The organism is Lactobacillus sp. ESL0225 (assembly GCF_003692905.1).
Lineage (GTDB): Bacteria > Bacillota > Bacilli > Lactobacillales > Lactobacillaceae > Lactobacillus > Lactobacillus bombicola.
On the sequence record NZ_REHK01000008.1, the window covers coordinates 57,672 to 173,014 of the forward strand.

At 34.2% G+C, this 115,343-nt stretch carries 111 protein-coding genes, 1 tRNA gene, 1 pseudogene and 3 other annotated features (2 of these 116 cut by a window edge); of the genes and pseudogenes, 21 read left to right on the plus strand and 92 right to left on the minus strand.

Features of this window, described 5'->3' with window-relative positions; all coding sequences use genetic code 11:
* From nusB to F5ESL0225_RS05135, 9 genes are all read right to left on the minus strand, one after another.
* Positions 1–132 carry the 5' portion of a transcription antitermination factor NusB gene (nusB, locus tag F5ESL0225_RS05095; RefSeq protein ID WP_122021901.1) on the minus strand. The gene continues 267 nt to the left of window position 1, outside the view, so only the first 132 of its 399 coding nucleotides appear in the window; its start codon is at positions 130–132; its stop codon lies beyond the left edge, outside the window.
* A complete protein-coding gene (locus F5ESL0225_RS05100; RefSeq protein ID WP_122024758.1) occupies positions 110–574 on the minus strand; it encodes an Asp23/Gls24 family envelope stress response protein in 465 nt (154 codons plus the stop codon). The genes nusB and F5ESL0225_RS05100 overlap by 23 nt, the downstream gene beginning before the upstream one ends.
* Positions 575–592: 18 nt before the next feature.
* Positions 593–1,162, minus strand: a complete 570-nt coding sequence (gene efp, locus F5ESL0225_RS05105; RefSeq protein WP_090092775.1) for an elongation factor P — start codon at positions 1,160–1,162, stop codon at positions 593–595.
* An 81-nt stretch (positions 1,163–1,243) separates the two neighbouring features.
* Positions 1,244–2,353, minus strand: a complete 1,110-nt coding sequence (locus tag F5ESL0225_RS05110; RefSeq protein ID WP_122021903.1) for a Xaa-Pro peptidase family protein — start codon at positions 2,351–2,353, stop codon at positions 1,244–1,246.
* Between the two features lie 150 nt (positions 2,354–2,503).
* Positions 2,504–2,797 carry a 50S ribosomal protein L27 gene (rpmA, locus tag F5ESL0225_RS05115; RefSeq protein WP_046307181.1) on the minus strand — a complete coding sequence of 98 codons (294 nt, stop codon included), beginning with the start codon at positions 2,795–2,797 and terminating at the stop codon, positions 2,504–2,506.
* A gap of 13 nt (positions 2,798–2,810) precedes the next feature.
* Positions 2,811–3,125 (minus strand): 50S ribosomal protein L21, encoded by a 315-nt coding sequence (gene rplU, locus F5ESL0225_RS05120; protein WP_090092778.1) that lies wholly within the window; start codon positions 3,123–3,125, stop codon positions 2,811–2,813.
* A gap of 12 nt (positions 3,126–3,137) precedes the next feature.
* Positions 3,138–3,217 (minus strand) — a sequence feature (ribosomal protein L21 leader region).
* Between the two features lie 89 nt (positions 3,218–3,306).
* Positions 3,307–4,146 (minus strand): YitT family protein, encoded by an 840-nt coding sequence (locus F5ESL0225_RS05125; RefSeq protein ID WP_090092780.1) that lies wholly within the window; start codon positions 4,144–4,146, stop codon positions 3,307–3,309.
* 117 nt (positions 4,147–4,263) lie between these two features.
* Positions 4,264–5,577, minus strand: coding sequence for a DUF2325 domain-containing protein (locus F5ESL0225_RS05130; protein ID WP_122048003.1), 1,314 nt, complete (start codon positions 5,575–5,577; stop codon positions 4,264–4,266).
* Between the two features lie 83 nt (positions 5,578–5,660).
* A complete protein-coding gene (locus F5ESL0225_RS05135; RefSeq protein ID WP_122048004.1) occupies positions 5,661–7,442 on the minus strand; it encodes a DUF2207 domain-containing protein in 1,782 nt (593 codons plus the stop codon).
* A 239-nt stretch (positions 7,443–7,681) separates the two neighbouring features.
* Between F5ESL0225_RS05135 and F5ESL0225_RS05140 the strand changes: the two genes are divergently transcribed.
* Positions 7,682–7,755 (plus strand) — tRNA-Arg (locus F5ESL0225_RS05140).
* Between the two features lie 491 nt (positions 7,756–8,246).
* On the opposite strand, the gene F5ESL0225_RS05145 is transcribed toward F5ESL0225_RS05140, so the two are convergent.
* The 4 genes from F5ESL0225_RS05145 to dhaK form a co-directional block, all read right to left on the minus strand.
* Positions 8,247–8,966, minus strand: coding sequence for an MIP/aquaporin family protein (locus tag F5ESL0225_RS05145; protein ID WP_122048005.1), 720 nt, complete (start codon positions 8,964–8,966; stop codon positions 8,247–8,249).
* A gap of 70 nt (positions 8,967–9,036) precedes the next feature.
* Entirely contained in the window at positions 9,037–9,411 is a 375-nt protein-coding gene (gene dhaM, locus F5ESL0225_RS05150; RefSeq protein WP_122021907.1) for a dihydroxyacetone kinase phosphoryl donor subunit DhaM, read from the minus strand.
* Positions 9,408–9,992 (minus strand): dihydroxyacetone kinase subunit DhaL, encoded by a 585-nt coding sequence (gene dhaL, locus F5ESL0225_RS05155; protein WP_090092791.1) that lies wholly within the window; start codon positions 9,990–9,992, stop codon positions 9,408–9,410. The genes dhaM and dhaL overlap by 4 nt, the downstream gene beginning before the upstream one ends.
* Before the next feature lie 12 nt (positions 9,993–10,004).
* A complete protein-coding gene (gene dhaK / locus F5ESL0225_RS05160; RefSeq protein ID WP_122021908.1) occupies positions 10,005–11,000 on the minus strand; it encodes a dihydroxyacetone kinase subunit DhaK in 996 nt (331 codons plus the stop codon).
* A 411-nt stretch (positions 11,001–11,411) separates the two neighbouring features.
* Between dhaK and F5ESL0225_RS05165 the strand changes: the two genes are divergently transcribed.
* The 5 genes from F5ESL0225_RS05165 (at position 11,412) to F5ESL0225_RS05190 (ending at position 19,069) form a co-directional block, all read left to right on the plus strand.
* Complete coding sequence (locus F5ESL0225_RS05165) at positions 11,412–12,449, plus strand: PTS sugar transporter subunit IIC (RefSeq protein ID WP_122048006.1); 1,038 nt, start codon at positions 11,412–11,414, stop codon at positions 12,447–12,449.
* 98 nt (positions 12,450–12,547) lie between these two features.
* Positions 12,548–12,916: an arsenate reductase family protein gene (locus tag F5ESL0225_RS05170; protein ID WP_122048007.1), complete on the plus strand. Its 369-nt coding sequence runs from the start codon at positions 12,548–12,550 to the stop codon at positions 12,914–12,916.
* 79 nt (positions 12,917–12,995) lie between these two features.
* The gene (locus F5ESL0225_RS05175; protein ID WP_122048008.1) at positions 12,996–15,401 is read left to right on the plus strand and encodes a Xaa-Pro dipeptidyl-peptidase; all 2,406 of its coding nucleotides are present in this window, start codon (positions 12,996–12,998) and stop codon (positions 15,399–15,401) included.
* Positions 15,402–16,389: 988 nt separating this feature from the next.
* Positions 16,390–18,405, plus strand: coding sequence for a hypothetical protein (locus tag F5ESL0225_RS05185; protein ID WP_122048009.1), 2,016 nt, complete (start codon positions 16,390–16,392; stop codon positions 18,403–18,405).
* Between the two features lie 10 nt (positions 18,406–18,415).
* Entirely contained in the window at positions 18,416–19,069 is a 654-nt protein-coding gene (locus tag F5ESL0225_RS05190) for a putative bacteriocin export ABC transporter (RefSeq protein WP_122048010.1), read from the plus strand.
* A gap of 738 nt (positions 19,070–19,807) precedes the next feature.
* On the opposite strand, the gene F5ESL0225_RS05200 is transcribed toward F5ESL0225_RS05190, so the two are convergent.
* The 7 genes and pseudogenes from F5ESL0225_RS05200 to F5ESL0225_RS05230 form a co-directional block, all read right to left on the minus strand.
* A complete protein-coding gene (locus F5ESL0225_RS05200; RefSeq protein WP_122048012.1) occupies positions 19,808–20,278 on the minus strand; it encodes a GNAT family N-acetyltransferase in 471 nt (156 codons plus the stop codon).
* A gap of 564 nt (positions 20,279–20,842) precedes the next feature.
* Positions 20,843–21,610: an ABC transporter permease gene (locus F5ESL0225_RS05205; protein WP_233554102.1), complete on the minus strand. Its 768-nt coding sequence runs from the start codon at positions 21,608–21,610 to the stop codon at positions 20,843–20,845.
* Between the two features lie 19 nt (positions 21,611–21,629).
* Complete coding sequence (locus F5ESL0225_RS05210) at positions 21,630–22,385, minus strand: ABC transporter permease (RefSeq protein WP_122024803.1); 756 nt, start codon at positions 22,383–22,385, stop codon at positions 21,630–21,632.
* Complete coding sequence (locus tag F5ESL0225_RS05215) at positions 22,375–23,262, minus strand: ABC transporter ATP-binding protein (protein WP_122048057.1); 888 nt, start codon at positions 23,260–23,262, stop codon at positions 22,375–22,377. Before F5ESL0225_RS05215 ends, F5ESL0225_RS05210 begins: the two co-directional genes overlap by 11 nt.
* 523 nt (positions 23,263–23,785) lie before the next feature.
* Positions 23,786–24,679, minus strand: a complete 894-nt coding sequence (locus F5ESL0225_RS05220; protein WP_122048014.1) for a DUF4097 family beta strand repeat-containing protein — start codon at positions 24,677–24,679, stop codon at positions 23,786–23,788.
* Positions 24,680–24,885: 206 nt separating this feature from the next.
* Positions 24,886–25,155 (minus strand): annotated as a pseudogene (locus F5ESL0225_RS05225) (ATP-binding cassette domain-containing protein); the annotation flags it as partial.
* 1,027 nt (positions 25,156–26,182) lie between these two features.
* Positions 26,183–26,668 carry a hypothetical protein gene (locus tag F5ESL0225_RS05230; protein ID WP_233554103.1) on the minus strand — a complete coding sequence of 162 codons (486 nt, stop codon included), beginning with the start codon at positions 26,666–26,668 and terminating at the stop codon, positions 26,183–26,185.
* A gap of 745 nt (positions 26,669–27,413) precedes the next feature.
* Here F5ESL0225_RS05230 and F5ESL0225_RS05235 point away from each other — a divergent pair.
* Positions 27,414–28,157, plus strand: coding sequence for a hypothetical protein (locus F5ESL0225_RS05235; RefSeq protein WP_122024807.1), 744 nt, complete (start codon positions 27,414–27,416; stop codon positions 28,155–28,157).
* A gap of 661 nt (positions 28,158–28,818) precedes the next feature.
* On the opposite strand, the gene F5ESL0225_RS05240 is transcribed toward F5ESL0225_RS05235, so the two are convergent.
* The 10 genes from F5ESL0225_RS05240 to F5ESL0225_RS05285 all read right to left on the minus strand — a co-directional run bounded on the left by F5ESL0225_RS05240 (position 28,819) and on the right by F5ESL0225_RS05285 (position 40,151).
* Positions 28,819–29,124, minus strand: coding sequence for a nucleoside triphosphate pyrophosphohydrolase (locus tag F5ESL0225_RS05240; protein ID WP_122048015.1), 306 nt, complete (start codon positions 29,122–29,124; stop codon positions 28,819–28,821).
* 127 nt (positions 29,125–29,251) lie between these two features.
* Positions 29,252–29,992, minus strand: a complete 741-nt coding sequence (locus F5ESL0225_RS05245; protein ID WP_122048016.1) for an ABC transporter permease — start codon at positions 29,990–29,992, stop codon at positions 29,252–29,254.
* Positions 29,985–30,716, minus strand: a complete 732-nt coding sequence (locus tag F5ESL0225_RS05250) for a hypothetical protein (protein WP_122048017.1) — start codon at positions 30,714–30,716, stop codon at positions 29,985–29,987. Before F5ESL0225_RS05250 ends, F5ESL0225_RS05245 begins: the two co-directional genes overlap by 8 nt.
* Positions 30,709–31,413 carry a lantibiotic protection ABC transporter ATP-binding subunit gene (locus tag F5ESL0225_RS05255; RefSeq protein WP_122048018.1) on the minus strand — a complete coding sequence of 235 codons (705 nt, stop codon included), beginning with the start codon at positions 31,411–31,413 and terminating at the stop codon, positions 30,709–30,711. The genes F5ESL0225_RS05250 and F5ESL0225_RS05255 overlap by 8 nt, the downstream gene beginning before the upstream one ends.
* A gap of 438 nt (positions 31,414–31,851) precedes the next feature.
* Positions 31,852–35,034, minus strand: coding sequence for a carbamoyl-phosphate synthase large subunit (gene carB, locus F5ESL0225_RS05260; RefSeq protein ID WP_122048019.1), 3,183 nt, complete (start codon positions 35,032–35,034; stop codon positions 31,852–31,854).
* Positions 35,027–36,112, minus strand: a complete 1,086-nt coding sequence (locus F5ESL0225_RS05265; RefSeq protein WP_122048020.1) for a carbamoyl phosphate synthase small subunit — start codon at positions 36,110–36,112, stop codon at positions 35,027–35,029. Before F5ESL0225_RS05265 ends, carB begins: the two co-directional genes overlap by 8 nt.
* The gene (locus F5ESL0225_RS05270) at positions 36,113–37,387 is read right to left on the minus strand and encodes a dihydroorotase (RefSeq protein ID WP_122021954.1); all 1,275 of its coding nucleotides are present in this window, start codon (positions 37,385–37,387) and stop codon (positions 36,113–36,115) included.
* The gene (locus F5ESL0225_RS05275) at positions 37,387–38,343 is read right to left on the minus strand and encodes an aspartate carbamoyltransferase catalytic subunit (RefSeq protein ID WP_122048021.1); all 957 of its coding nucleotides are present in this window, start codon (positions 38,341–38,343) and stop codon (positions 37,387–37,389) included. Before F5ESL0225_RS05275 ends, F5ESL0225_RS05270 begins: the two co-directional genes overlap by 1 nt.
* 160 nt (positions 38,344–38,503) lie before the next feature.
* Positions 38,504–39,043, minus strand: coding sequence for a bifunctional pyr operon transcriptional regulator/uracil phosphoribosyltransferase PyrR (gene pyrR / locus F5ESL0225_RS05280; protein WP_118896318.1), 540 nt, complete (start codon positions 39,041–39,043; stop codon positions 38,504–38,506).
* A 184-nt stretch (positions 39,044–39,227) separates the two neighbouring features.
* Positions 39,228–40,151, minus strand: coding sequence for a dihydroorotate dehydrogenase (locus tag F5ESL0225_RS05285; RefSeq protein WP_122048022.1), 924 nt, complete (start codon positions 40,149–40,151; stop codon positions 39,228–39,230).
* 239 nt (positions 40,152–40,390) lie between these two features.
* Here F5ESL0225_RS05285 and pyrF point away from each other — a divergent pair, with 239 nt between their 5' ends.
* Both pyrF and pyrE read left to right on the plus strand, forming a co-directional pair.
* Positions 40,391–41,098, plus strand: coding sequence for an orotidine-5'-phosphate decarboxylase (gene pyrF, locus F5ESL0225_RS05290; protein ID WP_122021957.1), 708 nt, complete (start codon positions 40,391–40,393; stop codon positions 41,096–41,098).
* The gene (pyrE, locus tag F5ESL0225_RS05295; RefSeq protein ID WP_122021958.1) at positions 41,098–41,733 is read left to right on the plus strand and encodes an orotate phosphoribosyltransferase; all 636 of its coding nucleotides are present in this window, start codon (positions 41,098–41,100) and stop codon (positions 41,731–41,733) included. Before pyrF ends, pyrE begins: the two co-directional genes overlap by 1 nt.
* A gap of 114 nt (positions 41,734–41,847) precedes the next feature.
* On the opposite strand, the gene glnA is transcribed toward pyrE, so the two are convergent.
* From glnA to F5ESL0225_RS05340, 9 genes are all read right to left on the minus strand, one after another.
* Positions 41,848–43,185: a type I glutamate--ammonia ligase gene (gene glnA, locus F5ESL0225_RS05300; protein WP_122021959.1), complete on the minus strand. Its 1,338-nt coding sequence runs from the start codon at positions 43,183–43,185 to the stop codon at positions 41,848–41,850.
* A 186-nt stretch (positions 43,186–43,371) separates the two neighbouring features.
* A complete protein-coding gene (locus F5ESL0225_RS05305; protein ID WP_122048023.1) occupies positions 43,372–44,616 on the minus strand; it encodes a methionine gamma-lyase family protein in 1,245 nt (414 codons plus the stop codon).
* Complete coding sequence (miaA, locus tag F5ESL0225_RS05310) at positions 44,609–45,529, minus strand: tRNA (adenosine(37)-N6)-dimethylallyltransferase MiaA (RefSeq protein WP_122048024.1); 921 nt, start codon at positions 45,527–45,529, stop codon at positions 44,609–44,611. The genes F5ESL0225_RS05305 and miaA overlap by 8 nt, the downstream gene beginning before the upstream one ends.
* Positions 45,530–45,594: 65 nt before the next feature.
* Entirely contained in the window at positions 45,595–45,999 is a 405-nt protein-coding gene (locus tag F5ESL0225_RS05315; RefSeq protein WP_090092854.1) for a rhodanese-like domain-containing protein, read from the minus strand.
* Between the two features lie 49 nt (positions 46,000–46,048).
* Positions 46,049–46,267 carry a YqgQ family protein gene (locus F5ESL0225_RS05320; RefSeq protein WP_090092855.1) on the minus strand — a complete coding sequence of 73 codons (219 nt, stop codon included), beginning with the start codon at positions 46,265–46,267 and terminating at the stop codon, positions 46,049–46,051.
* A complete protein-coding gene (locus tag F5ESL0225_RS05325) occupies positions 46,267–46,947 on the minus strand; it encodes a rhomboid family intramembrane serine protease (protein ID WP_122024815.1) in 681 nt (226 codons plus the stop codon). The genes F5ESL0225_RS05320 and F5ESL0225_RS05325 overlap by 1 nt, the downstream gene beginning before the upstream one ends.
* Before the next feature lie 18 nt (positions 46,948–46,965).
* Complete coding sequence (locus F5ESL0225_RS05330; protein WP_122021963.1) at positions 46,966–47,529, minus strand: 5-formyltetrahydrofolate cyclo-ligase; 564 nt, start codon at positions 47,527–47,529, stop codon at positions 46,966–46,968.
* A 53-nt stretch (positions 47,530–47,582) separates the two neighbouring features.
* On the minus strand, positions 47,583–47,732 hold the full coding sequence (gene rpmG, locus F5ESL0225_RS05335; RefSeq protein WP_090092858.1) for a 50S ribosomal protein L33: 150 nt from the start codon (positions 47,730–47,732) through the stop codon (positions 47,583–47,585).
* A gap of 80 nt (positions 47,733–47,812) precedes the next feature.
* Positions 47,813–49,840, minus strand: a complete 2,028-nt coding sequence (locus F5ESL0225_RS05340; RefSeq protein WP_122024849.1) for a penicillin-binding protein 2 — start codon at positions 49,838–49,840, stop codon at positions 47,813–47,815.
* A 309-nt stretch (positions 49,841–50,149) separates the two neighbouring features.
* On the opposite strand from F5ESL0225_RS05340, the gene F5ESL0225_RS05345 reads away from it, so the two are divergent.
* The gene (locus F5ESL0225_RS05345) at positions 50,150–51,064 is read left to right on the plus strand and encodes an N-acetylglucosamine kinase (protein WP_122021964.1); all 915 of its coding nucleotides are present in this window, start codon (positions 50,150–50,152) and stop codon (positions 51,062–51,064) included.
* Between the two features lie 83 nt (positions 51,065–51,147).
* Here F5ESL0225_RS05345 and greA read toward each other — a convergent pair whose 3' ends face one another.
* The 5 genes from greA to F5ESL0225_RS05370 all read right to left on the minus strand — a co-directional run bounded on the left by greA (position 51,148) and on the right by F5ESL0225_RS05370 (position 56,648).
* Positions 51,148–51,624 carry a transcription elongation factor GreA gene (greA, locus tag F5ESL0225_RS05350; protein WP_122021965.1) on the minus strand — a complete coding sequence of 159 codons (477 nt, stop codon included), beginning with the start codon at positions 51,622–51,624 and terminating at the stop codon, positions 51,148–51,150.
* Positions 51,625–51,702: 78 nt separating this feature from the next.
* Positions 51,703–54,120 carry a phenylalanine--tRNA ligase subunit beta gene (gene pheT, locus F5ESL0225_RS05355; protein ID WP_122048025.1) on the minus strand — a complete coding sequence of 806 codons (2,418 nt, stop codon included), beginning with the start codon at positions 54,118–54,120 and terminating at the stop codon, positions 51,703–51,705.
* Positions 54,120–55,169 (minus strand): phenylalanine--tRNA ligase subunit alpha, encoded by a 1,050-nt coding sequence (pheS, locus tag F5ESL0225_RS05360; protein WP_122048026.1) that lies wholly within the window; start codon positions 55,167–55,169, stop codon positions 54,120–54,122. Before pheS ends, pheT begins: the two co-directional genes overlap by 1 nt.
* Positions 55,170–55,203: 34 nt before the next feature.
* Positions 55,204–55,409, minus strand: a binding site (T-box leader).
* A 48-nt stretch (positions 55,410–55,457) separates the two neighbouring features.
* Positions 55,458–55,808 (minus strand): helix-turn-helix domain-containing protein, encoded by a 351-nt coding sequence (locus F5ESL0225_RS05365; protein WP_090092867.1) that lies wholly within the window; start codon positions 55,806–55,808, stop codon positions 55,458–55,460.
* 72 nt (positions 55,809–55,880) lie between these two features.
* Positions 55,881–56,648 carry an RNA methyltransferase gene (locus F5ESL0225_RS05370; RefSeq protein ID WP_122048027.1) on the minus strand — a complete coding sequence of 256 codons (768 nt, stop codon included), beginning with the start codon at positions 56,646–56,648 and terminating at the stop codon, positions 55,881–55,883.
* Between the two features lie 92 nt (positions 56,649–56,740).
* On the opposite strand from F5ESL0225_RS05370, the gene F5ESL0225_RS05375 reads away from it, so the two are divergent.
* Both F5ESL0225_RS05375 and yidC read left to right on the plus strand, forming a co-directional pair.
* The gene (locus F5ESL0225_RS05375) at positions 56,741–57,064 is read left to right on the plus strand and encodes an acylphosphatase (RefSeq protein WP_122048028.1); all 324 of its coding nucleotides are present in this window, start codon (positions 56,741–56,743) and stop codon (positions 57,062–57,064) included.
* Positions 57,065–57,097: 33 nt separating this feature from the next.
* Complete coding sequence (gene yidC / locus F5ESL0225_RS05380; RefSeq protein ID WP_122048029.1) at positions 57,098–58,072, plus strand: membrane protein insertase YidC; 975 nt, start codon at positions 57,098–57,100, stop codon at positions 58,070–58,072.
* Between the two features lie 129 nt (positions 58,073–58,201).
* On the opposite strand, the gene F5ESL0225_RS05385 is transcribed toward yidC, so the two are convergent.
* The 26 genes from F5ESL0225_RS05385 to F5ESL0225_RS05510 form a co-directional block, all read right to left on the minus strand.
* Positions 58,202–59,767: a HAMP domain-containing histidine kinase gene (locus F5ESL0225_RS05385; protein WP_122021971.1), complete on the minus strand. Its 1,566-nt coding sequence runs from the start codon at positions 59,765–59,767 to the stop codon at positions 58,202–58,204.
* A complete protein-coding gene (locus F5ESL0225_RS05390) occupies positions 59,745–60,458 on the minus strand; it encodes a response regulator transcription factor (RefSeq protein WP_090092872.1) in 714 nt (237 codons plus the stop codon). The genes F5ESL0225_RS05385 and F5ESL0225_RS05390 overlap by 23 nt, the downstream gene beginning before the upstream one ends.
* 138 nt (positions 60,459–60,596) lie before the next feature.
* Positions 60,597–61,157, minus strand: coding sequence for a DUF177 domain-containing protein (locus tag F5ESL0225_RS05395; RefSeq protein WP_122048030.1), 561 nt, complete (start codon positions 61,155–61,157; stop codon positions 60,597–60,599).
* A gap of 1 nt (position 61,158) precedes the next feature.
* Complete coding sequence (locus tag F5ESL0225_RS05400; RefSeq protein ID WP_122021973.1) at positions 61,159–62,313, minus strand: nucleotidyltransferase; 1,155 nt, start codon at positions 62,311–62,313, stop codon at positions 61,159–61,161.
* 6 nt (positions 62,314–62,319) lie between these two features.
* On the minus strand, positions 62,320–62,667 hold the full coding sequence (gene rsfS, locus F5ESL0225_RS05405; RefSeq protein WP_090092877.1) for a ribosome silencing factor: 348 nt from the start codon (positions 62,665–62,667) through the stop codon (positions 62,320–62,322).
* On the minus strand, positions 62,664–63,278 hold the full coding sequence (gene yqeK, locus F5ESL0225_RS05410; protein WP_122021974.1) for a bis(5'-nucleosyl)-tetraphosphatase (symmetrical) YqeK: 615 nt from the start codon (positions 63,276–63,278) through the stop codon (positions 62,664–62,666). The genes rsfS and yqeK overlap by 4 nt, the downstream gene beginning before the upstream one ends.
* On the minus strand, positions 63,271–63,912 hold the full coding sequence (locus F5ESL0225_RS05415; protein ID WP_122048031.1) for a nicotinate-nucleotide adenylyltransferase: 642 nt from the start codon (positions 63,910–63,912) through the stop codon (positions 63,271–63,273). Before F5ESL0225_RS05415 ends, yqeK begins: the two co-directional genes overlap by 8 nt.
* Before the next feature lie 8 nt (positions 63,913–63,920).
* Positions 63,921–65,030 carry a ribosome biogenesis GTPase YqeH gene (yqeH, locus tag F5ESL0225_RS05420; protein WP_122021976.1) on the minus strand — a complete coding sequence of 370 codons (1,110 nt, stop codon included), beginning with the start codon at positions 65,028–65,030 and terminating at the stop codon, positions 63,921–63,923.
* A complete protein-coding gene (locus F5ESL0225_RS05425) occupies positions 65,023–65,547 on the minus strand; it encodes a YqeG family HAD IIIA-type phosphatase (protein ID WP_122021977.1) in 525 nt (174 codons plus the stop codon). The genes yqeH and F5ESL0225_RS05425 overlap by 8 nt, the downstream gene beginning before the upstream one ends.
* 106 nt (positions 65,548–65,653) lie before the next feature.
* Complete coding sequence (rplT, locus tag F5ESL0225_RS05430; RefSeq protein WP_090092885.1) at positions 65,654–66,010, minus strand: 50S ribosomal protein L20; 357 nt, start codon at positions 66,008–66,010, stop codon at positions 65,654–65,656.
* Between the two features lie 37 nt (positions 66,011–66,047).
* The gene (gene rpmI / locus F5ESL0225_RS05435) at positions 66,048–66,248 is read right to left on the minus strand and encodes a 50S ribosomal protein L35 (RefSeq protein ID WP_090092886.1); all 201 of its coding nucleotides are present in this window, start codon (positions 66,246–66,248) and stop codon (positions 66,048–66,050) included.
* Positions 66,249–66,268: 20 nt separating this feature from the next.
* Positions 66,269–66,781, minus strand: a complete 513-nt coding sequence (infC, locus tag F5ESL0225_RS05440; RefSeq protein ID WP_090092887.1) for a translation initiation factor IF-3 — start codon at positions 66,779–66,781, stop codon at positions 66,269–66,271.
* Positions 66,782–66,819: 38 nt separating this feature from the next.
* Positions 66,820–66,932, minus strand: a sequence feature (ribosomal protein L20 leader region).
* A gap of 101 nt (positions 66,933–67,033) precedes the next feature.
* Positions 67,034–67,846, minus strand: coding sequence for a transporter substrate-binding domain-containing protein (locus F5ESL0225_RS05445; protein ID WP_122048032.1), 813 nt, complete (start codon positions 67,844–67,846; stop codon positions 67,034–67,036).
* A 62-nt stretch (positions 67,847–67,908) separates the two neighbouring features.
* Entirely contained in the window at positions 67,909–69,843 is a 1,935-nt protein-coding gene (gene thrS / locus F5ESL0225_RS05450; RefSeq protein WP_122048033.1) for a threonine--tRNA ligase, read from the minus strand.
* A 307-nt stretch (positions 69,844–70,150) separates the two neighbouring features.
* Complete coding sequence (dnaI, locus tag F5ESL0225_RS05455; protein ID WP_122021980.1) at positions 70,151–71,050, minus strand: primosomal protein DnaI; 900 nt, start codon at positions 71,048–71,050, stop codon at positions 70,151–70,153.
* A 7-nt stretch (positions 71,051–71,057) separates the two neighbouring features.
* Positions 71,058–72,416: a DnaD domain protein gene (locus tag F5ESL0225_RS05460; protein ID WP_122048034.1), complete on the minus strand. Its 1,359-nt coding sequence runs from the start codon at positions 72,414–72,416 to the stop codon at positions 71,058–71,060.
* 2 nt (positions 72,417–72,418) lie between these two features.
* Positions 72,419–72,886, minus strand: coding sequence for a transcriptional regulator NrdR (gene nrdR / locus F5ESL0225_RS05465; protein ID WP_090092894.1), 468 nt, complete (start codon positions 72,884–72,886; stop codon positions 72,419–72,421).
* A complete protein-coding gene (coaE, locus tag F5ESL0225_RS05470) occupies positions 72,873–73,490 on the minus strand; it encodes a dephospho-CoA kinase (RefSeq protein ID WP_122048035.1) in 618 nt (205 codons plus the stop codon). The genes nrdR and coaE overlap by 14 nt, the downstream gene beginning before the upstream one ends.
* Positions 73,487–74,317 (minus strand): bifunctional DNA-formamidopyrimidine glycosylase/DNA-(apurinic or apyrimidinic site) lyase, encoded by an 831-nt coding sequence (gene mutM, locus F5ESL0225_RS05475; RefSeq protein ID WP_122048036.1) that lies wholly within the window; start codon positions 74,315–74,317, stop codon positions 73,487–73,489. Before mutM ends, coaE begins: the two co-directional genes overlap by 4 nt.
* Positions 74,318–74,329: 12 nt before the next feature.
* Positions 74,330–77,002, minus strand: a complete 2,673-nt coding sequence (gene polA / locus F5ESL0225_RS05480; protein ID WP_122048037.1) for a DNA polymerase I — start codon at positions 77,000–77,002, stop codon at positions 74,330–74,332.
* A gap of 224 nt (positions 77,003–77,226) precedes the next feature.
* A complete protein-coding gene (gene murC / locus F5ESL0225_RS05485) occupies positions 77,227–78,537 on the minus strand; it encodes a UDP-N-acetylmuramate--L-alanine ligase (RefSeq protein WP_122048038.1) in 1,311 nt (436 codons plus the stop codon).
* 144 nt (positions 78,538–78,681) lie between these two features.
* A complete protein-coding gene (gene ytpR, locus F5ESL0225_RS05490) occupies positions 78,682–79,329 on the minus strand; it encodes a YtpR family tRNA-binding protein (RefSeq protein WP_122024826.1) in 648 nt (215 codons plus the stop codon).
* A 19-nt stretch (positions 79,330–79,348) separates the two neighbouring features.
* Positions 79,349–79,669, minus strand: coding sequence for a thioredoxin family protein (locus F5ESL0225_RS05495; protein WP_090092903.1), 321 nt, complete (start codon positions 79,667–79,669; stop codon positions 79,349–79,351).
* A 33-nt stretch (positions 79,670–79,702) separates the two neighbouring features.
* Positions 79,703–80,362, minus strand: a complete 660-nt coding sequence (gene trmB / locus F5ESL0225_RS05500; protein WP_122021987.1) for a tRNA (guanosine(46)-N7)-methyltransferase TrmB — start codon at positions 80,360–80,362, stop codon at positions 79,703–79,705.
* A 3-nt stretch (positions 80,363–80,365) separates the two neighbouring features.
* Complete coding sequence (locus F5ESL0225_RS05505) at positions 80,366–81,565, minus strand: ABC transporter permease (protein ID WP_122048039.1); 1,200 nt, start codon at positions 81,563–81,565, stop codon at positions 80,366–80,368.
* Entirely contained in the window at positions 81,549–82,298 is a 750-nt protein-coding gene (locus F5ESL0225_RS05510; RefSeq protein ID WP_122021989.1) for an ABC transporter ATP-binding protein, read from the minus strand. The genes F5ESL0225_RS05505 and F5ESL0225_RS05510 overlap by 17 nt, the downstream gene beginning before the upstream one ends.
* Before the next feature lie 90 nt (positions 82,299–82,388).
* On the opposite strand from F5ESL0225_RS05510, the gene F5ESL0225_RS05515 reads away from it, so the two are divergent.
* The 3 genes from F5ESL0225_RS05515 to F5ESL0225_RS05525 all read left to right on the plus strand — a co-directional run bounded on the left by F5ESL0225_RS05515 (position 82,389) and on the right by F5ESL0225_RS05525 (position 84,187).
* On the plus strand, positions 82,389–82,820 hold the full coding sequence (locus F5ESL0225_RS05515) for an HIT family protein (RefSeq protein ID WP_122021990.1): 432 nt from the start codon (positions 82,389–82,391) through the stop codon (positions 82,818–82,820).
* Positions 82,821–82,829: 9 nt separating this feature from the next.
* On the plus strand, positions 82,830–83,165 hold the full coding sequence (locus F5ESL0225_RS05520; protein ID WP_122021991.1) for a hypothetical protein: 336 nt from the start codon (positions 82,830–82,832) through the stop codon (positions 83,163–83,165).
* A 119-nt stretch (positions 83,166–83,284) separates the two neighbouring features.
* The gene (locus F5ESL0225_RS05525) at positions 83,285–84,187 is read left to right on the plus strand and encodes a peptidylprolyl isomerase PrsA (RefSeq protein WP_122021992.1); all 903 of its coding nucleotides are present in this window, start codon (positions 83,285–83,287) and stop codon (positions 84,185–84,187) included.
* 164 nt (positions 84,188–84,351) lie between these two features.
* On the opposite strand, the gene F5ESL0225_RS05530 is transcribed toward F5ESL0225_RS05525, so the two are convergent.
* The 5 genes from F5ESL0225_RS05530 to F5ESL0225_RS05550 are packed head-to-tail and all read right to left on the minus strand — an operon-like array spanning position 84,352 to position 91,453.
* Positions 84,352–85,329 (minus strand): 3'-5' exoribonuclease YhaM family protein, encoded by a 978-nt coding sequence (locus F5ESL0225_RS05530; protein WP_122024828.1) that lies wholly within the window; start codon positions 85,327–85,329, stop codon positions 84,352–84,354.
* Position 85,330: 1 nt separating this feature from the next.
* Entirely contained in the window at positions 85,331–87,823 is a 2,493-nt protein-coding gene (locus tag F5ESL0225_RS05535) for an AAA family ATPase (RefSeq protein ID WP_122048040.1), read from the minus strand.
* Positions 87,810–89,021 carry a DNA repair exonuclease gene (locus F5ESL0225_RS05540; protein WP_122048059.1) on the minus strand — a complete coding sequence of 404 codons (1,212 nt, stop codon included), beginning with the start codon at positions 89,019–89,021 and terminating at the stop codon, positions 87,810–87,812. Before F5ESL0225_RS05540 ends, F5ESL0225_RS05535 begins: the two co-directional genes overlap by 14 nt.
* An 8-nt stretch (positions 89,022–89,029) precedes the next feature.
* Positions 89,030–89,380 (minus strand): YlbF family regulator, encoded by a 351-nt coding sequence (locus F5ESL0225_RS05545; protein ID WP_122024830.1) that lies wholly within the window; start codon positions 89,378–89,380, stop codon positions 89,030–89,032.
* A gap of 15 nt (positions 89,381–89,395) precedes the next feature.
* Positions 89,396–91,453, minus strand: a complete 2,058-nt coding sequence (locus F5ESL0225_RS05550) for a PBP1A family penicillin-binding protein (protein ID WP_122021996.1) — start codon at positions 91,451–91,453, stop codon at positions 89,396–89,398.
* Positions 91,454–91,540: 87 nt separating this feature from the next.
* On the opposite strand from F5ESL0225_RS05550, the gene F5ESL0225_RS05555 reads away from it, so the two are divergent.
* Positions 91,541–92,410 (plus strand): RluA family pseudouridine synthase, encoded by an 870-nt coding sequence (locus F5ESL0225_RS05555; protein ID WP_122021997.1) that lies wholly within the window; start codon positions 91,541–91,543, stop codon positions 92,408–92,410.
* A 31-nt stretch (positions 92,411–92,441) separates the two neighbouring features.
* Here the strand turns inward: F5ESL0225_RS05555 and F5ESL0225_RS05560 are convergent, their stop codons facing one another.
* Positions 92,442–92,852 (minus strand): MerR family transcriptional regulator, encoded by a 411-nt coding sequence (locus F5ESL0225_RS05560; protein WP_122021998.1) that lies wholly within the window; start codon positions 92,850–92,852, stop codon positions 92,442–92,444.
* Between the two features lie 88 nt (positions 92,853–92,940).
* Here F5ESL0225_RS05560 and F5ESL0225_RS05565 point away from each other — a divergent pair, with 88 nt between their 5' ends.
* Together F5ESL0225_RS05565 and F5ESL0225_RS05570 are read left to right on the plus strand one after the other, a co-directional pair.
* Positions 92,941–93,552, plus strand: a complete 612-nt coding sequence (locus F5ESL0225_RS05565; RefSeq protein ID WP_122048041.1) for an NAD(P)H-binding protein — start codon at positions 92,941–92,943, stop codon at positions 93,550–93,552.
* Positions 93,553–93,566: 14 nt separating this feature from the next.
* Positions 93,567–94,388, plus strand: coding sequence for an SDR family oxidoreductase (locus tag F5ESL0225_RS05570; RefSeq protein ID WP_122048042.1), 822 nt, complete (start codon positions 93,567–93,569; stop codon positions 94,386–94,388).
* Positions 94,389–94,450: 62 nt separating this feature from the next.
* On the opposite strand, the gene F5ESL0225_RS05575 is transcribed toward F5ESL0225_RS05570, so the two are convergent.
* Positions 94,451–95,365: a proline-specific peptidase family protein gene (locus tag F5ESL0225_RS05575; RefSeq protein ID WP_122048043.1), complete on the minus strand. Its 915-nt coding sequence runs from the start codon at positions 95,363–95,365 to the stop codon at positions 94,451–94,453.
* An 11-nt stretch (positions 95,366–95,376) separates the two neighbouring features.
* Positions 95,377–97,143, minus strand: coding sequence for an oligopeptide ABC transporter substrate-binding protein (locus F5ESL0225_RS05580; protein ID WP_122048044.1), 1,767 nt, complete (start codon positions 97,141–97,143; stop codon positions 95,377–95,379).
* Positions 97,144–97,307: 164 nt separating this feature from the next.
* Here F5ESL0225_RS05580 and F5ESL0225_RS05585 point away from each other — a divergent pair, with 164 nt between their 5' ends.
* Positions 97,308–98,678, plus strand: a complete 1,371-nt coding sequence (locus tag F5ESL0225_RS05585; RefSeq protein WP_122048045.1) for a serine hydrolase — start codon at positions 97,308–97,310, stop codon at positions 98,676–98,678.
* A 298-nt stretch (positions 98,679–98,976) separates the two neighbouring features.
* Here the strand turns inward: F5ESL0225_RS05585 and F5ESL0225_RS05590 are convergent, their stop codons facing one another.
* The 8 genes from F5ESL0225_RS05590 to F5ESL0225_RS05625 form a co-directional block, all read right to left on the minus strand.
* Complete coding sequence (locus F5ESL0225_RS05590; protein WP_122022003.1) at positions 98,977–99,843, minus strand: ROK family protein; 867 nt, start codon at positions 99,841–99,843, stop codon at positions 98,977–98,979.
* Between the two features lie 57 nt (positions 99,844–99,900).
* Positions 99,901–100,800 (minus strand): ketose-bisphosphate aldolase, encoded by a 900-nt coding sequence (locus F5ESL0225_RS05595; protein ID WP_122048046.1) that lies wholly within the window; start codon positions 100,798–100,800, stop codon positions 99,901–99,903.
* A 92-nt stretch (positions 100,801–100,892) separates the two neighbouring features.
* On the minus strand, positions 100,893–101,936 hold the full coding sequence (locus F5ESL0225_RS05600) for a PTS fructose transporter subunit IIC (RefSeq protein ID WP_233551655.1): 1,044 nt from the start codon (positions 101,934–101,936) through the stop codon (positions 100,893–100,895).
* Positions 101,937–102,016: 80 nt separating this feature from the next.
* Entirely contained in the window at positions 102,017–102,346 is a 330-nt protein-coding gene (locus tag F5ESL0225_RS05605; RefSeq protein WP_122022006.1) for a PTS fructose transporter subunit IIB, read from the minus strand.
* 16 nt (positions 102,347–102,362) lie between these two features.
* Entirely contained in the window at positions 102,363–102,830 is a 468-nt protein-coding gene (locus tag F5ESL0225_RS05610) for a PTS sugar transporter subunit IIA (protein ID WP_122022007.1), read from the minus strand.
* A gap of 5 nt (positions 102,831–102,835) precedes the next feature.
* Positions 102,836–103,297: a PTS sugar transporter subunit IIA gene (locus F5ESL0225_RS05615; protein WP_122048047.1), complete on the minus strand. Its 462-nt coding sequence runs from the start codon at positions 103,295–103,297 to the stop codon at positions 102,836–102,838.
* A complete protein-coding gene (locus F5ESL0225_RS05620) occupies positions 103,260–104,750 on the minus strand; it encodes a PRD domain-containing protein (RefSeq protein ID WP_122022009.1) in 1,491 nt (496 codons plus the stop codon). The genes F5ESL0225_RS05615 and F5ESL0225_RS05620 overlap by 38 nt, the downstream gene beginning before the upstream one ends.
* A 277-nt stretch (positions 104,751–105,027) precedes the next feature.
* Entirely contained in the window at positions 105,028–105,891 is an 864-nt protein-coding gene (locus F5ESL0225_RS05625; protein ID WP_199688767.1) for an aldo/keto reductase, read from the minus strand.
* Positions 105,892–106,036: 145 nt separating this feature from the next.
* Here F5ESL0225_RS05625 and F5ESL0225_RS05630 point away from each other — a divergent pair, with 145 nt between their 5' ends.
* Positions 106,037–106,606 carry a histidine phosphatase family protein gene (locus F5ESL0225_RS05630; protein ID WP_369931593.1) on the plus strand — a complete coding sequence of 190 codons (570 nt, stop codon included), beginning with the start codon at positions 106,037–106,039 and terminating at the stop codon, positions 106,604–106,606.
* 96 nt (positions 106,607–106,702) lie between these two features.
* Here the strand turns inward: F5ESL0225_RS05630 and F5ESL0225_RS05635 are convergent, their stop codons facing one another.
* On the minus strand, positions 106,703–108,508 hold the full coding sequence (locus F5ESL0225_RS05635; RefSeq protein ID WP_122022012.1) for an FAD-binding protein: 1,806 nt from the start codon (positions 108,506–108,508) through the stop codon (positions 106,703–106,705).
* A gap of 118 nt (positions 108,509–108,626) precedes the next feature.
* On the opposite strand from F5ESL0225_RS05635, the gene F5ESL0225_RS05640 reads away from it, so the two are divergent.
* A complete protein-coding gene (locus F5ESL0225_RS05640; protein WP_122022013.1) occupies positions 108,627–109,547 on the plus strand; it encodes a LysR family transcriptional regulator in 921 nt (306 codons plus the stop codon).
* Positions 109,548–109,713: 166 nt separating this feature from the next.
* On the opposite strand, the gene fba is transcribed toward F5ESL0225_RS05640, so the two are convergent.
* The 5 genes from fba to F5ESL0225_RS05665 all read right to left on the minus strand — a co-directional run.
* Entirely contained in the window at positions 109,714–110,628 is a 915-nt protein-coding gene (fba, locus tag F5ESL0225_RS05645; protein ID WP_118896372.1) for a class II fructose-1,6-bisphosphate aldolase, read from the minus strand.
* Positions 110,629–110,733: 105 nt separating this feature from the next.
* The gene (gene argS / locus F5ESL0225_RS05650; RefSeq protein ID WP_122048048.1) at positions 110,734–112,419 is read right to left on the minus strand and encodes an arginine--tRNA ligase; all 1,686 of its coding nucleotides are present in this window, start codon (positions 112,417–112,419) and stop codon (positions 110,734–110,736) included.
* A 250-nt stretch (positions 112,420–112,669) separates the two neighbouring features.
* Positions 112,670–113,311, minus strand: coding sequence for a L,D-transpeptidase (locus F5ESL0225_RS05655; RefSeq protein WP_122022015.1), 642 nt, complete (start codon positions 113,309–113,311; stop codon positions 112,670–112,672).
* Between the two features lie 61 nt (positions 113,312–113,372).
* Positions 113,373–114,215 (minus strand): NAD(P)H-hydrate dehydratase, encoded by an 843-nt coding sequence (locus tag F5ESL0225_RS05660; protein WP_122048049.1) that lies wholly within the window; start codon positions 114,213–114,215, stop codon positions 113,373–113,375.
* 5 nt (positions 114,216–114,220) lie between these two features.
* Positions 114,221–115,343: the 3' portion of a serine hydrolase gene (locus tag F5ESL0225_RS05665; RefSeq protein ID WP_369931600.1), read on the minus strand. It continues 161 nt past the right edge of the window; 1,123 of the gene's 1,284 nt are visible here — the last part of the coding sequence; its start codon lies beyond the right edge, outside the window; its stop codon occupies positions 114,221–114,223.

Here is a 115,343-nt window from a genome sequence, read left to right on the forward strand (position 1 = left end):
ATAAGCAGAAAGTTCCTTTAGATTAAGTGTAGCAACCGTTTTAGCTTCAACTTCAGAAGCAGTATACGTTGGTTCTTGGTTTGCCAAATACACTGCTTGCATTGCTACTCTACGACTCTGGTGTTGATTCATTTTTACTCTTTTCATCAATGTCAGAAAATAGCTGAGAGGTTCCCCTATTATCCTGCTGCTCTTCTGGGTCATCCGGAAATACTAAGCCCGTCACGTGAACATTAATTTCTTTCAAAACCAAGTCAGTCATTTGTAGGACTTGCTGTCTTAAAGATTTTTGCAAATCCATTGCAACTTTAGGCACATAACTGCCAGCTTCAAAACTTACATAAACATCGGCAATCAAATTGTGATCATCGTCAAGCTTGATTGCAATTCCTTTGCCTCGATTTTCTCGTCCCAAAACGCGATTGATTCCAGATTTAACATTACCGTGCATTGCGGCAACTCCGTCAACTTTTTCGGCAGCAATGCCCATGATAACTTCAAGAACACTAGAATCTATTTCGATTTCTTCACCGTTATTTTTATCATCTAAGACAATCTTTGAACTATCTGCCATTTTATTTACCTCAAAAAACTACTTATTTGCACGAGATACGTAAGTACCATCTACAGTATTAATTATTAATGCATCGCCTTCATTAATAAAGAAAGGTACGTTAACTACTAGCCCAGTTTCCATAGTTGCAGGTTTACCACCACCAGAGGAAGTATCACCTTTAATATTTGGCTCAGTCTTAGCAACTATCAATTCAACTGTGTTTGGCAATTGGATTCCTAGAGTTTTACCTTCATGCATAATTACGCTAACATCCATATTTTCCTTCAGATACTTAGCTTCTTCTTCAACTTGTGAATTAGGAATAGCTAATTGATCATAGGTTGTCGTATCCATGAAAACATAGTTTGATCCATCATTGTATAAATATTGCATTGCTTTCGTTTGAATTTCTGCTGTGTCAACCTTAGCAGTAGAACGAAATGTATATTCTTGTACTGCACCAGTATTCAGACTCTTTAACTTTGATCTAACAAATGCACTACCCTTACCAGGCTTAACATGTTGAAACTCAACAATGCGCCATAAATCATTGTTATACTTAATGGTTAAACCATTTTTAAACTCATTAACTGAAATCATTGTCATATTAACTACCTCATCTCCATAATAATATCTTACCAATTCAGACATGATTTTACTATAAATAATATTTAAAAATATTATCTTTTATAAAGAAATTAACTCAGCTTTAGGCAAGGTTGATAGTGTTTCCGGACTTTGTCCATGAATTAAAATATCGTCCTCAATCCTTACGCCACCTTTTTGAGGTAAATAAATTCCTGGTTCAACCGTATGAACCATATTATTAACCAGTTCTTGCTTACCAAACGGTAAGGCCGGCTGACATAATTCATGAATTTCTAGTCCTATGCCGTGACCAATACCATGACCAAAGTATTGACCATATCCTTGTTCATTAATATAATCGCGCGCTGCTCGATCAACATCATTTCCATGATTACCGACAATAGCTGCTGCAATACCACGACGTTGTGCCTCATAAACAATGTTATAAATTTTACTTAATTCAGTATCAACTTTCCCTACAGCCATAGTGCGTGTAATATCAGCTGCATAGCCATGATAAAAGGCGCCAAAGTCAACTACTACCAAGTCACCTTCTTCAATTGCTTTATCACTTGCTACACCATGAGCCCAGGCTGATCGAACACCCGATGCAATAATCGTAGCAAAACTGGGGCCATCGCCACCATTTAACTTAAAAAGATAGTCAAGCTTAGCACCAATATTACGTTCAATTTCACCAGGTTTAATCATCGGTAAAATTTCATTAAAACTACTCATTGAGATATTAATTGCTTGACGCAAAGTGGCAATTTCTAAATCATCTTTAACATTGCGCACACGCTCAACTAATTCTTCTACAATTTGAAACTCAATTTGTGGATTTAACTTTTGCAAATTGGCAAATTCTACTGCAGAAACAAATTCACCTTCCACTAAGACCTTATGTAAATTGGCATGTTGCAACTGCCGACTAATTTCTTCATCCTGATTACCACGTTTCATGACAACTGACATTTCACCTGGTGCCTCAGCTTTAATTTGGTTATCAAAGCGGGAATCAGACAATAAAATCCGATCACCCTGATTAGTTACTATCAATTGCGCTTCTTCACCAGTAAAATTAGTTAAATAACGATAATTAGCTTGATTAAAAATCAAAAAGCCATCCGCACCTTGATCTGTAATCAACTTACCTACTTGGGCAATCCGCTTATTTAGAAGTGTTAATAAGTCATTTGTTTCATTCATTTCAGTATCTCCAAATTCGACCATAAAATTAGTACTAATTAGCACCAGCGTTAATTAATCAGTTCCAACTAAAAATATTATCTATAGTAAAGTCATAAATATAAAAAAGACGAGAAGCACATGCTTTTCGTCTTCTTATTAAGAACTAAATTACTTAGCTTCTTCTTCGACAGGAATAACAGAAACTTGTTTTCTGTACTTGTCTTTACGCTCAAATTTAACTACACCATTTACTAATGCAAATAAAGTGTCGTCTCCACCTTGACCAACATTCTTGCCTGGGTGAATCTTAGTACCACGTTGACGATAAATAATCGTTCCTGCGTGAATAGTTTGACCATCAGCAGCCTTGGCACCTAAACGGCGACCAGCTGAATCACGACCATTGGCAGTTGAACCTCCACCCTTGTGGTGGGCAAATAATTTGAGATTTAAAATATTCATAATCACTTCACCTCTAGCTTAATTCAATCTTTTCAACTTCAACCTTAGTATAAGGTTGACGATGACCATATTTTGAATGTGAGTGCTTCTTTGGTTTGTATTTGAAAGTTACAACTTTCTTCTCTTTACCATGTTTTTCAACTTTGGCAACAACTTTGGCACCCTTAACTAATGGTGTACCAACTTTAACGTCTTTACCATCAGAAACAAGAATTACCTCATCAAAGGTAACTTCCTTACCTTCTTCAATGTCAAGTTTTTCTACGAAAATACTGTCGCCTTCAGCAACTTTATATTGCTTACCGCCAGTCTTAATAATTGCGTACATTACTGCCCTCCAAAAAATACTTAGACTCGCCAATAAGGGTGCTTTTATAAATAAAAGTCTTCTTACCCCTATTTGTGCGGTTGCAGATGTGAAGGTCTCCACAAATACAACTACTGTATGATACTACTATTGGTAAGAATTAGCAAGATTAAAACAAGTTAGCAATCATGTTTAATTAAAATTACATTTGCCATTTTCCACCATGAACTTTAGCAATATTTTCTGTCACTATAAAAGCCTCTGGGTCAATTTCACGTGCTTTTGCTACTAACTGACCGTATTCATTAGTATCAACGATAATTACCAATTGTTGCTTATCTTTATCACTATAACCACCAATAACATTATAGACAGTTAATCCGTCATAATCGCGTTGTAACATATTTTTGATTTGCTCCAATTGTTGATTACTCATAATGCGAACTTGAAACTTCTTATCAAACCCAGTCTCAGTATAGTGCATAGTTAAGGTCGTTATAATTTGTGAAAAAGCAGCGAGTAAAAAGGCCTCAGTACCGTCAACAAAAATATTCAAAAAAATAATTGACATATCAATTATCATTAAGGATATAGCTGGATCGATAAAAAAATATTTTTTAATAATTAGTGGCGGAATTGTAGTGCCACCTGATGAAGCATTTATGCGATAGAGCATCGAGACGCCAATTCCCATAAGCACACCACCATAGATTACTGCCAGCATATTATTGGAAGTTAGTTTTAAACTTGGGGTAATTTCCATTAAAATTGGTAAAAGCAGACTACCAATTGCCACTTTTTTTAATGTTTGTCGACCTAAAAAAATTGCCGCCATAATCAGCATTAATGAATTAATAATGAAAACTGTCAGTGAGCGATTGATTCCCCAAACTGCATCAACTAAGATTGCAATTCCAGTTGATCCTCCTGCCGCAACATTGATTGGCGCATAAAACAAATTAATTGCAACGGTAATTATTTCTAATCCTGACAAGAAGAAAAGCCAATACTGCCAAGTATGTCCATGTTTTTCTTTCCCCATCTCATCTTCCTTTCATAAAAAACTTTGGTCTATATTGTACTCAAGACTGACCTGTTTATTCAATAAATATGCAAAAATACAAATAATTCTTAATTATTTGTATTTTTATTAAAAGCCTTAATTTGCTTTTTTATATTCAATTGTCTGATTGCCTTCATAAGCAGGTAAGCCCATTTCTGCTCGGTAGAGAGCACGTTCAAAAGCTTGATATCCTTTACTAGAACTAACTGCAAATTTAACATTATATTTGCTAGTAAATTCGCTGATATTCCATGTACTATCATGAGCAGCAAAAGCGGTAACAAGAATAACAATATCTAAATTTTTTATCTGCTGTTCAATTATTTTTTTCTTTCCCTGAAAGGCATCAATTGCTATGGGAATTCCATTATAGCGTTTGACGATTCCTTCAAGCAGTGCTTCATTTTGGTTATTGCCAATTGCAATGCCAACACGTTGATAATGTAAATTTAATGCCAATTTTGGCATTTCCGTAGCTTGATCTGTTTGTTTGACTTTTTTCTTTTTTAATTTAGACATGGTGGCAGGCTGATCCAGTTCATAAATCCACCGAATTTCAATAGCTTCGGTAGGATTTTTCTTTAAACGGATATCGCCATCATACCAAGCTAGATCAACAATTGAGCCATCAGTTAATGGGATATTTTTCTCTTCAAATTTGCTTTCATCAACAGATAAAGTAATGGATTTACCACGAATACGTAGCTTTTGCCCTTTAATATTATGACTGATAGTTAAATGACCGGAATTTCCTTGTATTACCGCATATTTAAATGTAGAAATTTGATCAACTTCCATTCGCGAAAGCTGACGAAAGCCTACGACCCTTAATATTTCTGCTTCGTAATTACGATTATCTTCTACTGGTAATGCTTCAACAATATCTCCACTTTTCAAATTTAAAGAATGGATTTGTGATTCTTTTAATGTAAAAACACATCGCTTACTGTCATTAATTAAGTCACAGCCTGACAGTAGTCGAACAACTACATAACGCTTACCTTTACGATAATCCACTTTAGGCATTATCTTTTTTTGTAGTGCTTGTTCAAAAACCTTTTTGTTGATAGTTTCTTTGGTTGTTTGCGAAGCTTTAACTGCCTGGCTTAGATCGATTAAAGTTTGACGCAACCCAGGTTCAAGCTTTGGCGTTAACAATATTTGCCGAATTGCCTTCAAAGTATTATTTTTTGCGTGATTATCACCTGGATTTTTAATTAAAGCTATTAACCCCCTCAAAAAGAGGTTTACTTGTTTATAGTCAACCTGAGTACTAGTTATTTGAGCACCTAATGCCTCATCAGCCATACCCAAGATTAACTTGATTGCAGCTAGTCCATTACTTAGGCTTTTTTCATCGCCAGCTGTTTGGTTTAAAATTCTTTTTAAGTTATTACGATAATCAAACATTATTTTTCACTTTTCTAATTCAGTAAATTAAGTATAACAAGAAAAAAGCCAACTTAAAACTGAGCTTTTTCAAAAATAAATTATTAAAATGCACCTCCACCAGAGCCACCGCCAAAGCCACCTGAGGTACCGCTAGAAAAGTCGCCTGATGTACCTCCAATCGAACAAGCCGATCCTAAGCTATTATTAAAACTTTCATAAAATCCTTTGCTATTGAAATTATAAATTGGCTCATGAATATAAAAGTCACTTTGTTGCCATTCATCAGTAGTAAATTCAATTTTTAACTCTTTTAAAACTTTTTTAGCTAGGTCAAAAGTCACTGCATAAGGCATAATATCTTCCCAAAGAACTAAGTCACCAACATCACGCATTTCAAAGCTACCAATGTCTTCTAGCATATGCTTAAATCCACGAATTTGATTAGTAATTTCAGCTCCTTTTTGAGAATAAAAACTAATCATATTATTACTGTGAACTAAAGCATTGATGCCAAAAAACAATAAAATAGTTTCCACAACTAACATTACAATTCTAAATTCAGAAAATTTAAAAAAGAATATTAGTGCTCCCCCAAAGCTAAGAAACAATAGGGAACAAATGATTGTTTGATTAGTATTTCTTTTATGAATCAACTTCTCTGCTAACAAGCCTTGATTTACAACTTCATTATAAGACTTTATACGCCAATCAATGTAACAATGGTTAACTTTTTGGCTAACTTTTTTTCCACGAGAATTTTTGATTTCTTCAGTCGTTACAGTTTGACCATTACCTATATCATTGAATAAAGCTGCTAAAAGTGGATCCTGACTAATTAAATGCATATCCTTTAAAGTTATTCTATAAAAAGTGGTCCCATCTTTTTGATAGTCCTCAATTAGTACTTTCTTTTTCACCGCTAGTTCCATTAAATACGCTGTAAATGCTCTAATATCTGGCATATCAACTTTGTCCATAATCTGGGCCACTACAGCGTTAACAGAGGGGCATTCGTAATTATGGGGAATAGAATTAGAGTTATGGACTGTTCCACCTTGTTTTTTCACCGTAAATCCTAGCACAGTTGCACTAGTGGCACTTAACACAATTATAAGTACTAACCAAATTTCAGAAATAAAAATTTTCTTTCTCTTACGATTAGTCTCTTGGCTCAATTTTTTTTCTTGTTTCAAAACAAATGCTCGATGAGTTCGATCAACTATATTTTTATTTTTAGATGTAACACTTAACGGGAAAATTGTATGAACTTCTATTCCTACATGACCATCAAGATTACTGGCCGTCATCGTAATCTTACCCTTCTTTTTGTCAATTTTAAGATAACCATTAAGTGGTCCATGAGCCCAAGCTTTTATATTTTTCACTGGACCCGGAAAAAGTACAACTGCCTTTGCATGATCTAAATCTTTGTCCCAATTATCACCAATAATCATAAAATTCAATTCAGCTATATCACGATAATTTGTAATAGCTTGAGTAATTTTGTAAAAATAAGTTACAGTGCATCTAGAGTTAGGTTTAACATGATTATAGACTGTAAAGTGGTATCCTGAATTCACTTTTTGCAAACTAAAATTATGCGAATAACGTCCTATTTGATTTTCATTTTGAATTTTAACTTTCGCATCAACTAAACTTTGTGTAGGAGTAAGATTTTGCTGATAAAAAACTCCCTTACTTTGACTTTTGAATTTATAAGTAATTTGCTTTTTAATTGCAAGCGATCCATCTTCTTTAATAGAAGCTGTCGTTACATTATTTTCAATTCGATAGTCAACTTCTGCGCTAACATTTTTTACGTATAAAAATAATAGTAATAAAGTGGTTATGTATGGCATAACGTTCTTAAGCTTAATTTTCATATATGTAATCCTCAAAAATAATTATTTTCAATTATACATACTTTATTAAAATAATGGTATATAATTTAACAAAAAATAAATATTAAGTAATGAACAATTTAAGATTGTTGCTACCATAGTTAGATGATAACTTTACACTTTGCTGTTCATTCTTTTTTGGCCCTAATTAAAAAATTGATTTTATGGTTGCAATTAGCAAAACTTTTCTCTATAATAGTTAATGTTCTTGTTAGAGCAATGGTCTGGTAGCTCAGCTGGATAGAGCAACGGTCTTCTAAACCGTGGGTCGTGAGTTCGAATCTCACCCGGATCATTTATAGTAGATTAAACCTTAAGGATTGAAAACCTAAGAAGTTTAAAAGTTGGCCAACATTTTTCAATAAAAACCGCTCTAATTATAAATAGAGCGGTTTTTTTGAAGCCTTGTGTTACTAATATTATGCTTCTGATTGCTTATTAAAAAATGGATTGCATTCAAAATCTGAATAATGGTAACTCTTTAATTGCTTAGCTAATTTTTGTGACCGGTAATAATATTCCGCCCCAAATTCCTGAATCTTTGGCTATAGTTAAAACTTGGTAATCATTGAGCTTAGAAATATTAAAGTATAAATAGCACCTGCAGTTTGATATCAGCCTCGCAAAGCAAGCCAATTACGACCATGAGCTTTTGCTTTATTTGAAAAGAAGACCCAATTTAACTTCTTTTTGTTCCTATCAAAATAATTAATTAAACAAAAAATCCTCAGAAACTTTAGATTCTGAGGATTTTTGCTTAGTTATATTATATAAAAGAGCTCAAGATTAAGCTATAACCTTAAACAACAAAGCTGCTAGCAGGCCACCTACTATGGGACCAACTACTGGTACCCAGCTATAAGCCCAATCCGACTTACCTTTATTAGCAATCGGTAAAAGCTGATGGGCTAATCTAGGACCAAAATCACGAGCAGGATTAATTGCATAACCTGTAATTCCCCCAACTGAGAAAACGCAACCAGCAATTAACAATCCTGCAAGAATTGGATTCAAATTAGCAGGAATATTAGCTTTAGTAAAAGCTAACAAGCCGTAAACAAAGATAAAAGTACCCACTACTTCCGCAAAGAAATTCCAAAAGTAATTTCTAATTGCCGGTTCAGTACTAAACGTTCCTAAAATCAATTCTTGATCAGTAGTCTCGGCCCAATGAGGATAATATGTTAACCAGACCACTACTGCACCAACAAAAGCACCTGCTACTTGGGCAATAATATAAGGCAAAACCGACGACCAAGCAAACTTACCTGCTGTAGCCATGGCAATTGTGACTGCTGGGTTAAAATGCCCTGGACTTAACCAGCTTACAAAATATACGCTAAGTGTCACAGCTAGCCCCCAGCCTAAAGCAATCGCAATCCAGCCTGCACCATTTGCTTTTGACTTTTTCAAGTTAACAGCTGCACATACTCCATCACCAAATAGTACAACAAAAGCTGTTCCTATAAACTCACCTATGAGTTGCATCATTAAACTATTATGCATAATTTTCCCTTTTCTATTTTAGAATGTGTTAATTATACCCTAAGCACGATGCAAATAACAATTTAAAGTTTTACTGATTCTTAATATTTAAAGGTGCTAATTGCTGTTCAATCTCAGTTAGCCCAACACCAGCCTGGATAAGTGAGGCTGCAGTGTATGCTCCTTCAACAAAAGCAACATCATACAAATGAATTTTTTTATTAGTCATTTCAGTAGCCATTTCTAAATTCATTTTTGCACTGCCTAAATCATAAAAAGCCAAAATTTCTTCAGCTTGATTAGTTGAAAAAGCCGTTAAAATTTTATCCATGCTTGTTCCAATTTCATCACTGCTGTTCCCACCTGCGCTTGTAATTGAAACATCACTTGCTACTTGAGCGAGTAACTTATCTAATCCTATAACAAGTTCAGGAACGTGCGAGACTAATGTAATACCTAATTTCATAATAAACCTTCAGTTTCTAATAAAGCAGTAAATAGATATGCGCTTGATTGTGCCCCTGGATCAACATGACCCTTGGCTCTTTCACCTAGATATGAGGCACGTCCCTTTTTAGCAACTAAATCTTTAGTAGCTTCAACTGCACTAGCAATTTTATTCTCCGTGAGCGTGTGCGCTTTAATTTCTGGAATTACTGCTTGCCAAACGTCCACCATCGTTTTATCACCCGGCTCAGCTCCACCACGTTTTTCAATACCATTTAAAGCAGCTGTTAGTAGATCAACTAGATCAGTGGTAGTGCTACTTTTTTTTGCCATTTCTAAAAAAGCAGTACCGTAAAGCGGACCTGAAGCACCGCCAACCGTAGAAATTAGTGTCATAGCAATAACTTTAAAGGTTTCTGGCAAACTTGATGGTTTTGTTTTTAATTTGGCCATGACGGCTTGCATCCCGCGATCCATATTAAAGCCGTGATCACTATCACCAATTGGAGTATCTAAATCGCTTAAGAATTGCTTATTAACTGCTATTTTATCAGCAAACTTAGCCATCCATATTATCAAATTATTAACCGTTAATGTCATTTTTATCTCCTATTACCAACCAATAGTTTCAACTGGCTCATTTAAATACTCTAACCACTGTTTTGCTTGTAATTCAAAAACCGTAAGCGAAATTCCTGCCATATCTATTGAGGTCATATAATTGCCAACTTTCATCCAAACTGGCTTTATCTGCTTTTGCGCTAAATTATTTAGCAAGTCATTACTAAATATATATTGTTCCATTAATGGTGTTGCTCCTAAGCCATTGACTAAAACCGCATATTGCTTTTGAGGGTCAAAATGTATTTCTTGATCAATTTTGCTAACAAGTTCAGTCACTAATGCTTGAGATGATTTTATTTTTTCCCGGCGATAGCCTGGCTCTGAATGAATACCGACACCATATTCAATTTCATCGTTTTTTAATTCAAAACCTGGTTTCCCTGTTTCGGGATTAGTAGCAGCAGATAGAGCAACTGCAACAGTTTTAATATTTGGCAAAATTTCTTGCGCTAGCTGACTAATTTCTGGCAAGGAAGCTCCTGCTTGCGCAGCTGCACCCAAAACCTTATGAACTAAAATTGTTCCGGCAACTCCACGACGACCTTGCGTGTACATACTATTTTCTACTGCAATATCATCGTCAACTATAACTGAGTCAACTTTAATTCCATCCATTTCAGCCATATCTTTAGCCATTTCAAAGTTCATTACATCACCAGAGTAATTTTTTATAACTAAAAAGACCCCACGTCCTTGATCAGCTGCTTTAATTGTTTCATAAATCTGATCAGGTGTTGGAGAAGTAAAAATTTGACCACAAACTGCACCTGTGAGCATTCCCTTGCCGACAAAGCCAGCATGAGCCGGCTCATGACCTGAACCTCCACCACTGACAAGTCCAACTTTATTTACCATAGAAGCTTGATCTGAGCGTATTACAGCTGCAGTTTTTGGGATGGAGGTAATAATTTGCGGATACGCCTTAGTCAGTCCAGACAACATTTCTGAAACAACATCAGCTGGATTATTAATTATTTTTTTCATGATAAACTTTCCCTTTAATAATTTTGATTACAATACTAAGTATAGCAGAAAACGTTTTCAATATCTGTTATAATGATACATTATAAAAAAATTAATAACTTTACATTGATAGCTAAGATGTTTTTTAAATTACTTCTTAAGCTTTAACTTGAAATCTTCTCTGTAATTTAGTATGATACTGATTAAATATTTATGAAAGGTTAACGATTATGACGACTAGCAACGTAACTAATCAACCACAAGTTAAATATTATTTTTGGTATTTTGTTTTTTTAAACTAAATGCCTAGTTTGTCATTTATTTGACACACTGGCCTACGGCAATTGTGTCAAAGTCTTAAGTGTTTACTTCTTAATAAAGAACTCACACAATTGTCGTCAGTTGTGTGAGTTTTATTTTTAGGAGAAATTTATGAAGACTATCAAAAAAATCACTTTTGATACATTAAATGGTTTATCAATCGGTATTGTTGTAGCCCTAATTCCAGGAGCTTTAATTGGGCAATTAATTAAAGCACTTTTACCAATTTGGCCCCAACTCAATTTTATCTTAGTATTAACCGCCTTTGCTGCAGCACTTTTACCCGTAATTAGTGCTGTGTGTGTCGGAATGACTGGTAACTTAACCCCGATTCAAACTGCTTCAATTGCCCTGGCTGCAGTCGCTGGAGCCGGTAATTTTATGATGAAAAATGGAAAGATTATGGTTATTGGTAATGGGGATGTCGTTAATACTACAATCACAATCATGCTAGCTTATGGCCTGGTTTTATTTTTAGGACAAAAACTTAAAGCTTACACCATTTTACTAGTCCCTTTAATTGTTTTAGTGGTTGCTGGTGGAATTGGGTGTTTAACTAGAGGTCCAATTGGCCAACTAACTGCGCTTATTGGCGTGGGGGTTGAACATTTAACTAATTTACAACCAATAATTATAGGTATTTTAATGGGCATTGTATTTGCTCTGTTAATTGTTTCGCCAATTTCTTCTGTCGGGATTGCTACAGCAATTAGTATTTCCGGAATTGCTGCTGGGTCGGCTAATCTAGGAATCACAGCGGCTAGTTTTGCTTTGGCCATTTTTGGCTGGAACGCTAACTCTTTTGGTACTTCAATTGCTCATTTTTTAGGTTCGCCAAAAATGCAAATGGCAAATTTAATCACCCAACCTAAATTACTGATTCCTTTAATGATTAACGCCGGAATTATGGGCGGCTTGGGTGCAATATTCAAAATTGCTGGTACTCCAATGAGTGCAGGTTTTGGCTTTTCTGGATTGATTGGCCCGATTGCAGCAATGACTGGCAGGACAAATGATTTTGGTTCAATAATTTTAATTACGCTTCTCTTCTTTATTCTACCAATTGCTCTTGGTCTAATTGCTAACTATATCTGTAATAACAGGTTACATTTCTTTAGTAGTCAAGATTTCAAACTTGATTTCAAATAAAAACCCCCTAGTCAAAAAGAGTCTCAGTGTGCTTGCTTAACATTGATAGCTAGCAATTGGTATAATTAACTATCATTCAAATAAAGAAGGTTATTAAAATGATAAAATTTTATGGTTACAAGCGTTGCTCAACATCGCGTAGTGCACAAAAATGGTTAACTGACCATCATGTCAAAATTGACTTTCAAGACTTGGTGGAACAGCCACCTAAAAAGGAAGATTTGATGGGCTGGTTAACCCAATATCAAGATCGCGGTTTAAAGTATTTCTTCAATACACACGGTCAAGATTATCGGCAACTGCATCTTAAAGATAAAGTTAGTGCGATGTCGATTTCGGAAGCCGCCGAGATGATGTCCCAAAATGGCAAATTAATTAAGCGTCCACTTGTAGTTAGCAAACAGAATTTAACATGTGGATTTAATGAAGATCTTTATCAAAAGACTTGGCTAAATGAGCAGGCATGATTGCCTGCTTTTATTTTGAAATGCTTCTTTCATAACTTAATTAGAACATGTAAAATAGATAAATAAAAAGGAGAATTATATGAAATATAATCAATACGCTTATATTGAAACTGACTATAAAACTCAAGTCAAAGAACTTCTTAAAATCAAATTCTTGCCAGCAAATTTTGAACAACTAACTTTTAGTGAATTATTGACTACAATGGTTGCCAATGTTCTAGCTGAAGTTAATCCACAAGATGAAGACGCCCGTAAAGCTAAATTAACTGAATTTGCCGTATCAAGTAACCAAAACTTGACAGCTTTTCTAACTAATAAACCAAAAAAAATCTCAATTGAGCAATTTTACAACGTTGCCTTACAATTATTAGGTTATCACGTTCAATACGACTATGATTTAGCTAACCCAGTAAAATTTATGAAAAAGCAAGCCTTACCAACCGTAAGTCAAATTGATAATTCCACCGACTTGATTGCAGCTTTTTATCGATTGCTAAATACTCGCACTAAAAATGGGCAAATATTACTTGATGTAATGGCTGGCAAGGGCTATTTTTATGACCGCCGAAATGAATTACCGCAAAATGAATTTGTTTTATTCAATGGCAAAAGTCAACCAGTCTTTGATACCAGTAAAGTCATTCGCGAAGTAGTCTATGTTGAATGTGATCTCGACACAGATGGTGATGGTCACCCCGACTTATTACAAACCACCATTTTTAGACCTAGTGAAAGTGCTAAAATGCCCGTCCCTGCACTTTATACTGCCGATCCTTATTTTGGTGGTGTAATTGCTAATGAAAAGCGTAACCATAGTGTTGATGAAAACTTAACTGATGCAACTATATGGTCTAATCCTCAGTACCAGCCCGCCAATCATATCAAGGCTAAAGCACCCACTAGTAGCAATACTGACGCAAATCCAGCAACTGAACGAGCATTAAATAAAGCACCTTATACTTTAAATGAATATATGCTTGCTCGCGGCTTTGCTAGCGTTGTGGCTGGAGCAATTGGTACTCGTGGTAGCGACGGCTTGCGCATTACAGGAGGGCCTGAAGAAACTGAAAGTGCTAAAGCTGTTATCGAATGGCTACACGGTGATCGAATTGCTTATACCGACCGCACTCGAAAGCACGAAACTAAAGCTAATTGGTGCAATGGTAACATCGGAATGACTGGACGGTCATACTTAGGGACTTTACAAATTGCACTAGCGACAACTGGAGTAGCTGGGTTAAAAACTGTCGTTTCTGAAGCTGCCATTTCTTCTTGGTACGATTACTACCGTGAACATGGTTTAGTAATTGCACCAGAAGCTTGTCAAGGAGAAGACTTAGATATGCTAGCTGAAACTTGTCAGTCTAATCTCTGGGATGCCGGTGACTATCTCAAAATCAAGCCCAAATATGACGAAATGCAAAAAACTCTGTTGGCAAAAGCCGATCGCCTAACGGGGCAATATTCTGACTTTTGGGATGTTCGTAATTACCGCCATCATACTGACCAAATTAAATGCTCATGGATTAGTGTGCACGGCTTAAATGACTGGAATGTTAAACCCAAAAATGTTTATAAAATCTGGCAAAAAGTTAAAAATTTACCAATTGAACACCACCTCTTTTTACATCAAGGCCCACACTACAATATGAATAACTTGGTTTCAATCGATTTTACTGACTTGATGAACTTATGGTTCGTGCACGAATTGTTAGGTATTGAAAATCAGGCGTATAAGCAATGGCCACAGGTAATGATTCAGGATAACTTAGAAGCTGACACATGGCATCAAGAACAAGACTGGAGTAATGATTGCGGTCATGAATCAACTTACTACCCAACCGATGATGGTCAATTGCAAAAAGATGGCAATGGTCAAAAGCAGCTTGCCTTTACTGATGTTGGGGGAAAGGAATTTAAAAAGGCTAAAATTTCTGAAAGCGATTGGCAAAATCAATTTATTAGTGGTGCTAAAAAGTGGACCAAAGTCAGTTTACGTTTTACCACTGAAGAATTTATTCACCCGGTCACTATAGTGGGACGACCAACGGTAAAAGTACGAGTTTCATCTAATCTTAATAAAGGGCAATTATCAGTTGCCCTCGTAGAATTAGGCGAGCGTAAGCGATTAACTCCCACTCCCCGTTTGATTATGCCTGGAGGGCAAGAATTAGCCTATCGTTTTGGAACCGATACCTTGCAAGAATTTATGCCTGATAAAGTAACTCCCGCTAAATTAATCACTAAGGGGCACATGAACTTACAAAATTATGCTGATTTGAAAAAGCCGAGGGCGATTGAGGCAAACCAATTTTATGACTTGGAATTTCAATTGCAGCCAACTTACTACAAATTACCAGTTCAAAGTCGCTTATGTCTGATAATTTATTCAACTGATCAAGGTATGACCAAGCGGCCACTTGAAGACACAACTTACACAGTTGATTTAACGCAAACCGAAATTCGGTTTAATCAACAATCATAATAGTTCTTGATTAAATTAATTTTAATAACCGCTAGCTTTTATGAGCTAACGGTTATTCTTCTTTTCTCTTATTTTTACGTGCTAGTGGGGGCAGCTCCTAATTCAGTAGCTAATCCCACTTTATGCACATGGTCACTTCTAAAAAATCTAGCCCTAAGCTTAAATTAAATCGGATAGTATCGCTAAATATATATGGGGTTAAGTAATGGTCAACCATCCAGCGTAAGCAAATCATCAGAATTAAGACAAACTTGATATTCGTAAAACACAATAATAATAGGATTATACGTTACATATTTTTGTCAGTTCTGCACATACTTTATTTTTAAATTTTTGCATGTAAACTGTGGCAGATGATTTTTTAGAACTATTTTTTGAAATTTCAGTTTAAATAAATAGAAAAATTTTAAGTAATTGAAGCTAATTTGATCTTCCATAACTTCTATATTTTCTAAAACGATTAAAATTTTGGTAAATAAAGTTCTAACTGATAGTTTAAAATCAAGCAACTTTGCTTTAGGCATTCACCAATAATTTAAGTCTATCGTGATTGCCTACCTAATCATTAATAATTTTTTACTATGTCCAAACTACCTATTATGACTTCTTTAAGTTAAACAATGATCGTAAGTTCAACTAAAAAACACAATAATAAAGTTTATAGTTGTTACTAACACAATTTAGACACTACATAATAATTAGATGATTAATTTTTATCATAAAAGAAGTTATAATTATATTATATCTAAATGGAATTTTATTGAAAAATATATACTTGTATATTATAATTGTAGTATTTTAAAGAAGCGCTTTCTTACAATCCATATAACATAAATTTTATTTAAGGAGAATATTTTTATGGATTTAAATTTGTTAAAAACTTAAATTAATCGAGCTTATTTACTTTTTAAAATATAGCTAAATAGCTGCTTATATGCATTGTATACTTTTCAAAATAAAGTATTTATAATATGGAGTTTTTAAATATATGTTACGGAAAATAAAAATTCTTCTATATTTACTAATATCAATTATAGTAATTGTTCTATTTTTTGAATTGATTAGTTCCTCAGATAATAATTCAGTTCCAAACAATAAAACAGTCATTGATGTCTATGGGTCAAAAGTTGTTAAAAATTGGGATAAAAAAAATACTATTAAATGGAATAAAAAGCACAATAAAAAGAACTTTTTTAAGACCTTAAAGCATTTTTCTAAAGATAATCATATAGCACTGGTTAAATTACGAACTGATAATTTTAATGGTCATCAAACTAAAATTGTTTATGATTTGGGAACAAAGACTAATAATTTTTCTCTTTATCAAAATAAATCCGTTAAAAAACTGACGAATAAGGATTTTGAACTAGAAGAAATATATGGGTTATATTGTACTAATGCTAATCCAAAAGTGTTAAAGCAACTTTTATCACAATTGCATACATTGGGAATGAAAGTGCACATAATTGATAACCCCTTATCAATCAAATCTTTTCTGCTATCAATTTTAGCTGATCTTTCTACTACCAATTTACTTATTACTGCAAATATCATTGGCATTCTATTTATTGTCATGGTACTAGAAAAAGTTTATCGTTTTAAAGCTTATGCAGTTATGAAGATTAATGGTTTAAGTACTAATCAAATCATTATTACGGATTTAAAAGATGAAGCTGTAAGTCTTGTTTTGGCCTTCAGCTTAATTATTGGTGGAATACTTATTTGGAGTTTCTGCACTTTAACTCGTAGTAGCTTTAGTTTTTTCATACCGCGTTTGTGTGGGATTTTAGTGATATTATTTCTTGCCTTTTTTATTTTAAATTTCTTGTCTTATGCGGTTTTGTCATTAATCAACCCTTATACAGCAATAAAAGGAGCTGAACATACACGACCTTTTTTATTGATTGGTTATATCTTAAAAGCCGTACTTTTAATTTTGATTATAATTAATACGATTTCGTTATACAACAGCAATAAAACTTACACCAATGATGTTAAAATCATTGAAAAGTGGCATATGAAAAAGAATACATATTCTCCAATGCTCTTTTGGGATATTAAAAACCACTCTGAAGATAGAAAAGTAGCTCAAATGGTTCATAGATTGGTAGTCCAGTCCTCAAGCGTGCTTTTGGCACAAAATTCGCAACAATTTCAGCCGAAAGCTCGTTCAACTGAGCCTGAAGATGGCAATGTTATTATTGCCAATCAAAATTTTATTAATCAAAGTGAATTCCATTTACAACCTCGCAAATCTAGCGACAAGCAAATTTTATTGTTAGTCCCTCGCAACCGATTAGACCAGGTTAAACAAGCTAAAAAGCAGTTAAAAAGCTTTATTAAATTTCAAAATACTTTACCAAATTATTATCGAAAAAATTATTCACCCGTAATTCAGGTTATTCCGATTGCTAGTGATCAACAAATTTTAAATTATACTATTGGATATGAAATTTCATCATCAATATCAACCAATCCTTTAATTGTTGTTGTGAATGATAAGCTATTGTCAGATGATTTTTATGCAGCAACCATCACACAGGGTACGATTCAGTTCACTAAACTTAAACTGCTTAAAACTTTGACTAAGCAGTTAGGTTTAACTCCATATATGATTGGGATAAGTAGTAAACAAGGTCGATTAGATGATTATAATCGTAAAGCAAATAATGAATTAATCATGTTAACCATCATAACAGTTTTATCACTGTTCCAACTATCCTTCATTATTTTATTCGTGAGTTCAACTTTCTTGCAAAGTCAACGGCGAAAAATGGCAATTTATCGAGTATTTGGCAAATCGAATACCAAACTTGTTGGTTCGTTCCTATTTATCAATCTAGGATGTGATTGGTTAATTGTTACCTGTATTTTATTAAAATTAAAATATTTAACTTTGATGCCAATAGCTTTAACGTATCTTTTATTAGAAGGTTTAATTATTTTATTAATGTGGCACTGGGCGGAGAAAAATTTATTAATTACGCTTAATCATGGGAATTAGGAGTTACAAAATGCTTGAAATCGAACATCTTACTAAAAAATTTAAAGAAAAAACTATTTTTACAGATCTTACTTACCATTTAGAAACTGGTAAAAGTTATGCAATTGTTGGTAAAAGTGGCGCGGGCAAAACAACTTTTTTGAATGTATTAAGCGGATTGGAAGCATCAACAACAGGTAAGGTTAATTTTAATGGCTTAACTGTTAATTCCAAAAATCAAAGAAAACTATATCGTGAAGATTTCGGTTTTATTTTTCAAAACTTTGCCTTAATTGATATGCAAACCGTTAAGCAGAACTTGCTACTTGGTCTGGCAAACCAAAAATTGGCTAAAACTGAAATAGATACTAAAATGAGACAAGCCTTAGAGCAAGTTGGTCTAGACAAGTTGCCACTTAAGCAAAAAGTATACACTTTAAGTGGCGGTGAACAGCAACGTGTAGCATTAGCACGAATCATTTTGAAAGAACCACAGGTGATTTTTGCTGATGAACCGACTGGGTCACTAGATTCAGAAAATAGTCAAATTGTTTTAAAAACCTTGCTAACTGGCTTTGATCCCAAAACAACGATTATGATTGCGACACATGATCCAAAGGTTTGGCGGCAATGTGATTATGTGATTAAACTCAGTAATAAAAATATCACACTTACTCCAAACTGATTTTAAAAATAAAAGTAAATTAAAACCGATAATATATTTTATCAAAAAAGAAGTTTTATTTTTGAAATAAGTCTCGAAAATTAGACAACTTTCCGGACTTTTTCTATAACTAAAATTACCTAAAGAACAAAAAATCAATCTTTATCATAAATAAAAAATAGTTGCTCAATTAACCATTTAGCTAAACTAGACTAATGTATTTAAATTAATATTGATTAACTTTAAATTTCAGCAATACCAAAATAAATAGAGCATCTTCCGTAAAGCAAAGACTAAAAACATTAACTAGTGCCACAAAAATACAGGCATTACCTGCATAACTTTAAAAAGTGCTACCAATATTTAATTGACAACTAGCAATAAATATAGCAATATAAACGCATAAAGCGCTTTAATTTTAGAAATAATTGAAAGGATAAAATTATGTATAAAGAAATTGGTTACATCGTCCTGATATTTTTACTTTATGTCCTAGCAACAAAATTTAATAATTGGCCAATTTTTAAATCCGCTAAAAAAAACCGAGGCAGCTTAATCTTAACATTTTCGCTAATAGGACTGCTTTATACTTTAAGCGCGTACAAATTTAAATTCAATCATATCATGCCAAGTTTGATAAGTATTTTAGTTGTTATTATGCTAATTGGTCTGTTCTACATTTTCAAAGATCATTCAGCCCAAAAATAAATAATAAGAACCTCGAAGTTAAAGCAATTTCGAGGTTTTATTATTGATACCCTAAATTTTTTTGGTTAAGTTAATGAATTCATATATGCCATCATTTGATTTTTGCATTTTAGAACCTTCTTTTTTAAATCCTGCTTTCTGATAAACTTTAATGGCACGTTTATTGAAGCTAACCACTGACAGAAGGATCATTTTATAATTGAAATTTTTTTGTACAAATGCCTCGATTTCTTTTACAAAATTTAATCCTAAGCCTTGTCCAGTTAAATCCGGTCTTAATCCTAAACCAATTTCCACCTTTCTCTCTGACAATCTTTCTAAACAAAAATATCCCACCAGTTCATCTTTATCATCTAAAACCTGATAATACTTATTTCCTCGTAACCTTGAAGTGATTATTTCTTCAAAATCTTCTGGGTCATTTTCCATATTATAAAAATCATACTGGCCACTGTAATGCCATTTTCTAGCAATCTGGTCTGCATTTGCTTGAGTTAGTTGTGTTATTTTTTTATATTTCATTTTTTCACCTTCTGCTTTTTGTTGTAAAATCTATTAAATATTAATAATTTTAATTATATTATCAATAATATATAATTTACAAACCAATACTTCTACATACTTTTTTGATAATAGATAAAAAAGCAACACTTAGTTTAGTGTCGCTTTCTTTTATAGTGATTAATTATTTAACAATTTTTCTTATTATTAAATAGAGACCTAACAAGCCGATTACTTGAATTATTCCAAGGGTTATGCTAATGGTAGTCAAAGCACTAAAATTCTTGAATATCCAGTAATATATAATTGGCGGTATAGTAATGATTCCAATTGCTACTGGAACAAATATTTTATTTACTACATATCTTAAAATTAAGACTTTTTAGCCAAAGTTAATTGCGTCTAGCATTTTCTGGATTTCGGCTTAAATATTCCAGTGTCATTTGTTCTGAATAATAAAGCAACAACTTTATTGGCTTCTATTTAACTTATTAACAATACCTCAGAAAATATTATAAAGTATCTATTTATAGCCTTTCTTGCTAGCATTCCAAGATGTATTTTCTGACTTACACACAGTATCTTCTAATATCGTTTTTTACGGAAAATCAGATAACCTAGAATAAAGAAAATGATAATGTAAAACATTGACCCAATAAGAATTTGATTATTATTCAGGTGAGTTGTTTCAACATACATTGAGTAATTACCGAACTGGCGAGTTAAATTAAGCATATTTAATGGATTCCACCTCATCACATTGACGAACTTATTTAAATTTAACAAATTACTAGAAACAGTTTGCCCCATGAATACTAACAAAAAACTTAGAGTAACTACAATGGCATTATTATTAATTAAACAAGATAGTAAGAAAACAAGTGTTATGATTAGCATTGTCGTAACTAGATCAACCATGAATGCCGTTAACATGTTTTCCCAAATTGACTGACTGTATAGATAGGTCATTGTCCACACTGCTGAAGTTCGAAAAAGCGTATAATGCAAACAAAATGTATAAACTAGTGCCAGTATGTGCAAAAAAACATCATACAGAAACAGTACAATGTACTTTGACAAATAAACATAGACCTTATTAGTGGCTTTATATAATAGAGTTAAGATGGCATTATTCTGAAATTCCATCGAGAAGGTCGTAGCACCTATTACAACCAGTATAAACATAATCCAATCAGGTGCATCAAAACATAGTACTAGTAACAGCTTGTGTTCTTCACAGTTCAGCGCATAGCCTGCCAAGATCATCAATACCAATAAAATTATAGGAGCAATCCAAGCTATTTTTTTGTGACGTAACTTATAAAATTCTTGTTTGATACTATAAAACATCATTTATTCTCCATCTTATAATTTAAACCCGCCGATTTTTGAAGAGGTAATAGCCTATAATCGCAAACAAAATACCATAAATCAACGTAGTCACAATCAATTGCATATTAGTCAAATTGGATTTAAGGATAATCGAACTTCTGGTCAACTGCTGGGAAATAAAAATCATATTAAGCGGGTTCCACTTGATAATCTTAACCAGTGATGGCAGAGACGACATCAGACCAGCTGAAAGACTGGCACCAAAAAAAGCTAGGGCTAAGCCAATACAGATTACTACTGCATTGATTTTAACAAGCATGGTCAACATGAAGGATAACCCAATGATGAAAACAGAGTAGATTACTTCACCAAACATATTAAGTATAAGAGCGTCTCTCAACGTATGTGCATGAAAAGCTGCGCCCCAACTAAATCCACCAGGTACAAAAAGCCAATTCAATATAAAAGTGAATAGAATAGCACCAATTGTTAGTATAAAGCCATAAACAAAAACAACAATGAGCTTGGCCAGATAAATTTTGAGTTTGCTTGAATTTTTGTAGATTAGCATAATAATCGTATTATTGCTGTACTCCATGGCAAAAAATGCAGACCCAACAGCAATCAGAATAATTGGAATCCATTCGACTGATCCAAAACCAAATGCCAATGTATTCTTGGTAATGTTTGTTGTTAGTGCACTGTAGACCATCAAAACAAGCATGGTTATCACTCCATACATTGCAACCTTTTGGTGGTAAAATTTATAGAACTCTTCTTTGAGACTAACGCCCATCTTCCTTACCTCTTTCTCGGTCCAGAATGTTAACGACAAGTTCCTCAAAGCTAGCCTCTAATGGCAGTATTTCTTGCAAGTGGATATTATTTTTCAAAAGTACATCCTGAATAGCAAAAATGTTTTTTTGATCTATGACTAAGAAATTATTCTTGAGTATAAACGGAATCTTTTCTTTCTGCAGAAGAGACATTGCTCGATTATTATCTTCCGTGAGTACTTTATATTTTTGTTTACTAGTCTTATTAAATTCCTCAATTGGTTGGTCAACAATAATTTTACCTGAAGTTATCAGTACCACTTGAGTCATAATCTTTTGCAGTTCACTTAAAATATGACTCGAAATAAGAAAAGCTGTTCCTTGATCGGCGTAGCGTTTAATTAACTTGCGCACGCCAATGGTAGCTTCAATATCTAGGCCATTCATTGGTTCATCTAAAATTACTAACTGAGGGTGATTAAGTAAAGCGATTGCAATCCCTAATTTCTGTTTCATGCCTAAGGAATAACCCTTGGCTTTATTATTAATATAAGAATCCATCTGCAAAGTGGAAACCAATTGAGTTAGATCTCTTTTATTACGGGCATATAATTCCAGATTCTGTCTTCCCGTTAAAAATGGATAGATAACTGGATGCTCGATCAAAGCGCCAACCCTTGCTAAAGCCCTATGATTAGTCTCAGTGACTGGACGATTACCCACGGTGATACTACCGGTAAACTTCGTCAAGCCTAAAATGGTTTTCATAATCGTGGTTTTCCCTGCACCATTAGGTCCAATTAAACCGACAATTTCACCTGCCTTAATCTTCAAAGAAATATTTTTTATAATTTTAATTTTTCCTATATAAGTGTTTACATTACTGACTTCAAGTATTCTTTCATTAGCGTGTTTCATTTTTAAATTAAACCTCTAAAATAATTTAAATTCATTTTACTTCATAAGTCGTTATACTGTAATACATATATAATATACCATAACAAACTAATATGCAACTTGCCTTTAAGTTATATGAAAAGCAAAAAATAAATAAATACTAATTAATATGAAATATTTTATTTATAGAAATTTCCGATTTAAGCAGATAAGTTTTAGTCACTGGATTAGTTTTCCTACCATACTCATGTTAATGAATAGTAAGTGAACCAATTCTACTATCAACTTTGTCAGCTTGTTATTAAAGTTTGGAATTTAACTAAATGTGCCTTAACTACATATATTTTTACCTTTATAACAAAATTTTCGATTAAAAATAAGCCCTAAAAATTGCTTAATTTTCAAGACTTATCTAATAATTAATATATTTATTTAGTATATTTTATGTGTTATCTAATATTGTTTACTAAATTTAAATTGATTCTGAAATTTTAAATATTATGTCTCCATGTTATTTGTTAGTTTAATTGATTACCATATCACCATATTTACTAGTAACTTTAAGTGTTGGAGCCTTATCTACTACAAATGAGAAGTGAGATAATTTGTTATTTCCACGGAACTTAATAGTGCTCGTAGGATCGGTTGAAAGGTAATAAGACATTTGGGAAGGATTAATCATTTTGAAATCTCCATCTACAGTTTTAAATGTACTATTTCCTAACATTTGAGAATTTTTAATTTTAACATCACCGTCAGTCAAAAATGCTGTTACTTTAAATTTACTGTTAGTGATAAACATATCTGAATTGTCTGAATGTATTGAACTATTTGCTAATGTCGAATTTGTTATTTTTAAATCGCCATTTGATAAACGTAATTTAGAATCTTGAATTTTAACATCATCAGTATCGATATCACCATATTTTGTATTAAAATTAATTTTAGAAATACTTACATCATTTAAATAAATATCACCATCATGACTATAACCCATCATTTCTTTAATAGCGTTAATGTCAGGAACTGTAATAAGAACTTGATAAGATCCATTATCGTGGGCAAAAGCTTGACGTCCTGCATCAGAAATAGTTAATACTTGATTTTTAACCTTAACTTTAATCTTATTCAAGTCTTCCCCAGCAAGTGTTACTTGATATTTATTGCCATGAGAAACTTGAATATCTGGTTCATATATATCAAAGTTAATTTTATTAAACTTAGTAACTCCAAAAGTTTGAGAGTGATTATCTTTGTCCTTTTTATTGTTATCAATTTTCTTACTGTAGTGATTGGCTTCTACTTGATTGTTTTTAAAGTTATTATTATGGGTATTAATTTTTATACCTAAAAATAAAATAATACCTGCAAAAACCACTAAGAACATTATGGCAACAATTTTATAAAATCTTTTCATTTATTTCTCCGTATGTATCAGTTAACTACTTATAATACAATTTTAAAATAGACAATTAGCAATGACCTAATAGCTCAAACAATTCCTATTTACAATCTAGATTACATGTCATATTTTTGCTTAGTTATAGCAATGGACTAACAACAATATAAAATTCAATCAATATGAAACATTTAATTCATAAGATTCTTCTATATTCAAGTACTTCCCGTTAAAAATGGATAGATAGCTGGATGCTCGATCAAAGCGCCAACCCTTGCTAAAGCCCTATGACTAGTCTCAGTGACTGAACGCTTACCCACGGTGATACTACCGGTAAACTTCGTCAAGCCTAAAATGGTTTTCATAATCGTGGTTTTCCCCGCACCATTAGGTCCAATTAAACTGACAATTTCACCTGCCTTAATCTTCAAAGAAATATTTTTTATAATTTTAATTTTTCCTATATAAGTGTTTACATTACTGACTTCAAGTATTCCTTCATTAGCGTGTTTCATTTTTAAATTAAACCTCTAAAATAACTTAAATTCAATGTTACATTATAACCGTTTCGCTATTCTACTTATATAATACACAAAAACAAACTATTATACAATTAATTTTTAAGTAATATGACCAATTTAAAACTAGATATTAATACTCAGTATTGAGATTCATTTTCTAAATTGAACAAAAACTATCAGCAATTAGACATGTATGAAAATGGCTTTATTACCAAAATTTTAAAGTAATCTACAGGTGTTCATCGTAAATACCAAACATTATTTGATTTTTTCGCTTTATTATCCTATCTTTGGTTAGCAGAAATATGTGGCGTCAGCGATAAACTTTTTATAACTAAATCTATTCATTAAATATTTAGAATACTGATAAACAAAAAAGAGTCTGCAAACGATTTGATATCTTAAACCAGACTCTGTTTATATTAAATTAGAAATTTGCAGCTAATCTTTTTGTGATGAGATTAATTAAATTCTACTTTGCATAGAATTACTTACTAAGCTTAAATATTTTTATACATTAATTTCTTTATTTCCTACCATTAACTAGATAGCTATTAATTAAAAACTTGAGAAACGAAATCATCTTGAGACTAGGATGATCTAAAAAATTATTTTATAGCAAACACAATAAATATATTAAATTTGTGGGAATCAGTAAAAAGCTTTGTTTGATTAATATTTTTGCTAACGTGAAAATTATTGATTTTTTTGATAAGACATGGTCTGCTGGTCAGCCGAATATAGCATTGGTAGATTTTGGGTAAGCGTCTAGGCGATTTTATGGTTACAGGTAAAAAGCAATATTTTAAGTATGTGGATAGCCAATGGTTTAATTTTTATACATTGTTATTGGTTTACAATCTACTTGTGTTTTTCTAATTAATAACACCATAACCAAGAAAAGCGTTAAACATGAAAGTTCAACGCTTTTTTTGTTGGTCTAGAAAAATAGTTTTTTCCCAGACTCTTTCAAACGGGCATAATTTTTTACACCATACAATCAATTACTTTTCCTTTTCGTCTTAACAATAAGAAAATATGCCGCAAATATCATAAATATGGTTACTAAAGATGGACCAATTAGCATGTTTATAGTACCATAACGCTGAATAATTGTACCGATAATTGGATTAATTATCATTGTCATTAAACTTATTGAAAATGACAAGCCAGAAATAAATGTAGCTCTAGATATATCACTTACCCATAAATTAAGCATTTGCATGACTATTGGATCTAAAATATCTAAAACTATGTATAATATGCCAGCTCCAATTAAAAATAAGTACTTGTTTTGTTGCCACTCAAGTCCAGTTGCAACAAATAATAAACTAGCTATGAGAATGGTTAAAGATGAAAACTTCATTTTTATTAATCTATATGCCTGAGTAGCAATTAGTCCTCCAGCCAGACTATATATCATAAATACATTTCCATTTGCAGAAGCGTCAAATCCTAATTTAGAAATGTAATTTGGTAATAACATAAAAATTGCATTGATTACTGATGTAACTAATATAGTAAAAACAGCCCTGAAAATATAACAGTTTTCTTGTTAAACATATCTCCTATAATCCCACTTGGAATTTTAGAAAAAAATTGAGAGAATAAAAATATCGACTGTATTAAATCCAGTTTTAACACTTGAACAATAAACAGAATACTTATTATTCTAGTGAACCTAGCTTGTTTAAGCAAGGTATATATAATATTTACTTGTATAATTTTTCATACTAGTATATCCATAACTTATTCAATAACTTAACTAATTTATATAAATTATTTGTTTCAAATATTTTGTCTACCGATTGATACATTTTTACATATGACCTCATTTTTGATAAGCGCTTGTTGTTCAGATAAATAATTTAATAGCTTTTACTAAACCAATATTATAATGGCTCTATTGATAGACGATATCCGCTCCATTTTTTCGCATTGTAGTAGTTCATAAGTAGACAATTTTCAGCTTTTCAAAACTTTTAATCCTGCTGGGATAAATTTATATAATTACTATTTAATCAGATATATATTTATATTGTTACAACGTGATCACTGATTAATTCAATTGGCCCACACACTCTCTTAAGTTTGAAAATTTTAATCAATTGCGTTTTCTCTATTATTTTAATTTTACTACAATAATACTGATTTGTTGCATAATAAAAATTAGTTTGTTGTATAATAAAATTGCAAAAACATTAAATAATATAATTAAGGAGGAATACAAAATGGCTACTAAAAATATAATCAAATTAAGTGCTTCAATAGCCATGCTTACAATGCTAATTTCTTCACCTCTAGCATCTACAGTTAATGCGGAAACAACTAGTAGTAAGGAAAATATTTCAAAAAATAATATATCACCTGTAGTTAATCATGATAATAATAAATTGAGACAAATTGCAGTTAATAACAATTTAGATTTAGCTATTGTTCCGACTACAAATGTTATGGGCAAAAGCAGTAACATAAGCAATCAAGCATGGTCAAACAAGTTGGCCAAGGCTGGTTATATTTTCAAATTGTCCAAGGATATTTATGCTTCTTCTGGAGGATTATTTCCAAGCAATTTTGCTAAGCGTCAGCCTTATAGTGTAAAATACGCCAAAAAAATATATGATAAGAAGATGCTGTTTAAAATAGATCAGGTCAAGTCGGTCAAGAATGGTACATCCATTCATATCGTATCTAAAAATAAGAAGTACCAGTTTTGGACTAACTTTCTGACAGGAACTTGCAATATCTATGGCCGCAGAAAGGCACTGAAGCCGATAATAAAAGCAGAAATTAAAGTGATACGTACTACAGACAAGAAGACAGCTTCAAGGTCATTAGCCAAAGCTACAAAAGTTACCGCTAAATTACACGGTAGCAATAAAAAAATTGCTTCTGACTCGATTATCCAATTGAAGCAATGGCTTAATAACAAAAATTTTGCTAATATTCCTGTTCTTTTAATTGGTAGCCTTTAATTAATTAGTAGTTGAATTTAAAATAATGTTCAACAAGTTATTTTATAAATACTGTTGGTAGAGTTAAATAAGCAATTAAGTGTTAAGTTACCAAATAGCTTAACACATTTTCTTTGCCTGCCGTATTAGGCTCTTCCAGTTGGTTCCATGCGATTAGGTTGCTAAAATTATGATGTAGATACTTAAAAAATATTACAAAATGAGGCTAGGAAGAAACTAGCTTTTTAAAATAATCAAAAAGCAAACAAAAGACTAAAAAATAATATGACTCCCTAAAATTGTCTTAATTTTGAGAGTCATATCAAAAATGTGTTTTGTCTGCTTTTTATTTGTTGGTATCAGCTTTAATTTTAGGGGCATAATCATAACGCAAAGCTTTTGCTTCAAGCAGATTATTAAAATAGTAAAAAACAATTTAAAAACCGTTTAGTTTTCACGACTTATCTAAAAATATATCACTTTTAATCGATTAGCATATTAGTCAAAAATCGAATTATATCTATAAATCCAAATAATTTTTTAAATACGTTAATATTTATTTTAACTAATAAGTTACTATTTTATCCTATCAGCTTAACGATATTACCTATAATATCAAAAGCAAAAATTAATATTAAACCAATCGTGGTGAAAACCTCAAAGGAACCATTTGGTGAAATCATTAATCAAAATTTTTAGTTTCCATTTCAATAAATTCTGTAAAGCCGCCCTTTTCTGCTCGTTTTTGGGCAACTACCTTTAAAAAATGTTCTTGGTCAATCCCCTTAAAGTCTAAGTAAGCTCTTAAAACTTCATAAACATCACCAAGCTCTTCAACCAAGTTGGTTTCACTGGTCGCATTAGCTACTTCGCCAGTTTCTTCCACTAATTTTTTCTTTAAGGCTGGCTCAATTTCGTCATGTGTAAGGTAACGATAATTAGCCGCTTTAGCAAATTCAGGTATTTTATCTCTAACTAATTTTTTCATCTTAAATTCTCTTATAAAATAATAAAGACAATAGTTTTTATGATACTATAATGCATTCCTACTTTTTTTGTAAAATATCAAAAACTATGAAGTTTACTGCAATACATTCAAAAACTTCTCTACTTCATTATTCTGCCTTTTCTTGCCAATGGCTAAAGTAGCGCATAATCAGCCAACTTAAGATGATGGTTAACAAAACGGGTACAACATAAGTTAATGCGGCTACTTTTTGATAAGCAAGCGGAATGTCAGGTAGCCAAAAGACGGTCAAACGGCTTTGCCATGCCCAAGGAATGATTGGCCAAATAAAATCAAATAAGGAAGTTGTAGCCAACATTGCAATTACTGAGCCAAAAAAACCTAAAACTAAGCTACCACCAACGTTCCACTTCATTACAGCCACTTCAGCAAGCTCATACTGTAAAAAGCCTAAAAGCGCCATGGCAATGCTAGTAAGCAATAATTTAATAAAAGAAATGTCAACCACTTTAAAACCAAAAGTCAAGATTAGATAATAAATTAAATTCGTGCCGATAATTTCAATTACGTACAGCAGCCAGTAATAAAACAATTGCCCCGCTACTATTTTGCCCCTGCTAATCGGTTCGGTTAGCCAATTTTTAAAGTCTCCCGCCTTCTTCTCTCGATCATAGACTAAGCACACGACAATGCTAATCACAAGCGGTGAAGCAAGTGCCAAAAAAGTATTAAATATATTGATCATATTTTCTGAACTGGATAGATTTTTGCGACTGCCATAATACCAGCCAAAGATAACGGGGAGGAAAATTAAAGCAATTAAATGTAGATAAAGTAGCATGCTACGACGTAGTTTGATATTTTCCGCACCACAAATTCGTTTAATCATTTTTAATCACCTGCTTTTGAAATGAATAGGCTGCCAAATAACTGAAAATAATAAATAGGCTAATTGAAGCAAAAATAGTCCAAGAAGCATTAGGCACAAGCGCACCAATTTTTATCGGAGTACCATTAATATGTAATTTAATCAGTGCCACCGGAAATAGGTTGGACCAACCATACGGCAAAATCGGGCCCCAAGAAAAGGTGGTTACGCAATATATGCCAATCATAGAACCGATAAAGGCTAGCCCAAGCGTAACATAGAGGTTAGATATTCTGCTTAACCACGTATAAAGAGGGATTTCCCAGATAGTCGTTAAAAAAAGGCCTCCAACTGCAACTAGGCAGGAAACGATTCCAACTCTAACCGTCCAAATAAAACTGGTTAATATAAGAAACACGACTAAAAAGAAACTAACAATAAACGATAATAGTACACCATGCAAGATTCTTCCTAATTCATAAGTAAACAAATTAGTGGGCGAGCTTAAAATTGTTTTATATTCCGTACTATTTTTTTCATAACGATCGATTAGACCAATAATTAACGCCAAATATAAATTAAGCCAAAATAAGCTCCATTGATTAATCGTACTTTCAAGCACATAACCCGTCGAATTAAAAAAAAGAATGGTGAAAACCATAACCAAAAGGGGGAAAAGTACCGTTATGGGTCTAATAATTGTTCTTTTGGTTTTAAAAACTTCATTTTCTAAAACTTTAAACATATAGAACACCAGCCTTTTCCAAAGTCGAATTAAACAGTTTTTCTAAATCAATTTCATGGTCATATGGTTGTTCCAAGAGAAGCTTACCGGCGCCAATAATACCAATATTATCAGCTAGATGTTCTACTTCTGAAAGCATGTGACTAGAAATAATAATTGTGATGTCTTTCTGCTTGAATTCAGCAATCAAATTACGTAACTGTTGAATGCCCAGTGGGTCTAGTCCATTAGTCGGCTCATCTAAAATCAAAAGTTTAGGATGTCCAACTAAGGCTAAACCAATTCCTAACCGCTCTTTCATTCCTAAAGAAAAATTCTTCGTTAATTTATTTCCAGTATTGTTAAGACCGACGGTTTGTAAAATATTGGGAATCTCACTTTCGCTTGTGCCACGCAAACGACAAATTACCTGTAAATTCTCTTTAGCAGTCAGATTGCTATATAAAGGAGCATTTTCAATTAATGAACCAATCTTAGCTAAGTCAGATCTTGTCCATTCATGACCAGCAAATTCGACTTGACCACTTGAAGCCGGAATCATTCCTGTTAAAATTTTCATTAAAGTGGTTTTACCTGCTCCATTAGGTCCTAAAAGACAATAAACTTTATTTTCTGGAATATGTAAATTTATTCCATCTAAAACTAGTTGGTCTTTAAACTTTTTAACCAGATTTTTTGTTTCAAGTAAATTAATCATGCGAATATTCTCCTAAACGTATTTAGATTTCCCCCATAATTATACCAATATGTACTAAATATACAATTTTTTTCATAATATATCATATTATGAAAACTAGCAAACGTCCTCTTCCCTGTGGCTTTTATTAAAATAAGGAAGTAATCTTGAATTTTCACTAAATGATCACAATAACTCTTCAGGTAAAAGGTTGTTTAATGATATTTAAAATTTCAAAAAGTTAAGTTCCAGCTTAGCCATTTATCTGCCAATTACTCTAAAATACTTAAAAAAGTTTATTTTACTACCAAAAAATACAGTATCGCACCTTCTTATTTTTTAGTTAGCATTTTTTTGCAAAAATAAATTACCGTTTATTATTAGCTAGTAATTAATTAGCCATAATTAAAAACTCTTTAAACAACTAACCTTGCTGAGGACTATATTTAAAGCATTATTTTAATTTAAACTAGTAGTCAAAAATGAACGATTCTCTAAAGCAATAAGCAGTGCACGCGCTGTATCAAAACTAGTAATTAATGGAATATTCTGATTGATTGCCGCTTGGCGAATAATAAAACCGTCAGAATTCTTGGCCACATCGTGCCCCATCGTATTGATTACTAAATCGATTTTACCATTTTTAAATTCAGTCAAGATATTATCATCAGTTTTTGCATGAATTTTATTTACTACAGTTGCATTTAAATTATTTTGCTTAAGATAGCTAGCGGTGCCACTAGTAGCAAAAATACGATATCCAATCTGGGCAAAACGACTAGCAATTGGCAAAACTTCTTTTTTATCACGATCTTCAATAGTCAATAAAACATTGCCGCTATCTGGAATTTGCATATTAGCACCAGCAAAAGCCTTATATAAAGCCTTAGGAAAACTTAAATCGCTCCCCATAACTTCACCAGTTGATTTCATTTCAGGACCTAAATAACTGTCGACATCGGTTAACTTACTAAAGGAAAAGACCGGTGCCTTGACACTAATCATCTTGGGTTCAGGTGCTAAACCGTCAGTATAGCCTTGCGCTTGCAAACTTTGCCCCATAATTACTCGAGTTGCCACTTGCGCCATTTCAATCCCTGTAATTTTACTTAAAAATGGGACTGTTCGACTGGCACGTGGATTAACTTCAATAATATAAATTTCACCATTGCGCTCAATCAACTGCAGATTCATAATCCCATGACAGTTAAGTTTTAAGGCTAATTTTTTAGTTACTTCAGCAATTTTTTGTTTAATCTCAGGTGAAAAAGTTTGGGCTGGATAGACCGCCATCGAGTCACCTGAATGTACGCCTGCATGTTCAATATGTTCCATAATACCTGGAATTAGCACGTTTTGACCATCACAAATTGCATCGACATCACATTCACGCCCATCAAGATAATCATCAACTAAAATTGGATGACTAGCAGCAATATCAACATGATTTTGCAAATAATCCGTTAATTCTGCAGGAGTATAAACAATTTCCATTGCTTTACCACCCAGAACATAACTCGGCCGTACTAATACTGGATAGCCTAACTGCTCTGCTGCTTGCATCACACCTTCATGAGTAGTTGCTGTAATTCCTTGTGGCTGCTTTAACTGCAGTTCTTTAACTGCTTGATCAAACAACTCACGATCTTCTGCGCGATTTAAATTAGCAACACTAGTTCCTAATATCTTAATACCATTTTTTTCAAGTCCTGCAGCTAAATTAATTGCCGTTTGTCCACCAAACTGAATAATTACCCCTTCCGGTTGTTCTAAATCGCAAACATTTAGCACATCTTCTAAGGTTAATGGCTCAAAGTATAATTTATCTGAAATCGAAAAATCAGTTGAAACCGTTTCCGGATTAGAATTAATAACAATTGCTTCGTAACCCATCTTTTGCAAGGCTTTAACACAGTGAACGGTGGCATAATCGAATTCAACCCCTTGACCGATTCTAATTGGTCCCGAGCCAACCACTAAAGCTGATTTTCGAGTAGTTGTTTGACTTTCATTTTCGGTATCATAAGTTGAATAAAAGTATGGCGTTTGCGAAGCAAACTCTGCCGCACAAGTATCAACCATCTTATAAACCGGAACAATCCCCTTTGCTTTACGCAATTGACGAATGCTGCTTTCATCTTCTTGCCAAAGATTAGCAATTGTCTGATCACTAAAACCGTATTTTTTGGCTAACTTGAGAGTTGCAATCTCTTTAGGATGAGCCTGAATGGTTTGTTCTAATGCAACAAGATGCTTTACAATGTCTAAAAAGTAAAAATTAATCTTAGTTAATTCATGTAGATCAGAAATAGAATAATTTCGGCGAAAGGCCTCTGCTAAATAAAAAAGGCGATTATCCTGTACCTTGACTAATTTTTGTTCTAATTCTTCATCACTTGCTTGATGCGCTTGTGGCGCAAAAAAGTCTTTTTGATCAATTTCTAGCGAACGCACAGCTTTTTGAAAGGCTTCTTCACCAGTACGTCCAATTGCCATGACTTCACCTGTCGCCTTCATTTGGGTACCTAAGGTCCGATCAGCCTTAGTAAATTTGTCAAATGGCCACCGTGGAATCTTGCAAACCACATAATCAAGAGCTGGTTCAAATTCAGCATAAGTTGTCCCCGTTACTGGATTTTTGATTTCATCTAGTGTCATCCCAATTGCTATCTTTGCTGCCATTTTGGCAATGGGATAACCCGTTGCTTTCGATGCCAAGGCAGACGAGCGTGAAACTCGTGGATTAACTTCAATCACATCATACGCAAAGCTGTTTGGGTCTAGAGCCAGTTGAACGTTACAGCCACCTTCAATTTTCAAAGCTCTAATCAGCCGTAATGCGCAATCACGTAGTAATTGATATTCCTTATCTGATAGAGTTTGAGCAGGTGAAAAAACAATTGAATCGCCAGTATGAATTCCTACTGGATCAAAATTTTCCATACAACAAACAATCATGGCATGATCATCGTGATCACGCATAACTTCAAATTCAATTTCCTTATAGCCAGCGATTGAGCGTTCAATCAAACATTCGCCTACTGGCGATAATTCTAGACCATTTTTAGCAACTTGGGCTAATTCAGTTGGATCATTACAGATGCCACCACCTGTTCCCCCCATTGTAAAAGCCGGTCGTACAATAATTGGATAACCACATTTTTCACCAAAAGCTAAAGCAGCTTCAACGGTTTTAACACTCTCTGATGGTGGAACAGGTTCACCTAACTTTTGACAAAGCTCTTTAAATTGTTCCCGATCTTCTGCCTGCTCAATTGACTCTAATTTGGTTCCCAACAATTCAATGTTCAATTCAGCTAAAATACCACTTTTTGCTAGCGAAAGTGCCATATTTAACCCCACTTGCCCACCAAGCGTTGGCAAAATTGCATCAGGATATTCCCGCCGGATGATACGCGAAATAGCTGTGACAGTTAGTGGTTCTAAATAAACTTTATCTGCAATGGTTGTATCCGTCATAATCGTTGCCGGATTGGAATTAACTAAAATAACTTCATATCCTTCTTCGCGCAAGGCTAAACACGCTTGCGTACCTGAATAATCGAATTCCGCGGCTTGACCAATAATAATCGGGCCTGACCCAATAACCATAATTTTGTGAATATCTGTTCTTTTAGGCATGAAGTTCGTTTTCCTTTCTTTGATCAATCATTTGCATAAAATAATCAAAAATTCCTTCTTCATCATGGGGACCTGGAGTTGCATCAGGATGAAATTGTACTGAAAAGGCAGGATATTTTTTATGTTGTAACCCTTCAATTGTACCGTCATTAATCTCAACATGGGTCACTAACAATTGACTTGCATCGATTGAACTTGCTTTAACTGCGTAACCATGATTTTGCGAAGTAAAACCAATATTTCCTGTAGCAATTTCGCGGACCGGATGGTTAAAACCCCGATGACCAAATCTCATCTTATAAGTTTTAGCCCCATTGGCTATAGCAAAAATCTGATGTCCGAGGCAAATACCCATTAAAGGAATTTGCTGCTCAACTTGCTGAACCATTTTTATCGCATCTTGCATTTCCAGTGGATCACCCGGTCCATTGGAAAGCAAAACTCCATCGGGATGAAGGGCTAAAATTTTTTCAGCAGAAGTTGTGTAAGGTACTACAATACAATTACAGTCACGTTTACTAAGTTCACGTAAAATACTATTTTTCAAGCCAAAGTCAACCACTACAATATTACGCTTAGAGCCTGGAACTGGATAAGACTTTGTCGTAGCCACCCGCTTTACTACCCCGGCAGTCACATTAGTCGCACGTAGCTTAGCTATGACTTTGGCAGCATCCTTTTGACTATTGCAAATTTGACCTTTCATCGTCCCAAATTGGCGTAATTTTTTGACCAACATACGAGTATCAATTCCTTGAATTCCCGGAATATCAAGTTGCTCTAAAAAATGCGGTAGCGTAGTTTGCATGCGCCAATTATCGGGATAACGCGCTAACTGATGGCAAATTACCCCTTTAATGCCAGGCTCAAGCGATTCATAATCAGCCAAGGTAATACCATAATTACCAATTAGCGGATTAGTAAAAACCAAAATTTGGTCAGCATATGATTGATCAGTAATTGCTTCTTGGTAACCTGTCATCCCTGTAGTAAACACAACCTCACCCTGTGTCTCACAATTACTACCAAAACCTTCACCTGCATAGATACTGCCATCTTCTAAAATTAAGTATTTCATTTAATTGCCTTTCTTTTGGTAAACTATCTGACCATTAACCATGGTTAGTTCAGTTTGTCCATAAACTGTTTGTCCAGTAAATGGTGTATTTTTCCCTTTAGATTGGTAGTTGGTTTCATTAATTACACTAGCATTTTTTAAATCAAAAATTGCTAAGTCAGCTGGTTGATTTAGACCAATACGGCCAGTATTTTTTAGTTCAAAAGCTTGAGCAGGTTTTAGAGTAAGCCAATTGAGTAATTGCTCAAGCGTAAAAATATTAGTTCTAACAAAATGTGTATATAACTGACTAAAGACCGTCTCGCTACCTGTAATGCCAAAAGCTGCTTTAGCAAAGCCCCCACTTTTATCTTGTTTTGTATGCGGTGCATGATCTGTAGCGATTAGATCTATCGTACCGTCTAATAAACCGCCAATCAAAGCTGCTTGATCTTCTGGTCTACGTAACGGCGGATTCATTTTATAATTGCCATTGTTACTCATAATATCTTGTTCATTTAAAAGTAAATGGTGTGGCGTAACTTCACAAGTAACATGAATCCCTTGCTTTTTGGCCCAACGAACTAGTTCTACACTAGTTGCCGTTGATACATGACAAAGATGATAATGAACTCCTGTTTTTTGCGCTAGTAATAAATCACGCGCAATCTGTGTTGTTTCCGCCAATTCAGTAATTGGACGCAAACTCCAAGCCTTGGCTTTTTCACCTTCATTAATTACACCTAGATTGAACAAACTATCATCTTGAGCATGCTCAGCAATAATCAAATCATTAGCTTTAGCTTTTTGCATTGCAAGATACATTGTTTGGGCATCTTGCACGCCGTGCCCATCATTACTTAGAGCAAAGCAGCCAGCTTTTTTAAGTGCGGCATAATCAGGAAGTACGTCAGTTGTTTCGTTAACGGTAATTGGGCCATATTGCAAAATATGAACTACTCCGTTTGCTTTATTATTAGTGACCATTTGTGTCATTAAATCAGCATCATTAGGTACAGGAACAACATTAGGCATTGCCCCAACAGTGGTGAAACCACCGTGAGCTGCAGCTAAAGAACCAGTTTGAACATTTTCTTTTGCAGTTTGGCCCGGATCACGATAATGAACATGAAGATCAATTAACCCTGGACTAACTAATTTGTCTGTAGCATCTATTACCTGATCTGCGGTTAAATTATGGCCAATAGTTGAGATTAAACCATGATTGATTAATAAATCGCCTTGCTCTAAGTGACCATTAACAAAAATCGTACCATTTTTAATGACAAGCGCCATTATTCTAGCCCTCCTAGTTTGCGTCCGCGCATCACCGCTTCAAGCATCGCCATACGCATGAAAACTCCATTTTGCATCTGCCGATAAAACATACTTTTAGGTGCTTCAACTAATTCATCAGCTAGTTCAACCCCACGATTAATTGGACCGGGATGCATAATAATGGTTTGCTCTTTTAGGTCAGCGTAACGACGCTGGTTAATTCCATAATCTTCATGATATTTTTTTGCATCAAATTTTTGTTCATTTGGATCACCTTCGTGGCGTTCATGTTGCACCCGCAAGAGCATCATCACGTCAACTTGGTTCACTAATTGATCAAGCTCTTGATATTCACCATATTGATCAAATTCACTATCATACCAATAACTTGGACCCGAAAAGTAAACCTGCGCCCCCAAACGTGTTAATAGTTCCATATTACTTTTTGCAACGCGGGAATTGCTAATATCACCTACGATTGCCACTTTTAAGTCTTTAAAATGACCAAAATGCTCATGAATAGTCATCATATCAAGCATACATTGTGATGGGTGCTGACCGCTACCATCTCCACCATTAATTACTCCAATTTGCAAGTGATGCTCGTTATCTGGGTGAATCAATTCTTGATAATATTCATTTTGCGGATGGCGAATAACTTCTAAATCAACTCCTAGCGCAGCCATAGTCAAGGAAGTATCATAGAGGGTTTCACCTTTCTTAGTTGAACTATGTTCTGAATCAAATGGAATTACGGTTAAGCCTAATTTGCGCTCCGCCATTTCGAAACTTGTTCTTGTTCGACTAGAATTTTCTAAAAAAATATTTGTTGCATATACCGGTTGGCTTAATTTTGGCGTAGCGCCACCATTTTTAAAATATTCTGCCCGTTCAATAAGGGCTAAAACTTCAGCTGTTGATAAATTTTCTACATTAACAAAGTGTGATAGAGTGACAAAATTTTTAGTTTCCATAATTTAGACGCTTTCTTAAAAAAATAAACCTGAAGCTAATTTATGCTTCAGGTTTAGCAAAAGGGTTTTAAGCTGGCTAAATTTCAGTATACAAGCAGCAAAAAAACTCAAACCCTTCTGACCCTCTCTGAAGTCAATTAAATGGTTGAATTATAATAATTTATGACAGTGGTTTTAACTCTACACTATCTTTATGATCAATTTCTTCCACATTTACTGCAACTTGTTCATGGGAAGAAGTCGGGATATTTTTACCGACAAAATCTGCTCGAATAGGCAATTCACGGTGCCCGCGATCAACTAGTACGGCCACCGCAATTGAACTTGGACGACCCAAATCCATAATCGCATCCATGGCTGAGCGAATAGTACGACCAGTAAAAATAACATCGTCAACTAAAACAACATTTTTATTGGTAACATCAACATCGATTGCAGTTGAATTGACAACTGGCTCTTGTGGTAAAGATGCATCATGGCGATCATCACGATAAAGTGTAATATCCAACTGACCTAGAGGAACATCGACTCCTTCTAATTTTTGAATTCGCTCATGAATTCGTTGAGCTAAATAAACTCCCCGAGTCTTAATACCAACTAATACTAAATTTTCAGTCCCTTTATTGTGCTCAATTATTTCATAAGTAATTCGCGTTAAAGCCCGTTTCATCGTTAACGCATCCCAAATTTCTTTTGCCATGTTTTCTCCTATCTATTTTGCCTTAAAAAAGCACCTAATCTACCTTGAGACTAGGTGCTTACTAGAAAGTTAATACTTAATTAAGCTTGCCTTGTTAGCCTCACGGGACTAATTTTAAGGACGATATATATTTATAATATACGTGCGAAAATTTAGATTGTCAACCAAAAGCAAGAGTGACCTTTTAGTTAAATTTTACCTGACCAACCAAATCATTGATATCACTAACGCCCAAATCATCAAGTACTCGAGGAAGAGCTTGAATAATCTCGGGACAAACTAACGGATTATGAAAATGAGCGCTACCAACTTCAACCGCATTTGCCCCAGCTAGCATAAACTCAACTACATCACTAGCTGTTTCAATGCCCCCCATACCAATAATTGGCAACTGCGTAGCCACTCGAACTTGATGTATCAAATAAAGGGCAATAGGCTTAATGCCACGACCAGAATAACCGCCAATATTATTCCCAAGTAATGGTTTGCGCGAAGCAATATCAATGCGCATGCCCATAACTGTATTGATAAGAACTAATCCATCTGCGCCACCATCTTCGGCAGCACGAGCAATTTCCTGAATATTAGTCACATTCGGTGTTAATTTAATATAAATTGGTAACTCAACTTTTTGTTTAATAGCTGAGGTTATCCGCGCTACCATTTTAGGATGAACACCAAAAGTCATTCCTCCTTGGGCAACATTAGGACAAGATAGATTTATTTCTAAAGCATCAACTAAGCGAGCTTGACTTAGTTGTTTGGCCACCGTTAAATAACCCGCTTCATCTTCAGCTCCAACACTAGCAATAATTGGTAAATTTGGATAGAGTTTCTTTAGCGCTACTAATTTTTCATTAATTACTTGCTCTACGCCTGGATTAGTTAAACCAACCGAATTTAAAACTCCATCATCTAAAACCGCAATTTGTGGTTGCGGATTACCTACACGCTTGTTAGGTGTTGTCGTTTTAATTACCAGTGCCCCTAACTTGTTTAAATCATATTTTTGGGCAGCAGCTACGTCGCCAAAACCAAAGGTCCCACTTGCTGGCATAACTGGGTTTTTTAATTTGAGACCGGGTAATTTAACATTAAGATTGACCATATTTTCCTCCAAAATGAATGCTCTCTGTCATTACAATTATTTCGGGGCTTATTTTACACCTTTTTTTGATTTTTACTAGCTAAAAATCTGTTGTATTTTGTCCAATAAGGTGGTAAGCTCGGTATTAGTAAACTTTAAACGGTACAGTGAGACCGCAAGTTCAACATGACTTAATTACTATAAAAGTCTATTTTGATGCGCACTGTACCAAAATAGGCTTTTTTTGATGGAGGTTTGCAATGGAAAAAGCAGTATTTATTGCTTTAGATTACGATCGAGAAGAAGATGCTCAAAATTTACTTGTGAAATTAGGCTCAGCTGACAAAACTTATTTAAAGATTGGAATGGAACTTTTTTATCATTCTGGTTCGCATTTTGTTAAACAATTAGTGGAGCAAGGTTATCACATTTTTTTAGACTTAAAACTACATGATATTCCTAATACAGTTTATCATGCGGCTAAACAATTAGCTCAACTCGGTGTATTCTGTATTACTATTCATGCATTAGGCGGTAGTGAAATGATTATGGCGGCCAAAAAAGGGTTAGTTGCGGGCACACCTAAGGGTATGAAGCCACCCAAATTATTAGCAGTCACTGAGCTAACTTCAATTTCAGATGATATTTTACAAAATGAGCAGAACTGTTCTTTATCAATGACCAAACAAGTAGTTAGTCTCGCTCAAACAGCTAAAAAAGCCGGTGCTGATGGCGTCATTTGTTCTCCACTTGAAGTAACAAGCTTACAAAAAATTATTGGTACTGATTTTCTCTACGTAACGCCGGGAATTCGTTTAGCCAATAATCAAAATGGTGACCAAAAAAGGGTTGCTACGCCAAAGCAAGCCAAAGATTATGGCGCAAGTGCAATTGTAGTTGGCAGACCTATCACTACTGCTACAGATCCAGCGTCTATTTATCAAATCATTAAAAAGGAGTTTAACTGATGTACCAAGAAAAAATTATTACAAATTTAGTTGATCACAAAATTATTACTATTTCTCCTAATAAGCCTTTTACCTATGCTAGTGGGATGCTTTCACCGATATACACCGACCTACGTCTAACTGTCGCTTACCCCGACCTGCGCGATTGGATTGCTAGCGATTTAGCTGCCTTAATTAAAGAAAAGTATCCTGATGTTTCAATTATTGGTGGGGTTGCTACTGCAGGCATTCCACATGCTGCATGGGTAGCCAGCAAACTTAATTTACCAATGATTTACGTTCGCCCAAAACCCAAAGACCATGGAAAGGGAAAACAAATCGAGGGAATTTTTACTACTAATGATAAAATTGTTTTAATTGACGATTTAATTACTACCGGTGGTTCAGTGTTAAACGCTGTCGCCGCTACTAAAAAAGAAGGTGGCAATGTTCTAGGGGTTGCATCAATTTTCACCTATTTTTTGAATGATACTAAGAAAAACTTTAACGATGCTGCAGTTGATTTTATATCATTATTAACATACCCCGAATTATTAAAGAAAGAAAAAGAATTAAATTATATAACTGCTTCTGAATATGATGCCCTAAAAAGTTGGCATCAAGACCCATGGAAATGGGGAGAAAAATTTAATTAGCCAATTTAATACCTCATTTTTGGGTAACAATAGCTTTAACAGTAAAAAATAATAAAAAGCAACGAATTACTTTTGTAATTCGTTGCTTTTTAAATATTATTAACCACTAAAGGCTTAATAACCCATATATCGATTTCTTTCCCAATCAGAAACAGTTTGTGTATATTGCGACCATTCTAATTCTTTAGAACTAATAAAACTTTGTGTCAAATGATCACCCAAAGCAGCTTGAATCAGCTGATCGTCCTTAAACGCTTTAAGCGCATTGTGTAATGTAGAAGGTAAAGGTTTAATTCCTAATTCATCTCGTTGCTGTTGACTTAATTCAAATAAATTGCAATCAACAGGATCCATTGGCATTTTTTCCGCTTTAATACCTGATAGTCCCGCACTTAAACACGCTGCTAAAAGCAAATATGGATTAGCAGTTGGATCAGCCGAACGCATTTCTAAACGAGTATTAATTTCTTCTGCCGAAGGTACCCTTACCATTGGTGAGCGATTTTTAGAAGCCCAAGATATGTAAACAGGTGCCTCATAACCCGGAATTAATCTCTTATATGAATTAACAGTTGGATTACCTACAGCAGTAATAGCTCGCGCATGCTCTAAAATTCCATTTAAAAAGTAAAGTGCTGTATTTGATAAATGGAATTTATTATTATTATCATAAAAAGCATTCTTATTGCCCTTAAATAAAGACATATTAGTATGCATTCCATTACCTGCTTCACCTTGAAGTGGCTTTGCCATAAATGTTGCATATAAACCGTGCTTTTTAGCAATTTCACGGACAATCATTTTAAACATTTGCACACGGTCTGCAGTCGTTAAAGCATCATCAAATTTAAAATCAATTTCTTGTTGTCCCACGCCAACTTCATGGTGGGCAGCTTCAACTTCAAAACCAATGCTTTCTAACGTTTCAACAATATCTCTACGGCAACTGGCACTTTCATCATTAGAAGTCAAATCAAAGTACGAGGCATGATCAGGAACTTCCGTAGTCCAATTTCCATTACTGTCAAGTTTAAGTAAATGAAATTCTGCTTCAAAGCCAATATCAAACGCTGAAAAGCCCATCTCTTTCATTTCATTAAGGACACGTTTCAAATTATTACGCGGATCACCAGTAAATGGCTGACCATCGGTTGTATGAACAGAGCAAATTAGGCTACCGATCTTTCCGCCTCGACTGTCAGTCCACGGTAAAACTGACCACGTTGAAAAATCAGGATATAAAACCATATCACTTTCTTCTAACCGAACAAAGCCATCAATTGAAGAACCATCAAAACGAATATCATTTTCTAAGACTTTTTCAAGTTGACTATTTGGAACTTCAACTGCTTTTAACGTTCCATTAATGTCAGTAAACATTAATCGTAAAAATCGAACATCGTTATCAGCGACACTTTTTCTAATATCATCTTCTGAAATCTTATTTGTCATGCTTTTCCCCTAAAAATATAAACCACTAACAATTGGTATAGTTTACAAAAGTCCTTGACCTTTATACTAAACTTTGATTAATAGATTAACAAATCATTAGATAAAAGTCAAAATGGTATAACTATTTTGAGATAAATTTTATCAAAGCTTTACTTCTGACTTACTTTAATTACTGATTAAAAATTATTAATTAAAAAATAATTCATTTACGGCATTGGTAATTGCTAGTTTAACATGCGCATATGTCAATCCACCTTGCATATAAATTGCATACGGTGGTCGAATTGGTCCATCTCCGGAAAATTCAATACTGGCACCCTCAATAAATGAGCCGTCGGCCATAATAACCTTATCTTCATAGCCGGCATCATTACTCGGAACTGGATCAACAAAAGAATTAATGGGGGAATTTGACTGAATAATCTTAGCAAAATTAATCATTTTTTCTTGATCATTAAAAATTACAGCTTGAATTAAATCCGTCCGCTCAGCATTCCATTTAGGTGAAACTGCAAGCCCCATTCGTTCTAATATCGCTGAAGTATAAATAGCACCCTTAATGGCATTGCCAGTTACGCTTGGTGCAATAAATAGGCCTTCAAAATAGTCAAGATTATTATTTAGACTTGCACCTTCAAAGCGGCCAATTCCGCCAGCTGTTAAACGATGAGCCGCATTTTCAATTAATTCATGTTTACCTACAATATAACCACCGACTTTTGCCAAGCCGCCACCAGCATTTTTAATCAATGAACCAGCCATTAAATCTGCCCCATATTCAGTTGGTTCATGCTTTTGGGAAAACTCCCCATAACAATTATCAATAAAAATAATACTGTTAGGACTTGCTGCCCGAATCATCGTAATCATCGGCCTAATTTTTTCAACGGTAAAGCTTTGGCGCGTATCATAACCACGTGAACGTTGAATCACGACCATTTTAGGTTGATGAGCAGTTAACAATTTTTCACATGCTGCAAAATCAACTTCACTGTTTTTTAAATCAACATGAGAAAATTTAACACCATATGACATTAAACTCCCACGCCCATCGCCAGCAATGCCAATCACCTGTTGCAGTGTATCGTATGGCATTCCAGTTATATAGGTTAGTTCATCCCCAGGTAACAAGTTACCTGCCATAGCTGTGGCCAAGGTATGCGTGCCCGAAACAAATTGTGAACGAACTAGAGCATCTTCTGTGCCAAAAATTTCTGCATACATGCGGTCAAGTTTATCTCTACCACTGTCATCAGAACCATAGCCAGTACTGCCAATTAGGTCAGCTTCAGCAACCTCTTCCTTTTTAAAAGCTTGTAATACCTTATTCTGATTGCAGAGTATAATATCATCAATCTTTGCTAATTGTGGTGCAATCTGCAGATCAATTTCACTAACAAGATGCTGTAATTCTTTGGGCCAATTATTCATTTAACCATGCCTCTACTTTCTGTTTAATTTCTTTTGTACAATTATTGTTTTTTAATGGGTCTACCCAATTAACTGGTAATTGATGGCGAAAATAGGTCAACTGTCTTTTAGCATAACGTCTTGAAGCAGTTTTTAAATCAACTACACATTCTGCCAATTTTTTTTCACCGGTAAAATAAGGAAAAAATTCTTTGTACCCGATTGCCTGCAATACTTGATATTCCTGCTCTCTATTTTGAAAAATAAATTCTGCTTCTTTAAGTAAACCTTGCTCCATCATCTGGTCAACCCGCAGATTAATTCGCCGATATATTTCTTGACGATCCGCATTTAAACCAATTATTAAATAATTATAACGTGGCGGGATTTCTTCTTGCTGCTGTGAAAATTTTTTCCCCGTTCGCTCAATTACCGTCAAGGCACGTAACACACGCCGTGAATTATTGGGTGAAATTTTACAAGCAGCTGCAAAATCTTGAGCAACTAGTTGTTGCCAAAGTTGTGCAGCCCCATTTTGCTTTAAATACATATTCCATTTTTCAGCGATTGCACTTTCTTGGCTATTTTTTTCACCAAGCTGCATTTGGTTAAGAAAAGCATTAACATAAAAGCCCGTTCCCCCTACAAGGATTGGCAATTTGTTTTTTTTAGTAATTTCTTGAGCGGCATTTTTAGCATCATGAACAAAATCAACGACTGAATATGGTGCAAAAATTGATTGAGTATCAACTAAATAATGTTTAACAGCTTGTCTTTCTGAATAAGTTGGTTTAGCTGTTCCGACTGCAACTTCTTGATAGACTTGCATTGAATCGCCAGAAATAATTTCACCAGACAGCTCTTGCGCCAAAGAGATTGCCATACTAGTTTTACCAATAGCAGTTGGTCCAACAATTGCTAATATTTTTTGCATTTTCACTTTCCTTAATATTATATAGAAAAAAACACGTTTGAATAGTCACAAACATGTTTTTAAAATTAGTATTTAGCGGACTTAGTTCTGCCATTCCATTCATCAAAGCCATTTTTTAACCATTTGATTTTTGAAAAATTATTTTTTTGTAAAAACCTAGCAGCCCGCAAGGTAACCGAAACGGAATCAGAATATAAGTACACAGGTAAATCAGTCCTTAATTCAGCATATTGGTACTTTAACATTGTATACGGAATATTTCTGGCACCATCAATATGCTTTCTTTTGAAGGGCTCTTTTTCACGTAAATCAACGATTTGAGCTTTTCGCATTCCTTGTTTAAATTCATCGTTTGACAAGTCGCCATTACCTAGACGCTTAGCTTGAACTTTATTCCACAGCCATACAAATACAAAAGCAAGTATAATTACAACTAAAACAATGTCTATAATAATCAATAGAGTTGACATAAATTATTCTCTCCTCTAACTTTTATAAATAATATACTCCTAAATTCAGTTAAGAGCTATGTTTATCCTTTTCTATTTGCTCTTCATACTCATGTTCATGACGCAAAATCATTTTAGCTATTAGATAGTCGTGTTGGCTAATTAAATGAGAACGATTAATGTTATCAAGTTCAAGTGCCATTAACTCAATATCCCATATCCGTTTACCAACATGAACAAGCACACCATATTTTTTTAAAAGTTGTTGTACATCGTATAGAGTTTTCATTATATTTTTATAATCATACCTGTTCTAATAGTTGCTAGTACATAGATAAGTAATAAGCAACTAGCAATTACACGCCATTTAAAGGAATAACGCTTCATTGTCTTATCACCAATAATTATTGCAAGTAAAAAGCCAGTAATAAAGCCGCCAATATGACCCTGAATATCAATATTTGGTACAAATAAATCTAAGCCAATATTAATTAAGGCAAGCCAAAATGACTGCTTACCAAGATAAGTAAGAATTGGATTGGCTCGATTTCGCAAGGCGATTGCAGTCATGGCACCAAAAATTCCAAATAAGGCAGTAGATGCTCCTGCACTGATTGCTTGATCACTGCCCAAGGCTAAACTTAATAAATTACCACCTACGCCAGATAATATATATAAGATCAAAAAACGCCAATGTCCAATAATTTCTTCCAAATACATGCCTAAATAATAGATCATTACAGCATTAGAAATAAGGTGCATCATCCCGATATGCAAAAATTGAGCAGTAAGCAGGCGCCACCACTGTCCCGCAGCAACAATCGCATAATTATTCATTGCCCCCATTTTGACAAGTACATATGTGCTTTCTGAACCACCCAAAGCCACTTCAATTATATAAACAAGTAGCAGCGCTATTAATATTAGCACCGTCATATAGCAATTACGCAAATTCTGTCTTTGATTCATTATAACCTCTAATTATTTTCAAATTTCATGTGGTGTAATAATAATTTTTAGCGGGATATCGGTTTTTTCAGCTTGCCAACTCATATGCGCAAAAATCATTTTTGTATTAGCAAGAGCAATAGTTGGTGTATGGGGATGTTTAGCTAAAAAACGATCATAATAGCCACCACCAAAACCAATCCTCTGTTTTGAATCGAGGGCAAAGGCAACACCTGGAACAATAATCAAATCAAGTTCATTATTGACTTTAGCATTAGTATCTACTACTTCCTCAACACCAAACTTTGATCTAGCAACCTTACTATTGTAATTATAGGCGACAAAATCTTGCGTATGTTCACGATTATTATATGAACGAGCTAAATAAACCTCCTTGCCTTGTTCCCATAAATTAGCTATCAAGTTAGATGTATCGACTTCATATGGCAAAGACGAAGTAACACCGATTCTTTGGCTATGTTGTAATAATTTTAAATTCATTAATTTTTCAAGCAAAATTAAATCATCAAGCTCTTTTGCTGCAGTAGCTGCATAATTTTTCAAACACTCAATTTGTTTTTGTCGAAGTTCTTTTTTATTCATAATCATTTCATACAAAAAATAGCAGGAGCATAGGCCCTTGCTATATTAGTTTATTACTTAGTTTCACGATGAAGAGTTGCCTGTCTTTCAACTGGGCAATACTTCTTCAAACTTAAACGTTCCGGATGCTTACGCTTGTTTTTCTTAGATAAGTAACTTCTATCGCCACATTCGGTGCATTCCAAAATGATGTTATCTGCCATTTCTTTCACCACCTAAATTTATTCTGACTGAATTAGTTTAGCATTTTCCACAACTTTTTGCCAGTATTATTTATTAATTTCTATTTTTTATGTAACTTAAAATAATCTTCAACCATTGCTTTAGTCATTTGTAGGGTATAGGAACCCTCTAAATCAGGGTCAAGTCCAGGAAAAATAACTGCTGTGGCAATTTCAGGTTTATCTGACGGAGCATAACCAACAAAGGTAGCATTAACTAATTCAGGTGGATTCTTTTGCCGCGGATGCTCTGGATCAAAATAAAAAGTTTGAGCTGTTCCCGACTTACCTGAAATAGCTGGCTTGACATCCTTTAACTTATGCGCTGTTCCCCAGGAATTGGTTCCATGAACAACCCGCCACATTCCCTGCCGAACAACATCTAGCTCATCAGTTGTCCAAGGAATCCGTAATTGAACATTAGGCTTTTTATTATAGTCGACATAGACCCTTTTGCCATCATTAGCTGTATGCCCAATTGACTGTACAACATAAGGCTGCATCCGATAACCTCCATTAGCAATGGTGGAAATATATTGCACCATTTGGATAGGAGTATAAGCATCGTAATTACCATAAGACAAGTCTAAAACTGAACCGGACAAAATTTGACCTTGTTCATTAAATGACCGGCCTTGAATACCAGCAATTTCTCCTGGTAAATCAACGCCAGTCTTTTGCCCCAACCCAAACATATTGAAATTATGACGCAAAGTATCAAAAGCCGTTGCTGGCATACTAATTTTTGTCTTGGGTACATAGTCAGCATGAATCCAATTCATAGCCAGATGCATCATATAAATATTACTAGAAACTTCAAGTGCTGTTGCAGCATCAAGTGCCCCAAATGTTCCAACTGGATACACTGATTTTTTAATTGGCGTACCTGGTAAATAGACTGGCGTATCGGGTAAAGTATTATTGGTAGGCGTAATTACTTTATTGATTAAACCGCCACCAACCATCGCTCCTTTAACCACTGACCCCATAACAAAAGACTGATTAATAACACCTAATGCATTGTTCGTCGTCTTATTTTTATTGGGATCTCTACTAATACCAGCGATCGCTAACAATGCACCAGTTTTAGGATTCATTGCTACTGCATAGGCACCATTTGAATAATGTGCTGCACCAGAAGCTAGAGCTGAAGCATAAATTTGCTCAAGTGATTTTTGTACTTCTTTTTGGTACTTAGCATCTAGTGTAAGAATTAAACTTGAACCAGCTTGACCTGAATAAACTGATTTGGATTGTTCAATTCCACCAGCTGTTTTGGTCCAAATCTTACTGGTTGCCTTAGTTCCCCTTAAAAGTGGTTCATATTCTTCTTCTAAATATGATGTTCCTACACGATCATTGCGTGAATAGCCGTTAGTCAAATAATATTGTAAGTTGTCACTAGGTAAGCCAGCTTTTTCAGTAGAAACTGAACCAATAATACTTCTAATAGATGAGCCGTTAGGATAAGATCTTTGCCAATCAGTACCAATTCCGACCCCAGGCAATTCTGAAAGATGCTCACCTATTTCAGCTATTTCCTTATCGGTTAAATCATTATTTTTGATATAAATTGTTGATAAGGTATAGGCGCCAGAAATTTTATTGAAAATTATTGCCGCGGTTTTTTGCCGTTCAGTTAGCTTAATATGTTCTTTTAGTACTTGACTTTTGATTCGCGCGTTAATGAGATTATCATCTTGTGTTTCACGAATAGATTTAGGTACTTTAGCCGCCTCTTGGGTACTATTTTTTTTATTAGCTAAATAGTAATCAACAACCTGCTGACTAGTGGGCTTTTCATCCTTTATTTGTAAGTACTGGCTAAGTAAATTAGAAATTTTATATATATCATCAGCCGTTGTAGAGACACTTTTAGTATAAGTAATTGCATTTTTAGCCTTGTTACCAACCAAGACACGTCCTTTATTATCATACATGACACCTCTTGGGACTTGACTAGAAACTACCGCGGAATTAGATTTTTGAACTTCTGCCTTAAAGCGGGAGCCATAACCTATCTGTAAATATGCTAGTTGTCCAACCAAAGTAGCAAAAAGAACAAAAATAATTCCTAAAATTAGCTTCATTCTAATTGGTGTTGAAGACTGCTTTTTCGAGTTTGTAGTTTCTCGATTTTTTTTAGAAAATTTCACTTAATTAAAACCTCACTAAACTAGCGTAATTCTATCAAAAAAAAAGCTATAATTCTATCTCTTCCCTCTATCTTTGCTAATATTTTAACAAATAAACAAGCTTTAACTATTATAAGTTGTTACTTTTATTCAAAATTAAGTCATTTTTATGAATGAAACGTTTTCAAAAAACTTCTTTAATTATAGTTTTTGTAATAAAATTAATAGATGAAAGATTAAAATTTTAGATAAAGGAAGATTAAGATGATACTTAAATACCAAATTGGGGTTGATGCTGGTGGCACACATACAACTGCTATTGCATACGATGAAAAAGGAGCCGAACTAAAACGAATAGAATCAGGTCCTGGACAAATTAATACCGATTATACCAGAGGAATTGAAAATATAACTAATGCAATTAACCAATTAATTAACCAAATTAATGGTGATTGCCAACGAATTTTATGTGGAATTGCTGGCTTGTCAGTAATTGGACGGGCAACTGAAGTCGCCGGCGAAATTTCAGCAAAAGTTAGTAATTTACCTGTTAGAGCTATAACTGATTCTTTACTTGCTCTTTATAACGGTCTTGAAGGTGATGATGGCGGATTGGTAATCGCTGGCACAGGCTCAGTTTTTAATGGATTACAAAATGGACATATCATTACTACTGGCGGTTATGGTGCAATTTTAGGTGATGAGGGTTCTGGATATGCCATTGCTCTTTCTGCATTCAAACAGGCCCTATTAAGCTGGGATAAACGCGAAAATAACCAATTAATTGACCTGTTTAACCAACTCTTTCATGTAGATAATTTAGTTGATGCAACTGCTAAATTTTATAAATTGAGTAATCCAGAAATTGCAGCAATGGCCGTTAGTGTAGCACAACTTGCAGATGCAGGAGATACAAATGCAATAGCTGTTATTAAAGAACAAGCAGAATTACTTGCCCGAGATATTATTATTGGAATTGATCGTTATGTTGAACCCAAACCAATGAAAGTTGCTTTGACTGGTTCAGTTTTAGCCAACAATAAAATGCTACGTGATTTTTTAGAAGATAAGGTTCACACTAAATATCCTGATATAATTTTTTCTATTTCAAATGGCGAAAATGCGCGCGGAGTAATATTTGATAAAAGTAAAGATTATCGCTACTTTTCTAATCATTGATTACCTTAAGAAAAAAAGACTAAAATGTTAACATTTTAGTCTTTTTTACTTAATTTTAAAATTAGCCGAATATAATTGATAAACTAATCTTCTACTTTATCAATTATAGCGTCAAATTTACCACCTGGTGTAGCAATTGTAACTTTTTGACCCTTTTTTTTGCCTAAAATTGCTTGAGCAATTGGTGAATCGTTAGAAATCTTCCCATTTAATGGGTCAGATTCATCACTACCAACAATTGTATAGGTTTCTGAATCATTTTCTCCTACTTCAGTGTAAGTAACTGTCTTACCGACAGCAACTTCATCAGGGTCAGTCGAGGTCGCATCAACCACTTGCGCGTATTTTAACATTTCTTCGACCACATTAATTCGGTCTTCCAGATGACTTTGCTCGTCTTTTGCTGCATCATATTCTGAGTTTTCAGATAAATCACCATAAGAACGAGCAACTTTAATACGCTCAATTACTTCCGGACGCTTAACTACTTTTAAATTTTTCAATTCTGCTTCAAGCTTTTCTTTTCCTTCAGCAGTCATCGGATATGATTTCTCAGGCATAAAATTTTCTACTCCTTAAAGTTAAAATCTTTTTTCGCACGGGTTTATAATATTGATTTCCTAACTTAAAGTCAACCTTTAACGAATTTCTACTTTTAAGCTTTCTTTTAAATGCTGTATAACTGAATCCATTGACCTAGTAACAACTTCATCAGTTAAGGTATCCCTATTATTTAGGAAAGTTAGCCGATAAGCTAGACTCTTTTTGCTTTGGTCAATATGCGGCCCTTGATAGATGTCAATAACCTGTAATTTAATTAAATATTTACCACCATTTTGATTGATAATATCTGCAATGGCTTGGTTCGTTACAGTTTTATCAACCAAAATAGATAAATCCCGCTCAATTGCTGGGAATTTTGGTGTGGCTTGGGCAATTGTCTTTGGCTTGCAAATCAAATCAAAAATTTTATCAAGATCTAATTCATAACCATAAATCTCACTGCCATTCATTGCCTTATTAGCTTGCGTAACTGAATGGCTAATCATGCCAATTAAACCCACATTTTGCTTTTTAATATAGATTCCAGCTGTACGGGTAGGATGCATATCAGTTATAGTTTCTGCACGATATTCTACTTCACTTAAGTTAATCCCAATAGCTGCTAATAAATTGGTTAATTGTCCTTTAACATAGTAAAAATCAATTTTTTCATCATCATGCTGCCAGTTTTCAAAATAAACTTTACCAGAATATAACGCAGCAAGGTGTTCATGCTCGTTATAGATATTGTCTTCAAAATCGTAAACACGTCCTTGCTCATACAAAGCCAATTGATTTTGTTTACGGGCCATATTGTAACTAGCAGCGTCAACTAGACCGGTAAGCAAATTTTGTCTTAAAGTTGAGCGACTTGAATTAAGTGGCATTTGCACCTTAATTGGTTTTTTGGCTTCTTTAGTATAAGCAGTTGCTTTCTGTGGTGAAGTTAAAGAATATGAAATAGCTTCCATCAAACCTTGGCCTTGAACAAAATTCTTTATTCGTCTAATAGCCTCTTCTTTTTTAGAATAACCACCATGAGTTTCCGCTAAAACCGGTTGGGTTGATTCGATATTGTCATAACCATATAAGCGACCAATTTCCTCAACTAAATCAGCGGGAATTGTAATATCCCATCGTCTAGCTGGAACATGGACAGTTAAATCATCTTTTGCAAGTGTAGTTTCAAAATTTAGCCTTTCAAATAGATGTAACATTTCTTTTGCAGCTATTTTTGTACCTAAAGTCTTGTTAATGTATGAAACTGTAGTCTTAATTATTGTTGGTTGCTGAGCTTTATCTATTGCACAGATAGTTCCTTCATTAATAGTTCCGCAGGCATTATTACGTAATAGTAGTGCGGCCATTGCCAAAGCTCGTTGAGTTGCTTCACGATTTATTCCCTTTTCATAGCGACTTGACGCTTCAGTTCGATTGGCATGGCGTAAAGCAGATTTCCTAATTAAAGTAGAATCAAAAATAGCAGCTTCTAAAATCACATCAGTAGTATCAACTTCTATTTCTGAGTTTAAACCTCCCATAACACCAGCCATCATTACCACCTGGTCGCCATTAGTAATTACGATGTCTTCAGGATTAAGGCTGACCTCTTTATTGTTAAGTAGAGTTAATTGTTCCCCTTCATTAGCTTTGCGCACAACTAATTTATTATTTGCAAAAGCTCTAGCATCGTAGGCATGTAATGGTTGCCCAGTTAAAAGCATGACATAGTTTGTTACATCAACTACATTGTTGATTGGTCTAATTCCAGCATTCCATAAACGTCTTTGCATCCATAGTGGGCTAGCAGCTATTTTAACATTAGTGATTTTTCGCAAATAAAATTTGGAGGTTAAATCAGAATCAACCGAAACAGCAAAACTGTCTGTCCATGCCTCTCCATCAGCTTTGATAGTTACATTTTCTACTTTAACGGGTTCATCAACAATTGCCCCGACCTCATAAGCAGAGCCTTCCATGGACAGTGTATCAGCACGATTAGGAGTAATATCAAAATCAAAAATATAATCATCCATTCCTAAAGGTTCAAATACTGTTTGACCCGGTTTAATGTCAGCATCTTTAGGAAAAACGTAAATACCAGCAGCATATTTTTCAGGAACTACACTATCTGAAAATCCAATTTCTTGTAAACTACAAATCATACCATTGGATTCATATCCACGCAGTTTTCCCTTTTTTATTTTAGTATTGTCAATAATTCTGGCACCGGGTAAGGCTACAATAACATCTTGACCAGCCGCTACATTGGGGGCACCACAAACTATTTGATGTGGTTCATCCTCACCAACATCAACATGTGTAATATTTAAATGGGTACCTTCAATTGGCGTACAATCAATAATATGACCTACAACAATTTTTTTCAAACCAGCTTGTGGATGCTTTACCTCTGCAACTTCCACGCCAGTTCGCGTAATTTTTTCTGCTAATTTTTCAGGATCTTGGTCTAACTTTAGAAAATCTTGGAGCCATCTATAAGAAACTAACACTATCTTTCCTCCTTGCTAAATTGTTCTAAGAACCGAACATCATTAGTATAAAAGTCGCGAATATCATCAATACCATATTTAAGAATAGCAAATCGATCAAGCCCTACACCAAAAGCAAATCCACCATAAGTATTTGAATCAACACCAGCATTTTCTAAGACATTGGGATGCACCATACCAGCTCCTAGAACTTCAATCCAACCAGTATATTTGCAAATTGAACATCCCTTGCCATCACAATTAAAGCAAGAAACATCCATCTCAACCGAAGGCTCAGTAAATGGGAAATAACTTGGACGTAGCCTTGTTTTACGATCTTGACCAAAGACATGTCTGGTCATCATTTCTAAGGTTCCTTTTAAATCACCCATGGTAATATTTTTATCTACTACTAGACCTTCCATTTGCATGAATTGATGAGAGTGAGTTGCATCATCATCATCACGGCGATATACCTTACCGGGGCCCACCATCTTTAATGGTCCCTTAGTAAAGTCAAATTTTTCTAAAACTCGCGCTTGATCACCCGAAGTCTGTGAACGTAATAGATCTTCGGCATCAATATAAAAAGTATCTTGCATATCACGTGCTGGATGATCTTTAGGCAAGTTCATCATTTCAAAGCAATAATGATCTGTTTCAATTTCTGGTCCTTGAACAACTTCGTAACCCATACCAATAAAATATTTTTCTAAATCATCTAAAATAATATTAATTGGATGCTTTACACCTAAATGAGACTTTCGTCCTGGTAAAGTTACATCAATTTTTTCTTGTTCAAGTTGTTCTTTTTCGATAGTCTTAAGAATTTTAGCTTTTGCTTCATCTAATTTTTCATTAAATAAATCACGTAATTCATTTACTTTTTGTCCAATTTCACGCCGATTTTTTGGTTCAACATTCTTCATTGAATGCAAAATTTCAGTCAGTTCACTCTTGCGACCAACTAACTTAATCCGCACCTGGTTTAGCGCTGCTTCATTTTTTGCTTGTTTGATTTCAGTTAATCCTTGCTCACATAGCTGATTCAGCCTGTCAAATAAGTCCATAATTTTCCCTCTCAGATAAAAAAGCTCCGCCCCAAAAAGGGACGAAGCTTCGCGGTACCACCCTAGTTTAAGCCCAAATAAGAACTTACACTTAAGTTTTCGATAACGGTGAATACCGGAATTGATTAGATTCTACTAGTAAGATGAAATTCACAGAATCATTTAAACTTTTCTCCCAGCTTAATAAAAAGTCTCTCTAAGTAAACAATTTCTGTTACTAGTCTTACATTGCGTAATTACATAATAGAATAATGCTTTTTGAAATAACTTTCAAGTAGTTAGATTATTTTACTCCCATTTATCGGCCCAACCATGAATTTGATCGAAAACAGGTCTGAGCTCTTCACCCTTTTTGGTTAAACTATAAGAAATTATTTTTGTTTTTTCATCAACTAATCTTTTGATTATATTTTCTCTTTCTAATTCTTTAAGACGTTCAACTAATACACGATCAGAACATGCTTCTACACAGCTAGCTAAGTCTTTAAAACGCATATACTCGCCATCACATAAGGAACTAATAATTAGGCCATTCCATTTTTTACCAATGATATTAAATGCATTAATAAAATGTTGACACTGTTCATAGTCAATAGCTTTACAACCCACTTTAATTTTATTTTTAACACTCTGAGCCATGGTACTTCCTCTCACATCAAAGTAATATCTGACTTATTATAAAAAAACCACTTACTAAAAACAAGTGAATTACTAAGCAAAATAATAAATCATAATACCAGCAGCAACTGCTGCATTTAACGACTCTGCCTTTCCTTTAATTGGAATATATAATTTTTGATCACTAATTTGCGCAACGGCAGAACTAACACCATGCGCCTCATTGCCAATTACCAACCCTAATTGCAAGACGGAATTAAACTCTTGCAGCTGCTTAGCTGAAGAATCTAATACACTGGAATATATTGGGATTGAATTATTTTTAAATATTTCAATTACCGTTAACAAATCTTGGACAATTAGTTTAATATGAAATTGGCTACCTTGCATTGCTCGTTGCGTTTTGGGATTATAAAGATCTACACTTTCTGGTGACAAAATAACACCATCAAAGCCAGCAGCATCAGCTGTTCTGATAATAGTACCCACATTCCCTGGATCAGACAAATGATCTAGCAAAACCCACTTTCCATAATTAAATGAATAAACTTTGGGTTGAGAAATTTTTAATACCATAAAAATTTCTTGCGAACTTTTTGTACTTGATAAGTGACGAGCAATTGCTGAATTAATAATAATATTTTTAGAAGATGTATAATCAAGTTGGTATTTTTGCTCTACTTGAACTATGGTCTCTTCTGTACCTAATAAATAAATATATCCTTGAGAGGCTTTGAAAGCTTCTTCAACTAAATGAAATCCTTCAACTATATATAGACCAGTTTCTTCACGATATTTTTTTTGCTTTAATTTTATTAAGTCTTTAATTAACTTATTGTTTACTGAACTTATTTGTTGCATCGGTTAAACATCTTCTTTCAAATTTTATTATAACCCAGGATTAAATGGATTAAATGTTAAAATCAAAATCGTAGCTACAGAAAGGAAAAATTATGCGATTATTTAAAAAACAGCAACCAGCTAAATCAAGTAGTTCACCAACTGAAACTTGGTGTCTAACAGTCTCAGGTATCGTTCAAGGCGTAAGCTTTCGTTGGAGTGTTTTAAATTTAGCTCAAAAAATGAAAATTAATGGTACAGTATGTAATAATAGTGATCAAACTGTAACCATCATTTTGCAAACAACACTTGACCAAGTCAATCAATTTTGTTTTGCACTTCCGCAAAATATTTCCCAATTTGCACATATTACAAAAATTAAAAAAGAAAAAATGACAAATATAGCCAAAATGAATGATTTTCATGTATTATATTAGATATTGACTAAAAAAAATACTATGGTGAATTTAATGAAAAAATATCGTAAATATATCAGTTTGATTGTCCTTTGCTTGACAGTCATGTTAATTGTCACTGCATGTTCGCAAACTACAAAATCATCTACTCTACCACCTCGGGGTGGCTTCTATGGCTGGATTTTCAACTTGATTGGTCAGCCTTTACAAAATATTATGCTACGTTGTTCTACGCTGATTGGTGGTGCTAATGGAGCTGGTTGGGCTATTATTTTAATGACTTTTATAGTCAGAATGGTGTTATTGCCACTAATGCTTAACCAACAAAAGAAAGCTACTACGCAACAAGAAAAAATGGCTCGGGTCCAACCACAAATGAAATTAATTCAAGAAGCGATGAAACGCAAGGATTTGACCCAAGAACAGCAGATGACTCTAGCAGGCTGGCAAAGAGAATTGTATTCGAAAAACAACCTCTCTTTAACTGGCGGAATGGGTTGCTTACCGCTGATTATTCAGTTTCCAATTATGATAGGAATTTATCAAGCAGTTATGTTTTCTAGCACATTAGCTCATTCAACTTTCTTTGGTATTTCCTTAAGTGAGCGTTCGCTATTAGTAACAATTATGGCTACTATTTTTGCATTCCTACAAGGATACCTTTCATTAATCGGTATTCCACCAGAGCAAAAAAAGCAAATGCAATACATGATTCTAATGAACCCATTGATGACTTTGTTTATTTCACTTTCTGTATCTGGTTCTGTTGCTTTATATTGGGCTGCCGGTAACTTTTTCTCAGTTATTCAACAGATAATTGTAACTTTTATTATTATGCCAAAAGTTAAACAAGAAGTTGATACTGAATTACAAAACGAACCGATAAAAGAAATTGTTACTAAGGATAAAATTGCTAATTTGCTAAGTTCTCCAACCACTAGCTCACAGAAAAATGAGCAAACGAATCAGTTACATCAAAATTTACGTAACCGCAATAAAGGCAAACAACAAAAGCATCATAAAGACTAAAAAAATGCATGATTTTATTTAATAATGAAATCATGCATTTTTATAATATAAATTTTAGCAGTAAGTGATTATAAGTATAGCAATTTCGCTTTATTTAATAATCGAAAACTACTACCAAAGCGCTTTAATTTACTTATTTTTTTGCTTACTTTGTTCACGTTGACGTAATTTTTGAGCTTGGGCCTTACTCAATACAGGAAAAATCATAATAAATTGACTTCCCTGTCCTTCAACAGATTCAACGCTAATCGTACCATGATAGCTAGTTACCAGTTTTTGAGCAATTGAAAGCCCTAGACCATTGCCACCTTTTTCTCTTGTTCTAGCTTTATCTACACGATAAAAGCGATTAAAGATTTTACTTTGCTCAGACTTTGAAATTCCTTCCCCATAATCTTGAACAATAATATGGACTTCATTTTGATCTAGCCCAGCTGAAATATTTAATTCCTTACGGTCAGTAGAATATTTAATGCCATTATCAATCAGCACAACAAGCAATTGTTCTAAGTGACCCTGATATATTTGAATTTCCGTCTCGAGCGGTAAATCGTCCATATCAAGGCTAATTGTAAAGTCAGTATGAACCATTGCCATATTTCCGGTCACACGACGCAAAACATCTGCTACACGAGAAACTGCATTAGGATATTGCACATTAATTTGTTCAGCCCGTGTTAAATCAAGCATTTCTTGAATCAAGTGTTGCATTCTTTTCGCTTCTTGCAAGGAAGCATTAATTGATTCAGCTAAGATTTCAGGATCATCTTTACCCCAGCGCTCTAGCATATTTAAATGTCCTTCGATGACTGCAACTGGTGTACGCAATTCATGTGAAACATCACCAACAAATTCTTTTTGTTGATCAATATATCTTTGCATGCGATCTAACATTTGATTAAAGGAGACGGCTAATTCTTGTAATTCATCGTGACGATGAAAATCTTTGATTCTAACAGTACTATTAGGATCATCATTAACTTCTCTAGCAACTTTAGACATCTCTTTAACGGGCTTAACAATGCCTAACACAATTATCAGAGAAATAATTATAAATAAAATAATTGCTATAACCGAGATGCGTACCATCCATTTGAGAAGTTTCTGCATTAATCCGTTATAATACGTCATTTTGTTTGCTACAACAATATAGCCCGTAATTTTACCTGTTTGAATCGATCTAACTTTTTGATAGGTCACTAACTGCCGATGGTGATTTTGATAGACTTTTTCCATTAGGTAGTCACCTTGGAAATTTTTAAACTTAGGAATATTGCTACCATTATCAAAAACGTCTTCTTTTTCCAGATTATAGACCACTACATTTAAATCTGGATTAGTTAAAGATGACAAAAGGTCATCATTAAATGCATTTGTACTATGATCATTATCACTAATTGCAGGATTTCCTTGTAAAATATTACGGATAGATGGGGTCAATGATGGTACAACATTAGAAATCTGCAATTCATGTGGGATACGCGTAAGATTTTCATTTAGCTTGATCATCATTTCTTCAGACGTTTCTCTTTGTTGCGTCATTGATTGCTGGTCAACGATAGAATAAATAATTACTGAAAATACAATAAAAGAGACCATAATCGTTAATGCAACGACACTTACCCAATGGACGATTAAGGACGAGTGTTTGGTCTCTTTTATATTTTTTTGATTATTTTTTTTCATCGTCCTCATCTCTTACCATATATCCGGTACCGCGAACGGTCTTAATATATGATTGTTGTCCAGGAACATCAATCTTATTACGTAAATAGCGTACATAGACTTCAACAACATTTGTTTCAATATTTGAACCTGGTCCCCAAATTTTTGATAACAATTGATCACGACTAACTACGTTATTCTTATTTTTGATTAAGGTCATCAAAAGATTGTATTCACGCTTGGTCAAATCAACAGCTTTACCATCACCACGACGAACAATTCGATTTGCAGTTTCAATAGTCATATCCTTAAACTTAATGACTTTCTTTTCAATTGTGCCATCCGATGCTTCTTTTTCGATTTTAACCCGACGCAAAACTGCGCGCAAACGAGCCAAAAGTTCTTCAATTGCAAAGGGCTTCACAATATAGTCATCCGCACCATGATCTAAACCTGATACGCGATCAATCACTGAATCCCTAGCAGTCATCATAATAATAGGTGTACTCTTAGCTTGACGAACGCGACGCGCAATTTCCAAGCCATTTAAATCAGGCAACATTAAATCTAACAAAATTGCATCAAAATCTTCTTTTAATGCAAGCTCTAAGCTTTTACGACCATTACTTTCAACTACTGTATCGTAATTTTCATGTTTAAGTTCTAACTCAACAAAGCGTGCTAAGTTCTTTTCATCTTCAACAATTAAAATTCTTGCCATTTTTTCTTCCTTTTCATAATTATTAAATACAAACCAGCATTATAACCTAATTATAAGTTAAGCATACTTTAAAAATGCTTTTAAAACAAGATAAAAAAATCAGGTTAAGACTAACTCTGATTTGATTTTTATTTTTAATTACTCTGCATCCTGATTATCATTTTTCTGATTAAATAAATTTTTTAGTTTGGCAAAAGCCGGATTTATCTGATTTGATTTACCCTTATTAAATTCTGCTTCTGAAATGACAGTCCAACCATTACCTTGAGGATAAATATTATCTTTTTCTTCCTCAGGTGTCAAAATAGTGACGGGTATATGCAGTAAAATATTGTCTTCAATCGCAGTTTGTAAATCTATATTGTCATCTTCGATTTTGACAATTGGTATATCACTTTCATCGAGCTCTTCTTTAGGTATATCAGTAGTAGTATAACTTTCACTATACCTGAAATTTTCATAATATTCTACTGGTTCTAAACTCCGACTGGAAGGAACAACTAAATTAGCTGTAACTTGAAAATTGCCTGTTACATAGGGCTCGCTATAAAACACATCACCAACAAACTGAACATTTTCAACTTTATAAAGTAACTTTTGACTACGCTGTAAAAATTCTGGTGTTACATTTACAGCACATTCAATATGAGTCAAAGGAGCTGAACTCTTTACTATTTGTGAAAAACTAAGTGATAACATTTTATACCTCCAAAGGACGACGCCCAAAGTTTTGATCAGTCTGCATAACCTGCTCGAATAGCCGATCAACTCGCTTTTGCAAATGCAACGAACCAGTCTTAGTATTTTTTTGGTCGACCTTAGATACAATATTAGCCGATGTTTCTTTTCTAATCTGTTTCAAATATTTTTGACCTATCTTACTATAACCAAGTAGCAGAATCGCCTCATTATTAAAACTGGCAATTATATCATCTTGTGTAACATTTAGCAAAGTATATAAACTCAAGCGTCGTAGCCGTGAATATGTATACCTTTTAGATTTGATTCGCCGTAAAAATTCTGTAAAAGTTTGAGCTAAATGAATTTCATGTTTCATCTTATATTCAAGCCCTTCACTCATTTGATAAATTTGTCGCAATTCTGTGTATGTCGCTGATTCAAGCCGATACTTTAAAAATGGAAATAAAATATTCCAATTTGGATACACTTTTTGTTGCTGTAAATTTTCAACTTCTTTTTCAGGTAACCATTGATTAAGGTCAATATTTGCTCCATTATGCAAAATAATATTCCTAATAGCACTGCCACTTTGGACTACTCCACTGTCATGCAATAAATCATCATGCCCTGCACCAATACGACTAATTGGATGCAAACTTAATGGTTCACCAAGATTGTGATTAGCAACTGCATATGCTAGAGCTAAAATAGCGTTTGGTTCATTAACCTCATGGCCAACTTCACGGGCAACCATTTGATTATACTGCGTCGAATATGTTTGACTATAATCATTAAAATCCATATGACTTTGGGGAATCTCAGCAATTCTACCACCCAAATAAGCAAAATTTTGGCTAGCATCTTCAACCCCAAAAACTAAGTCGCTAACCCCTAGTTTAACTAACTGATCAATACTACCTAACGAAAAAAGGTCCGCTGGCTGGACTGACGTAGAAAATGGCAATTCAAAAACCAAATCAGCACCACTTTCTAATGCAGCCTGTGCTCTTGCCCATTTATCAATAATCGCCATCTCGCCTCTTTGAACATAGTTACCCGACATAATGACGACAATTGGATCTCTACTACCAGCAAGATAACGTGCTTGATTCATTAAAAACTCATGTCCACTATGGAAGGGATTATATTCTGCAATGATCCCAACAACACTCATATTCAGCTAGTCTTCCTTTATTTCTATTTTTTTACCATCAGTCCATAATTTTTCAACGTTGTAAAAATCACGAGCTTCTTCTGTAAATACATTAACCACAACATCACCTAAGTCAAGTAATAACCAATTTGACTCGCTAGATCCTTCAACGCGATAATCGTTAAAGTTAGCCAGATGTGCTGCATCAATAATTGCATTGGCAATTGCATGTAGTTGACGATTAGAACCTGCACTTGTTGCAACATAGTAATCAGCCAGAATACTATAGCCTTGCATATCATAGGCAACAGTATTTTCACCATGGCGATCACTAATTGCCTTTAATGTAAATGTTAAAATATCTTTACTAGTCAATTTTTCTCCTCATTATTTTCCTTAGTACTCCACACATTATACGCATCTAGAGTACGGGGGTAAATTTTATCTCTCTTTTTTATCAAAAATTCAAGAGTATGTGCTAGTTGGTAAGCCACACCCGAATCTAAGTTATTACACGTAACCTCTTGTGCTTCCTCAACTCCAGCAAAAGTCCTTCCCGGCTCAATATAATCAGCCATAAAAACAATTTTATCTAACAGGGTCATTTCGACGTCAGCTGTTGTATGACGCTTTATAGCATTGAGAATTTCCGAATCTATAATTTTTAAGTCGCGTTGCACAAAATATGCTCCTACCATACCATGCCAAATAGCTGGACCCCAATTTAAAAGGTCATGGTCCATCTTTTGTTCCTTAATTACTTTACGAAATTCATCAGCTGGAATTTGTTTAGCATAATCATGAACAAAACCGGTTAAAGCTGCTTTATTTTCATCATAGTGATTCAATTTGGCTAATTTTCTTGCTGTTTCACTGACTCTAACACAGTGATTAAACCGACTTTGATCCATATTATTTTTTTCTTTAGTTATTATTTCATTGCTAGATAATGGTGAATAAGTATTTTCAAAAAACAAATCACTCATAATATAATCCCTTTTTTTGAATATAATTTAAAACTGTTTCTGGTACTAAGTATCTAATTGAACCACCCACTGCAATAGTTTGCCGAACTAAGGTTGAGCTTACATCAATGCCTGGCACATCTACCCAAATCATTGGTAACCTTGCCTTTTGGGGATAGCCGGCACGCTGTATCCCAACCAAAGTGGCCAATTGGGCTAATTTAGTTGGCTCTTTCCATTCAAATAATTGATTAACTTGATCACTACCCATAATTAAATAATAACGATTCTCGGGGTAGATTTCATGTAAATAACGTAAGGTATCTACAGTGTATGAGACGCCACCACGAAATAATTCAAACAACTTAACCTGAAACCGCGCATTATCTTGCGTAGCCAATTCTAGCATATTTGCTCGATCTTGAGCGGAAACAATTGGTGCATTTTTTAACGGAGGTATATTGGTCGGAATAAACCAAATTTCATCTAAATGCAGTTTACTTAATACTTGTTCTGCTACAAGCAAATGTCCAATGTGAACTGGATTAAATGTGCCACCAAAAATACCAATTTGCTTACCATCATGTGCCTTTAATTTTTCTGCTTGAACCTCTACTACAGAGTTATTTTTTAAATCTTTTGCAATCGCAACCATTTTTTCCTCTATATTAAAGCACGTCTAATTCCTAATCCAATGCGGTTAGGTGTGTATATTTTAACTAAGCAATTTGCCGGTACCGTAATAAAACCAATACCACCAAATAATAAGTCACTTTTGACACTAGTATGAAACTCTTGCCCCTTAAGTGCAGGTAAATCAGTAGTGTCTGCTGGCGGGACGAGCAATTCACCTAAATGCTTTAGATAAAATTCATCAGCATTTTCCGTCTTAGTACGATGAACATATAAATCACGTGCAACATACACAGTAAAACTTGTAGGTTCACCTTTTAAGTAGTCGATTCTACCTAAACCAGCTAAAAATAATGTATTGCCGGGCCGTAATTGATATGTTGCTGGCTTCATTGGCTTTTGCGGCGAAATTACCGCTAAATCTCTTGCATTCAAACGCGTAGCCAGTTGATTTTCAGACATTATTCCAGGAGTATCAACTAAGAAATGACCATTTTCCAAAGGAATTTCAATTTTGTCAAGTGTTGTACCAGGAAAGCGTGAAGTTGTAATTAGATCCTTAATATCGCCCATTTGATTAATGATTGCATTAATTAAAGTTGACTTGCCGACATTAGTCATACCCACAAAATATACGTCTTGCTCTTGAGAACGCTTGTCTAGATATGAAATTAAATTAGCTAAATTTTTTTGCTTTTTGGCACTGACTAAAAATATTTTTTTAGGGAATAAGCCAACGCGATTTGCCTCTTGTCTCATCCAGTCTTTAATTTTACTTTGACGTGAGTTTTTAGGAAATAAATCAAATTTGTTACCAACTAAAATAAAATCATTATCCCCAATAAAACGAGTTAGAGAAGATAATAATGAATTCGTGAAGTCAAACAAATCTACCACATTAACAATTAATGATTTTTTTTCAGCTAAAGAATTAAGTAGTGCTAAAAAGTCATCGTTATCAATGGCAACTGGCATAATTTCATTATAATGTCGCAAACGAAAACATCTTTGACAATAGATATCATTATCTTCGGTATCAATAGCATCTTTTAATCGCTTAGCTGGCAAGTATCCTGCTTCATTAATTTCATCAGATTGCAACACAGCGCCACAACCGATACAAATAATTTTGTCATCCATTTTTTAATGTCTCCTTAAAAGTTATCGGCTGGGAAAGTGCTAAAAAGAAAAAAATTAATTTTTCTAAAAAACGATTAATACGCGTATTCCACTTATCGGTCTTAACCAATGGCTTGACTAAAACTGATTTAACGCCAGCAAAATTTCCTGCCTGTATATCAGTAATCAACTGATCGCCAACCATCATTACCTGATTAGATGCTAAACCCATTTTTTCCCTTTTTCTTGTAATTGCAAATGGTAAGGGTTTCCTTGACTTAGCGATAAATTCAATATGGTAGGGGGTAAGGACCTTGCTAATTCGTTTGGCATTATTATTTGAAATTACCACCAATTTAATCCCAGCATTTTTTAAACGCTGATTTAACATGTCCATTTCCTTGGCTGTTTCAAACTTATCCCAAGCCAAAAGAGTATTATCTAGATCTGAAAATACCGCTTTAATACCCATTTGATGAAGTACATTGGTATCTAAATGATAAATTGTATCAATTGTATAACATGGTCTAAATAACATTTAACTTTCCCTTCATTAACATGTCCATAGTCTAATATATCAGAGAATAAGCTTCAAGTGATAAATTTTGACATAAAAAAACGGCGCAACCGCGCCATTCTTTAACTTATTTTAAAGCATTTTTAGCAGTTTCAGCTAATTGTGCAAAAGTCTTTGAATCACTATATGCAATATCGGCTAACATTTTACGGTTGATATCAATACCCGCAACTTTCAAGCCGTGCATTAACTTAGAATATGAAAGATCATTTTGTCTTGCTGCAGCATTAATTCTCGCAATCCATAACTTTCTAAAGTCACTCTTACGTCTTCTACGATCACGGAATGCATATCTGTAAGATACGAATAATTGTGTACTTGCAGCTTTAAATTGCATATGCTTTGCGCCACGGTAACCCTTAGCGAGCTTCATAATCTTTTTACGACGTTTACGTGTTACTGTTCCACCCTTAACTCTTGGCATCTAAAATTCCTCCTAAATATCGCTGTTACTTTAATAATTAACGCATTTGTGAGAGCATCTGCTTGATGCGCTTCAAGTCGCTACGCGAAACTAAAGTAGCCTTTCTCAAATGACGACGTTGTTTCTTAGTCTTACCGTGGAAACGGTGACCAGTAAAAGCGTGATGACGCTTTAATTGACCAGAAGCAGTTCTTTTAAAACGCTTTGCTGAAGCGCGGTGGGTTTTCATTTTAGGCATTTCTAATTCCTCCAAATTAACTATTTATTTTTATCACTCTTGGGAGCAAGTATTAAGAACATTGAACGACCTTCCATCTTTGGCTTGCTTACAACAGTAGCAATGTCCGCAGTGGCTTCTGCCATTTTTTCTAGCACATCACGTCCTAATTCTTTATGAGTAATAGCTCGACCCCTGAATCTAATTGAAACACGAACATTAGCTCCTTCTTTAGTAAGAAACTTTTGCGCATGCTTTAATTTAGTGTTAAAATCATTGCCTTCAATTGTTGGACTTAGGCGTATTTCCTTCACACTAACTGTCTTTGACTTTTTGCGTGATTCTTTAACCTTCTTTTGTTGTTCAAAACGGTATTTACCGTAGTCCATTATACGAGCAACTGGTGGTTTGGCATTAGGCGAAATTAGAACTAAATCTAAATTTGCAACACTTGCTTGGCGTAAAGCCTCAGCTTTGGTTACAACACCAACTTGTTCACCATCTTCATTAATTAAACGAACTTCGCGTGAGCGAATTTGGTCGTTTAATATCAAATTCCTTGGTATAATTCTTCACCTCCATAGTTAACTTGAGGACAAGAAAAGAGCGGGTAATAAGTAACCCGCTCTTAATCAACAGAAAATATCGATTAGCCCAGAGGTCAACTTAACTTAGGCGAGAAGCGGGATGCTTCTTCTTGTTCTCAACTAATGTGATTATACACGTCTTCTACTAACTAGTCAAATTGTTTTAATAAATAAAGTATTATATTTATTAAAGTAATATCAAAATTGTAGCTAATCAATTTAATTATAAAGAGTTTTATAATTAAATCCAGGAACTCGACCAAACCATTTTTTAATTAAACGATTATATTGGCCATCATGTTGCATTTTTACAATTGCCCGATTAATAGCACGCTCGAATTTTTCTTGATGCTTGTTAATGGCAATTCCATAGGGTTCATGGGTAAAGGTCCCTCCGCGCACCTCTAATGTCGGGCTTTCAACCGCAAGACCATATAAAACACCGTTATCACTGGAAAGGGCATCCCCCTGACCAGCTTTTAATGCAACAACTGCTTGACCATAGTCTTGCATTTGCACCACCTTAGCTTGCGGGGCTATTTTTTTAATTACTTCAACTGAATTATCACCAATAATTCCAATAACGGTTTTCCCTTTTAAATCATGAACGTTTTTTATTTTAGAATCTTTTCTAACTAGCAAAGACTGCCCCGCAGCAAAATATGGACGTGAAAAGTTTACCAGTTTCTTGCGCTGCGGCGTAATAGTCATTGTGGCAATTACAGCATCCACATTACCATTTTTAAGAAGTGGAATTCTTGACTGAGCAGTTGCTAAAACAAATTTAGCTTGACCACGTGAGCCTAAAATTTCTTTCGTTACAGCTTTAGCCACATCAACGTCAAAACCTTTTTCCCGATAATCTCTAACATCTGTTAAACTGAATAGCCTGACATCACTTTCAATTCCCCATGTAATTGTTTTAGAAGCTTGTGCATTCTTTAAAACATCTTGATCAGAAACTCGCTGACTGCAACCTGCTAACAAAAATAGACTGATTAATACCGGAACTAGGTCAAAAATTTTCTTCATATTGACTCTCCCAATAATAAAACAACGGCTGCTCAACAAATTTCAAAGTAGCTCTTAATTACTTATTTTTTGCGTGAATAAGATTTAACATCTTGATCAATTTCTTGAATAAATTGGTCTAAACCTTTGGCTACTTCTTCCTCCGTTCCATAGCGCCGAACATTAACACCATTTGCTTTCATTTCATTGTCACCTAAAACTAAGGTATAAGGAACTTTTTGTGTCTGCGATTCACGAATTTTATAACCTAATTTTTCATTACGTAAATCTGCTTCTGCTCTAAAACCACGCTTATTTAATTCATCACGAACCTTTTTAGCATAATCAGAATGCGCATCAAGATTAACAGGAATTACTTCAACTTGAACTGGAGCAAGCCACGTTGGAAAGGCACCTTTATAAATTTCAATTAAATAAGCAATAAAGCGTTCCATTGTGCCTACAATTCCGCGGTGCATCATCACTGGGCGATGCTCTTCCCCATCTTGCCCAATATAAGTCAAATTAAATCTTTCTGGTAACATAAAGTCGAGTTGAATTGTTGACATTGTTTCGTCAGCACCCAGAGCTGTTTTAGTTTGAATGTCTAACTTCGGACCATAAAAAGCAGCTTCACCTTCTGCTTCAACATAGTCAAGTCCCATGTCATCCATCGCTTTTTTAAGCATTGATTGACTTCTTTCCCACATTTCATCATTAGCAAAATACTTTTCTGTATTCTTCGGATCACGATATGACAGTCTGAAATAGTAATCAGTAATATCAAAGTCCTTATAAACGTCCATAATTAATTTCAAAATCTTAGAAAATTCTGCTTGTACTTGGTCAAGCGTAACAAAAGTATGACCATCATTTAAAGTCATCTCACGTACTCGTTGCAAACCTGACAAAGCACCAGATTTTTCATATCTGTGCATCATTCCCAATTCAGCAATTCTAATAGGCAATTCACGATATGAACGGATATGATGCTTATAAATTTGAATGTGTGACGGACAATTCATTGGGCGAATTTCAAGCATTTCACCATCGCCCATGTCCATTGGAGGAAACATATCATCACGATAATGTGCCCAATGACCTGAGGTCTTATACGCATCTACATTTAAAAGAACGGGAGTATATACATGTTGATAACCATCAGCAACTTCACGATCAATAATATAACGCTCAACTACGCGCCTAATAGTTGCTCCTTTTGGCATCCAGTATGGTAATCCTGCACCAACTTTAGGATCAACAAAGAATAAATCAATATCACGCCCAATTGTACGGTGATCACGTTCTTTAATTTCTTCACGTCGCTTTAAATCAGCCTCAAGATCAGCCTTTTTGAAGAAAGCCGTTCCAGAAATTCTTTGTAGCATTGGATTAGATGACTGCCCCTGCCAATAAGCACCCGCAACTGACAATAATTTAAATTGCTTAATTTTACCAGTATTTGATACCAAAATATCAAAGCCAAAATCAATAAAGTCACCTAACCTATATGCTGTAATTTCATCGCTTGCTTCAGCTTGCAGTAAATCAAGTTTAAAAGCATTATCTCTGAAAATTTCTTGAAGTTCTGCCCGTGACATTGTCACTGCTTCAATTTTTTCACCAGCCTTAATTAAATGCTTAACTGCTTTTTCAAGTTCAGGTAATTCACTAATCTTGATTTGGTTTTCTTTGTCAGTATCAACAAAGAACCCATCTGTCTCAGTCCCATGTTCACCTAAGCGTAACTCTGGATAAGCTTTCTTCGCTGCTGCTTCAAAAATAAAAGCTGCACTAGCTCTTAAAATATTTAAACCTTCTTCATCCCGATCAGTAACAATCGCAACCTCAGCATCTTGATTTAATTCATATTCTACTGGATGAAGTTGTCCGTTAACTCTACCAGCAAGTGCTGCTTTGCCAAGAGAAGTTGAAATGCTGTGTGCTAATTCATTAATAGTGACTGTTTGTTCAAAAGCTCGTTTTGATCCATCTGGTAAAATAATTGAAAAGCTCATATTTCCTCCAAATAATAAAAAAAGTCCCAGTGCATTATGCACTGGGACGTATTTAGCGTGGTTCCACCCAATTTAGGCTAGTTCTGTCTAGCCCACTCTTTCTGAATCGATAGTGGAATTCACCCAATTATTTACTCTTTAACAATGAATAAGTGGGGTGTCGACTCTAATAAAAAACTTCCAGAATACCGTCTTTCTCTCTGATACGAGCAACATCATGTTCATTCATTTAATACAATTATACATATTTAACATTTAATTGCAATAATTTTTTAAAAAGCAAAAAAATCCACCAATATTTATTAAATTAACTACGCCGATTGGGTCCGGATACAATTATTTCAGTTGCGAGTGTCTTTACACGCTCCATCAGTCGCGCTGCTTTTACTGGGTCAATTGCATTTTTGGTTTCCTTAAAATGTTCTTCTAAATCTGCCATTGCAAAATTAGAAGAGAAAAAGGTCGGCAGTTCATTGTCCATTCGTGCCTGAAGAATTATGCCCAAAACTTCATCTCTTGACCATTGACTTAATGTTTCAGCACCAACATCATCTAAAATCAATAAGTCACAGTGAGCTATGCGCTGGACTTCATTTGTTAAACTGTTGTCGCCAAAATGACTCGCTAAGTTAGCAATAAAAGTTGGTAAATGCAAAAAAATAACCTGTTTATTCATCGCTGCTATCGAATTAGCAAGACCAGCTAGTAAATAAGTCTTGCCTACGCCAAAATCGCCTGATAAATACAAACCCTTTTGATAAACATTTGTTTTATATAGACTCAAAAATTCTTGAATTTTAGCAATAGCTGTTCTGCGTCCTGCAGTCACTTCCACTTGACTTAAACGTACGTTATGCAAATTTAGTGGTAAATTAATTAAACGAACATGCTTTTTGATACTATGATCTCTATCTTGAGCTAATTTGCTTTCTTCAGGAACATATTTAAGTGTGATGGCATTGCTACTTAACATCAATTCTGGACGATAGCCAACAATTACTGGATCTTTATGATGCTGCGAGATATAAAATTCGTATAAACTAGAGAGGCTCGCATTAATCATTTCATCCGTTATTTTATCTCGGTAAACATTAATAAATTTTTGAATTTTAGGATCAGCTAAAATTTGCTTGCGAATCTCGTCAAAATTATTTTTCTTAGTTAGTTTTGAATTGTTTTTAATTATTAGCTGATTTATTGTACGCATTTTTTACCTACTTCATACCATTTTCACTTTCAAAATTCTTAAAGAAGTTCTTTAAATCATCTGCTGAAACATCAGTTTCATTCTTTGCCTGACGTTTACTCCAATCGGTACCTTTTTCTATTGATTTTTTACTATAGTTACGATAATGATTAACTTTATTCTTTTGCTTAGTCTGTTTTCTTTTAGCAATATATTCTAAGGCTTGTTCTCCTGAATGTACCCCATGTTGCAGCCAATCATGTAAAATCGTATTAGTTAAATTATAAGAAAGCTTAGGGCTACTTTGCAGACAAACATACGTTAATATATTAAGCAAGTCTGCTGAAATGCCTTTCTGGTTATATAAATTATCAAGTAATTGATATTCACTTGCATCAACAAAATCATGACTCTCATTTTTTAAGTAATAGATAAATTGCGCCGGAGTTTTTTCATGTGCTAATTGCAAAATTTCCTGTTCTTTTTTACTAAATTGCTTATCATTAAAAGTTGAATTTGCTTGCAGCGTCCGTTTTTGATTCTGTTGCTGCGTATCTGTACCATGAATGGTGTTTGCAATCGTTCGCTTAATTAATGGCATGTTCAATTGATATTCACCGTGCAAACAAGATAAAGTTTCATCAACAAATTCTTGTTCGGCTAGACCATATGTCCGCATTAGACCACGAATTGCTTCACGATTTTTATCAATTTCACTATTTGGGATTTGATATATTTCAAATTGCTGTTTCATAAAATCCCAATCAATACTGTCTTGTTGATTGATACTTGCTTGTTGATTTTGACCAACCTGGTTTTCACGCACTGCTTGTTTGACTTCTGGTGAAGGATCGATTGCCTCTGCTTTTGGCAAACTAAAAACATCCATAAATGAAGCGGATATATCTTGCGCATTAGCCAATCCGGTCACAGTATTTTTATTTTGCTTATTCTCATGTGCAAAATCACTACTTAGCTTTTGAAAAACTGTAACACCAACTTTTTCTTTTAATAAACTAGCTAATAGTGTTGTGGCAAAAAATTCACTACTACTGGGTACTTCTGCCAAACGAAAAGTTAAAACTTGACCCATAATTTTATTATCGAGTAATTTTGTTTGAACTAATCCGACAGCTTCCAACTTATGTAATGCGATAAACAAGCTTTTGAGGTCGCAGTCTAGTTGTTCTTGTAAACTATACAGTCCATGTGCATCTGACAGAATCATTTGTGGACGGTAATCCTCATTTAAGCTTAAATATAAAGCTAGCGCTAACGAGCCAATTAATGGTTGATATAACTTAACTAGAATACGCAGTGCAGTTATAGAAATTTCTACCCGATTAATAATTAAAAAAGGCTGTTTAGGATTGGGCGTCATAAACATGACTAATTACCCTTCTCTCTTTTGGCCATCATATCTTCCATTGTCTTCATAAAACTAGACATATCCTTAAATTCACGATAAATTGATGCAAACCGAATATAGGCAACATCATCTAATTCAGCTAATTCATCCATAACCAATTTTCCAATTTTTTTAGATGAAATCTCACTAATTCCTTGTTGTCTAATTTTATTTTCTACATGATCAACTAATTGTTCAAATTGAGAACTAGTAATGGGCCGTTTTTGTCCAGCAGCCATTACACCATGAAGTATTTTTTTGCGGTTAAATGGTTCCCGTGTACCATCATTTTTAATTACTAATAAAGGTGTTGTCTCAATTCGTTCAAAAGTAGTAAACCGAAAACCACAATTTTCACATTCTCTTCGCCGTCTTATTGATCTATTTTCATCACTAGGTCGTGAATCAATGACACGAGATGCATTTTGTCGACAATTAGGACATTCCATACTCTGACTCCTTAATTATTTTACTAATCAATTTATCTAATTTAGTTTCTAAAACTTTTATTGTACTGGTATTTAAAATTACATAATCAGCCAACTTTGCTTTTTGGGCTAACGACATCTGGCTATTAATTCGAGCTATCGCATCTTTTTCAGTTAAATTGTCTCGTACCATTAAACGCTTGATTTGTTCACTTTCTGGTAAAGCAATTAAAATACTACAATCACATAAATTTCGAGCTTTAGATTCAAAAAGTAGTGGTGCATCAAGAACAACAATCAGCTCACCTAGCTTTTTATATCGAGTAATTTTAGCCTGAATTTCTTTTAAAATCAATGGATGTGTAATAGCATTCAGCTTTTCCAATTGCTGCTTATCACTAAAAACTATTTGCCCAAGTTTTGCACGATTAATTGATTTATCTGAATTTAAAATATTACATCCAAATTCTGTCACTACAACTTTATAGCCTGCATGATCTATATTTAAAAGCTCATGAGCGATTCTGTCACTATCAATAACTGGTATCTTCTTTTTATGAAAGAATGCATCTGCCGTACTCTTCCCGCTAGCAATTCCACCAGTTAAGCCTATCACGATAGTCACTTATAAATCACCTGACAATCGGGACAAAATGTAGTACCACGTCCTGATACCTTGATTTTTTCTAATAAAACCCCACAGCGTGGGCAAGGCTCACCTTTATGTCCATATACCTTCAGTAATTTTTGAAAATCGCCCGTATCACCGTTTGCATCAAGATAAGTATGTATGGTTGTGCCGTGCTTTTTTATGGCCAAGTCAATTAGTTCATTAATATTGTCGTGCAATTGATGTCCTTGAAACTGCGGAATTTGATTGGCTAAACTTAGTGGGTGAATTTTTGTCTGCCACAATACCTCATCAACGTAAATATTACCAAGTCCAGCAACAATTGTTTGGTCAAGCAGTGCATTTTTTATATTCTTTTTTTTGCGACTAAGTGCATTTATCAAGTACTGTGTAGTGAATTCAGATGAATTAGGTTCGCAGCCCAATTTACTAATACCGGTTACTTCCTTTTCTGTACCAGTCTTAACCAATTGCATGCGTCCAAATTTACGGACATCATTATAACGTAATGCTGTTTTGTCTGTAAAAGCTATTTGAACATGATCGTGCTTATCTTTAGGTGTATTAACCTCTACTAAACGATATTTACCTTCCATCCGCAAATGAGAAACAATAGTTAATTGACCACTTAAACGAATTAGTAAATATTTTGCATAACGATCTATCGTTTCGATTTTCTTACCTACTAATTGCTGAATAAATTGCTCAGAATCACTAGCAATAATTTTGGGATACCACACCGTAACTGCTTGAATCGTTTTTCCTTTAACCAAAGGAAGAAGAGTTCGGCGAACTGTTTCTACTTCTGGCATTTCTGGCATTGATCTATCTCCTTACTTTGCATCAAACCAATCATGACCATAGCCTGAATCAGCAACCAATGGAATATCTAAATGTACTGCTGATTGCATCACTGCAGGAACAATCTCTTTGATAGTTGCTAACTCATCTTTAGGAACATCAAAAATCAATTCATCATGAACTTGAACAACCATTTTTGTTTTTAAATGAAGTTCATCTAACTTGCGTTGCATATTAATCATCGCAATTTTAATAATATCTGCTGCAGATCCTTGAATTGGCGAATTAATTGCAGTACGTTCAGCAAATGATCGAATATTAAAGTTTTTAGCGTGAATATCTGGTAAATAACGCCGGCGATGCATAATAGTTTCAGCATAACCCTTTTCACGAGCTATTTGAACCGCTTTATCCATGTATTCTTTAATTTGGGGGTATTGTTCAAAGTAATTATCGATAAATTCTTGAGCTTGCTTACGACTGATATTCAAATTTTTGGATAGCCCATAATCTGAAATGCCATAAACAATACCAAAATTAACTGCTTTGGCTCTGCGCCTCATTAATGGGGTTACTTCTGCTGAAGATTTCAATTTGAAAATTTTCATAGCAGTATGCGCATGAATATCATAGCCAGTTCTAAAAGCTTCTTGCATTTGCTCATCACCAGAAACTTGAGCTAAAATCCGTAATTCTATTTGAGAATAATCGCAAGAAAAAATGTAACCAGCTGGATCACTTGGTACAAAGGCTTTTCTAATCTGCTTACCTTCCTGTGTCCGAGTAGGAATATTTTGTAAATTCGGATCAACAGAGGATAAACGCCCAGTTGCTGTTAAAGTCTGTAGATAGCGAGTATGAACTCGTCCATCTTGCTTAATTACATCAAGTAACCCATTAACATAGGTTGACTGAATTTTGGCAGTTTGCCGATAAGTTAAAATATCAGCAATAATGGGACTTTGATCTTGCAATTGTGTTAAAACATCAACTGAAGTTGAATAACCGGTTTTTGTTTTTTTAATAGCAGGCAACCCCAACTTTTCAAATAAAATATGACCTAATTGCTTCGGTGAATTAATATTAAACTCTTCGCCGGCCTCTTCATATATTTTTCTTTCTAAATTTTTGAGTTCAACGGCAAACTCTTGCTGCAAATCAGTTAAAGTATGGGCTTGAACTTTAATCCCGTTAATCTCCATAATTGCTAATACTCGAGCTACAGGCAGTTCAATACTTGCATATAAGTCATCTTGTTCATGGTCTTTAAGTTTACTCAAGAGCGATTCTTTTAAGCTAGCAATAGCTTCAACTTTGGTAGCAAGATGATTATACAGCAACTGATCATCAGCAGGTATTTGTTGACTTTTACCCTTACCGTATACCTCATGATCATGTTTTACTGAATTATCACCATACATGTTGCAAATTTCCGCCATATCATCAGAATTATTTTCATTATTAATCAGATATGAAGCTAAGAGCATATCGTATTCGATTCCTTGAACTTGAATACCTAAACGTCTTAAACCAACCATTGTTCTTTTTAAATCAAAAACATTTTTTTTGATTTTTTCATTCTCTAGGATACTTTTTAGTTCGTTATTCTTTAAAAGATTTACATCGCGACTAAGATAAACTTGCTTATCAATCGCAAAAGCAAAACCAACAAAAGTAGCTGAATGATAATTTGCCCCCAGCATTCCTAAATAAAAGCTAATCGTCTCAGCTTCCTTGACCTTTAAGGCGAGGTTTTTATCGGTTAATTCAGTAAATTCAACATTAGATGCTTGATAAGCACTGTCATTTGGCTCCAATAATTTAGGCGACGGTTCTAAATCATTTAGAAATTTACGAAAATTCATTTTTTCATAAAAATGACGTAATGCATCATAATCAACACTTCTCTTTTTCAAATCAGCAAGACCAATCGTCACCGGTGTACTGCAATTGATTGTAGCAAGCTTCTTAGCCAAAAAGGCCTTATCCTTATCCTTTATTAAATTTTCTTTTAATTTTGACTTTTTTAATTCATCAACATGTTCATATAAGCTTTCAATTGAACCATATTCTTGAATAAGCTGTGCAGCAGTCTTAGGTCCAACCTTAGTCACACCAGGATAATTATCTGAATTATCTCCCATTAGAGCTTTCATATCAATAAACTCAGTAGGTGTCACTCCATTAACCTCTTTCATATGTTCTGGCGTATATGCTTCCAGGTTCAGTACACCTGATTTAGTCACCATTACTGTTACTTTATCTGATGCTAATTGTGTTAAATCCTTATCCCCAGTTACTATGGTTACTTCAAAATTGTTTTTTTCACCAATTTTTGAAAAAGTACCAATTATATCATCTGCTTCATAATCAGTTAATTCATACGTAGCAATCCCCAAATCATGTAATAGTTCATGAATATATGGTAATTGCTCAGACAGTTCAGGCGGGGTTTTTTGCCTGCCACCTTTATAATCACTATACATGGCAGTTCTAAAAGTGGTTTTACCAGCATCAAACGCAACCAAAATATGGTCAGGCTGAACATCACTAAGTAAAACATCGAGCATATTTTTAAAAGTATAAATGGCATTAGTATGTAAACCATCTGCGTTTTTAAAATTTTCAAGTTGACGGTACAGGGCATAAAACGCCCGAAATGCAATCGAATTACCATCAATTAAAAGTAATTTTTGATTAGCCATTGAATCTCCTCACAAGTAAAGCTATAGTTTCTTTTATTCTAACAGTTTTTTTTACTTCTTGCAGAATGCAATCCTTTCCAAGAAAAAAATGACCAAACCAAAATAATAGGCAGTCAATTTGAAAATCTAAAACTTCAAAATAAAAAAGCAAATAATATAATTACTTGCTCATTTAATTAAACTAATTTATCAATCTTTACTATAATTAATCAAACACTTCTAAGTTAGAGCAATTTTTCAAAAGCAGCTTCATACTTTTGAATATCGCCAGCTCCCATAAAGACAATTACACAATCCTTAATTTTGGTTAAATCAGCAATGTTATCAAGATTAATCACTTCAGCATTAGGAATCTTTGCCACCAAGTCCTCACTGGAAATTGCTCCACCACTTTCTCTAGCTGAAGCATAAATTGGCGTTATATATGCTTTATCAACGCCACACAAAATATCAATAAATTCATTAGCGTATTTTTTTGTTCTTGTGAAGGTATGCGGTTGAAAAACAACAACTAAATTCTTATCAGGAAACTTTTGCCGAGTAGCTTGAATGGTTGCCCGCATTTCCGTTGGATGGTGGGCATAGTCATCAATTATACTAAATCCACCTAAATCTTTTTCAGAAAAACGCCGTTTTGCTCCCTTATATGTTAATAAACCTTTTTGAATCGCTGCTAATGGAATATTCTCTGTATATGCAACAGCAATTACTGCTGTTGCATTTAGAATGTTATGATCACCATACAAATGAATAGAAAATTGACCAATTTTTTCTCCATGGTGCATAACACTAAAACTGGACCCAGCAGTAGACCGCCTAATATCTACTGCTTGAAAATCATCATTTCTATTAAAACCGTATGTATATTTATGGGCATTAGTATGTAATTTTTGTAAACGCTCATCTGCTCCCCAAACAAATAACCCCTTTTGCGTTTGATCAGCTGCTGTTTGAAAGGCAGCAGTATAATCCGCTTGATCTTTAAAATAATCAGGATGATCAAAATCAATATTGGTCATTATTTGATAATCAGGATGATAAGCCAAAAAATGCCGGCGATATTCATCAGCCTCATAAGCAAAAAAGCGTGAGTCTTTAACTCCTTTTCCTTCACCGTCACCAATCAAATAAGAGGTAGGCGCTGCCGTTTTTAAAACTTGAGCCAGCAAGCCAGTAGTCGATGTTTTACCGTGAGTACCAGAGACGCCAATACTGGTATGTAATTTAATGATTTCTTCAACTGTATCAGGATAACTTTGCCAAGATAGATTTTTCTCTTGACAAGTACTTACTTCAATATTGTCGTCTTTAAAAGCATTTCCTTTAACGATTACTTGACCGGTATCTTTAATATTATTGGCCGCAAATTTAGTGACTTTGATACCAGCTTCTGCTAAAGGAGTTTGCGTAAAAGTGTATTTTTCGATATCACTTCCCGCAACGTTATAGCCTAAATCATTAAGCAATAAAGCTAACGAAGCCATTCCTGTACCTTTAATTCCAATAAACCAAATTTGTTTATTCTTATCTAACATATTTTAAGCTCCAAAATTTCATTTAACACTGGTTATCATTCTACCATTATTTTTATCAAAAAAGCAGCACAGACTAATATTTCAGCATTAAAAAAGCCTCAAAAGTTAACTAACTTTTAGACTTATTTTTATACTATTTGCTAATTACAAACCAATCTTTCCGCTTGCTAATAATTCATCACATTCAGCAGGATCAAATGCTGCACCTACTGGAAAATCATCAGGTACAACTAGTATTCCTCGTTTTTGGGGAGCATGAGCAAGTCCTAGCTCGCGTGCTGAGCATATCATTCCATATGAATCAACATGCCGCAATGCCCCAGGCCAAATTTGTTGCCCATTAGGCATTAAGGTACCAGGAAGAGCTACCACAACCTTTTGTCCTTGAGCAATATTAGGAGCTCCACAAACAATTTGATATTCTTCATTATCGCCTACATCAACAGTTGTAACATGTAAATGATCAGAATCGGGATGCTTTTCACATGTCTTCACATAGCCATAGACTAAAGTCGGTTTACCATAGGCAAGCTGATCAGTAAAACCAACTTCTGCTAATTTTTGATTTAAAGCCACCAAATCAGTTTCAGAAAGCTTAACTTGTCCATCAGATAAACTATTATAATCAATTAATTGATCAACATTAAAAAAGTTATAACCAATCACATTGCCTTGTTCATCAATAATCTGGGTAACATCGTTCTTTTCGTTATATTCACTTTTACCATGGTCTTGACCCAAAATCACAATTAAAGTCTTGGGATAACTACGCTTATTAATACTAGTAATCATTTAGCAAAATCCTCTTTCATTAGTCCAATGACCGCAAAAAATTTTCAACTTCTTCTTTGGTTTTACGATCCTTATTAACTAGTCTACCAATTTCTTGACCATCTTGGTAGACAACAAAAGATGGAATTCCCATAATATCCATTTCTTTAGCCAGGTCAACAGCTCCATCGCGGTCAATCTGATAAAATTTGCTATCAGCAAAATCTTTTTCAATTGCTGGTAAAAATTGATCCAAAAAACGGCAATCAGGACACCAATCGGCAGAAAATTCCAGAATTACTCGTCCACTTTTTGTTATTTCAGTTAATTTATCTTTGTCAAATGCTTTAATTTGTTCCATCTTTAAAACCTCACGTCTTCATAAAGTACTTAATTATTTTACCCCAAAATTAGCGTGCAGAGCATAAATTGGATTACCCTTGGCCGCAAATTTATGTTCATATTCAGTTTCAATATTGTTTGCAATAATTTCGTGAACCTCATTATGCAAATCAACTGAAACAAAATCAAAGTTCATACCATAATTATTCATACTTTGTACAGAATACGCAAATAATCCAGCATTATCCGTTTTAAATTCAAGGTGACCATGCGGTGTAATTATTTTTTGATATTTCTGTAAAAATGATTTATAGGTCAGACGCCGCTTTTCATGGCGGCTTTTTGGCCAAGGATCACTAAAATTCAAATATAATACATCAGCGCTGTCAGGTGCAAAATAACAATCGATATTAGCTGCATCAGCACATAAAATTTGCAAATTATTTAAATTTTTTGCTAGCTTCGAACGTAAAATCATTCCCGCCGCTGAAATTTGTAACTCAACTGCCACAAAATTTTTTTCAGGGTGTTGTTCAGCCAAGGTCGTAATAAACTGCCCCTTCCCTGAACCAATTTCAATTTCAAGTGGTTTAGTATCGTTAGCAAAACGATCAGCCCAATTTATTGTATTTTGTGGATCCGGTCGATCTAAAACACTCTCTGGATGTTGATTAACTAAACTAACGGCCCACGGCTTGTTACGTAACCTCATTGATTATATCTTCCTTTGCTTAACTTTCCACGGTAAATACCAATGAGCAATTAGCCAGCTAAATAATAGTAAAAAGCTACTTGCTTCAAATAATTGCAAATTAACTGGTAGAATAAGTAACCAAAAAATGCTAATTATCACCCACTGCATAAATAAAGCTAAGGACAAGACTTTTAAAAGATCCTGTCCTCTTTTAATGTGCTCAATCGGATATACCTGATACATAATATTATTATCAAATTCGTTTGCCATTGGCAATAATTGATAAACCGTTAAAAAAACTACTAATGAGCATAAGGTCAAGGCCCATAGCCAATTTTGAACAAGCAAAGAAATTAAGCCAGCAAAAGCAGTCATTCTAACTAATAAATTCAAATTTTCTGGGTTGCGTAGTAAAGCCCGCCGATAAAGAAATTTATTAGGATTTTCGTTTCTGAGTGAGTTAGGAAGTAAAAAGTCTAAGTATTTACGTCGTCTAATTTTTACTTTTCGCTCTTTAACATCCGTAAACATGCTAAATACGCCATATACTTGATTTTTACGTCTTTGCTCTAGCTCTACTGCATATTGCCAATCAAACAAGGCAGCATTTTGTGGTTTAAAAGTTGCTCCACTAATAAGTATCACTAATAGAATAACTACGAGAAGCATCGCCTTCGGCCACATCATCAATACTGCAAAAGTAATAAAAAATAACGTATTTACCAAAAAAAGGGATATTTTTTTATTATAAAACAAATTATATTCCATTACTTTTAGTTGGGCAATTTTGGCAAGGAAAACCGCTAAAACTCCTAAGCAATATGATAATACGGAAATTTTGGCTTTAATTAAGGCAAATGGAAATAAGATTCCAGCAATTAATACTAAACATATTAGAGGAACCAATAAACTATAACTGCGCATTATTTTTAAATATGCGCGCATATTTTTATCCTGAGGTAATAGAAATTGGATATCTGCAGCTTGAAGCAAGGTTACTAATTTGCCTATAAGTAAGGGCATACTTAAGATAAGGCCAACTAAGGGTTTATAAAAATACAAATTCGGTGGCATTTTTTTCATACTTTGAGCATACCAAAACATTAATGCGCCAAGCAAAAAAATTATGGCTAAAATAAAAAAATCGTTAAAAACCAGGGTCAAATATTTAAGAGATTGCTGTAAATTTTTCTGCAATCTATTTTTAGCTAAATCTTGCATGCTGTTGCTCCTGATTAAGAATTTGATATATCTTATCAAATGAATCTGTCGCGGTTAAACCATAATGTAGCCGAATATCTGATATACTACCAATTACTTCAATCTCACCATTATTTAAAACTGCATAATTAGAAATTACCTGTTCCGCATCAGCCAAAATATGGGTAGACATTAACACCATTTTTCCAGTTGCAATCGCCTCTTTAATTAGATCAATCAAATTAGTTACGGCTAACGGATCAAGCCCTGTAAAGGGTTCATCAATCACTAAAAGATCGGTATCAGCCAAAAAAGCTGCTACAATCATGACCTTCTGCTTCATTCCTTTTGAAAAGTGAACTGGTAACCAATCTAATTTATCTTCGAGCCTAAATAATTGTAGCAGTTGCTGTGCTCTGACCCAGGCTTTTTCTTCATTTAATTGATAGCTAAGAATAATTAACGCTAAATGCTCTTTCAAAGTTAGTTCTGGATATAAAACAGGCACTTCTGGAATATAGGCGACCTGTCTTTTAAAAGCAGTTGGTTGTTTATTTAACGAAACTTCATTTAAAGTGATTTTTCCCTTTTGTGGTCGCAAAAGCCCTAAAATGTGCTTGATTGTGGTCGATTTTCCTGCACCATTTAGCCCAATAATACCTAATGCTTGACCTGACTTAATTGTCAAATTTATATCTTTAATTACTGGAACGCCTGCATAGCCGCCAGTTAAATGTTCAATTTTTAGAACCATAATCCCTATCTTTCTTTTAATGAATTTACTCAATATATATGATAGCATGATATTAAAAGAAACTAAATTTTGAAATTAAGAGGTTTAAAGATGGACGAATTAGAACAAGACTGCCTATTTTGTAAAATCATTCGTGGTGAAGTACCAAGCTACACTATATTTGAAAATGAAGATGTTTATGCTTTTTTAGATTTATCACAAGTAAATCCAGGACATAGCCTAATGATACCTAAAAAACATATGGTTAACCTATTTGACTATACTCCTAATGAGGCCCAAAAATATTTACAATACATTCCTACTATTGCTAATGCGATTAAGCAATTTGATTCAAAGATAACTGGAATGAATATTACTACTAATAATGGAACTAGTGCTGGACAAGTGATTATGCACTCACACATTCATTTTATTCCTCGTTTTGAAGGTGATGGCTTGACTACAGCTACACGAAATAACGAAAAAAAGTATACTAAAGCTGACTATCAAAAGATTGCCACTCAAATTAAAAGCAACTTTTAAGGAGAAATTATGAAACACTTTAATTTTAGTGTAGGACTAGTAATCGGTGCCGCAACGGGGACAATTTTGTCATTAATCCGTTTTAAAAATGGTCAACGCCTAGGTCAACCATTACAAGATCAATCTCAAGCTACTCAAAATGATATTAATAATCTCAAAGAAGCCCTTAACAACTTCCAAGAAGCTAAGCAAAAGTTAAATGATGCTTTACCAGCTGGTAAAAAAACTAGCGTTGAATTAGAAAATGATTTTAAATACTACCAGATGAAAGTTGATCGTATCCTTAAAAATCTAGCTACAAGCCAGCAGAAGTTAAGTAGAAATTTTAGTAATAATAAAGAATAAATGGTAAAGAAAGTTTGAATTTTTTGATGAAAATTGGCAAATTAAAAACGTAAATTTCTAGTTTATGTTATATTAGTTGCTGATGACTTAATTTATTAAGGATGTGGAGAGTTTATTTTATGAAAAAATATTTTAAAACATTTGCTACAGTTGCTGCTGTAGCCGGAATTGCATTGTCAACTACTGCTTGTTCTAATGGTGGAAAGGCTGTTGCTTCATATAAAGGCGGGAAAATTACTCAACAAGAGTATTACGATGAAATGAAGAAGTCACAAGCTGGTCAAACCGCTTTAGCAAATATGATTATCAATCATGTTTTGGATGAACAATATGGCAGTAAAGTTTCAAAGAAACAAGTTGATAAGCAATTTGATAATTACAAAAAACAATATGGTGCGCAGTTTAGTGCTGTCTTGCAGCAAAATGGGATGACTGTTTCAAGTTTTAAGCAAAATTTAAAAACTAACCTACTTACCGAGGAAGCTTTAAAAGATATTAAGAAAATTTCTAAGAGTCAAGAAGATAAGGCTTGGAAATCATACCAGCCTAAAGTAACTGTACAACATATTTTGGTGGCTAAAAAATCACAAGCGGAAAATATTATTAGTGAATTAAATGATGGTAAAAGTTTTAGTAGCCTCGTTAAAAAATATTCACTTGATACTGGCACTAAGTCAAAAGCAGGAAAATTACCTGCCTTTGACTCAACCGATTCAAGTTTAGATCCTGCTTTTAAAAATGCAGCATTTAAATTAAAAACCGGTCAGACAACTAAAGAACCAGTAAAATCACAATCAGGTTATCACGTAATTAAAATGATTAACCATCCGGCTAAAGGGACATTTGCTTCTCATAAAAAAGCTATTGATGAAGAGATTTATCATTCAATGTCACAAGATCAAGAAACAATGCGTAGTGTAATTGCGACAGTTTTGAAGAAAGCTGATATTCAAATTAAAGATAACGATTTGAAGAATGTTTTATCTTCATACGTAAGTGCCGGTGACATCAATAAAAAGTAGTTAGATAAACTACTTAATTGAGGCTTATTGCAATATTAATTGCAATAAGCCTTTATTGTTAGCTAACAATAAACGGATAATTTATCCGTAACCAAATAAAAAATACTGTTAATGGTTTAACATAAATTCAACCACTAGCAGTATTTTTATTTTATCAATTATAGTTATTCCAGCTTCTGGGATTCTGCCAACGCCTGATCTTCCTTAGGGCGATAAAATTTTCTCCCTCCTTGACTCATAATATTTGCAGTAAAATTCCCTGGCTTAGTTTGCTGTAAGGCATTAGTTATTGCATATATCGATGCATCTAAATCGTCAATTCGATGGAGCAACTCTGCTTCCAATAATGCTGGTAATTTAGGTGAGCCATATTCATATTTCCCATGATGAGATAATACCATGTGGCGCAATAATAACAAGTCTTCCGATTCCGGACTAATTTTAAGCTCACGCGCGGCTAACATTATCTGCTCATCAATTAAAACGAGATGCCCAATAAGATTACCCTCTGTAGTATATTGCGTTGCAGCGGGACCTGTTAATTCTAAAACTTTACCCATGTCATGCAAAATACACCCCGCATAAAGAAGTGAACGATTAACTTGGGGATAATTAGCAGTAAGCGCTTTAGCATCACGCAGCATCGAGACTGTATGATATGCTAATCCACTACGTACAGCATGATGGTTACTTTTTCCAGCTGGATAATCAAAGAACGACTGATTCCATTTTTTTAATAGATATTGAACAATTTTACTCCATGTTGAATTTATAATCTCCGAAGCATAATTATAAATTTCTGCCTTCATTACAGAAATTGTTTCAGGCGCAGCCTTAATAAACTGATCTAAATCATAACCCTCTTCAGGACCAACTACTCGCAAACTATATATTTTTAGTTGCGGCTGATTTTGGTACTCTTCCCGTTTACCATCTACTTCAACAATAGTTCCTTCACTATAACTAGCTGCATCCTGACTACCAGCATCCCAGTAGTTGCCACGAATCTCACCCGAAGCATCACAAAAAGTTAAGGCCAAATACAATTTGCCTTTTTTAGTATGTAGTAACTGTGAACTTTTTATCAATAAAACTAATTCTAATTCTTCGCCATCATTATAATCCAGCAAGCGCTTGTACATTTTAGTTTCCTCTCGTAAAAGTTAATGGTTGATGTTGCAATTTAGTAGCCAAATTAGCTTGCGCCGTAAAAATCAAAACTTGATTACTTTGTGCAACTTTATTTAATAACTGCGTAATTTGCTCAGTTCGTTGCTCATCAAAATTTACAAATGAATCATCAATTAAAATTGGCATATTAATTTGGTCCTTGATTTGCTCAATAAATGCTAACTTAAGAGCAAAATAAAGCTGTTCTGAAGTTCCGCGTGACAAATACTGCACTTTGATTTTTTTGCCATCATAGCGATTGACTGCTAATTTTTTTTCAATTTGAATATCATTATACCGATTATTAGTTAATAGCTGCAAATATTCTTTAGCCGTAATCAGCATTTTAGGAAAACGTTCATTAGAGGCAAGGCTAAGTGCCTGACTAATCCACTTAGCAGCACTTAAATTTGATAAGTATTCTGCTGATAAATTTTTAAACTGTGCTTGTGTGTTGGCTAGTTCTTGTTGCGCCGAAAAAACTGCTGTTGAGCTAGCCAAAGTAGCCATTTTTACTTTAATTTCAGCAATCTTATTTTGGCTAGCACTAATTTTATTTTGCTCTTTAGCTATTTTTTGCGATAAAGTCGTTAGTTGGTCCGTAAAAGCTTGTGCATTTTGCGTCAATTCCTTTAACTTTGCTATATCTGACTTAAGATTATTATTTAAAAGGTCGATTTTTATTTTAAGTGCAGTTTGTTGCTCATTTTTTACTTGCTGGTTAGCATATTCAGTCATATTTTCAACTTGCGCCTGTGTAAATTCAGTTTGTAGCAGTGCGTTAGTTTTAGCCAATAACTCATTATTTTCGATTAAATTAGACTGCAAGTCAGCTTTTACTTCTGAGTAATGATTAATTTTTGCTATCTTTTCTTCTAATTGATTCAATGCCTCGCTAACAGCAGAAAAATTGTATTCAACTGGTGCACCTAAGTTTTTACTTATTTGATCTGCCAGATGTTGCATTTTACCTAATAATTCTGCCTCTTGCTGTACAATAGTTGCTTTTTTTTGCTTTTGTAATTGCAATTGCCGCCAGGCACTGAGTAATCCTGTTAAATCTAGCTGAGTACTACTTAAACCATATTTTTGATAGAAAGCCTCATGTTGCTGTTTGATGGCATTTACATTATTTGCTTCGTGGACTTTTGCTATCCTTTGTTCTCGTTGCTGCTTTTGCTGCCATCCCATCAGCAAAATTGCCGCAATTAATATTAACCCACCAAATATTTTTGAGTTAGTAACAAATAAAATCAAACCTAAAATTATTAAAAAAATACCTAAGAATAAGAAATTATGGTTTTGCGCTTCCCCTTTTTCACTTACTTGATCAATACTTGGTAATTTTTGATAGTCCCTTTGTAAATTTATAACTTCAGCTTGGTTAAAATTAGCAATTTTATTCAATTCTGGACTGATAGCTAATAACTCTTGTTGATCTTCTTGTAAACGATACTCTTCCTGCTTGCAATTCTTATATTCAGACTGCCATTGTAATAATTCTGGCCTTTCTTGTAATATACGCTTAGATTCAGGCGCAAGATCGGCTACCTTTCCCAGTTGATCTATTCTTTGCTGTAAATTTTCTTTATGTTCTTGTAAATTTTGAATTTTTAAAGCTAAAGTTTGCGCTACATGATACTTTTTTTCATCAAAATTGACGGGCTTAACTTGATCCTTTAATTCCATCAATTCCCTATAACTAGGAATAAGATTTTCTAAGCGTTCTAATTGACTATACTCTTTTTGCAAATCAAAGAGGTCTGCCTCGTAAGCATTTTGTTGCTCTTGTAAGTTCGTATACTCTTTAGCTAAGTTTTGATAAATAATAAATTCATCCTCAGCTTTATTTACGTTGATTCTTTTTTCTTGTAACTCTTTGAGTAGACGATTAAGTGGTGGAACAGTTCCTGCCTTTTTAAATAAGTTACTTGCCTTTTTAGCAAAATCATTCCGCAAATCAATTAATTTGTCACTATTAGCTGCTCCTAAATAGTAAATGTGCTCTAACAAATCGGACTGTTGAATTTTATCTATTTTACCCAGCATATCTTGATTAAAGATAAAACTATCAGCATAAAAGTCACCGTCAATATTTTTTATTTGATCAAAAAAAATATTTTCTGGTACTACTTGATTATTACGTTTGACTATTAGCGTACCTGTTTTTGAACCCCTACCACTCACATATAAGCGTTCTAATTCATAATCATTTTGTTGATCGTCTTTAAAAAAGAGCGCACCACCCATCGGACTTACGTGTGCAAGTGGCTTATAATCTTCAAAAAAGTCACTCGCATGTTTGGCTAAATGAAACCCAAACAAAATTTGCTTAATAAAAGCAACAATTGTACTTTTGCCTGCTTCGTTGACACCATAAAAAGCATTGAGATGGGAATTTGGCAATTCAACTGTAAAATTTGAAAATTGGCCAAAATTGACAATTTTAAGTTTAACTAATTTCATCGCTAATTCCTTTCAGCTTATTATTCAATTCAACTTCAGTCAGTTGTACAACCTCCTGTAAAAAATTTTCATCCTCAATGAGCTGACTAGCAAACTCATCCTTTTGAACCCAGTCTTTACAAAAGGCTAAAAAGTTATTTTCGTCAAAAACATCTTTTTTAGCCTGATTAAAATAGGTTAAATCATTACTTGCAACTTCAAGTTGGCTATTGGAAGAGAAACGGACATCAACTAATTGTGAATTATAATCTAATTTACTAGAAATCATTTGCCAAAACTGGCTATCTTGAATTAAATCACGTTCTTTTTCATTTAAAAATTCTGCTCCATTAATCTGTAAGCTATAATACGTAGTTGCCTTAGCTTTAGTTGCTGTTAAAATTTGCTTTTGTAAATCAGTTGGGCTAATTGGGGTATTTAACTTAATATCGACTTGTTGCCAAATAATTGGACTAGTCTGCAAGAAGCTAATTTTTGTTTCTTTTGTGCGTTCGTCTATTTCGCCAAAATAACATCCCTTTGCGCCCTTCTCATTAATATGGCGCCCTTGAATATTACCCGGATAAGCAATCAATGGCTTCTCAGATAATATTTGCCGTAAATGAATATGACCTAAAGCAAAATAGTCATAATTTAGCTCCTTTAATTCAGTTAAATTAAAAGGAGCATATACATTTTGGTTACTTTTTCCTGATTTTTCTTGTGCGTGCATAATGCCAAAGTTATAATTGGTATTCTTTGGCGGAAAGGCTGCCAATTTATCAATTGTAATATGGTTATTAAGATACGAAAAGCCCGTAACGCTGTATTTAAAGCCGCTGTCAGTTTGTCGATTGATAGTTTCAATTTTTTCGCCATTACCGAGCAACTTAAAATAAGGACTATCAGGAACTAACAAGTCGGTTTCTTGCATATGGTCATGATTACCAAAAATCATTACAACTTGAATCTTTGCTTTAGTTAAGCGTTCAACTTCACTTGCAAAAAATAATTGGCTACTTGGATTAGGGCGGGGACTATCAAATGTATCACCAGCAATTAGTACAAGGTCCACTTTTTCTTTTATTGCTACATTAACAATTCGCGTTAGCGACTCATTAGGAGCTTGGTGAATTTGGGTAAAACTGTTAGATGGTAAAAAAGATAGCCCTAAAAATGGACTATCTAAATGTGCATCTGCTAAATGAATAAATTTCATCATTACTACTAATTTCTAAGACCTTCGTAAAGATCATTAATTGGTTTAGTAATTACTTTTTGAATGTCATCGACTGTTTTATATAAGCCTTGTTCAACTTGTAGTAATTTTAAAATTTGTGAGTTTTTTTGCACTTGCTCATTTAATTTTTGATAATTTTCTTGTAATTCTGGTGATAGCTCTTTTCCTTGAGATTGAGTGCTAATAATTTCACTCTGCAACTTATCCATTTGCTTAAATAAGGATAAGCTTTCCTCATCACTCTTGACTTCAGCAATTGCCTTTTCTAAAGCTTTAAATTCATCAATTTGTTGTAAATCACTAGCCAATTGATTAGCTGAATCATAAATATTTATCATAGTAATCCTCCTAAGTTAGTGGCCGAAAAGACCTTTGACATCATTATACCATTCATTAAGTTTTTGACTTGCCGATCCAATACTTTTTTCAATTTTATTACTAAAGCCACTAGTCCAATCTGAACTAGCACCATTATTTTTAATAATTTGACTAGGTGCTTTTTCAATAAACTGATTCTGCGCGGTATATGGTAAAATTCCTTCCATCTCAGCTTTATAAAGCCGAGTTATTCCTGTTTCAGAGACACCGCGCATAAAGTGCTTTTTATTTGTTCGATCAAACCCAACCCAAGTGGCAATAACAACATCAGGCGTATATCCAACAATCCACTGATCCTTAGTCCCAAAGCCGTAAGAATTTGGAACCTCTGTCGAACCAGTTTTACCCGCCACCCGGTAACCAGCAGGTTGCGCTGATGCACCAGTACCATTAGCAAATACACCTAAAAGCATCGTTGTCATTTCTTTAGCCGTATTTTCTGAAATTATACGATGATGCCCGTAATTGTGATTTTCTGCAATTACATTACCACTAGCATCAGTAATCTTAGTAATAAAAAATGAGCTATCAGGCAAATTACCTTTATTGGCAAAAGCCGAGTATGCCCGTGCCATTTGGACTGGCGAAACTCCAGTTGACAATCCTCCTAAAGCTAGCGCTAAATTTTGATCTTCTTTTGGTATTTTTATACCAAAATTATTTGCGGACTGAACACCCTTAGCCACACCAATTCGATCAAGTAACCAAACAGCTGGCACATTTTTACTTTGAGCCAAGGCGACAAACATGGGAATTTTATCGGAATAGCCATTATCAACATTATGTGGTTGATAACCATTACGCCCAAAACGTTGTAATTTGTTGGATAACAAGGAGTCATAATGATAGTCTTGTTGTAATGCTGGAGCATAAGTAACTATTGGCTTAATTGATGATCCTGGCTGTCTTTTCATTTGCGTGGCACGATTATAACCGCGAAAGACATGCTCATTTCGCCCACCAATTACGGCTCTAACAGCACCTGAAGTAGGATCCATTACCACACTGGCTGCTTGTGTTTTAGTGCCGTCAGCTGCATTAGGTGGAAAAAGCCAATCTTGAGCAAATTTTGCTTGAAGTTGCTTTTGATAATTTTGATTTAAAGAGGTATATATCTTTAAACCTTTATTCATCACATCTTCTTCTTTTAACCCATAGCGACTGATTGCTTCATTTACAACTGCATCAAAGAAATAGGGATAGCGATAACCATCTTGATTATGGTAGGTGTCACGCAAATTCAAACCTTGACTCTGCTCAACTTTAGCTTGCTGAGCAGTAAGTTTGTTATTTTGCACCATTAAATCTAAAACAACATTGCGGCGCGCAAGCGAGTATGACATATGATCAATTGGATTATACTGGCTAGGGTTTCTCAAAATTCCCGCAAGAGTTGCTCCTTCTCCTGGTGTTAGTTGACTTGCATTTTTACCAAAATATTTTTGACTAGCATCTTGCACACCCCAAACACCATTACCAAAATATGCTTTATTAAGATACATCGTTAAAATATCTTTTTTTGAATAGACATGGTTAATTTCCACAGCAAAAAAAAGTTCTTCGATTTTCCGTGAAAAAGTCTGCTTTTGCGTTAAAAGCGCATTTTTAGCTAGTTGCTGCGTAATCGTTGAACCACCACCAGCAATTTGTCCACGATGGGCAATCAGTCCTAAGGCAGCTCTAGCCATGCCTTTAATACTGAAACCAGGGTTTTGCCAAAAAGTTCTATCCTCAGTAGAAATGACTGCGTTCTTGACATTTGCCGAAATTTTATTATATTCAACAAAGGTGCCTTTTTGAGAATAGAGCGACCCTGCCTTTTGATTTTTATAGTCATAAATTGCTGTAGTGGTCGACAAAGAGGCCTTTAAGTTAGAAATATTTGAAGTTTTAACCTTGACGGTATAATAAGCACAAACCAAAAGAGTTAAGCTGAGCACGATTAAAATTAACCAGCGTCCGATAAAAAATCGATTATCAAATCGATTCCAGAGGACTTTTAGTCCCCTTTTTTTTGGTTCATTATTTTCCATTAGACAATGCTCCTTTTAGAAACAATTGAAATTGTATCATATCCAAAACTATTATTTATATTTAAAAAGAAGATTTAATAAATATTTATGAGCTATTATTTTACACTTACCTATCCGCCCAATCTTGCCCCTTGCTCAATAAGCAATCTGTTACGCTATTTGTTAATACCTCGAAAATGGCGTCATTTTTTACGAACAGAACAAAAAATATTAATTAATGGCCATTATCGCTATTTTAATCAACTTGTTTTGCCAAATGAAAAAATAGAATTGCAACTTGATCATGTTGATTCCCTGCAAGGAGTATATCCACCGAGTGGGCGTTTGCCAGATGTAGTTTATGAAGACCATGATCTGTTAATAATAAATAAGCCTACGGGACAAAAGACTCATCCCAATTTACACGAAACAGATACGGCGTTAAACGATTGTACAACTTATTTAAAGAACACGCCCTTTATTGTACACCGTTTAGATATGCTGACCAATGGCTTACTACTAATAGCTAAAAATCCAGCCGTTGTCCCCATCCTAAATAGAGAATTAGCTCAAAAAATTTTCCACCGAGAATATTTAGCGATTGTTGATCATGCCCAAAATTTACGCAATGTTGGGACAATTAATTTACCAATTGGTCACGACCCACTCGACCAACGTAAACGTAAGATTCGCAATGATGGCTTAGTTTCTATAACTAATTATCAAGTTTTGCAGCGTTACGCTAACAATTCGGCTTTAGTCAAACTAAAGCTAGAAACTGGTCGAACGCATCAAATTCGTGTTCATCTAGCTGCACTAGGCAGTCCAATCATTGGTGATCCACTTTACAATCCAGAATTTACCGGTAGTGAGTCACTTCAGCTAACAGCTTACCAAGTATCCTTAACTAAGCCATTTTCTTTTGAGCAGATTAAGGTTACTTTGCCTTTTAGCAAAATTAATTTAATTAATAACTAAAAGAGTTGGATCAATTATTGACCCAACTTTTTTACTTACTTTTTACAGCAATATTTGACGGCTCATAGGAATCAGGCTGTTTTTTTTGCATTATTTCAGCGTAATGATTTACTTTGCGGTTAATTGTTGCTAAATGTTGTTTTAACTCCGAAATTTCGGCAAGAGTATCTTGCTGCTGCCTAAGCATAATCTGGTACCGTTCAGGGACTGTTTGTTCACCTTGTTGTACTAATTCTAAATAATGCCGAATATTTTTTAAAGGCATCCCAGTTTCACGAAGACAGACAACAATTTGTAGCCACTCGATATCCACATCATCAAATAGGCGATTATTATTTTGGTCCCGTTTAACAAAGGGGATCAAACCATTATCATCATAATATCTTATTGTATAAGGAGTTAATCCCATTTTGTGTGCTACTTCTTGAACTGAATAAGTCATTGTTTCACCTCTTCATAAAAAAGTATTGCATTCGAGCTACTATAAGGAGCTAAAATGATTTTAAATCAAATTAGAAAGGAATTCAATTTTGATGAAAGTATTAATAATTGGTGCCAGTGGATCGATTGGTCAAGTTACTCGGCAATATTTTTTGCAACATTCTAATGATACGCTAACTTTGATGGCACGACATACCCAAAATTTGCAGTTAAGCCTTGATTCTACAAGAGAACAAATAATTACTGGTGATGCGCTCAATCAAACACAATTACAAGTGGCACTAGAAAACCAAGACGTTATTTTTGTGGCAGTCAGTGGTGCAATTAAACAAATCGCACAAATCTTAGTTAAACAAATGCCACTTTTCCATTTGAATCGGTTGATTTTTATTACGTCAATGGGGATTTATAATGAAATTCCTGCGGCTATTGACCCAAAAGGCAATTTAATAACTAACCCAATTTTAACGCCCTACCGCAAAGCAGCTGATATAATTGAAAGTTCCAGCCTTAATTACACTATTATTCGGCCCGGCTGGTTTGACAACGGAAATGATACTGCTTACCAGCTCACACAAAAGGGAGAACCTTTTGGTGGATATGATGTTTCCCGCTTAAGCATTGCTGATTTGGTATTAAGACTAGTTCATGATCCTAATTTAGGTAGAAGGAAAAGTTTAGGAATTAATCGGATTAATTAAAGGAGTTATCAATAATGAAAAAACAGGTAATGTTAGTCATTGGTGCCGGCCAAATCAGTCAGGCCATCGCCCGGCGCTTAGGTGCCGAGTATACAATTGTTGTAGGTGACAAAAATTTTAACCATGTCCAAAAAATTGCTCAAACGTTATTAGAAGCTGGTTTTGATGCCAAACCAACTACAATGGACTTAGCTTCACGAACTTCAATACGCAAGACAATCGCTTTTGCTCAAACTTTTGGTAAAATTGCCGCTCTAGTCAATGGAGCTGGGCTATCTCCTAGTCAAGCCAGTATTGAAGATATCTTGCAAGTTGACTTATATGGTACCGCAGTTTTACTTGAAGAAGTTGGTAAAGTGATTACTGATAATGGTGTGGGGGTAATCATTTCTAGTCAATCAGGTCATCGCATGCCTGCCCTAACTCCTATACAAGACAAAGCCTTGGCAATGACTCCAACTGAAAATTTATTAGCTTTAGATTTTCTACAACCGGAAAAAATTACAGATACTCTCAAGGCCTATCAACTTGCCAAACGTTGCAATGAAAAGCGAGTGATGGCTGAAGCAATTAATTGGGCTCAACGAGGAGCGCGACTTAATGCAATTGCTCCCGGAATTATTGTAACGCCGCTGGCCTTAGATGAATTTAATGGACCGCGCGGTGATTTTTATAAAAAAATGTTTGCCCAATCACCTGCTGGTCGACCAGGAACTGCTGATGAAGTTGCCAATGTAGCTCAACTATTAATGAGCCCACAAGGTGCTTTTATTACTGGAGCAACATTTTTAATTGATGGTGGTGCCACTGCTAACTATTTTTACGGTCAAAAATAACTACAACAAAAGAGTGTTTCATAACAAATCGACTATTATGAAACACTCTTTTTTAAACTAACTTAGTTACCTTGAAAAGTCCCATCTTCTACTTCACGAATAAAATCGGCAAGATGCTTGTAATATACTTCAGGATTATCAACCATATGGTGGTGACCAGCATTAGGGGTTGTCACTAAGCGAGAATTAGGTATTTCTTGCTGCATAATTTTAGCTGTTTCTAATGGCATCGTATCCTCTTCACCAAAAGTTAGCAAAGTTGGCATAGTTATTTGTTTTAAATATTTTCTAAAATGCCAGTCTTTTAATTTACCGGTTACTACAAACTCATTATCGCCTTGAAAGGCATGATAGACAGGCAAGCCGCCTATCCGCTTAAGATGATATAGCTTGCACGGCTGCCGCCGATCAAGAAAGTTAATGTTCAAAATTTGTACGTCTTCTTGATAACGCTGGTTTTGATAATCATTATTTGCTTCACATTCACGCATGAAATCTATTTCACTTTGTGGAAAAATTTGCTGGCGGCGCCGATTAATTGATGCAATATAGTCGTCGGTGTCATCAACCATTGATGAAATAATGGTTCCCTTAAGATGTTGTCCGTATTTAACAGCGTACTCTTGCGCTAGTAAACCACCCCAACTTTGACCAATTAAATAAAAATTATCTAACCCTAGCTTTGCTCTAACCTCATCAACTTCATCAAGGAAATATTCATAAGTTAGATATTTTTCAGCAATTTTGGGATCTTCATAATCTGGCTGATCAGAGTATAGCGAGCCTAGTTGATCATACATTGTTACTTGTACTTTTAGACCTTGTTTAGCCAATTGATCAGCTGCATCTTCCCAATACTCATGATTTCCACCAGGTCCGCCATGTAAGGCTAAAAGATGAATATTACCCTCACCTTGCGTACTTGTCCATAAATGATAGCCATTATCAAGTGTAATAATTTTGCTTCCTGTTCTCATCAATAGCTCCTTTATTTCACATAACCTACGTTATACCATAGTGGTTGACCACTATTATTTTTGGATGGTTTAAAGGAGTATCCAGTTATTTGATTATTGACTGCTGTAATCTGATATGAATTGTAAATTGGAATATAATACGCTTCTTCATTCATATATCTTTGCCATTCATGAAACTTTTGCACCCGATACTTATGGTTAAAGGCTTTTTGTGAATTCATGTCCTCAAGCAATTTAGTATTCTTTGCCGTTACAAAACGGCCCATATTAAATGGTGCTGACTCACTATAGTATGACTGTGGCGACGGTTCCGATGGCATCGACCAGCCTCCAATATACATATCAATTCCTTTATCATCATGCTGAAGTTTGTCATAGAATGAATTATGCTCAATTAAACGACCAGTTGCTAATTGGACATTCAACCCAATTTTCTTCCATTGCTGAATATAATTTTGCGTAATTGGTTCTTGCGTAGCATCCCCACTCATTGCTGCTATTTTTATGGTCAATGGTTTGCCATTAGGTTGAGTACGCCACTTGCCCTTTTTCTTAAAACCAGCTTTATCTAAAATATCATTTGCTTTTTTCAAACTATAAGGAAAACCTTTTGCATCCTTATCAAAAAAGTCACCAAACTTAGAAGGAATTAATGTAGTTACTCTAAAGGATAATGAACTGGTGTAATGTTTATTAACTTCATCAACATTCATTGCATAGCCAATCGCTTGTCTTAACGCCTTATTGTTCATTTTAGCATTTGGATTTTCGACATTCCTATTTAACTTATTATCCCATTTACCAACCTTAAATCCTAAATAACGATAGCTTAAAGGTATTTGTGCCACAAAATTAACATCTTTTGTATTTTTAACTTGATCCCATTGAGTATTAATAACTTGAATTACATCAAATTTGTGACTTTTAATTGCTTGAGTCGCAGAATTCGGTGAAACAACTGAAATTACGATTTTGTCTAATTTTGGCTTTCCACGCCAATAATGTTCATTGGGTACCCAAGTAGCTGATTGACCACGAACTAATTTAGCCAATTTAAATGCGCCAAAAAATAATGGATTTTTTCGAATTTGATCAGATGATTTTAATTTAGAAAATGGAATATTCTTTAAATAATGATACGGCTCAACTGATGACCACAAATATCGGTTACCGGCATTATACATAGTTGGACTTAAATGCGAGAAGTGCAGTACAATATTTCGACCATTTTCACCATCAGGCATTTCAATTCCAGAAATATTTTTTGCCTTGCCTTCATGATATTCTTTTAGACCCTTTAAGATTTCAAATTGGTTAGTATATCTTGGGCACATTGTCTCTTTGTTAGCTAAAATTTCATATGCATATTCATAATCTTTAGCTACTACTTGTTTACCATCAGACCATTTAACTCCCTTTTTTATATTAATAGTAGCTGTGTTATTTTTTAAATTTAATTTTAAGGTTGCTGGACCCTTATCATTTATTTTGTAATGATCATCACTATCAAATAACGTCTCTTGCCCTGGTGCCCCAACTTGTGCATCCACATCTTCAGAAGATAATTCATTAGAGAAGATGCCAGAAAAAGGGGTATCTGTTTCTACTGCAATCTTAACTACTCCTCCTTGCTTTGGTGTTTTTATAGGTGTTTCCACGGGAAATTTAGCAACTGTTTTGGTTTCATTTTTAGTAGCATTATTCTTACCACAACCGGCTAAAGTCATGGCAGCCATGCTTAAAATACCTAAAGAAGCTAATATATTTTCTCTTTTCATTGTAATTTTTCACTTCCATTTAAATTTTATTTAATTATTATAATAAATATATCATATTAATACATTTAATTCATTATTTAATAAAAAATATTTAATTGTTTTTTATTAAGGAGTAAAATATTAGTTAAAGATTTGCTTATAATCATCTATATAAAGGAGTAAAAATGGATAATAGCAAAATTAATCACTTAGCAGAAACAATGATTTCTAAATTTAACTTACCCAGTCTGGGAATTGGAATTTATCATGCCAATGATCGCTATAGTCAAGTTTACGGTGCAGCCGAACAAAATAGTTTGTATCCACTAGCATCTATTTCAAAAACATTTCTAGCAACCGCAATCTGCCAATTAGCTGATCAGGGAAAAATCAACCTAGATGATCCATTAAAGAAATACTGGACTGATTTCAAATTAATTGATAAACAGGCCGAAAATCATTTAACCTTTAGAGACGCTCTCAGTCATCAAAGTGGGCTCCCTGCTCATGATCTGATGCGTTTTACCAATATGAACAAAAATGACCTTTCTTTAAAGGAAAAAGCTGAACATGTGGGCTACTTAGAACCCAATCATGAATTACGATACAAAATGCAATATAGTAATTTAATTTATGCAGTAGCTACTTATGCAATGGAACAGGCAATTGGACAAGATTATGGTGCTTATGAACGGGAAAATTTGCTTAAACCACTGCGACTGAATAATACTTTTATTAATCATCATGAAGCACCTCAAGCACGAATTGTAAAACCCTTTATTCGCGATAATAATCTTACTCAAGAAGTACCTTTTATTGCACCAGGTAAAGTTGGTGGCGCTAGCAGCATGTTAGCCACAATTGCAGATTTACTCACTTGGGCTGAATTTCAATTGAAAACTCAAAAAACCACTTCAACTGAGATTACGGCGCAACGGTACTTACCACAGTCAATCATGACCCCTAGTCGCAATTATGGTGGGGCTAACTTTGCTGCCTACGGTCTAGGCATGATGATGGAAGATTATCGGGGACACAAGTATTTCTATCACAGTGGTTCTTATATTGGATATTGTTCATTCTTAGGCTTTGTCCCTGATTTTGACTTAGCCTTTGTGTTTACAACCAATTTGGACTCAACTGATGCTATTTTTGCATTGGCCTATCAAACAATTGACGAAGTAATGGGTATAAATGATACCGATTGGGCAGATAAAGTAAGTAAAATTATGGCAAATAAAGTCACTACGCATGAATCTCACTTAGCCAAGCTAAAAGGAAATGCATCCCACCGATTTAATACTATTCAAGCATATTGTGGTGACTATTATCACCCCGGTTATGGACTACTGACAGTTAGTGATGATAATGGTTACTTAGTAGTTAAAATCGGCAAATGGAATTATCCGGTCATTGTTAATGATCGCGCTGAAATGTTTGTTGAAGAAAGACTATACCAGCATGAACTATTACCAATTAAATTTAAAGAAAATAAAATTTTACTTATGACTGAGCCAGCATTAAATAAGCCGACAATTTTTAAAAAACAAGTTTAAATTTAAAAGAGATTATTAAGTACTTTTAGGGACTAACTTCTAATATTTGATTAGAGCTAGTCTTTTTAATTTGATCTTGTCTATTTTTGCTTGTAATCAATATGATTTTACTTATTTTAAAAATATTATTTAGAATTTAAGTTGCTATCAAAATAAAAACTCTCTGACTTTAAATTTAAATCAGAGAGTTAACATTATGTGTATTAATATAGACTTTAATTAATCATATTTGAAATAACAACTATTTGATTTTAGATAGTGAATCTTTTACAGCCAGCTTCGGCACCAATCATGTAATCTATATCGCTAGTACTTCTTTTGCTAACAAAAGACAACCTATTGTACCCGCATCATTACCAAGTTTTGCATGAACAATAAATTTATCAAGTGAAGTGGTTTCAAGATATTGTCCGACCATTTTTTTATATTCATAACGAATTTTGGGAAATAATTGTTCTTGATTTGACACGCCTCCGCCAAAAATAATTCTCTCAGGTGACAAAATCATTGTTGCATTGACACATGCTTGGGCAAGATAATATGCTTCCATGTCCCACTGTTTACTACTTTTAGATAAATTTTCAGCTTTTGTGCCTACTCTTTTTTCAATTGCAGGACCACTAGCCAAACTCTCTAAGCAATCGTAATGATAAATACAAGTTCCTTCAGTATGATCGTACTGATTTCTAACCACTAAAATGTGTCCCATTTCTGAATGGGTTACTCCATTTAAGATTTTACCATTGCATATTGCGCCTGCCCCAATACCAGTACCTACAGTCCAATAAATAATATTTTTAAGTCCTTTACCAGCACCTAGTTTATACTCTCCATATGCAGCAGCATTCACATCTGTTGTCCAAAATACAGGTACACTGATATGGGACTGTATTTTTTCTAAAAAGGGATAATTTACCCATCCTTTTTTTGGAGTTGCTAATATTTTTCCATAATTTTCACATCCTTCACTCATTCCTATTGGTCCAAAGCATCCTATTCCAATCGCATCTGGCTGGTTTTTTTGAAAAAAATGATAAATTTTTGACATAGTTTCATCTGGTACAGTAGTTAGAATTCTAGTTTTAGCAATAATATTTAGTTTTTTATCACTAACTGAACAAACAAACTTTGTTCCTCCAGCTTCAATTGATCCTAATTTTATCATTAACTATTCCTTTATAAATCAAAATAAAAAGCTTGAACTCTCTCTTTTTTATTAAAGCTAGATTTTATCTGCACGCCAAGGATCAATTCCTTCATACAATTTAGCTTTACCAATAGCATCAAACAATTTATTTTTATGATGTACAACTTTCTTTGCTGATTTAATTGCCTCCGGGAACAAATTATTAGGGTCCCACCCATCATCTTCAGATAAAATTTTACGAGCCTTTTCAAAAAACGCATGCTTGTAATCAGAAGAAATATTTACCTTACTAATTCCATTTTTAACAGCTTCTGCAATTTGTTCATCTGGGTTTGATGAACCACCGTGCAAAACTAAAGGAGTATCTGGAACAGCCTTAACAATATCTTTCAAAATATCAATTCTAATTTTGGGTGTAACATCTGAAGGATAAATACCATGGCTGGTACCAATACCAACAGCTAATGTGTCAACGCCTGTTTCTTCAACAAACTTTTGTGCTTCTTCAGGAGTGGTGTAAATTCCTTCTTTTTTATGCCCTTCAACGTGGACACCGGTCTGACCAATTGTTCCAACTTCACCTTCAACCGACACACCTACTCTATGAGCCATTTCTACCGTTTCTTTAGTTAAAGCAACATTAGTATCCCATTCCTCAGCAGATAAATCGATCATTACCGAACTGAATCCATCATGAATTGCACGTACTGCACTGTTAACGGAGTCGCCATGGTCAAGATGAAGTACAATAGGAATTTTACTGTCACGAATTCTAGTTAATACGTAACTAATAAAATCATCCTTGCAGTAACGTAATTCAGTTGGATGAATCATGATAATTGCAGGTGCATAGTCTGCTTCACACTGTTCGATGGCAATACGCATTAATTCTAAGTTTGAAACGTTATATGCACCTACTGCAAAATTATTTTTTCTAGCTATTTCCATTAACTGGTTCATATTTACTAAAGTCATTATTTTATCTCCTTAATTAACTTTTTTATTTAATATTTGTTTTTGAATATTTCCTCGAAACATTTTGTGGTCCATTTATCACATCCTTAAAGCTATTGAAGATTAATTCCTGACAAGTCTACGTTAGTCTCATTCTCGTCATCAGTTTGCGTGGTTCCGCTAACTTCGGCATCTTTTAAAGACTTTTTAAAAATAGCTAACAAAATTCCTGTTATAAGTGAACCAACAATTAAAGCAATTATTGCAACCACTGGTTTTGACATTGCAGGAATTACGAAAATTCCTCCAGAAGGAACTGGACTTTCATTTCCCCAAGCATAGCTGATCATTCCGGTAATACCACAACCAATCCAGGTACATGGTAAAGTTCTTAACAAGTCGTTCATTGCAATTGGTATGACGCCTTCAGTGATCATACAACAGCCCATTGGAAAAGCAACTTCAATTGTTTCAACTTCTTGCTTAGTATAAATTTTCTTATGGAAAAGTTTAGCTAACAAGTATGACATCGTAATTCCAAATGGTGGAACCATTGCTGCTAAAACTTTTATTCCTTCTGGACCTTTAATTCCGTCTAGTAGTAGCCCATCACAGATTAAATTAGGAATCTTACTAATTGCCCCACCAAAGTCAGCACATCCAATTAGACCAATTAAAAAACCATATAATGCTCGTTGAGAGCGATCCAAACCGGTTATAAAATGATTCAATGCTTTAGTTGCAACTGTGAGTGGATTACCTAATAAGAAGAACATAATAAAAGCAGTAAAAATTGCTGTAGCAGTTGGTACAATCAACATTGGCATTAATCCGCTTGCCCACTTTGGAACTTTTATTTTCTTAATTCCTAAAGCAATATAACCAGCGATAAATCCACCGATAATACCGCCTAAAAAGCCTGACCCAAGAAAAGAAGCAATTTGTCCTGATAAAAATCCAGGAGCAATTCCTGGTCGATCAGCGATTGAATAACCAATATAGCCAGCGATAAATGATGGCAATAGCCCCATGCCCAAAACACCAAGTGTTGTCATAGAATTCGGGAAGTTCATCTGAGCCAAAGTATTCACTTGCTTACCACCCATTAAATTACCAATTGCAATAAGTAATCCAGAGGCAACAATTAATGGAAGCATATAAGAAATGGAAGTTAACAAGTGTTTCTTAACGGTAGATCCTGCCTTCTTTGCACCACTAACAAATTTATCCATTTGTATCACGCTTTCTGACTTTTCTTTGCATTAACTTCTTTTTCAATTTTTTCAAGCAATTGCTTAGGCGCTTTCACAACTAATGAAGTACCAACTTTAACAGTTGGTAGATTTTTAAAACGTTCATTTCCAGTGATTGCAATATCAACTGCTAACAATGCAACATCCGCTTCAGCAATTTGCTTAGCAGTCAATTCATTTTCAGTACCAATTGTCCCCTGGGTTTCAATATGAATCTCGTATCCAAGTTCCTTTGCAGCTTTCTCTAATTTAGCCTTTGCCAGATAGGTGTGAGCTATTCCTGATGTACAGGCACATACACAAACAATTTTCATAATAAAAATCATCTCCTTATTTATTACATAAAAGTTGAATCACGTTTTCTTTAGTATTGACATGATGGAGTTTATTGATAAACTCATCGTCTGATAACAAAATTGCTATTTGCTGTAAAAGTTTTAAATGCAATGTACTTGCATCTTGATCTCTTACGGCAAAGAGGATCACAGCGGTTACTGGCTGATCATCAAGTGTTTCCCATGGAATTGGATGATTACTCAATCCAATTGCAATTGTTGTGTTTTTAACGGCTAGTGACTTACCGTGTGGAATCGCAACACCTTGACCAATACCTGTTTCTCCTTCTGTTTCACGTTTAAACACATCTTCAATAAAAACTTGTTTATTATCTACATCATTATCTTGTTTTAAAAGTTCGCTAAGTTCATCGATAACTTCTTCTTTTGTAGTGCCAACTAAATTTAGTTTAATTAAGTTAGGGGACACAATTTTAGCGATGTCTACTTTTTCTTCCGACAAAATTTTCACCTCCTATTTTCTAAAATATTTATTACCTGCTTGGCAGTTTTCGCTTTGCTAATTTGTGAAACGATATCGTCTTCTGCTAATTTGCTAATAACATGACGTATTTTTTTAAAATTATCATCCTGTTGATTAACTTTTTGAGGAATAACTAAACAAATTAAAATTTTCACTTTTGAGTCATCAAGGCAGTCCCAATCTGCAATGCATTTGTCTGATGTAAAAACATATAACCAAGGTGAAAAATTTTCTTTTAAAATTATATGTGGAAGTGCTAATCCTTGAACTAAAGCAGTATTATTAACTTTCTCTCTACTTTCTAAACTAGCAAGTACTTCATCTGAATCGATTTTCATAATTTTAGCAATAGAAGTGGCTATTTCCTGAAATGTACTTTTTTGATTAGTTATACTGTCATCCTTGCCTTTAAATAGATCTTTTTTTGCTTTGGATTTTTCTAACAACGTTTTTCACCTTTTGCTCATCTTTTTCTGTAAAAAATGCACTTACTAATTCAATGGGAATTTCCCCATGATAATCGATAGGAACAGTACTAATTAATAAATCAACAGTTGGTTGCTTTTTTAAAATTGTTTTAACATCAAAATTTGAAGCTAATCCAATAATTTCAATATCTGGAATACTATTCTTTATTTTGGTTGAAATAATACCAGAAGTACCAATTCCAGTTGTACAAATTACATAGGTCTTAATTTTCGTATTTGATTTATTTTTCTCTTCATAATATTTTGCAAAGTATAGACAGATAAAGCCAATTTCATCATCTGAAATTTTGGGTAAAACAAACTTGCGACTTACTTTTATTGCCGCCATTTTAGTTGCTGCAAAAACTTTAGGGTACTCTAACTTGATATCATTTATTAGGGCATTAGGTAGCAAAACTTTCATTTTCAGTCTACTAATCATCGCTAGAACGTGATCTTTTATCTCGTCTTTAATTGATAATTCAAAACTACAATTTAAGTTTTGCGAAACTTCTTGTATAAAAAAGTCGGTTAATTCTTCTGCTAAATCACAATCATCCAAAACAATTCCATCAAATGAATTAAATCTAGATGTTAGCAAGTATTTAAACAAGTAATAGACTTCCGAGTCTAAATCAGTTCCTGTAACTCCTAAATATTTTTTGATGTTATCAATAATAGTTTTACAAATACTAAAAATTTCAGGATTATTTTTTATTTCTTCTTGCAGGTTGTTTTCTGAGATTATTGACTTATCAACAGATTTATACTTACTAGCTCTAGTTAGTAAAATGTAAATATGAGCAAAAAAATTAATATTATATGGGTATGGTAAAGATCCATTTAAAACACGTAATGCCATTTCAACTTGACTTAATGCAAAATTAAAGTCTTTCTGATAAGGTCGAGATGTATTTTTACGCAAAGTTTCAATATCAGTTAGATTATTAATGTGCAAAACCAACTCGATTAGAGCATTTCTGATATCTTTTTCATTTCCAACTATTTGAATTGATCGCTGCTTACGTTTAAGCTTTAAATTCCATTTTTGGATCTTTTTGCTTATCTGCTTTTCATCATTCCATAAAACTGATTCACTTACATATAAACTATTCACCAAGTCATAAATTTTTACTTCATTTGGTGATGCAAATAGCAACTTGGTTAGCATATTTTCCTGTCTTAAATGTGTTGATGAATCGTGATGAAAATTTTGGTTCGCATAATCTAAGTAATTGGAATAATTTAGCTCATAGCCTCGCCCCCTCTGGGAAATAATAATTGGTTTGGGAAACTTTTCATTTAAACTATTGATATGACGTGCAATTGTTTTCTTAGAAACACTTAGCCCACTTGATAGTTCATCGGAAGTTATGAACCGATTATGAACCTTAAGATAATCAATAATTTGTTGACTAATTTCTTTTTGCACTTTTCATCCCTCCCGATACCTATATTTTGCTTTTTATATAAACGAGTAATTAATCAAAAAGTGTCCGTAGTAACTTCTTGCAATGGACATTTATTTAAATTAAGTAGCATAAAAAGCTTTAATTTCATGCTATTTGCGCCCTAATAAAAAAATTTATTGTAATAATCGCTCAACTATTTGGAACAAAAAATAGCCGCATATCCATTTTAATGAATATGCGGCTAAGTTAAATTTGTTATATAAATATGTAATGTAACACTAGAAATATTTCATGTTCTTACAGCTTGCCACCAAAGACCGGAAAATGACTAGCTGAACCGTAATCTAATCCGCTAAGTTGTGCCAAGGATTCCATATCCTCGTCAGTAATTGTAAAATCAATTTCGGCATTTTGCTTAATGTGTTCTAACTGCGCAGCTTTTGGCAATACTACTGTATCAAGCTGCCAATCATATCTAATACACAATTGTGCAACCGAAACATGATATTTTTGCGCCATCTTTACAATTATAGGATTATTTAAAGCCGCTCCATGAGCAACTGGAGAAAAAGACTCAACTATTATGCTATTATTTTGCGAAAAATCAATTAAATCTTTTGGCGTTGCTCCAATATGACACAAAATTTGGTTTACCATCGGTTTAGTGTCACTGTTATCAATTAAGTTTTGTAAATCTTTTTCCTCAAAACTAGAAACACCAATTGCCCGAAGTTTTCCAGCTTTAACAGCATCCTCTAAGGCTCCCCAAGTTTCAAGGTTTCCTTGAAAATGCCGATCCGTTGATTGATTAACTTCTACCCATGGTTGAGGATTATGAATAATCATCATGTCAAGATAATCTAAACCCAGCTTTAGTAAAGTATCATCAATTGATTTTTTGGCTTCAGCATAATTTTTAATTTCGGCTGCTACTTTAGAATTAATAAAAATTTCTTCACGCTTAATTCCAGAATTTTTGACACCTTTCCCAACTCCAGCTTCATTACCATAAGCCTGAGCCGTATCAATGTGACGATAACCCATTTGAATTGCCATTTTAACTACATCTGTGACTTGTTGATTAGATATTTGCCAAGTTCCTAAAGCTAGCTTAGGAATTTTAACACCATTATTTAAAGTTAAGTTTTCATTTAATATCATAATTTTCCCTCCATTATCTTAGTTTAACCCTTCAATTCAACTTTAAGTCAAGTAAAATTAATCACTTTCATGTTAAAGAACATTGCTTATTTTGCTATTCTTTCGCTACAATAAAGTTTAAACTTAAATAAAAGAGGTATTAATTATGAAATCAATTTATTTAGTCCGCCATGGTCAAACCTTGTTTAATGTTCAGCATAAAATTCAAGGATTTTGTGACTCTCCACTGACAGAACTTGGTATTAAACAGGCCCAAGCTACTAAAAAAGAATATTTTGAAAAACTAAATATACCACTAGATGAAGCCCACAGTTCTACTTCTGAAAGAGCAGTTGATACATTGAAACTAATTACTAATTTGCCATTTAAAGTGCATAAAGATTTACGTGAATGGAATTTTGGTACTTATGAGGGGGAAGGTGAACACCTTAACCCACCGCTGCCATATAATGACTTTTTCGTACAATTTGGTGGTGAATCACAAAGACAATTAACCGAGCGCATCAATCAAGCTATTACAACTATTGTCACAACTTCTACCAAAAAACATATTCTAATCGTTTCTCACGGCGCGGCGATTGCGAATTTTTATAAAAAATGGGCTGCATATAATTCCTTTGAACGTAAAGATCGGATCAAAAATTGTTCCGTTCTTAAATATAATTTTAGTAATGGGGTTTTTCACTTCCAAGAAATATTTAATCCGGATTGTTAATTATAAAAACAGCACTAAGCTATAAGATAGCTTAGTGCTGTTTCACTTATTATTTAACATCCATTTCAATAAAGTTCCTCATTGATGGTCGTTAGGCTATTTTATCTTATTTAAAGCATCATTGACTGCATCTTTTAATCCACGACTTGAACTCGATGCTCCTGATACTGTATCAACATCTACTTTATTTTGCCTTATCATCTCAGCTGGCATCGTCTTAATGGCCTTTAAGCCATAGTCATCAGATTCTGCCTGCTTTAAAACTTCAATATTTTTTAAATTTTTCTCTTCATCCACTGTTACACGAACAACTATTTCGTCACCCATCCCTCGACTAGATCTACCTATGTATTGATTCTTAGTGGTCGGATAATCTTCTTGTTTGAGATCTGAAGTTAGACATACCTCATGTTCTGAAGTACCAGTAGCAATATCCACAGAAGCGTCTCCTTCTTTTCTTTGAGCAGCTTCTTCACCAGCAATTTTACCCCAAATCAAACACTCAGCTAGGTTACCTCCACCTTGATATTGATTTGCGCATAGTCCTCCTAATTCACCTGCTGAATACAAGTGAGGAATTGGTTTCCCTTCTGTATCTAAAACTTCAGCTTTAGTGTTTCTTCTTGGTCCACCTTGAGTATTAAGCACTGTTTGTTCCAAACCAACAGCATAAATCTTTTTACCAGTTAGTGCACAAATCGTTGTCGGATCACGTCGAAATTCTGGATCATTTTGTTCTTTCGCTGATTGATTAAATCGTTTTAACGTATCGCTAAGAATTTCAGGATCAACATCAATTTTTTCAGCTAATTGCTCTATTGAATCTGCAGAAATCACATTTTGAGTATATATCTTGTATTCACCAATAATTTCATCAGCATCAAGTTCTTTCTTTTTTGTTTCATCAAAAATAAGATACGGATGTTCTTGATTTAAGGGCACTTTCCATTGACCATGGTTTTTAATATGTCCATGTCTATTTTCTTCAGCTTCATTGAAATATCGTGTACCGTCATCACCAACAACTAATGCGCTTCCTGTTGAAACAACTTTATTTTGCTGACCAAGGAGTAAACGAGCACGCTCACCTTTTGGCACTGCAAAAGCCATACCATGAAGTAATCCAAGTGCTTCGAAATTATTCATATGCCAAAAATCAGCCCCAACTTCTTGTGACATACGAATACCGTCACCCTTATTATAAAGTGTACCCAATGGTGCTAGATTTTTAGCCCCTAAGTAATCTTCTACCATTTGTTGATTATTTTCGAAACCACCCGTAGCCAGAACAACACCATTTTTTGCTCTGACACAAAGTAACTTCCCATTACGCTTGATAGCAACACCAGTAATTTGATGGCTTTCGTTATCCTGGACTAACTTTTCAGCAGGTGTATTATACAAAACGTCGATTTGATCTTGACGTTTAATTACTTGATCTTTTAAAACTTGCCACAAAGATGCATCAAAATAGCTTTTACGAACAGTTGTGTAGTCATATGATTCAGAGCCCTTTAATTCAGGGTATTCTCGATAAGAGTCACTTAGTTCAGGTGCATATTCTTTTGCACTGCATGGTTTTGTTTCTAAGTATTTAGCAACAAAATTGGGCATATCAATCATTCCCTTAACAAAAGTATCAATCATATCTTCGTCAAGAGACATTGGTGCCGTTAAATTTTGGTAATATTTTTTAGTACTAGCAAAATCGCTTCCTGTACCAATTAATTGAGCTGAATAACGTGTGTTACCACCCTCATGTCCTTCTGGCGCACTATCTACTAAAAGAACCTTTGCACCATTATCTGCAGCAAATCTGGCGGCAACAGCACCAGCACCACCAAAACCTAATACAACGACATCATAAGTTGCATCCCATTTAACTTTTTTTGTATTAATCATAAAATTTCTCCATTTATTAATTAATCTTGCCTACATTTTCATTTAACACTATAATTTAATGTATGTTAAATGCTTAGTTATTAAAATTAATATTACTAAATAGGAATAGGCGCTAAATATGAATAATCGATTACTACTGTTTTTAGAAACCATTGAAACTAGTAATTCTATTTCTGAAGCTGCACAAAAGCTATATTTGACACAGCCATACATTAGTCGCGTTATAAAAAAATATGAACAAAAATATAATGTTATTTTAATTGATAGAAATTCATATCCAATACAAATAACTCCTGCTGGTCATCTTTTAATTAAACACTTGCGTAAAAGTTTACAATTAGAAAGACAATTTGAAGTAGAAGTTCACCAATTCCAAAATAAGCATTTTTCTACTTTACGAATGGGTATTACCCCTCCTTTAGGTCAAAACTTCAACTTAACAATACTACCTAAATTATTAAAAAAATTTCCCGCTTTAAACACCGAAACTATTGAAATAGGCACGATAGAAGCAAAAAAAGCATTTCAGGACTATCAACTAGATTTATTTGTTGGCAATATTATTCATCTTCCTAATACTGAATGTGAACAAATATATACCGATAAACAGGTCTTGGTTTTAAGCAAAAACTCCCATTTATATCATCCTCATAAAAAGGAAATTCAAGTAAGTCCACAAGAATTGCAACAACTTAATCACGAAAATTTTATTGTAGTTGATAGTCAGCAAGGCTATCAAGAAATTGTTGATAATTATTTTTATGAAATGGGAATTAGTTTTTACCCTAAAATTCATGTTCGAGATTCCATCACTGCTCTCAAGCTTGCTGGAAAAGGACTTGGCAATATGTCAACTTGTTTAGAAGCTGTTCAAAATACTTGCTACAGCAATATTAACTACATTAAATTACCTTCTGATAAAGTTAAAATTGACTTTTCTATTACTACCGCTAAAACTAACAAAAGTCTATCACTTGAAATAACCTACGTTAAAAACATATTGAAGAAATTATTCATATCAAATATTCTTGTATATTGATGTTAATTTTAAATAACTATTTAACGCAAGGATATCTGAAAAGGTATTAATTCTGAAGAAAAATATGATGAAATTTTTGTACTACTATTTACACCATTAGATATAAAAAAGGCCAACTCCTTAATCGAGTTAGCCTTTTTTATATATTTTATAAACTAAATAGCAATTATTCTAAGTTTAATGAACTCTTATCAAAAGCAACAGACTTGATTTGGTCATCGATTGATGGGGTACCAAGCCAAGTAATCATTTCCTTCATTGAGTTAGTGATTGCTTCAGTACCAGGAAGAAGAAGCTTACGTGGGTCATAACCCTTGTTAGCCTTATCTTCATCCTTATGAGCTTCAAAGTACTTACGAGTTGCTTCTTGGAAGGCTAATTGGAATTCAGTGTTGATGTTAACCTTTGAAATACCAAGTGAAATAGCCTTCTTAACTTGTTCTTCAGGAATACCTGAACCACCGTGTAATACAAGAGGAACTGAAACTGCATCAGCAATTTCCTTTAACCGATCAAAGTTTAATCCCTTCCAATCACTTGGGTAAACACCATGAATGTTACCGATACCACAAGCAAGCTTGTCAACACCAGCAGCTACAAAGGCTTTAGCGTCTTCAACAGATGCAAGTTCTCCACCTTCTGAACCTTGATTTTCACCAATTTTACCAATTTCAGCTTCAACTGAAATTCCACGTTCATGTGCTAATTTAACAATTTCCTTAGTCTTGGCTAAGTTTTCTTCAGTTGGTAAAGCATGACCATCAAACATAACAGATGAATAGCCAAGAGCAATACATTCTTTAGCTGCTTCAAAGTCACCGTGATCCAAGTTCAAAACAACTGGTACAGAGATTCCCATTGCGTCAATTGAATCTTCAACAATATCCTTAGCTATCTTGTAGCCACCCATATACTTAGCTGCACCCATTGAAACTTGAATTAATACTGGAGTTCTAGTTTCTTCAGCCGCTTGTAAAATTGCACGTGTCCATTCTAAGTTGTTAGTGTTGTATGCACCAACTGCATAGTGGTTCTTACGAGCATCTTTAAAAATTTGGTTACCATTATCTAAATATGCCATTGATAATTTCCTCCTATAAAACTTACAGTCTCATTGTACCGTAATAATTAATTGTTGAACAAGCTTTTAATCAATGTAAGCGTTATTTTTTGAAAATGATTAGTTTTACATTTCTTTAGGAGCATTAACACCTAATAATCTAAGTGCTTCTGTTAAAACAATTGATGTTGCCTGAACTAAAGCTAGACGGGCAATAATTTGCTGATCATCAGTTAAGATTTTTACATTGGCATAGTATTTATTGAATTTTTTGGCTAAATCTAACGAATATTTAGCAATGATTGATGGCTCAAATTTGTCACAACTACGGGCAATTATTCTTGGAAAATCAGCTAAAGCTTTTGCTACGGCAAAAGACCAATCATCATTAAGAGCAATATTATTCAGATTTGGCTTTTGCCCTAATTTTGCTGCTTTGCGCAAAACACTTTGGGCACGAGCATTTGTATATTGAACATATGGACCAGTATCTCCTTCAAAACGGACAACTTCTTCTAAATCAAAGTCAAAATTTTCTGTCCGCTCATTTTTTAAATCATGAAAGACAACTGCGCCAACACCAACATCATGAGCAACCTGTTCTTTATGTGCTAAGTCGGGATTTTTTTGTTCAATTTGTTTACCAGCCAAGCTAACAGCATCCTGTAATACTTGATCAAGAAAAATTACGTTACCTTTTCTTGTAGATAATTTCTTGCCATTCTGAGTAATTAAACCAAACGGCACATGGTATATCTCATCTGCCCAGTCATAACCCATCTTTTTCAAAACAGTCTTTAATTCTACAAAGTGATGTGATTGTTCGTTACCAACTACATAAATCATCTTTACAAAATGATAAGTATTCATTCGGTATATTGCAGCAGCTAAATCACGTGTTAAGTAAATACTAGTACCATCAGATTTAACAATCATGGCTGGATTTTCATCTTTACCCATATCAACAACTTGAGCACCTTGAGACTCATGCAAAAGTTTCTTTTGCTTCAATTCATCAATTACTGGTTGCATTTTATCATTGAAAAATGCTTCCCCTTTATATGAATCAAAGGTTACACCTAATTCTTGATATATCCGTTTAAAATCAGCCAAAGAAACTTCACGGAACCATTGCCATAGTTCAACTGCTTCTTGATCTCCTGCCTCAAGTTTTTTAAACCATGATCTGCCTTCATCATCAAGTTCTGGATTCTTTTCCGCTTCTTCATGGAATTTAACATAGTATTTAAACAGACTCATAATCGGATCTTTTTTAACGTCTTCTTCGACACCCCAGTGTTTATATGCCGAAATCAATTTACCAAATTGAGTACCATAATCACCTAAGTGGTTAATTTTAATTGGATTATAACCAACCTTTTTTAAAGTTTCAGCAATTGAATTACCGATCACAGTTGACCGCAAATGACCCATTGACATTGGCTTGGCAATATTAGGGCTAGACATGTCAATAGGTACATTACCTTCACCTAATTTTTGATCACCGTAGTGCTCTTTTTGCGCCAAGACTTCCTGCAAAGTTTGTGTAATTAATTTTTCGTGATTAATTGCAAAATTGACATAAGGGCCAACTGCTTGAATAGTTGAAAAGTCTGCACTTTTGAGATTTGCAGCAATTGATGTGGCAATTTCAACTGGATTTTTGTGTACTATTTTAGCTAAGGCAAAAGCTGGAAAAGCATAGTCACCCATTTTTTCATTTTTCGGTCTTTCAATTAATTGATTAATTTTCTCTTTTGGTAGATCGACTTGACTTGCAACTAGGTCAACTACCTTACTTTTAAAATCCATTTTTACCTCCAAAATAATAAAAAAATCTCTTCCTTCTTTACAAAGGAAGAGACGAGATTTTACCCGCGGTACCACTCTAATTGATACAAAGTATCCGCTTTAACTTTTTTGTTTTATCAGTTAGACACGCCTTCATACACTAATCTAGTTCGTCTTACACCAACGCGAACTCGCTAAGTAGATTAGATGCTTACTACTTCTAACAGCTTCAAAGTGATTATAGCAGGAAAATTTATCTAAGCCAATACTTTTAATTATTTTTGATAATTACTTTCGTACCATAAGGAATATTTTTCATTAACCAATTTGAATCAGAAACACTTAATCGAATGCAACCATGAGAACCTGCCTTAATTCCCAATTTTCTTGCTTCTGTTATATTATATCGACCATTACTTTTTGTCGGTACGGAATGAAAAAGATACTCATCTTTTTCATCCCAGCTAGTCCAATTATTGGCTCCTTCATTTAATTCAGGGTTATAAAATGAGGTGCCACGATTATAGTTAATCTTAAAATTACCAGTAGGAGTTAGCGATTGGCCATTTTTATAAATACCACTACTTGCCAACATTGTATATACTCGCTGACCATCTCGCAAAATATATACTCGATTGCCCTTAAGCGAAACTCTAATTGTTAAATCATTTTCTAATCGCTTAATATTAGGATATCGCTTCATTTCACTTGACTTACGCCAATTATAGGGCCGACGCAAATCTTCAGGGTCTTTATAGGGGCGATAAGAAGCGGCTGTCTTTTTTTTAATTATTGTTTGATGCCTTTGATTTACTTCATTTGCAGTAGGAGGCATAGAAATTCGCGCTAAACTGATAATACCAATTAATATAATCAAACAAATTGTAAGCGGTTTTAAAATATTATTTTTCATTCTGCGTAAACCTCTACTAATTATAATAAACTTTATTCCAGATAATTATTATTTATGTACTCTAATTAGCGTATTTTTTCATTAATTCAGGTAGCAATGCACTAATCCTTGTCGGACGAACTATATAATTGTTACTTGCAAGTTCATCACCTGCTAAAGAATGTAAATAAACTGCTGCTAAGACTGTGTCAATATTTGACCCAAACTGGGCAACAAAACCACCAATTATTCCAGTTAAAGTATCGCCCATTCCACCTACAGCCATTTCAGGGTTCCCGAGTGGATTAAGATAAACATTACCTTTAGCATCATAAATCTTGGTATGATTACTTTTTAAAACCAGAATAGCATTTTCACGAGGAAAAAGAGTCTGTAACGCAGTCAAGTTAGCTTGATCAGCTTGAAACGGAATATGAATTTGACTAAGGCGCTGCCATTCCATTTGATGCGGCGTAAGTACCACTGTGCCTGCACTACTTGGAACTAAGCTATGATCTTGCGCTAGCAAATCTAAAGCACTAGCATCCAAAATTAGAGTTTGTGTTTTAGCAATCGTTTCTTTAATCATAATTAAAATGTTTTGAGCAAACAAACTATTACCCAGACCAGGTCCACATACAATAACATCCATTTTTTTGATTATTTCAGCTAAATTGCGCTGGCGCCAGTCGACATACATTACTTCAGGAAGTCGAGCATGTAAAGCAGCAGCATTGAGCGAATGGGTTACCACGGTTACTAGACCTGCGCCACTATTTAATGCACCTTCTGCTGACATAATGATTGCTCCGCCATAATTTTCATTACCGCCAATAAGTAATATCCGACCAAAATTACCCTTATGTGTATTACTGGAACGTTTTTTAATTACTCTGGTCAGCATTTCTTGTGAAATTTCTATCACTTAAATTATCCCCCAAAAAGCCAACGCCAAAATCTAACTAAAAAGTTAACTCGATCAGTCGCTTCCAAAGCTTTAGCAGGTATTTTTAGACCATTAGGATTGGTCAAAGAAATTAATTTCTCGGGTCCAGCTTCAAAACTATATTCACTGACAACCTGATTTTCTTTCACTGGTGCCTCTACAGCAGTTTGCGTCAAATTCACTTTTAATTTTTGATCGATCGGTACCCAAACTTCACTAGCCTTTTTAATTCCTATGCTAATTTGCTTAGCTTTACCGGAGTTGACTTGTATACCAGTTCTACCCATAATTACTTCATTTTTCCTAAAAATAACCGGATGATAATGCTTGAATATATATTCAAATAACTTACTCGTTTCTTCAAAGCGTGAAGGATCTGTCCCATTAATATGACGTGCTCCCATGACTACTGTTATCAATCTAACTCCCTTATGCTTTGCCGTAGCTATAAAACAAGCACCTGCAGCATCAGTTGTTCCTGTCTTTAAGCCATCAACATTTATTTTTGAATGATATTGCGGCAAAGTTTTCAGCATCCAATTAAAATTAGTCATTGGAGTCTTAAAATTTTGATCAATAAAATTTAATCGCGGCAATTTGGTTGTCTTAATTACAAATGGGTAGTCATTAATCAAATGACGTCCAACAATCGCCATATCCTTGGCTGACATAGTATTTTCAGCATTCTTTGTTGCTTGCGGATAAGCATCTGAACCAACACTTTTGTTTGGTAACCCACAAGTTGTATAAATCTGAGCATCTGTTATGCCCCATTTTTGCAGTTGCTCACGCATCATTTTGACAAAAATAACTTGTGAACCGCTGATTGCTTGGGCTAACATCATTGCTGCACCATTTGCAGATTCAATTAAAGTTGCTTGATAAAGTTGCTTGATAGTATATGAATGACCATAACGTAGCGGTACATTAGAAAAATCACGATTATTTGAAATTGATACAATTTGATGCGTGGGTTGAACAGTAGTTGTCCAAGTGATTTTCTTTTCTTCAATTGCTTTTAGGGTCAAATAAACGGTTACTAATTTTGTCATAGAAGCGATTGGTAAAGGCTGATTAATATTTTGTCCGTATAATAATTGACCGGTT

What these genes read in the sequence shown, in the direction of transcription:
- F5ESL0225_RS05100 (WP_122024758.1), bottom strand. Translation starts at nt 574, where the DNA reads ATGGCAGATAGTTCAAAGATTGTCTTAGATGATAAAAATAACGGTGAA.
- efp (WP_090092775.1), bottom strand. Translation starts at nt 1,162, where the DNA reads ATGACAATGATTTCAGTTAATGAGTTTAAAAATGGTTTAACCATTAAG.
- F5ESL0225_RS05110 (WP_122021903.1), bottom strand. Translation starts at nt 2,353, where the DNA reads ATGAATGAAACAAATGACTTATTAACACTTCTAAATAAGCGGATTGCC.
- rpmA (WP_046307181.1), bottom strand. Translation starts at nt 2,797, where the DNA reads ATGAATATTTTAAATCTCAAATTATTTGCCCACCACAAGGGTGGAGGT.
- rplU (WP_090092778.1), bottom strand. Translation starts at nt 3,125, where the DNA reads ATGTACGCAATTATTAAGACTGGCGGTAAGCAATATAAAGTTGCTGAA.
- F5ESL0225_RS05125 (WP_090092780.1), bottom strand. Translation starts at nt 4,146, where the DNA reads ATGGGGAAAGAAAAACATGGACATACTTGGCAGTATTGGCTTTTCTTC.
- F5ESL0225_RS05130 (WP_122048003.1), bottom strand. Translation starts at nt 5,577, where the DNA reads ATGTTTGATTATCGTAATAACTTAAAAAGAATTTTAAACCAAACAGCT.
- F5ESL0225_RS05135 (WP_122048004.1), bottom strand. Translation starts at nt 7,442, where the DNA reads ATGAAAATTAAGCTTAAGAACGTTATGCCATACATAACCACTTTATTA.
- F5ESL0225_RS05145 (WP_122048005.1), bottom strand. Translation starts at nt 8,966, where the DNA reads ATGCATAATAGTTTAATGATGCAACTCATAGGTGAGTTTATAGGAACA.
- dhaM (WP_122021907.1), bottom strand. Translation starts at nt 9,411, where the DNA reads ATGAAATTAGGTATTACATTAGTCTCGCACGTTCCTGAACTTGTTATA.
- dhaL (WP_090092791.1), bottom strand. Translation starts at nt 9,992, where the DNA reads ATGACATTAACGGTTAATAATTTGATAATATGGATGGCTAAGTTTGCT.
- dhaK (WP_122021908.1), bottom strand. Translation starts at nt 11,000, where the DNA reads ATGAAAAAAATAATTAATAATCCAGCTGATGTTGTTTCAGAAATGTTG.
- F5ESL0225_RS05165 (WP_122048006.1), top strand. Translation starts at nt 11,412, where the DNA reads ATGAAGACTATCAAAAAAATCACTTTTGATACATTAAATGGTTTATCA.
- F5ESL0225_RS05170 (WP_122048007.1), top strand. Translation starts at nt 12,548, where the DNA reads ATGATAAAATTTTATGGTTACAAGCGTTGCTCAACATCGCGTAGTGCA.
- F5ESL0225_RS05175 (WP_122048008.1), top strand. Translation starts at nt 12,996, where the DNA reads ATGAAATATAATCAATACGCTTATATTGAAACTGACTATAAAACTCAA.
- F5ESL0225_RS05185 (WP_122048009.1), top strand. Translation starts at nt 16,390, where the DNA reads ATGTTACGGAAAATAAAAATTCTTCTATATTTACTAATATCAATTATA.
- F5ESL0225_RS05190 (WP_122048010.1), top strand. Translation starts at nt 18,416, where the DNA reads ATGCTTGAAATCGAACATCTTACTAAAAAATTTAAAGAAAAAACTATT.
- F5ESL0225_RS05200 (WP_122048012.1), bottom strand. Translation starts at nt 20,278, where the DNA reads ATGAAATATAAAAAAATAACACAACTAACTCAAGCAAATGCAGACCAG.
- F5ESL0225_RS05205 (WP_233554102.1), bottom strand. Translation starts at nt 21,610, where the DNA reads ATGATGTTTTATAGTATCAAACAAGAATTTTATAAGTTACGTCACAAA.
- F5ESL0225_RS05210 (WP_122024803.1), bottom strand. Translation starts at nt 22,385, where the DNA reads ATGGGCGTTAGTCTCAAAGAAGAGTTCTATAAATTTTACCACCAAAAG.
- F5ESL0225_RS05220 (WP_122048014.1), bottom strand. Translation starts at nt 24,679, where the DNA reads ATGAAAAGATTTTATAAAATTGTTGCCATAATGTTCTTAGTGGTTTTT.
- F5ESL0225_RS05230 (WP_233554103.1), bottom strand. Translation starts at nt 26,668, where the DNA reads ATGTTATTACCAAATTACATTTCTAAATTAGGATTTGACGCTTCTGCA.
- F5ESL0225_RS05235 (WP_122024807.1), top strand. Translation starts at nt 27,414, where the DNA reads ATGGCTACTAAAAATATAATCAAATTAAGTGCTTCAATAGCCATGCTT.
- F5ESL0225_RS05240 (WP_122048015.1), bottom strand. Translation starts at nt 29,124, where the DNA reads ATGAAAAAATTAGTTAGAGATAAAATACCTGAATTTGCTAAAGCGGCT.
- F5ESL0225_RS05245 (WP_122048016.1), bottom strand. Translation starts at nt 29,992, where the DNA reads ATGATTAAACGAATTTGTGGTGCGGAAAATATCAAACTACGTCGTAGC.
- F5ESL0225_RS05250 (WP_122048017.1), bottom strand. Translation starts at nt 30,716, where the DNA reads ATGTTTAAAGTTTTAGAAAATGAAGTTTTTAAAACCAAAAGAACAATT.
- F5ESL0225_RS05255 (WP_122048018.1), bottom strand. Translation starts at nt 31,413, where the DNA reads ATGATTAATTTACTTGAAACAAAAAATCTGGTTAAAAAGTTTAAAGAC.
- carB (WP_122048019.1), bottom strand. Translation starts at nt 35,034, where the DNA reads ATGCCTAAAAGAACAGATATTCACAAAATTATGGTTATTGGGTCAGGC.
- F5ESL0225_RS05265 (WP_122048020.1), bottom strand. Translation starts at nt 36,112, where the DNA reads ATGAAATACTTAATTTTAGAAGATGGCAGTATCTATGCAGGTGAAGGT.
- F5ESL0225_RS05270 (WP_122021954.1), bottom strand. Translation starts at nt 37,387, where the DNA reads ATGGCGCTTGTCATTAAAAATGGTACGATTTTTGTTAATGGTCACTTA.
- F5ESL0225_RS05275 (WP_122048021.1), bottom strand. Translation starts at nt 38,343, where the DNA reads ATGGAAACTAAAAATTTTGTCACTCTATCACACTTTGTTAATGTAGAA.
- pyrR (WP_118896318.1), bottom strand. Translation starts at nt 39,043, where the DNA reads ATGGCAAAAGAAATTTGGGATGCGTTAACGATGAAACGGGCTTTAACG.
- F5ESL0225_RS05285 (WP_122048022.1), bottom strand. Translation starts at nt 40,151, where the DNA reads ATGGTCAATCTTAATGTTAAATTACCCGGTCTCAAATTAAAAAACCCA.
- pyrF (WP_122021957.1), top strand. Translation starts at nt 40,391, where the DNA reads ATGGAAAAAGCAGTATTTATTGCTTTAGATTACGATCGAGAAGAAGAT.
- pyrE (WP_122021958.1), top strand. Translation starts at nt 41,098, where the DNA reads ATGTACCAAGAAAAAATTATTACAAATTTAGTTGATCACAAAATTATT.
- glnA (WP_122021959.1), bottom strand. Translation starts at nt 43,185, where the DNA reads ATGACAAATAAGATTTCAGAAGATGATATTAGAAAAAGTGTCGCTGAT.
- F5ESL0225_RS05305 (WP_122048023.1), bottom strand. Translation starts at nt 44,616, where the DNA reads ATGAATAATTGGCCCAAAGAATTACAGCATCTTGTTAGTGAAATTGAT.
- miaA (WP_122048024.1), bottom strand. Translation starts at nt 45,529, where the DNA reads ATGCAAAAAATATTAGCAATTGTTGGACCAACTGCTATTGGTAAAACT.
- F5ESL0225_RS05315 (WP_090092854.1), bottom strand. Translation starts at nt 45,999, where the DNA reads ATGTCAACTCTATTGATTATTATAGACATTGTTTTAGTTGTAATTATA.
- F5ESL0225_RS05320 (WP_090092855.1), bottom strand. Translation starts at nt 46,267, where the DNA reads ATGAAAACTCTATACGATGTACAACAACTTTTAAAAAAATATGGTGTG.
- F5ESL0225_RS05325 (WP_122024815.1), bottom strand. Translation starts at nt 46,947, where the DNA reads ATGAATCAAAGACAGAATTTGCGTAATTGCTATATGACGGTGCTAATA.
- F5ESL0225_RS05330 (WP_122021963.1), bottom strand. Translation starts at nt 47,529, where the DNA reads ATGAATAAAAAAGAACTTCGACAAAAACAAATTGAGTGTTTGAAAAAT.
- rpmG (WP_090092858.1), bottom strand. Translation starts at nt 47,732, where the DNA reads ATGGCAGATAACATCATTTTGGAATGCACCGAATGTGGCGATAGAAGT.
- F5ESL0225_RS05340 (WP_122024849.1), bottom strand. Translation starts at nt 49,840, where the DNA reads ATGAAGCTAATTTTAGGAATTATTTTTGTTCTTTTTGCTACTTTGGTT.
- F5ESL0225_RS05345 (WP_122021964.1), top strand. Translation starts at nt 50,150, where the DNA reads ATGATACTTAAATACCAAATTGGGGTTGATGCTGGTGGCACACATACA.
- greA (WP_122021965.1), bottom strand. Translation starts at nt 51,624, where the DNA reads ATGCCTGAGAAATCATATCCGATGACTGCTGAAGGAAAAGAAAAGCTT.
- pheS (WP_122048026.1), bottom strand. Translation starts at nt 55,169, where the DNA reads ATGGACTTATTTGACAGGCTGAATCAGCTATGTGAGCAAGGATTAACT.
- F5ESL0225_RS05365 (WP_090092867.1), bottom strand. Translation starts at nt 55,808, where the DNA reads ATGGCTCAGAGTGTTAAAAATAAAATTAAAGTGGGTTGTAAAGCTATT.
- F5ESL0225_RS05370 (WP_122048027.1), bottom strand. Translation starts at nt 56,648, where the DNA reads ATGCAACAAATAAGTTCAGTAAACAATAAGTTAATTAAAGACTTAATA.
- F5ESL0225_RS05375 (WP_122048028.1), top strand. Translation starts at nt 56,741, where the DNA reads ATGCGATTATTTAAAAAACAGCAACCAGCTAAATCAAGTAGTTCACCA.
- yidC (WP_122048029.1), top strand. Translation starts at nt 57,098, where the DNA reads ATGAAAAAATATCGTAAATATATCAGTTTGATTGTCCTTTGCTTGACA.
- F5ESL0225_RS05385 (WP_122021971.1), bottom strand. Translation starts at nt 59,767, where the DNA reads ATGAGGACGATGAAAAAAAATAATCAAAAAAATATAAAAGAGACCAAA.
- F5ESL0225_RS05390 (WP_090092872.1), bottom strand. Translation starts at nt 60,458, where the DNA reads ATGGCAAGAATTTTAATTGTTGAAGATGAAAAGAACTTAGCACGCTTT.
- F5ESL0225_RS05395 (WP_122048030.1), bottom strand. Translation starts at nt 61,157, where the DNA reads ATGTTATCACTTAGTTTTTCACAAATAGTAAAGAGTTCAGCTCCTTTG.
- F5ESL0225_RS05400 (WP_122021973.1), bottom strand. Translation starts at nt 62,313, where the DNA reads ATGAGTGTTGTTGGGATCATTGCAGAATATAATCCCTTCCATAGTGGA.
- yqeK (WP_122021974.1), bottom strand. Translation starts at nt 63,278, where the DNA reads ATGAGTGATTTGTTTTTTGAAAATACTTATTCACCATTATCTAGCAAT.
- F5ESL0225_RS05415 (WP_122048031.1), bottom strand. Translation starts at nt 63,912, where the DNA reads ATGGTTGCGATTGCAAAAGATTTAAAAAATAACTCTGTAGTAGAGGTT.
- yqeH (WP_122021976.1), bottom strand. Translation starts at nt 65,030, where the DNA reads ATGGATGACAAAATTATTTGTATCGGTTGTGGCGCTGTGTTGCAATCT.
- F5ESL0225_RS05425 (WP_122021977.1), bottom strand. Translation starts at nt 65,547, where the DNA reads ATGTTATTTAGACCATGTTATACAATTGATACAATTTATCATTTAGAT.
- rplT (WP_090092885.1), bottom strand. Translation starts at nt 66,010, where the DNA reads ATGCCAAGAGTTAAGGGTGGAACAGTAACACGTAAACGTCGTAAAAAG.
- rpmI (WP_090092886.1), bottom strand. Translation starts at nt 66,248, where the DNA reads ATGCCTAAAATGAAAACCCACCGCGCTTCAGCAAAGCGTTTTAAAAGA.
- F5ESL0225_RS05445 (WP_122048032.1), bottom strand. Translation starts at nt 67,846, where the DNA reads ATGAAGAAAATTTTTGACCTAGTTCCGGTATTAATCAGTCTATTTTTG.
- thrS (WP_122048033.1), bottom strand. Translation starts at nt 69,843, where the DNA reads ATGAGCTTTTCAATTATTTTACCAGATGGATCAAAACGAGCTTTTGAA.
- dnaI (WP_122021980.1), bottom strand. Translation starts at nt 71,050, where the DNA reads ATGCGTACAATAAATCAGCTAATAATTAAAAACAATTCAAAACTAACT.
- F5ESL0225_RS05460 (WP_122048034.1), bottom strand. Translation starts at nt 72,416, where the DNA reads ATGTTTATGACGCCCAATCCTAAACAGCCTTTTTTAATTATTAATCGG.
- nrdR (WP_090092894.1), bottom strand. Translation starts at nt 72,886, where the DNA reads ATGGAATGTCCTAATTGTCGACAAAATGCATCTCGTGTCATTGATTCA.
- mutM (WP_122048036.1), bottom strand. Translation starts at nt 74,317, where the DNA reads ATGCCAGAAATGCCAGAAGTAGAAACAGTTCGCCGAACTCTTCTTCCT.
- polA (WP_122048037.1), bottom strand. Translation starts at nt 77,002, where the DNA reads ATGGCTAATCAAAAATTACTTTTAATTGATGGTAATTCGATTGCATTT.
- murC (WP_122048038.1), bottom strand. Translation starts at nt 78,537, where the DNA reads ATGTTAGATAAGAATAAACAAATTTGGTTTATTGGAATTAAAGGTACA.
- ytpR (WP_122024826.1), bottom strand. Translation starts at nt 79,329, where the DNA reads ATGATTACTAGTATTAATAAGCGTAGTTATCCCAAGACTTTAATTGTG.
- F5ESL0225_RS05495 (WP_090092903.1), bottom strand. Translation starts at nt 79,669, where the DNA reads ATGGAACAAATTAAAGCATTTGACAAAGATAAATTAACTGAAATAACA.
- trmB (WP_122021987.1), bottom strand. Translation starts at nt 80,362, where the DNA reads ATGAGGTTACGTAACAAGCCGTGGGCCGTTAGTTTAGTTAATCAACAT.
- F5ESL0225_RS05505 (WP_122048039.1), bottom strand. Translation starts at nt 81,565, where the DNA reads ATGCAAGATTTAGCTAAAAATAGATTGCAGAAAAATTTACAGCAATCT.
- F5ESL0225_RS05510 (WP_122021989.1), bottom strand. Translation starts at nt 82,298, where the DNA reads ATGGTTCTAAAAATTGAACATTTAACTGGCGGCTATGCAGGCGTTCCA.
- F5ESL0225_RS05515 (WP_122021990.1), top strand. Translation starts at nt 82,389, where the DNA reads ATGGACGAATTAGAACAAGACTGCCTATTTTGTAAAATCATTCGTGGT.
- F5ESL0225_RS05520 (WP_122021991.1), top strand. Translation starts at nt 82,830, where the DNA reads ATGAAACACTTTAATTTTAGTGTAGGACTAGTAATCGGTGCCGCAACG.
- F5ESL0225_RS05525 (WP_122021992.1), top strand. Translation starts at nt 83,285, where the DNA reads ATGAAAAAATATTTTAAAACATTTGCTACAGTTGCTGCTGTAGCCGGA.
- F5ESL0225_RS05530 (WP_122024828.1), bottom strand. Translation starts at nt 85,329, where the DNA reads ATGTACAAGCGCTTGCTGGATTATAATGATGGCGAAGAATTAGAATTA.
- F5ESL0225_RS05535 (WP_122048040.1), bottom strand. Translation starts at nt 87,823, where the DNA reads ATGAAATTAGTTAAACTTAAAATTGTCAATTTTGGCCAATTTTCAAAT.
- F5ESL0225_RS05540 (WP_122048059.1), bottom strand. Translation starts at nt 89,021, where the DNA reads ATGAAATTTATTCATTTAGCAGATGCACATTTAGATAGTCCATTTTTA.
- F5ESL0225_RS05545 (WP_122024830.1), bottom strand. Translation starts at nt 89,380, where the DNA reads ATGATAAATATTTATGATTCAGCTAATCAATTGGCTAGTGATTTACAA.
- F5ESL0225_RS05550 (WP_122021996.1), bottom strand. Translation starts at nt 91,453, where the DNA reads ATGGAAAATAATGAACCAAAAAAAAGGGGACTAAAAGTCCTCTGGAAT.
- F5ESL0225_RS05555 (WP_122021997.1), top strand. Translation starts at nt 91,541, where the DNA reads ATGAGCTATTATTTTACACTTACCTATCCGCCCAATCTTGCCCCTTGC.
- F5ESL0225_RS05560 (WP_122021998.1), bottom strand. Translation starts at nt 92,852, where the DNA reads ATGACTTATTCAGTTCAAGAAGTAGCACACAAAATGGGATTAACTCCT.
- F5ESL0225_RS05570 (WP_122048042.1), top strand. Translation starts at nt 93,567, where the DNA reads ATGAAAAAACAGGTAATGTTAGTCATTGGTGCCGGCCAAATCAGTCAG.
- F5ESL0225_RS05575 (WP_122048043.1), bottom strand. Translation starts at nt 95,365, where the DNA reads ATGAGAACAGGAAGCAAAATTATTACACTTGATAATGGCTATCATTTA.
- F5ESL0225_RS05580 (WP_122048044.1), bottom strand. Translation starts at nt 97,143, where the DNA reads ATGAAAAGAGAAAATATATTAGCTTCTTTAGGTATTTTAAGCATGGCT.
- F5ESL0225_RS05585 (WP_122048045.1), top strand. Translation starts at nt 97,308, where the DNA reads ATGGATAATAGCAAAATTAATCACTTAGCAGAAACAATGATTTCTAAA.
- F5ESL0225_RS05590 (WP_122022003.1), bottom strand. Translation starts at nt 99,843, where the DNA reads ATGATAAAATTAGGATCAATTGAAGCTGGAGGAACAAAGTTTGTTTGT.
- F5ESL0225_RS05595 (WP_122048046.1), bottom strand. Translation starts at nt 100,800, where the DNA reads ATGACTTTAGTAAATATGAACCAGTTAATGGAAATAGCTAGAAAAAAT.
- F5ESL0225_RS05600 (WP_233551655.1), bottom strand. Translation starts at nt 101,936, where the DNA reads ATGCTTCCATTAATTGTTGCCTCTGGATTACTTATTGCAATTGGTAAT.
- F5ESL0225_RS05605 (WP_122022006.1), bottom strand. Translation starts at nt 102,346, where the DNA reads ATGAAAATTGTTTGTGTATGTGCCTGTACATCAGGAATAGCTCACACC.
- F5ESL0225_RS05625 (WP_199688767.1), bottom strand. Translation starts at nt 105,891, where the DNA reads ATGATATTAAATGAAAACTTAACTTTAAATAATGGTGTTAAAATTCCT.
- F5ESL0225_RS05630 (WP_369931593.1), top strand. Translation starts at nt 106,037, where the DNA reads ATGAAATCAATTTATTTAGTCCGCCATGGTCAAACCTTGTTTAATGTT.
- F5ESL0225_RS05635 (WP_122022012.1), bottom strand. Translation starts at nt 108,508, where the DNA reads ATGATTAATACAAAAAAAGTTAAATGGGATGCAACTTATGATGTCGTT.
- F5ESL0225_RS05640 (WP_122022013.1), top strand. Translation starts at nt 108,627, where the DNA reads ATGAATAATCGATTACTACTGTTTTTAGAAACCATTGAAACTAGTAAT.
- fba (WP_118896372.1), bottom strand. Translation starts at nt 110,628, where the DNA reads ATGGCATATTTAGATAATGGTAACCAAATTTTTAAAGATGCTCGTAAG.
- argS (WP_122048048.1), bottom strand. Translation starts at nt 112,419, where the DNA reads ATGGATTTTAAAAGTAAGGTAGTTGACCTAGTTGCAAGTCAAGTCGAT.
- F5ESL0225_RS05655 (WP_122022015.1), bottom strand. Translation starts at nt 113,311, where the DNA reads ATGAAAAATAATATTTTAAAACCGCTTACAATTTGTTTGATTATATTA.